We start from the raw sequence: 99,300 nt of genomic DNA on the forward strand, positions 1-99,300 counted from the left end.
TTCTGGGGAGGCGAACTGGCCCGTGGGTGGTGGGTGTTGCAGTCCAGTGCCGGTGTTTTCGCGCTGGACAACGAATGTGCAGCAGAAGTCCAACAAAAACGCGTGATTTTGTCAGAGTTCTGCTGCACATTGTGTGATTGGGTGCGTGGGTGGTGGGTGCCTCGTCACTAGTGTTGGACGTTTTCTGGGGAGGCGAACTGGCCCGTGGGTGGTGGGCGCTGCAGCCCAGTGTCGGACGTTTTCTGGGAAGGGACAGGACAACCGCGACCCTACCGGTACCGCGAATAACCCTTCCAAACCACCACCAGCGCTACCAGCAGCACCAGCAGGATCACGGAAGGCAAGACCGCGGGCTCAGCTCGGAACACGTTCCATACCGCGGTGACCATAGCCATCACCGTGAAGAATCCCACGAACCCCAACGCGGCTTCCCAAGCGAGTTTCTTGCGAGGGGCGTCGGGATCAATAGCAGGCCGTTGATCGACGGAGCCCCAACCCTCCTGCGACATTGAGCTACTTCACCCCGCCGGCGGTGAGGCCCGAAACGATGCGGCGCTGGAAGATTAGCACCATGATCACCAGCGGAACCGTAACAATCGCACCGGCGGCCATCGTGGCGGCGTAGGGGAATTCGAACGCGCTGGCACCGGAGAACCGGGCGATAGCAACGGTCACGGGCTCGGTCTTGGTGGTGGACAGCTGCTTGGCCAACATGAACTCGTTCCACGTGGCGATGAACGCCAAAATCGCTGTGGTGAACAGTGCCGGGGTGGCCAGCGGCAGGATCACCTTGCGGAAGGCCAGGCCGCGGGTGGCGCCGTCCACGCGCGCAGCTTCTTCCAGTTTCCACGGCAGCTCGCGGAAGAAGCTGGTCAGTGTGTACACCGTCAACGGCAGCACGAAGCTGATGTTCGGAATAATGAGCGCCTGGTAGGTTCCCAACCAGCCGATGTTCGAAAACAGCTGGAACAGGGGCGTGACCAGAGCAATGCCGGGGAACATCGAGGCCGCCAGGATAATACCTGTGACCAATCCCTTGCCACGAAAATCCACGCGGGCCAAGGCGTAAGCGGTGAAAACACCCACGACCAGCGCAATCGCCGTGGTGGCGGCCCCGATGATCAGTGAGTTGACGATGGCACCCAGAAAGTCGTTTCCACCACTGGTATCCAGCGCATCCTTGAAGTTCTCCGTGGTGACGTGGCTTGGCAGCGGGTTCGTGGAGAACGTGTAATCCTTGTGTCGCAGCGCCGTGACAACCATCCAATAAAACGGGGCTAAGCCCCACACGAGGATAAAGATCACGCCGATGTAGTTACGCACCTTATTCATCGTGAGGCCTCCTCGGAGTTGGTCTGGGCCGGGTTTGCTGGGCTGGCCGGGTTGCTGAGAGCCGGGTTGGTTTGCGCTCCGCCACCCGAATTACGAGTCGCGGTTTCCTGCTGTGGTTCTACTGGCTGCGCCTTGGTCTTTTTCCACCACGACGCCCTGCGCTTTCCCCCAGCCGAACTTCCTTGTGAACCACCGACATCAGCGCCCAGGAACTTCACCATGACGAACGCCACCGCAAAGATGAGCAGGAAGATCAAGGTGGACATCGCCGAAGCGGAATTGAAGTTACCCTGCTTCGTATCCTGAATGACCAGCTGCGAGATGACCGCAGTAGGGGAGTTGGAGGATTCGCTGATCATAATGACGGGCAGGTCATACATGCGCAGTGCGTCGAGCGTTCGGAACAAAATGGCCACCATCAGGGCAGGCTTAATCAGCGGCAATGTGATCTGGGTGAATTGCTGCCATTTGGAGGCGCCATCCACGCGCGCGGCCTCGTAGACACCCTGCGGAACCATCTGCAAACCGGCGAGGATCAACAGTGCCATGAAAGGCGCGGTTTTCCACACGTCGGCGATAATGACTGCAAAGCGGGCGGCCCACGGATCGGTGGTCCAGTGAATCTGCGTGCCCATAATGGAGTTCACGATGCCTTGGTTCGCGAAAATGAACTGCCACAGCTTAGCGGTGACTGCGGTGGGGATCGCCCACGGCACCAGCACTGCAGCGCGCAATAGGCCGCGCCCCAAGAAGCTGCGGTTCATCACCAGTGCCATCCATAAACCGAGAATTGTCTCCAACGTGACGGTGACAACGACGAAGAAGATCGTGATCTTCAGTGCCGGCCAGAAGTCGGTCGCGAGCTGGCCCGGGGCGCACGTCACCGTGTTTCCGCTGGGGCTCATACAACGGTTGCTGAGCCAGTAGAGGTAATTATCTAACCCGGCGAACCCACCGGTGACGAACATGCCGGTTTCAGGATCGAGGTGCTTATTGGCCTGGAAAGATAAGTAAATTGCGCGCAGAATTGGATAACCGATGACGATGGCAAGGAGCACCATCGATGGGCCGACCAGCCAGATCGGACGGAAATCGCGTTTGCGCTTGCCATCGGAACGCGGGGCATCTGAGGGGGAACCTGAGGATGCCGTGGAAGGCGGGGAGGCTGTGGTGTGCGGAACCGCGTGGGCCACGAGCGGGTCTCCATTCATTGACTATCGAATACTTCAAAACAAAAAGCCGGGGCTGCGTTGATCGTAGTCCCGACTTCCAGTGTGTTGTGGTGTTGAGGTCATCCGCCTAGCTGCGTGTCACCGGCTAGGCAGGTGCTTGCGCCCCCTTAAAGGGGGGGCTCACCTTAGCGAGGTACTTTGATGACCAGGCCTTCAAGAGTTCACCCTCGGGTTCTCAGGGTGTCAGCTTCCCGACCTCGGGCACCGTTGCCTTGGGATTTAGCTTCCCGACCTCGGGCACCGTGGCCTCAGGGGGTTAGCTGCTGGTGTTGCGGATAGCAGATTCCATGTCCTTGGTGGCATCCTCAACGGACTTCTTGCCTGTCACCGCGGCGTAGGCGTTATCTTGCACGGCCTTGGAAAGCGCATCGTAGTTAGGCGAAGCCGGACGTGGTTTTGCGTTTTCTAGGGACTTCTTCAGCGCAGGCAGGTAAGGGAACTCCTTCTGCAGACCCGCATCATCGTAGATGGATGCAAGTACTGGTGGGAATGACTTCTCAGCGAAGGACTTTTGGTTTTCCTCATTGGTGATGAACTTCATGAAGTCCAGAGCCGTTGCCTTGTACTTGGAGTTGATGTTGATGCCGTTGTTGTAGCCACCCAAGGTGGATACGCCCACGCCGTCCTTACCGACGAGAGGGGAGACCTCAACCTTGCCGGAAACCTTGGAGGCCTTGTCTTGGGCGTTGGTGTACATATATGGCCAGTTGATGGCCATAGCGGTCTTGCCCTCGGTGAAGGCCAGGTTGGTTTCTTCCTCGGTAGCGCCCGTGGAAGCAGCGGTGATGGTCTTGTTCTTGTACGCATCAACCAGGGCCTGGAGGCCCTCGCGGGATTTCGTATCGGTGACGTTTGGTTCACCCTGATCATTGGTGATTCCGCCACCCCATCCGGACATGAATCCGGCGGTTGCTACGGTGAGGCCCTCGTACTGCTTCAGTTGCGTGGTCAGGCAAGGTTCATTGCCGAGCTTCTTACACGCTTCCACAACGTCATCCCACTTTTGTGGCTCTTCTTTGACCTTGTCCGTGTTGCGGTACAGGAGCTGGCCATTGGTGTTCTGAGGTAGGCCATAGAGGGTGTCCTTGTACGTTGCGGACTCTACGGTGGGCTTGAGGAACTTGGAGGTATCCACCTTCAAGTCACCTTTCAACGGCGCCAACCAGCCGTTAGCGGCGAACTGTGCGGTCCACACCACATCCATGGCCATGACGTCGATGTCGCTGCTGCCCGCCTGTAGGGACTGCACGAGGGTATCGCGCTGGGCATCGGCTTCACCGGCCAGCTCCTGGAGCTTGACCTGCTCATCAGGGTGGGCCTTGTTCCACTTATCGATGATTGGCTTCAGTTTGTCAGTATCGTTGTGGCCCATTGCGAAGGTGATGTTGCCACGTCCTGTGGTATCACCACCTGCCTTGTTGCCACCCGCGTTGTCAGATCCGCCATCGGAGCACGCTGTGAGGATGAAACCAGAAGCAGCGACAACGGCCAACATTTTCTTGGTTGGATGTGCCATGGAAAGCCTTTCTCAACTCTGATTGCCCGATCGAACAATCTTTTAACCCTTAACTATAGGGAACCGTCAGGCAAAATATAGAGAAACGGGGGGAACGCAGAAAATCCTTTAGATCCGCGCTTCCGTCTCGGCGTCAAAGAAGTGAATGCGAGCGTCCCTGGCGGGGCGTAACCCAACCCGCTGCCCAGTGCCTGGGGCACGGCGGGAATCACCACCGCGAGCCACGAACTGCCCGTGGTCTGTATCCACGTAGATGTATGAATCCGCACCCAGTTCCTCGACCATGCGCACCACGCCCTCGATGCCGCCGTCCTGGGTGATCTCTAGATTTTCGGGGCGTACGCCCACGATCATCTCCCGTTTGCCATCGGCATACCCATCGGGGGTCTGGATGTTCCAGTCCGCTACCGCACCGCGGATCTTGACCAAGTTCATAGATGGGGAACCGATGAAACCGGCTACGAAGGCGTTCACGGGCTGTTCATACAGTTTCTTTGGTGAATCGACTTGCTGCAGAACACCATCTTTGAGGACAGCCACGCGGTGCCCCATCGTCATCGCTTCCACTTGATCGTGGGTGACATATACCGTGGTCACACCCAGATCGCGTTGGAGCTGAACGATTTGTGCGCGCGTCTGCACACGAAGTTTTGCGTCTAGGTTGGATAGGGGTTCGTCCATGAGGAACACCTGTGGCTCGCGAACGATGGCTCGTCCCATAGCCACGCGCTGCCGCTGACCACCGGACAAGTCTTTAGGCTTGCGGTCCAAGAATTCCGTCAGGCCTAGCAGCTCAGCGGCGCGCTCCACGCGATCGCGGATTTCGGCCTTTGGGGTCTTCGCCACCTTGAGGGCGAAGCCCATGTTTTCCGCAACGCTCATGTGGGGATACAGCGCGTAGTCTTGGAAGACCATCGCGATATCGCGCTCCTTGGGCTCGGTGCCCGTGACGTTCTTGCCGCCGATGGAGATGGTGCCGTCGGAAATGTCCTCCAAACCGGCCAGCGCACGCAAGGTGGTGGATTTGCCACAGCCGGAGGGGCCCACAAGAACCAAGAACTCGCCGTCCTCGATATGCAGGTTCATGTCCCGCACGCTAGGGGTTTGCGCACCGGGGTAACGAATTTCTACGTTCTCGAATTTCACGTCAGCCATGGGGGAGATCATACTTCAGGTGGACGAAGCATTGTCCGCAGTAATTATAAAATGTCAGATTATGCCCGAAAGCTTTTCCGCATTTAGCCTCGAACCTTCCGTCACATGGTGGCGTGATCCCGCGCGGCGGTTGCGATTTATCGTGGTTTCGCTGTTTTTCGCTTTCACCGCGTTTTTCAGCGTGACAACGAGTGCTTCTATATACCCTGGCTGGCAGACGGCGATTCTCGGTTTGGGTGTGATCGTGTGTTATGTAGGGCTGCTGGTACAGCAGTGGCATATCGAAAGGGGAGTGGCAGTAGTCGCGGCGGGGCTAGTGATTGTTGCCTTGTCCGCTAGTTTCGGGCTTTTGCTCGGCTACCCGCTGGTCTGCCTGCAGGTCTATATCATTAGCGCCTACTTGCATCGGCGAAAGAAGGCGTGGTTGGTTTTCGCCTTGGTGGGCAGCTTCGTTGCAGTCGGTGCGCAATTCATTGTGGACCGTTTCGTCAATCCCATCTATGGCGAACCTCCTTCTCCGCGTGAGGTATATGCCAGCCCCGAGTTCTGGGTGATCGCAGGCGTAACCGGCCTCCTCATCGGTGTGTCAATTGCGCTGAGCTGGCAATTCGGTAAACAAACCAAGCAGCGGCGCGAGGCTGTGGCGAACTTGGCGGCGCGCGCGGAACTGGCTACTGTCTCCGAGAGGAATCGCATCGCGCGGGAAATGCATGACATCGTGGCTCATTCACTCACTATCGTCATCGCGCAGGCAGATGGCGGGCGCTATGCCGGACGTCAAGATCCAGCTAAAGCTATCGACGCGCTGGAAACTATTTCGGCCCGTGGCCGCGAAGCACTTACGCAAATGCGTGGGTTGCTTTCCGTCCTTCACGAGGGCGACGATCGCTCTACTACCTCTATTCCGGGTGTTTCGGGCTTGGGGGATCTTATTTCCGACGCCAATAGGTCCGGCACCCATGCCACCTTTAAAACGGAAGGTACAGAGCGCACGGTCGATGAGGTCCGAGGGTTGACGATTTACCGTGTGGTTCAAGAATCGCTCACGAACGTGCTGAAGCATGCTGGGGCTGTAGAAGTGCGGGTAAAACTATTGTGGGAACCGAATTCCGTCATCGTGACCGTGGATAACGCGCCCGGCGAAGATGCCATGGATGGATCAGGGCGAGGGTTGACCGGAATCGCAGAGCGCGTCCGAATTCATGGAGGGAAGGCCACCTGGGGTGCAAGCCCCCTGTTCCCTGGTGGTTGGAACGTGACCGCTACGATACCGCTGGCCGGGTAAGACAGTTGGAGCGAGTGTGTATGAGGGAGGCCGTGCGGTGGTGCAGCGCGCGGGCCGGCGGGCTGGTTAAGTTATACGGGAGCGAGTGTGTATGAGGGAGGCCGTGCGGTGGTGCAGCGCGCGGGCCGGCGGGCTGGTTAAGTTATACGGGAGCGAGTGAGTATGAGGGAGGCAGTGCGGCTATGATTACCGTGGGTTTGGCGGATGACCAGCAACTCGTGCGTGCGGGTTTTGCAATGGTACTGGGAAGCCAAGAAGACATCACTGTGGAGTGGGAAGCCTCCAACGGGGCGGAAGCCACCGACCTTGCGGGCAGTCATCCTGTTGACATCATCCTGATGGATGTACAGATGCCGACCATGGATGGGATTACTGCAACCCAAAAAATCTTGGATGAGCAGGCACCCACAGGGCCCGCGGGTCAGCCGACCCGTGTGGTCGTATTGACCACCTTTGATAGCGATAATTACGTCTTCGGTGCGGTAACTTCGGGCGCCAGTGGCTTTCTACTCAAGGATGCCGATCCCGAGGAGCTCATCAAAGCAGTGCGCACGGTAGGAGAATCCACCGCGGTCATTAGCCCTGCTGCAACAGCGAAACTCATGCGGCGCCTGCGGACAGAGGGGAACGGGGATGGGCGAAGCGGGGCGTCGGTACAAAAGAAAACCAGTGAGACCAGCGACCAGGCAGCAGAAGAGAAACCGGGTTTGGACGACGACCTGGGACTTCCCGATCCGCTGACGCCCCGGGAGCGGCAGATCTTGTGCCTCATTGCTACCGGGCGGAGCAACCAAGAAATCGCCGAGGAACTCTTTATTTCCCTGCCGACCGTTAAGACTCACGTGGGCCGGATCCTGACGAAGACCGCCTCGCGCGACAGGGTGCATGCGGTGCTGTTCGCGTTGAAGCAGCATTTGGTCAGCCAAGAGGAATTGTTAGCGCAATAGGTAACGCAGTGAGCTAACCGGGGGCATTATGCACGGTAGCCTGGGCCGCTGTGGCCGGTGCCGGTTGGGTGATACCGCAGTGAGCAGAGCGGGGGAATTATGCATGGGGGAAGGGACTCGGGATACCGCGTCGGGGATTCTCATACCAGGGTATGACGGCCTCCACTCTACGGGTGACGGGCAATAATCATCCGCTGGGCCGATGTGGAAACCCAGGGCAAACCAGCACACTGGGAATCATGATCACAGTAGAAAAGCTCAGCAAGAGCTACGGCAAAAACAAAGTCCTTTCCGACCTCACATTCCATGTGCCCGATGGGCAGGTCACTGGCTTCCTGGGGCCTAATGGGGCGGGCAAGTCCACGACCATGCGCTGCATGCTGGGGTTGGATCAACCATCCGCGGGACATGTGAATTTCAGCGGCAACTACCGCAATGGTCAGTCCTACAGCGGTGAATTCGCAGGGTTGGCGAACAAGTCCAGCATCGCGGGTTCCGTGTTGGAAGCCACCTGGTTCAATCCCGCGCGGTCGGGGCGCAACCACCTGCGGGTGCTGGCTCACGGCGCGGGTATCGACGATAAGCGCGTAGATGAATGCCTTGAAATCGTGGGCCTGACGAAGGCAGGCAAGAAGAAAGCCGGCGGGTATTCACTGGGAATGAAGCAACGCCTCGGATTGGCAGCGGCCCTATTGGGGAATCCCCAGCACCTGATTATGGACGAGCCGGTTAACGGGTTGGACCCCGAAGGTGTGACGTGGATGCGCAATACTATCCGCGCCTTGGCGGGAGAGGGACGAAGCGTGTTGGTGAGCTCCCACTTGCTGAGCGAGATGCAGCTGACGGCCGATCGATTGGTTGTGATCGGCAAGGGCCAAATGATCGGTGAGTACTCCATGGACGAATTCCTCGCCGGTGGCGCCACGGTTAGCGTGGAATGCCGCGAAGCTGTGCTGCTGGGCGAGAAGCTGCAGGCCAAGGGATTGCAAGTGGAGCTGCAGCACCCGCGGACGGTGCAGATCAGCTTGCCTGAAGATTTAAACGAGGCACAACTGCGGGAACTGGTGGCGCGCACCGCGCTGGAGGAGAATTTCTTGGTCACCAAACTGGTTTCCGAACAGGCGAACTTGGAGCAGCGATTCCTAGCGGCCACCTCCAGCGCGCAGGAATACCGCACCGGACAAGTACAGAACTAGCCTTCCCTAACAACCCTTCAGCAACGAAAGAAGAACACTTCTCATGAGCAGTTTTCTTGCAGCACTCAAATCCGAAACCACCAAGCTGCTGACTTTGCGCAGCACGTTGGTTTACTTCATCCTCCTCGGCGGATCGATCGGCGGCCCGGTCTTCCTCTACTTGGCTTTTGCCACTGAAAAAAACGCCGTGACGTGGACTGACCTTTTGATGGGTGGCATGATCACCCAGATGATCGCAGTGATTTTTGGTGCTTCCAGCACCGCGGGTGAAATCGCTTCAAAGATGCACGCCCAGGCCTTCCTGACCGAGCGATCCCGCTGGAATTGGCTGGGGGCGCGCGCAGTGGTCTCAGTTGTTTTCCTTGCCGTCACGGTGGCTATTGCTGTTGCGCTCACCATTTTGATGGTCACGGTGTGGCCGGGCGCTGAGTTCAAGCCGGAGCAGGGTGTGTCTCTAGCTACCACCTTCGGCGGGGTTCTGGCCTTTGCGTTGCTGGCAATCGGCATCGCCGCGATCGTGCGTTCCCGCGTAGCAGCTGTGGGCCTGCCACTGGTGTGGATGTTGGTTATCGAACCACTCATCATGAGCGTTGGCAGCAATGTCTCCCTGCTGAAAACTCTGGCTAAGTTCCTTCCTGCCCGCACGATGCAGGACATCGATAAGTGGTACCTCATTCCCGAACGTGGTGCCGATTTCTTGACGCCCACCTTCTCCGTCACCGTGCTGGCCATCTGGGTTATCGCGCTGCTCGTCCTAGGGTTCTGGCGCAATTCCCGGGCGGATGTTCGATAAGCGCCCGCGTTTGACCGCAGCTGTTCACCGCGACGCGGGGTGGGTGAGCGCAGGCGTGTGACACAGCAGGCGCAGTTCGGTAACTATTCGAGTTCTGTCGTAGCCGATCACCACGGTGCCGGGGGTAGGTGGGCGACAGGGTAGGGGCCGGCACAGCGTGTTAACTCTCTAACGTGTTGGCCGTAACCTTCTCTGATTCCAGAACCTTTGTCAGATCACTAACCCCCGCGGTATCCACCATGACCGTGGATCCACCGGCAGCGAGCGGTTCCAAAGCGACAGCCAGCCCCTGGGTGTCTGCCCAGGGGCTGAACGCTGCACGGGGAGCGGAAGTAGCGGCAGAGGGTGCCGTTACTTCCGCGTTTGGGTGCTCGCCTGCCCATTGCGACCGGGCGCGAGCTAGGTATTTTCCAGCGGTAAGACCCTGGGTAACGAATAAACCGTCCGAGGTTGCCCGCGGGATGTCTAACCCCATAAATGCATCGGGCTGCACGCGCAATTCGGGTGAGAAATCATTAACGCCGAACGGCACATCCCCGCCGGATTCCTCCACGCCCCGCCCAAACGGATCATTGGATAGCAAGTAGATTTCCTCTGCGTCTGTGGCTTCGTCACTTTCCACGATGTCGGCATCGTCGGTAAAGACTGCGATTAAACGTCCTGTGGGGGCCGGGGTGGCGTCGGGTACAGAGGGAGCAGGACGAAGTGCCTCGGTGAGCTCGGCAAAAGACGAAACGACGGCGCAGCCGACTTTCCATGCCCCGAGTGCGATGACGGCCGGTTGCCACGATGCGGAGGCCGCCAGCACAACCACATCACCCGGTTGTGCACCGATGCCGGTAAGGAGGTTCGCAACCTTGGCTTGCCAGTTGGCGAGGGTTTGCGCCGAGAGCTCCATACGTCCGTGGGTGGTGTACGTCGTGAGGCGCGGGGTGGCTGGGTCAGAGAGCAGTTCCGAAAGGAAATCCATGTGGCCCAGCCTAGCGCGGCGCTGGGTTTGGTTCATGCTGGCGCTGGGGCTAGCTCATGCGCGCGTGCAGACAATCCCCGTCCACGTGAAGGCTAGTTCACACACATTGGGCCATCGCCACCGGCATCGATGGGCTTCTTTTCCTTCTCGTCCAACCCCATGGATCCCTCGGAGCCGACGACCGCGGAAGAATCCTTTTCCGCGCCCGCGGAGGAATCGGTCCCAGAGGTACCGGCGGAGCCGGTAGAGGAATCACCATCGGGAATGCCGTCACCGTCCAGATCTTTCATACCTGCGGTCAAGGTGCCGACGTTCGGGTCATCCGGCGGCAATAGCTGCGCGGAGCCTTCGAGGTATCCCGGGCCCGCGTAGGTGCCCGACAACGTCACGGCCAGTTCCTTATCGCCCAGGGACGTGTCCTCCACGACCTTCAACCCACCTAGCTGCTTCGCCAATGCGCGCGCTGCCGGATCGTTTTCGTCCTTGGCGTTGACCTGTGATTCAGACACACCGGCCTGTGGTGAATTGCCTACCTTGCCGCTCTTGTACCCATAATCCGTTGTCAGCTTGGCAACCCGGCCCGCCAGTCCGGGAATGTCGCTGGCATTGCTGACGGAGACGGTGTAATCCTCGGCTTTGTAATCCGTAATGGGCTTCTTTTCTTGGGTTTGTTCGGGCTTTTCTTCCTGCTTGTCGCCCAGCAAGTCACTGAAGAATTCGTGGACCTTTTTGGTGTTGACGGTCACGATCGATTCGCCGTAATCGCCCGTGCCATCGATGGAGGTGACAGGGATTGTTTGGAATTTCACATTGCCACCAGAGAGGTTTTGCATCTGAGTAGCCAGTCCCATGACATCCCAGCCTTCATCCAAGACGACCGAACGCTGTACGGCATTGTTGATCTTGGAGATTGCGGAGGGGTTAGTCAAAGTCTTCGAGCTCAAGATCTGGCTGGTAAGCGACGCCATATATGCCTGCTGACGCGTAATGCGATCAAGGTCGCCGCGGGGCAGCTCATGGCGCTGGCGTACGAAACTCAGCGCGTCTGGACCACCCAAGCGCTGGCGACCCTTCGGGAACTTGGCGCCAGACAAAGGTTCATCCACGGCCTTATTCAGGCAAACATCCACGCCACCGACCGCATCCGTCAACAGGACAAAGCCCAAAAGTCCGATTTCTGCATAATGGTCAACGGTAATTCCCGTCAGATCAGCCACCGTGGAAATCAACGCCTTGCGGCCGACCTCCGTGGATTCTTTATCGATTTTCGCTTTATCGGTTTCCCCGTTGTGCTCCAGGGCCTGTTGCTTCTCGAATTTCGCGGTGCCGTACACACCGTTGAGCTTCATATTTCCCTGATCGGGGGTTTTCACATACGTATCGCGCGGCAGGGAAACCGCGGTTGCTGAGCTGCCGTCATTCGGCACGCGAATGAGAATCATCGTGTCGGTATTCGTGGCTTCTTCCTCGCCCGCACGAAGCATGTCGATTTCCTGCTGGCTTAGAGGATTGCCTTTGGCGTCGGTACGAGAATCCACACCGACCAGCAAAATATCCGTCGCGCCATCGGGGGAGTTACCCAGATCCAGGTTGTTGGCCTCCGCCAATTCGTTATTCAAGTTGCCAATGGTGGCGTATCCCACGCCCGTGAACGCCAACAACGCTGCTGACACAGCTGCCAAAACACCGCGAGCTGGGCGGGGACCGATTTGCCTAGCTTCGGGACCGGTGGGCGCTGCTTGAATGTGTCGGGAGCGACGCGGACGGTTGTCGTAATTCATTGACGTACTCTCGCGATTATCAGGGGTAGCTGGTTCGCGTACACTTTACGCGCTGTCGGCGGAAAATCCTTAAACGTATCGGGAAGGTGTGGCGCGTCATGTCATTCATCGTGGTCGGTTGTAACGGCCAAGTGGGAAGTTTCCTAACGGAATTGTTCGGTCCCGCGGCCATCCCGGTCGATCGCACGCAGCTGGACCTGTCGTCGAAGAAGAGTGTGGAGCAGTTTTTTTCTTCTTTTTCTCCTTTCTCGCCCAACCGGCTTGGGGGTGCTACGTCTGGTTCCACGGAGGCTGCACCTCAACCTCTTCCTTCGTTGTCGACGCCCTCCTCTCGCCCAACCGCGCTGATCAACTGTGCTGCGTTTACCGCGGTGGACGCGGCTGAAAGCGATACCGGGGCCACCGCCAACCACCGCGTCAACGCCGTCGCACCGGGGTGGCTTGCACAGCACTGTCAGCGATTGGAGATACCCATGGTGCATATCTCCACGGATTACGTTTTTGATGGGCAACTACCGGTGGGGCAGGAGTACTCCACCAACCATCCCGTTCAACCCGTGAATGCCTACGGCCGCGCCAAAGCCGAGGGCGAGCGGGCCGTCATCGATTTCGGGGGGCACGTTGTGCGTACCGCTTGGGTATACAGCGGGCCCGAACACCCCAACAAGGACTTCGCATCCACCATGTTGCGGTTGGCACGCCACGGCATGAACCCGAATGTGGTGAACGACCAATTCGGCCGCCCAAGTCACGCGCAGCTGGTGGCGTCGGCAATAAAAGAAGTGGCAGAAGCCTTAGCCGATGGTGCAGCCCTGCCCCAGGTCTTGCACGCGACAGGCAGTGGGGAACCGACCAGTTGGTGTGAGTTCGCGCGGGAGGTATTCGCAGCCACCGGGCACGATCCCCAACGCGTGTCCGCCATCCCGACGAGCGAATACCCAACCCCTGCGCGACGCCCGGCGAATTCCGTACTGAGCTTGGCGGAATGGGAGGCCTGCGGACTGTCCCCTCTGTCTGCGTGGCGTGAAACACTGCGGGAAAAAGCTGCTGTATGGTGACCTGACATGGCACCGATTGCAATCATTACCGTCACCTACTCGCCGGGGGAATACCTAGAAAAGTTCTTGGCGTCCACGGGCGCGGCTGCGTCACAGGGAGCGCGGGTGGTGATGGTGGACAATGGATCCACGGATGGGGCGCCGGAAGCTGCAGAGGCCCAAGGGTTGGCAGAATTGGTGTACTCCGGTGGCAATGTGGGTTATGGCGCAGGTATGAATTGCGGAGTGCGATGGCTGCGCGAGGCCCGCGAACGAGGCGAAGTGGACGGCGAGTTTTTCGTGATCTCCAACCCGGATGTGGTGTTCCAGCCCGGTGCCATCGACACGATGCTGCAGGTGGCTCGCGCGCATCCGCGAGCCGGGGCCGTTGGGCCGCGTATCGATGAGGCCGATGGCAGCATTTATCCCTCCGCGCGCCGGGTGCCGGAACTGGGCAGCGGAATTGGGCATGCGTTACTGGCACCCATCTGGCCCGGGAATCCATGGACGAAACGCTACCTTGCCGATGCCGATATGACGCGCGAGAAGACGACCGGCTGGTTGTCGGGGTCCTGTGTTTTAATGCGGTGGGATGCCTTCGAGTCCGTAGGCGGATTCGATGAGCGCTACTTCATGTACATGGAAGATGTGGATCTGGGTGACCGTTTGGGTAAGGCGGGTTGGTTGAATGTTTACACCCCAGAGGCCCATATCGCGCACGCCAAGGGGCATTCGGCCGGTAAGCACCCGGATATCGTGCTGCCCGCCCACCACGAGAGTGCGTATCGGTTCTTGGCTGATCGCAACCCCGGTCCCTGGAAGGCTCCGCTACGACTAATGCTGAAGGCCGGGCTGAAACTGCGAGGGCAGATAGCGCTGGCGCTAGCTTTGGCGAAGCGGTAGCGCGCGTCCTAGGTGAGGTCGTCGTTCAGCGCTCCCACCGGCGGTTGGATATGACGTTTCGATAACAATTTGCATGACGCACCGGCGTGGAGCACCGAGGTTGTCAGGCATAGGAACTAGTGTTCCTGTCGAGCAATTGTGGCTGCAGTGGTCGATTGCTGTGTGTTTGTTGCACGGGTTGACCATTGTTACCAAGGTCGCCGAGGGTTTTTGGTTCTAGCTAAAGCCTTTACTCGACGCCAGCCACGACCATTTTGAATGAAAGGCTGAATTGGACGATGGTTGCAGATCGCCAGATCGCGACGCAGGAACTTGCCCAGAACACGGATGCCGTGATTCTCGTCGGAGGCAAGGGAACTCGACTGCGGCCCCTGACGAACGCCACCCCTAAACCCATGCTGCCGGTGGCGGGCGCACCGTTCTTGGAGCATCTCCTGGCACGCATCAAGGAAGCCGGTATGCGCCACGTGATCCTCGGTACGTCATTCAAGGCTGAGGTGTTCGAAGAGCACTTCGGCGATGGTTCGGATTTGGGGCTCGAGCTCGAGTACGTGGTGGAGGATGAACCACTGGGTACGGGCGGGGGAATCCGCAATGTCGCTAGTCGCCTACGGCATGATCGTGCGATGGTCTTTAATGGTGATGTGCTGGGCGGTACGGACCTGGGGGAAGTGCTGCGCACCCACGTGGAGCAGCAGGCGGATGTCACTTTGCATTTGCTCCGTGTAAGCGATCCCCGTGCGTTTGGCTGCGTGCCAACTGATTCCAATGGCCGCGTAACGGCATTCCTGGAAAAGACCGAGGACCCACCGACGGATCAGATCAACGCGGGTTCATATGTTTTCAACCGCGAGATCATTGAGGAGATCCCGGCCGGTCGGCCTGTGTCGGTGGAGCGTGAGGTGTTCCCAGGATTGCTGGAACAAGGCAAGCGCGTGTTCGGTCACGTTGACCAGTCGTATTGGCGCGATATGGGAACGCCAGCGGACTTCGTTCGGGGCTCCTCTGACCTCGTGCGTGGCATTGCTCCATCACCACTGATCAAGGGCCGTCACGGTGAAGCGCTCGTGGATGAATCCAGCGCCATCGCTGGGGGAGCGCTCCTATTGGGTGGAACTGTGATTGGGCGCGGTGCTGAAATTGGCGCGGGTGTGCGCATTGATACCTCGGTGGTGCTGGATGGTGTGCACATCGAAGCGGGCGCCACCTTGGAGCGTTGCGTGGTGGCTCCAGGTGCGCGCATCGGTGCGCGGGCCCACCTGGTGGACTGTGTCATCGGTGAAGGGGCAGTCATTGGTGCGCGTTGTGAACTCCTCGGGGGTGCTCGAGTGTGGCCGGGCGTGCAGATTCCGGACGGCGGATTGCGTTTCAGTTCGGACGTCTAGACCCAAAAGGAGGGCGAAAAGCCACCGGAGCAGAAAATTCCCAGAAATTTCTCAATATCTTGTGGTCTATCAATCTCATATCGAGATTTTGCACTAGATATTGTGGTTAAAGGGTGTGGGGGTGCGCTATATCGTGGTCGTTGCTTGCTCCTGTTGATTTTGGCCTCAAACGATTCTGCGCCTGATGTTACTGATGTGACGCATGGGGAGTGGGGAACTTTCCCAAAGGTTGACGCAATGTAATTACCAGTGTGTAATCTTCACTGTAGTAATGATCGTGCAGGAAAGTCGTGTTCCTCATCATGGGGAAGTGACGTCACACCCAGTAGCGGGCTTTCGGGTTCAACTGGTTGGCTGTCAAACGTGTAGGACGCGCAGTTAGGAGACCACTGTGGATAAATCAGTAGAAACGGCCCTGAGTGGCCTCTTCGCTGATGGCTCTGTCGCAGTGGAGCGGGAGACTGACGTGGAAAGCAACGCGCCTAAGCGCAACCTATTCGACCTGACTCAGGACTTCGATCTGCTCTTCGATGCCGTAGAGCAGGACTGGCAGGAACAGGCGCTGTGTGCGCAGACGGATCCGGAAGCATTCTTTCCGGAAAAGGGTGGTTCCACCCGTGAGGCTAAGCGCATCTGCCAAGCGTGCGGGGTTCGCGACGAATGCCTTGAATACGCTCTGGAACATGATGAGCGCTTCGGTATTTGGGGTGGGCTTTCCGAGCGCGAGCGGCGCCGGTTGAAGAAGCGGCTGGGCTAGTTAGCTGCCCAGAGCCGATTCAGTTCAGTCAGCGGTGCAGCACCACCTCGGTAAGTCAGTGGTGCGGAGTTAATTCGGTGGCCTACGACGGAGCGCCACTTTTTCTGTGCTTTGCGTTTATAGGTTACTCCCACGAAAACTTCGGATCGATAGTCTCCGGTGTGACGTTCAGGTATACTGCGATGAGCTTGGTCAAGATTAACGTCAGCAGCTCCTGGAGTTCGAAGGACGTCTTGGTCCGCTGTTCAACGGGGCGTCGAAAAATAATCAACCGTGGGCGCGTGGGCTGGCCAGAGCGGTCAACCCCTGCGGGCACTAGCCGGCCAAGGGGGACAGGGCCATCGGCAACGACGTCTTCTGGCCACTGAGAATGCCCGGCGTTCAGGCGCATGCGGGGGACCACGTCGATTGCGACATCCAAACCAGCAAGCTCAGCCTCAAAACGCTCGTGCAGCGGCTGGTATGCGTCTAGGACACGCGCGTCGAACATTTCCGATCGAGTCTTGTATCGCGGCAGCTCAGGCAGAAAGATTCCTCGCATTCCCCGCCCCCGCGGGTCCCGTCTTACGCGCGTGTCATGTCCCATGGGTCAATAGTCTAGACCACACAAGCTAGAATACTGGGCGTGACTTTCATCCGACAATGTTCTCGCCCGGGGTGCTCCAAACCTGCCGTGGCGACCTTGGAGTTCAACTACTCCGAGCAGCGGGCTATCGTCGGGCCACTGAAGGCGGGCGATAACCCGCACCAGTGGAATCTGTGTGATAGCCACGCTAAGCGCACGACGGTCCCGCAGGGTTGGACTCTCGAGTTCAACGATGATCCGATCGAGCTCAACGACGAAGCAGACGAAGAAGAACTGCTCGCGCTGGCCCGTGCGGTGCAGCAAGCCCACGATAGCCAGGCCGACGGCGCTGAGGGATCTGCGGGACAGGATACTCCTCGGATCACTCGTAGGGAAGACCTGCCACAGCCCACCGGGCACCACCCGGCTAAGCGCAACCTGCCCACCGGTGCTCCGCGGAGGCATCTACGGACTGTCTCGCCGAAACGCTAGACTTCACATAAGCCGTGGGAAGCCCGAGAGCTAATGCTCGGGCTTAGTGCCACGCCTTCACAATGACAACCTCTACCGACCATATAAGGACGAATTCCACCATGACGGACGCACAGGCAACCGGACAGCACCAAACGTGGTCCCGCGAGGACGTCGCGGCCATGATCAAGGCCTACGACGTCCGCGCCGTGGTGGGCGACCAGGCCGGTCAGCTCAATGAGAAATTTGTCGCAGCGGTGGGGGCCGCTTTCGCACGCTTGATGCGTGACGAAGGCGCAGCCATGGTTGTTGTGGGCCACGATATGCGCGATAGCTCGCCAGCTTTGGCTGAAGCTTTCTCCCGCGGTGTGAACAGCCAAGGGTTAGATACCATCGGCATCGGGCTGTGCAGCACCGATGAGTTGTACTATGCCTCGGGCGTGAAGGACTGCCCTGGTGCCATGTTCACCGCATCCCACAATCCTGCCAAGTACAACGGCATCAAGCTGTGCCGTGCCGGTGCACGCCCGGTGGGTCAGGATTCGGGTCTGCAGCGGATCTCGGATGAGCTCGTCAACGGTATACCCGGCTTCGATGGGGGCCAAGGAACTCACCGCACCGAGGATGCCCTGGAGGGATATGCCGCCTACCTCAAGGATCTGGTCGACCTCGATATCCGGCCGCTGACTGTGGCTGTAGATGCCGGCAACGGTATGGGTGGCCTGACCGTCCCCGCGGTTTTTGAGGGCCTGCCACTGAAGTTACACCCCCTGTACTTCGAGTTGGACGGCAACTTCCCCAACCATGAAGCCAACCCGCTGGACCCCAAGAACTTGGTGGACCTACAGAAGTTCACCGTGGAGGTCGGTGCGGATCTGGGTATCGCCTTCGACGGTGATGCCGACCGCTGCTTCATCGTGGATGAAAATGGCCAGGCCGTTTCCCCGTCCACGATCTGCGCGATGATCGCCGAACGCTACCTGCGGTCCAACGAAGGCGCCACGATTATTCACAACCTGATCACCTCGAAGTCCGTACCGGAATTGGTGGAAAAGCATGGTGGCGTGGCTGTTCGTACCCGCGTGGGGCACTCGTTTATCAAGGCTCAAATGGCAGAGTCCCAGGCCATCTTTGGTGGCGAGCACTCCGCGCACTACTACTTCAGCGATTTCTTCAACGCCGATTCGGGCATGTTGGCCGCTCTGCACGTCCTTGCAACGTTAGGCGGGCAGGATAAACCATTGTCCGAATTGAAGCGGGCGTACGAGCTCTACCAGGCATCGGGCGAGATTAACTCCCAGGTAGCCGATCAAGAGGGCCGTACCGAGGCAGTGGTGCAGGCCTTCGCCGATCGCACGCGATCCACGGACCGGCTGGATGGCGTGACGATCGAGCTGACCGGCGGTGCGTGGTTAAACGTCCGCGCCTCGAACACGGAACCCCTGCTGCGCCTCAACGTCGAAGCCCCAACGACCGACGAAGTCGACACGATCGTCGACGAAGCCCTCGCTGTCATTCGGGCCTAATCGCTTCGCATTCGTTAAGGAGGGAATCAGACGTGGATATTTTGCGAGGAAAGATTCGCAACTACGACTGGGGTTCCACACAAGCCCTTGCTCAGCTGGAGGGCCGTACTGTGCCTTCCCAGAAGCCCGAAGCCGAAAAGTGGTTCGGCGCACACCCGGGTAGTCCCTGCGAGTTGGCTTCGGCGCAAACCCCCACGACCCTCCTCGACCTGATCCAGCAGGACCCGCAGGCCACTCTCGGCCATGACGTCGCGCTGCGCTACGGTCGCCTGCCCTTCCTGCTGAAATTGCTGGCGGCGGACCGCGCCCTGTCCATCCAGGTGCATCCCACTAAGCAGCAGGCAGAAGAGGGGTTTGCCCGTGAAAACGCGGAGGGCGTGCCCCTCGATGCTTTCCACCGCAACTACAAGGACGATAACCACAAGCCCGAGCTGTTGGTCGCCCTCACGGAGTTCCATGCACTGGCAGGTTTCCGTCCGGTCGCGCGCACCCTTGAGCTGTTCGACATCCTCGATGTTGCCCCCCTCGCTCCTTTCACCGCTCAACTGCAGCGCAGCCCCAATGGCCAAGGGATGCGGTCGGTGTTGCGAGGGTTCTTTACCTTAGATTCGGGTGACCTATCCCTTCTTCTCGACGCCCTCCTGCCCCGCGTCCATGACCTCGTGGGCGGGGCAGCAGGCCTCCCCGAGTGGATGGTGCGCACCCTCCGCGGCATCGCCACCATTGCGGAGGAATACCCCGGGGATGTAGGAATCCTGGTGGCACTGCTGCTCAATCACCTCACGCTCCAACCGGGTGATGCAATATACCTGGCGGCAGGCCAGCTGCATGCCTACTTAAGTGGCTTGGGGGTGGAGATTATGGCGAACTCGGATAACGTGCTGCGCGGTGGTCTGACCAGCAAGAACGTTGATGTTGCTGAGCTGATGTCTCTCGTGTCATGTGAACCCCTTGCAGATCCAACGTTGCGAGCCGATGCGGAGGGTTTTTACCTTACCCCGGCTCCAGAGTTCGACTTGCAGTGGCTCAAGCCAGGGCAGCCGCACGAAGTCGAGGGGCCCGCGATCATCCTGAGCGTTGACGATTCTGTGACTGTCGATGGCGACTCTTTGGCCCCGGCTGAGGCCGCGTGGGTGGGATCAAATGATGCCCCCGTGCAGGTCAGTGGCCGGGCATTTGTCGCCAGGGTGGGCAAACACTAAAAAGTGAAAGCAGCATGCATGTGCTTTGATTTCACCGGTTGGCTCCGGCGCTGCAAGCTGCGCGCGGGATTGCGCACAGCGTTCAAAAAACTGCGCGGGATTGCGCACAGTGCTTACTGGGTTTCCGTCGTGTCAGTCACGTTGTTGGCAGCGGAACCCCAATTCGGAATAGGCCAGGGGCCATGGCGTGATGGGGGTTGAGGAGCCACCGTATCCGTTGTTTGAGGAGCGGTCGTCGGCTCGTTCGTCTGCTCCGGGTGCTGAGTCCCCGTAGTTCCCGGCTGGGTGGGCATCGGCTTTGCCGTGCCCGTGGCACCACTATCTGAACTTGGTTGGGTGGGCTGAGCGGTGTTGGCGGGATTCGTAGGCTTAGTTTGATTCGGGATAGGCAGAGGAATATCTGTGGGCACCCACTGCGTGGGAAGGCCGGGGATGGTCGGGATGTGCTGCTGACCGTTGCCCGTTTGGCCCTGGGGTGCAGTCGGTGTGGACGACGGCGCCTGCGGAGCCGGAACGTTGCCCGCAGTGCCGGGATTCAGCGGCTGGTTATTCTGCGTCTGCCCGCCCTCAACTGGGTTCACCGGGGACAGCTGCACCGTTTCGGTAGGGCCAGTCAGACCGTTGGAGCGGGAACCGTCCCACGCATTCGGCGGAAGGTACGGATCGCGCCCTAATGCGGCAATGCCCGAACCCCGCTTGCTACCCGTTTTGGTTTCATCTGACATCCCAGTGCTGGCCTCGGAAGGCAAGTTTGCGTGATCGCGGTGATCAGGTCGCGCGGTCTCATGGGAACCCTGGGGTAAATTCGTAGGGTGCCCAGTCGAAATTGAGGCGGCTTCTTGGCTGGCTGGGGATGCCCCCTTCATCGCAGAGTGGTCGGAACCAGTGGACTGCCACGACCACACGGCAACAATTGCAGCCAGGCCAAGACCGACCGTCGCGAAGCCGGCGATAAAACGACGACCACTCGACTGCTCGCCGCTATCTTGCGGCGTAGCCTCGGTGCGCTCGGCGGGGCGAGCGGGGTGGTTCCGCTCTTCGTCCATGGACCTGCTCCTGATATGTGGTGTCTGTTAGAAAAACGTTATTTTGTGGTGTTGCTCGCGTTCGATTCAATGTGGGGAATACGGATGGAAAGCTCGAAGCGAGGTCACAATTTGGTCACAAATACTCTTTGAGCTTACCACGACCGTCCTATTTGGCAAGGGTTAAAACAGCACGTGGCGTCGAAAAGAAAAAGGTTAGAGTGGGTGTCGAAACTTCGGCCGCCGCGACTGCAATACTGCAACGGTGCCGGAAAACTGCATTCGTTAAACAAGCTCCCACAGGCTGATATGAGGAAGGGTCAACAATGAGTAGCTGGGATGAATACATCTTTGCAGAGCAGGACAATATTGATTTTCTCGACGAGCTCGCAGACCTCGACGAACAGGACCTGTACGAGGCCCTTGAGGATGCTGTGAACTTGGGACTGCGCACTGAATCCCCAGATGACGTGGAATATCTCAACGGTTTGTGCGCTGCCAGCGTGGCTGCGATCTGGAGTGGGGCACCGTTTAGTTCTGGCGTGGTTGCAGAGGATTACAGCTTTATTCGCAGCCATATCGGCAGCTGCGAAACCAGCCTGCAGGAACTCAGCGCGCAGTTGCTGGACAAGGAACTGGAGCGCGCAGGCGACGAAGCATATGAAGGGCTGGAAACCTACGCGGAGGCGCTGAGCTAGATAGCTACGGAGGCGCTGAGCTAGATAGCTACGGAAGCGCTGAGCTAGTTAGCTGCTGAGCTAGAGAGCTAGGGCCACCTCATTGCCACACGAGCTCTGCAATTCGCGATCGGGGCACTGCGCTAAAACGTCGTGTCGAGGCGCTGCGCTAGAATAAACGCGCATTACATAGCCCGCCCCGTACTAGGAGTAAATGCAGACTCATGACTGACCTTTCCGTCGACCGCATCGGCAACCTCGAGTTCAAAGTTCGCGACGTGCACCTGGCAGAAGCCGGACGGCACCAGATCCGTCTCGCGGAGCACGAGATGCCCGGTCTGATGGAGCTGCGCCGTGAATATGCAGAAGAACAACCCCTAGCGGGCGCACGCATCGCCGGTAGCATCCACATGACGGTGCAAACTGCCGTACTCATTGAAACCCTGACCGCGTTGGGTGCCGAGGTACGCTGGGCATCGTGCAACATTTTTTCCACGCAGGACGAAGCCGCGGCAGCCATCGTCGTAGGTGCGGGTGCACCCGAAGAACCGCAGGGTGTGCCCGTGTTTGCATGGAAGGGCGAAAGCCTCGATGAGTATTGGTGGTGCCTCGAGCAGATCTTCCAGTGGGGCACCGATGCCGATGGCAACCGTGTTCACGCCAACATGATCCTGGACGACGGTGGCGATGCCACTATGGCTGTCATCAAGGGAAAGGAATACGAGGCCGCGGGCGTTGTTCCGGAAGCTACCGATGAGGATTCCGACGAGCACAAGGCATTCCTCGCCATGCTCACCCGCACCTTCAATAACGACCGCGGTTTGTGGACCCAGTCAGCTCAAACTGTTCGTGGTGTGACAGAGGAAACCACCACCGGCGTACACCGCCTGTACCATTTCGCCGATCAGGGTGTACTGCCATTCCCGGCGATGAACGTCAACGATGCCGTTACCAAGTCGAAGTTCGATAACCGCTATGGCACCCGCCACAGCCTGTTGGATGGCATCAACCGCGCCACCGATATGCTCATCGGCGGCAAAAACGTGTTGGTCTGTGGCTACGGCGATGTCGGTAAGGGCTGTGCCGAAGCACTCGCCGGCCAGGGCGCACGTGTGAAAGTTACCGAGGTCGACCCCATCAACGCCCTCCAGGCTCTGATGGATGGATTCTCAGTCGTGACGGTGGAAGATGCCATTTCGGAAGCGGACATTGTGATCACCGCCACCGGGAACTTCGGCATCATCAACTTCGAACAGATGCAGATGATGAAGGACCACGCGATTTTGGGAAACATCGGCCACTTTGACAACGAAATCGATATGGCCAGCTTGCTACATCGGGATGATGTTAAACGCGTGAACATCAAGCCACAGGTCGACGAATTCACGTTCCCTGCAGCCAACGGTGGCGAAGTCAGCATCGTCGTGCTGTCCGAGGGGCGCCTGCTGAACCTTGGAAACGCCACTGGCCACCCCTCGTTCGTGATGTCTAACTCCTTCGCGGACCAGACGATCGCGCAGATTGAACTGTTCACCAAGGCTGACAACTACGACAACGAGGTTTACCGTCTGCCGAAGATCTTGGACGAGAAGGTCGCGCGGATTCACGTGGAAGCACTGGGTGGACAGCTCACCAAGCTCACCAAGGAGCAGGCAGAGTACATCGGCGTGGACGTGGAAGGTCCATTCAAGCCCGAGCACTACCGCTATTAAAACAAAGATCCGCAACCCAGTAAGGAGCCGCACCTTATGATCATCGCCTTCGAAGGTGTGGATGGCGCAGGTAAAAACACGCTGGTCACAGCCGTGGAAGAAGAGCTCATTGCCCGCGAGATTCCCGTTGCCCGCGTAGGGTTTCCCCGCTACGAGCAATCGATCCACGCCCAGTTGGCTCAAGCTGCCCTCTACGGCCAGATGGGTGACCTGCTGGAATCCGTCCACGGCATGGCTACTATGTTCGCACTCGACCGGGCAGAGGTCGCCGAAGACCTCGCCGCCTTTTCCGCGGATGGCTACGTGCTCATCCTCGACCGTTACGTCGCATCCAACGCGGCGTATTCCTCGGCTCGGTTACATTCCAGTTCGGATCCCACGACCGCTACTGCAGTCGTCGACTGGGTAGCTGACCTAGAGTTCGGCACGCTAGGTTCGCCGTCTCCAGACCTGCAGGTCCTCGTGGATGTCGACGCCCACGTGGCCCAAGACCGCGTGGCGCACCGGGCGCACGAGGATTCCACCCGCGCGCAAGACCGCTACGAGGCGAATTCTCAACTGCAAGTAGATACGGTGGCTGCTTACCGCCGGTTGGCTCAGGACAGCTGGGCCAGTGAATGGCTCGTGGTGAATTTCGATCATGGAGCTGACGTGAAACAATGTGCACACACCGTGGTGGATACCATCGCGGGAAAGCTATCCCACGAAGACACCCTCGCTGACGACAATGGAAAGTAAGTGAAGTCCTATGGCACCAAAGATTCTGGTTGTTGACGACGATCCCGCCATCGCGGAGATGCTGACCATCGTCTTGCAGGGCGAGGGTTTTGACACCGTTGTGGTAGGCGATGGTGTGGAGGCCGTGAAGGCTGCCCGGGAGAACAACCCGGACTTGATTTTGCTGGACGTGATGTTGCCCGGCATGAACGGTGTGGATGTTTGTCGCGCTATTCGCGAGGATTCCACGGTTCCTATCGTGATGCTCACCGCACGCACGGATACCGTCGATGTGGTTCTCGGTTTGGAATCGGGCGCTGACGATTACGTGCACAAGCCATTCAAGCCCAAGGAGCTGGTGGCTCGCGTGCGTGCGCGTCTGCGGCGCAACACTGATGAAAAGCCCGAAAAACTGGAGATCTCCGGTCTGACGATCGATGTCTCGGGCCACCAGGTCACTCGCGGGGACGAGGAGATTCCACTCACACCCATCGAGTTTGACTTGCTGGTTACGTTGGCGTCGAAGCCCCGGCAGGTATTCACCCGTGAGGAGCTGCTGGAAAAAGTATGGGGTTACCGTAAGAGTTCCGATACCCGGTTGGTCAACGTTCACATCCAGCGCCTGCGATCGAAGATCGAGGTCGACCCGGATGACCCACGCATCATTCAGACCGTGCGTGGTGTGGGTTACAAGACAGGCGAATAGCTTTTCGCGAGCGCCCGCCGCCGTTCGCTATCCACCAACAAGGATGTAGACAGGCAACAGTGACTGCAGAGCAGAGCAAGAATCCCGGTACAGCAGTGGCTGTGGCCACGCCCGAACCCCGCAACTCGAAAGAGTTGTGGCAAGGTTTCGCGCAGCGGCCCATGACCACGGTTCGGCGTGCCGTGGAGTATTTCGCTCAGCGGTGGCAGAACTCCATCCAACTCCGCGTGATCGGCAGTGTGTTGTTGGCCTCCCTGTTGGTCACCATGATCCTCGGCTTCGTGCTGATCAGCTTCGTGGGGCAGCAATTGCTGAACACCAAGTACTCCGCCGCCACCGAGGAACTGGATCGCGCCCGTGTGGCCGTTGAGGAGCAAATCAATTCCTCCGATGCCTCCAACCCTGTTGACGTTCGGTTAAGTTCGGCTCGCGCCGTTCTGGCTGATCGTTCCGGGGGCGTGGATCAATCATCTACGGCGGTGTATGACCCGGTTTTGATAGCCCGGGATGTCAACGACGGGGAAACTATCGCGCCGCCATCAGCAAAAATCCCCAACGAATTGCGCCGTTTCGTGCAGCAGGGGCAAGTAGCCTACCAATACGAAACATTTGCCGGCCCTGGCGGATCCTATAAGGCTCTGGTCATCGGTACTCCGGTCTCGTCGGAGATCTCCGGGCTAGAGCTGTACCTAGTCATGCCCCTAGAGGCAGAGGAGACCACGCTGTCGCTCATGCGTGGCTTGCTGACCGCCGGTGCAATTGTGTTGCTGGTACTGCTCGTAGTCATCGCATGGGTCTTCTCACAGCAGCTAACCACCCCGGTGCGTACCGCCTCACGTATCGCAGAGCGTTTTGCTGCGGGGCACTTGCGCGAGCGCATGGTGGTCACTGGCAACGACGAGGTCGCCCGCCTGGCCATCAGCTTCAACGACATGGCGGAAAAGTTGTCCACCCAGATCCGCAACTTGGAGGAATTCGGATCGCTGCAGCGGCAGTTCACGTCGGACGTCTCCCACGAGCTACGCACCCCGCTGACAACCGTGCGCATGGCCGCCGATCTGATCAACGACAATGCGGAGAACCTGGGTCCGCTCACCGCCCGCGCCGCTGCGTTAATGAACAAGGAGCTCGATCGCTTCGAAACGCTGCTGGGCGACCTGCTGGAAATCTCCCGTCACGATGCCGGTGTGGCTAACCTGTCCCGCGAGCGCGTGGATGCCCGGGGCGTCGTCCGCTCGGCCCTGGCACAGGTGCACGTCATCGCCGAGGAGATCGGTACAACCATCGAAGTGAACCTGCCCGAAGAACCCGTCATGGTGGAAATCGACTCTCGCCGCGTGGAACGCATCCTGCGGAACCTCTTTGCCAACGCGGTGGATCATTCCGAAGCTAAACCGATTATTGTCACCATGGCTGTGGGCAAGACGGCTCTGGCGGTTTCTGTGGTGGACCATGGTGTGGGGTTAAAACCAGGTGAGGAGGACCTGGTATTCAACCGTTTCTGGCGCTCCGACCCATCCCGCGAGCGCCGCACTGGCGGCACCGGATTGGGGCTGGCCATTGCGCAAGAGGATGCCCGGCTGCACGGAGGTCGCCTCGAAGCTACGGGCGAACCGGGTGTAGGTGCTTGCTTCCGCCTGACGTTGCCACTGGTTGCAGGTAATCAAACCGAAGAGGCACCGTTGCCACTGGACATCGATCGCACTTTTTCCGTCGACGCCCACGAGGGTGCAAAGAACGAGTCTCCGCGGGCTGAAGGGGGCGTCGAACCAGAAGAAGGCGAGGAAGGTAAAGCATGAAGAAAAACCTGACCGCAGTGATTTGTGCGTGTAGTGCCCTGTCATTGGTAGCGGGATGCACCACCTTGCCGGGGAAGTCCACGCCGGAGGCCATCAGCTCCTACGCACCCGCGCCGAGCCAGGTGGATGTGCCCAAACCCCGTGAGAATCAACCCAGCGACCTGCTGCTGCGTGATCTTTTCGCAGCCAGTGCTCACCCGTTGTCCCGCCACGAGGCAGCGCGCCAGTTTTTGACCCAAGAGGCTAGCGACCGGTGGGATTCGGAAAAGACGGTGCTGATTCTGGACCGCATCGATATTGCCTCCGACGGAGAGGCGACCGCTGACCACATCACGTACAAAGTGCGAGGAAATATCGTGGGGCGCTTGGGCGTGGGCGGAGTGTACCAGCCCGAATATACCGCGTTTCAAACCACGTACGAACTGGTGAAATCCGGCGATGAATGGCGCGTGAACAACCTGCCTAATGCCGTGGTGATGGATCGGGTGGACTTCACACGGGCGTACGAATCGCGGCCGATTTACTTCTTCAACCCGGAAGCTACCTCGTTAGTGCCTGATCGGCGATGGGTGTACACGCGGCAGCAGTCGCCAGGGGCTTCGGTTATTTCTCTGCTCACGGCGGGCCCTCAACCGGCTCTCGCTGATGGGGTCAAGCGACTGCTGCCCGAGGGCGCGACGGCTCAGGTTGCACGCTCGGATCAAGGAGGACTCTCCGTGGAGCTTTCCGGTGTCACTGACCTGTCGGCTGACGTGCGCAAACTGGTGGCGGCGCAAATTATTTGGACATTGGCTTCGGCCGATGTGCGTGGCCCCTACGAGATCAAGGCCGACGGCTCCCCGCTCCTTTCTGACCGTCCAGATGGCGTGATGCTGCAGGACGTCAGCCAATACGATCCGAACGTGGCAGTTGAGGTGCCACTGCGCGCGGTCAGCAACGGAGTGATCTACCAGAATGTGGATTCGGGCAAGGCCGATGCCGTCGGTGGTTGGTTGCGGCAAGTGTGGGTGGAATCCGCTGCGGTATCTCCGCGAGGCGCTATCTTTGCGACCGTCGTGGGCCGCGGTGATGATCAGCGCCGGTTGATGGTGGGGGAAGAAGATGAGGTGCCGCTAACCGCAACTCGAGCGAAGTCCCTGACCCGCCCAAGCTGGGCTCCCGATGGCAATGCCCTGTACACCGTCGCCGATGGCAAAAAGATCATTCGGCTGGCGCGCAACACAGCCAGCGGCCTGCTGTCCGAATCGGAAGTGGATACAGGGGCGTTGGATTCCCTGTTGAGGGACAAAGGCCGGATCAGTGTGTTCCGGGTGTCTCATTCCGGTGCGCGAGCAGTAATGATCATCGACGGGCGGGTGTACGTCAGCGTGCTAGAAACCGGTGAGAACCGCACCTTAAGGCTGGGTAAACCCATGCAAGTCGCCAGCCAACTGGGTGATACGGCGGTTACGGCTGATTGGCACGTTGACGGCTCGCTCATTGTAGGGACCAGGGTTAACGACGCTCCCGTGTTCAATATCGCCATGGATGGATCGGTGGTCACGCAGCTGTCGGCGCAAAATTTGTCGGCTCCAGTGGTGAGCGTGGCCAGCACACGAGACACGATTTATGCAACAGATGCGCGTGCGCTGATGAAGCTGCGCTTTGATGACGAGGAGACCCGTTTCTGGCGCGAAGTGTCCTCGCTGCAATCTCAGCGGGCAGTTCCGCTGCTGGCTTATTAGTTTATGTGCGCTTGTTAGTTTGTGTGCTCTTGTGAATGCGCGGGCGTGGGCACACACCACCTTTATGCGCGGGCGTGGGCACACACCACCTTTATGCGCGGGCGTGGGCACACACACCTCCATTCGCAGAGGGGTAGCGCCACTGCTCGCGTGTGCCTGCACTGCGCACGCACGCACTCGGCCTACTAGCGTAGAGCTATTACAAGGGGAGAACACGCAGCGAACGGGTCTAAGGAAGCCGTCAAAATAAGGGGGAGTGCCGCATGGGGCAGTGGCGGTTGTGGTTGCATGAGGCGGCAAACTTGGTGTTGCGCGCTGATTGTGTGTGCTGTGGCAGCGTGGTCGAGGGAGACGAACGTTTAGCTACACATCAATTGTGCGAAGCTTGCGAATTGGAGTTGCTGAAACCGTGGGAACGGTGGAGCGCACCTGTGCTGGGGGCGGTGGGCGTCGGAATATATACAGCCGGTGCCTATGGTGGTGTGCGGCGAGCATTAGTGCTTTCGGCAAAGGACAGGCTACGGCCAGCCGCGATAACAATAGGCGGTCGGGTGTTCCGGCAGGGGCTGCAGCACGTGGCGGCAAGAGGAGTGGTGCACGATCCGCGTGTGGCGCCGGTGGCGGTGATTCCTGCGCCGACTCGCCGCGCGTCGGCTCGTCAACGCGAGGGGGATGTGGTGGCCCGGATGGCGCACGAGGCCGTGGCTGTGTGGCCGAACGCGCGGGTATTTTCCGTGTCGTGGCTGGATGACCGCGCCCCGGATTCCGTGGGGTTGAACAAGCATCAACGACGGTTGAATGTGGCACGGCACCTTCGGATAGATCCGGTCACTGTGTTGGCGGTGCGACAATACGTGCGGCCGGAGGGATCCGTGGTCATCATCGATGACGTATGCACAACGGGCGCGACCGTTGGTCAGTTGAGCTTGGCTTTGCGCGGGCAGGGGGTGCATGTAGCAGCAGTTCTGACGCTCGCGGGTGTGTGAGGTGCCGGGTGGGGGTAGGCTGCCACGGGCCTGGAGGAACGAACCACAAATCGATGCTACAAACCATTACCGGAGCATTAACGTGGCCTCCGGGGTGACACTAGCTGGTACCAAAATTGGAATCTGTCGTTATTAAATGGGATCAAATGGGGTGCTCCCCACCCACTGTGGTGAATTGTCGGTAAACTCAAAGTGGAAGCAAAGTTCCCCTGAAACGGCTGAATAGCAAACCGGCTACACAGCCTGGGGAGCAGGACCTGGGAGGTTGAAATGTCGACCGATAAGTTCGCAGCCGAAGAACGCACGGAACCAGAAGCGCAGGTGGAAATCACCGGCCGAAACGTTGAGGTGCCCGAGCACTTCGCGGAACGCGTGAAGGGCAAGCTGGCCAAGATTGAGCGACTGGATCCAACCCTGACCTACTTCCACGTAGAGCTGAAGCACGAAGCCAACCCACGGCGTTCGGATGAGTCCGACCGCATCCAGATCACCGCTACTGGTAAAGGCCATGTGGCTCGCGCCGAGGCAAAGGAAGATTCCTTCTACGCAGCACTCGAGGTTGCCATCGGCCGCATGGAGCGCTCCCTGCGCAAGGTGAAGGCTCGCCGTAAGATTTCTCTGGCCGGCCACCGCGCGCCCAAGGGTATTGGCGAGACCACTGCAGCACTGGTAGAAGAAGCCAAACCGGATCGGGCCGAGGACAAGCCTGGCAAGTACGACATCGATCCTTATGAGGATCAGTTCAAACCAGGTCAGGTTGTTCGTAAGAAGGTGCACAAGGCTGAGCCAATGACCGTGGATTCCGCACTTTCCGAGATGGAACTGGTGGGCCACGATTTCTACCTCTTCATTAACGAAGAGACCAAACAGCCTTCGGTCGTTTACCGTCGTCACGCATTCGACTACGGTTTGATTTCTCTGGAAACCGACAAGGCCTAATTGCAATGGCGGGTTGTCGAGGGATCCCCTGACACCCGTTGCTGCCCCTTCCTCCCCGGTTTTTTTGGGGTGGATGGGGCTTTCTTTCTTTGAGCGACGCCACGCTGGTTAGCACAAGCGCTCAATGAGGGTAATATGAGAAACCATTGATTGGGGCTCCTAAGCTAGGGCTCAATAACAACGTTTTAACCCACAAAGATAAGGACACCTCAGACGTGCTAGGACTTTCGAAGATTCTCCGCATGGGCGAAGGTCGCGCTGTTAAGCGCCTCGACAAAATCGCCGAGCAAGTCATGGCTCTGGACGACAAGTACTCCGAACTGAGCGATGAAGAGTTGCGGGCGAAGACCGATGAGTTCAAGAAGCTCGTGCAGGAGGACGGCAAGAGCTTGGACGACATCATGCTCGATGCCTTCGCCACCGCACGTGAGGCTTCGTGGCGTGTGCTGGGGCAGAAGCATTACAAGGTGCAGATTATGGGTGGTGCTGGCCTGCACTTCGGCTATGTTTCCGAGATGAAAACGGGTGAGGGCAAAACCCTGACCTGTGTGCTGCCCGCATACCTCAACGCGCTGTCCGGCAAGGGTGTGCACGTGGTGACCGTGAATGACTACTTGGCTAAGCGTGATGCCGAGTGGATGGGCCGTGTACACCGCTTCCTAGGCCTGTCCACGGACGTTATTTTGTCAGAAAAACGCCCTGAAGAGCGCCGCAAGGCGTATAACGCGGATGTCACCTACGGTACGAACAACGAGTTCGGCTTTGACTACCTGCGCGACAACATGGCGCACAGCTTGGATGACTTAGTACAGCGTGGCCACAATTACGCCATCATCGATGAGGTTGACTCGATCCTCATTGACGAGGCCCGTACCCCGCTGATTATTTCCGGTCCCGTCGACGGTTCCAGCCAGTGGTTCAGTGCCTTCGCCCGAATTGCTCCCAAGATGACCCGCGACATTCACTACGAAATCGACGAGCGCAAAAAGACCGTCGGTATCAAGGAAGAGGGAGTGGAGTTCGTCGAGGATCACCTAGGTATCGAGAACCTGTATGCTCCCGAGCACTCCCAGCTGGTTAGCTACCTTAATAACTCCATCAAGGCTAAGGAGCTTTTCACCCGCGATAAGGACTACATTGTTCGCAATGGCGAGGTAGTCATCGTGGACGAGTTCACAGGCCGTATTCTGGACGGCCGTCGTTACAACGAGGGCATCCACCAGGCGATTGAGGCCAAGGAAAATGTGGAGATCAAAAACGAGAACCAGACTCTGGCGACCGTGACCCTCCAGAACTACTTCCGTCTCTACGACAAGCTGGCCGGTATGACCGGTACCGCGGAGACCGAGGCGGCTGAGCTGAAGTCCACGTACAAGCTGGATGTGGCTCCGATTCCAACGAACAAGACCAATCAGCGTAAGGACAACGTTGACCTGATCTACAAGACTCAGGAGGCGAAGTTCGAAGCAGTGGCTGATGATATCGCTGAGCGCGTAGAGAAGGGTCAGCCGGTGTTGGTTGGCACGACCTCCGTCGAGCGTTCCGAATACCTTTCCCAGCTGCTGCAGCGCCGTGGCATTAAGCACAATGTGCTGAATGCTAAGTACCACGAGCAGGAAGCGGAGATCGTCGCTCAGGCAGGTCGCCGTGGTGCAGTGACCGTGGCTACAAACATGGCTGGCCGTGGTACGGACATCGTGCTGGGTGGTAACCCGGACATCATCGCGGATATTAACTTGCGTGAGCGCGGTTTGGATCCAGTGGAAAACCCAGAGGCTTATGAAGAGGCTTGGGATACCGAGATCGAGAAGGTCCGGGCGGCGTCCAAGAAGGAAGCTGAAGAGGTTCGCAAGGCCGGTGGCCTGTACGTCTTGGGTACGGAGCGTCACGAATCCCGTCGTATCGATAACCAGCTGCGTGGTCGTTCGGCCCGTCAGGGCGATCCCGGTGAGACCCGCTTCTACCTGTCCATGCGCGATGACCTGATGGTCCGCTTTGTGGGGCAGACGATGGAAGCCATGATGACTCGTTTGAACATCCCGGATCACGAGGCCATCGATTCCAAAATGGTGACCAACGCGATTAAGGGTGCGCAGTCTCAGGTGGAGGGTGCCAACTTCGAGATGCGCAAGAACGTCTTGAAGTATGACGAGGTCATGAACGAGCAGCGCAAGGTGATCTACCGTGAACGCCGCCAAATCCTCGAGGGTGAGGATGTGGAAAAGCAGATCCGCGGCATGATCGACGACACGATCAGCGCGTATGTGGATTTCGAGACCCGCGAGGGGTACGTCGAGGACTGGGATCTGGGCAAACTGTGGGCCGCGTTGGAATCCCTGTACGGTCCATCCATGACCCACGAGTCCCTCGTGGAAGGCGAAGAGTACGGCAAGAAGGGCGAGCTGAGCGCGAATCAGCTGCGCGAAGCCCTACTGAAGGATGCCAACGAGCAGTACGACCGGCTCGAAGCAGACGTTGCCGAGCTATCCGGTGATGACGAGCAGATGCGCGGCATCGAGCGCGGTGTGTTGCTCAACGTGGTGGACCAGAAGTGGCGCGAGCACCTCTACGAAATGGATTACTTGAAGGAAGGCATCGGCCTGCGTGCCATGGCGCAGCGCGATCCACTAGTGGAGTACCAGCGCGAAGGTGGCGACATGTTTAACCGGATGAAGGACGGCATCAAGGAGGAAACAGTTCGCCAGCTCTTCCTAGTCCGTAACCAGGTCGCGCAGTCCCGCGGCAACATTCAGGTCCATGATCCTGCCGAGCACCACGAGACTAAGGACGTCTCCCAGAAGCGCCAGCAGATCATCGGTGGATAGTTTCGGAGACTGATCCCGAGGCCTTCAGATCACTTGAATAACCTCAACGTGCCACGCGTGGGTGCGTTGGGGTTTTCTTATGCGCGGATCGAGGCGTCGCCAAGAAAGGGTCCCCACCACCGCCCGCACCCGGTTTCCGAACACCACCGACGCGCAAAACCTGGTTCGTCGGTCGCCACCACCGGGTTGGATATGCAGGCTTTTTATTCCCGACGCCGCCATGGTGCCCCGCTCCCGTGCAACAGTACGCTCAAGATCTGCCAGAGCAAGGGGGGTGAAGGGTGCCCGCTGCAGGGATTTTATGGAGCGACGGCCTGCGAGAGCTTCGAGCCAGAAGGTCAATAGGCGCCCCACGACGGGGTGGGGTGCTCCTACGCAGGGAGTGGAGGGTTCTGCAGGTGGTGTGGCTGCTGGTGACTTGGCAGTTTCGTGCGTCGTGGTTACTGCGGACTTCTGGGCGGCTGCCGGTGACTCGGCGGGGACGCGTGTCTCAGTAGTTTCCTGTGGCGGGGGCGATCCAGGCTCCCGGGTTATTGTGCGCGGTGCTGTCGGGTGAACGGGTGCGGGTCTGCGCAAGTAAACGTAGCCTGTCAGTTGATTCACGAATATGCCCCCGGATTTGTGAAAGCCATGGTCAGCGCCAAGAAAATGGCGGTGGAAGTCCCCCGACTTCGCATCGCAGCCCAGTATAAGCGGTGGGCACGCAACTTCGCAGGGCAATGTTTGGCACAATTGAGCCTATGCGTGGATTAGTAGTTGATTATTGTGGTGTCCTTGACGGCGCCGAAGAAGATCGCCGTCGGTGGCGCAAACTGTTGTCTGCCGCCAAAGCCGAGGGGATTTCTACCGCTATCCTGTCGAATGATCCGGGTGGGGCTGGCGCGGCGCCGATCCGCACGTGGCTGGAAGGTGGCTACGTTGACGCGGTGGTGCTGTCCGGCGAGGTCGGAGTGGAAAAGCCAGATCAGAAGATTTTCGGCATCACGGCAAAACGCTTGGATCTGCCGGTCAACGACCTAGTTCTCGTCGATGACAACATCCTGAATGTGCGTGGTGCCGTGGATAGCGGCATGATTGGCGTGTACTACCAACAGTTCGACCGAGCCGTCGTGGAGATCGCGGGCTTGTTTGGGCTGGAAGGTGAGTTCTAGGGCCCGTTATGACCAAAACCATGCGTGTATACATCCCCGCAACGTTTGACATTTTGGCGGCGTTGCACCGCGAGGGTGAGCACCCCGTGCGCTCTGCGGTGGCTTTCGCACTGACTCCTGCGGTTCGGGAGTACTACACCGGGGGAGACGAGGAAGAGCTGGCGTATAGCGCGTTCCTCGACGCAGCAAAGGCATCCTTACGCCTGCTGTCAATCGGTGACGAGCAGCGTTTCCCGCACCGCCGTGTGGTGATCAGTGCCGATATAGATAGCTCCGCTGTGACTCTCCACCCGGAAGACGGTGAATCAGTTGTTCGGTTGAACCCACCCCGGCTCACCGTGCCACAAATCGCCGCCATCCATGTGGACGATGCTGATGCAGAAGTGGCGACTGCACGGGCTATCGATTTGGTCGACGCCGCAGACTTAGGCGATGAAGATGCTGAATTGGCGATCGGTGATTGCGAAGACAACTTGATGAGTTGGTACGACTGCAAAGAGCTGCCATTTTTGGTTGAACTGATGTAGCTGAGGGGTGCGCCTTCCGACAGCACCTATAATGACCTAGATTTTGCAAGGAATGAATCGAGCAGAGTTAAATCAGACCACGCGTACCGCCCTGCGCGCTACTGCTCCTGTAGCGATGGGGTACGTACCTCTGGGGATGGCACTGGGAGCGTATTCCACGTTTCTGGGCTTCCCCCTATACGTTGCGCCGTTAACGGCGTTTCTGGTGTACGCGGGCTCTATGGAATTTCTATTGCTGGGCATGATCGCTGGAGGGGCAGGGTTACTCCACATAGCGACCAGCACTCTATTAGTCAACAGCCGGCATGCACTGTATGCGTTTTCTTTTCCTCAATCCCTGTTGCGGAATAGGTTCACGCGTATCTATGGTCCCTTCGCCCTCACTGATGAAACATTTGCGTTGATCAACGGGGGATATAACCCTCAAAGTGAACAGGAATTGATTGCAGCCGAGATGGCCAATCACTTTTATTGGGTTTCGGGCGCGGCGGCGGGTGCCGTACTGGGGACCTTCATTCCGGAGTCCTTCGATGGCTTCAATTTCGCGTTGACGGGGCTGTTTGTACTCCTATCCTATGGCTCATTCACGCAAATGAGCCACCGCGGGATGATCATGGCCGCAGCTCTTGTTGCGATGATTCCAGCGCTCTTGCTGCCAAAGGATTACTTCTTGATCGTGGCCATGCTTCTTTTCATCGCCATCGTCTACGGGATAGTGACATATGAAAAGAGGTCGCAGGCTTGATGGTTGCGTCAATTCTCATCGCTGCGCTGTTGACCTTTTTATTGCGATACATCCCCGTGAAACTCTCGTCGCGGATATCTCCCGATGGGACAATGGCCCAAGTCGCAGCTCACATGCCTTTGGGCATCATGGTCATTCTCGTGGTCTATACGTTTCTGGGGGCGGAGTCGAGCCAACAAGCCATGCGTCTAGGCATTGGCGCTGTGGTGGCGTTGTTATTAGAGATCCGGTACGGCAATACCCTGCTGTCGTTTGTGGCAGGCATGGTTGCGTTCTCGGTAACGGTGTTCTGGATTTAGCGTAGCGACGGGCTTTGCAACCTTTGGGAGTGCCACCTATGCCCTCCCACGGAGCGGTTGGTGCTAGGGGGCGAGTATAGGGGGCGAGTATAACAGTCGCAGTCCGGTGCGGCTCGATGTCCACTGCTGCTTACATCTCCCACTCATTGTTGCTGCGCAGGGCCTCGAGCATCTGTCGCACTCCGGCCACGCGTCGCGCGGAAGCCCCTTCCAACCGATCAAGTGCGCATTCGGGATCGGTTGGTGGGCCTAGGTGCGTGCATCCCCTTGGGCAAAGTTCGATGACTTCGCGCAGATCATCAAACACGTTGACCACGGCATCGGGGTTGATATGGGCTAGCCCGAAACTCCGGATACCCGGGGTATCGATGATCCAGCCGTCCGTGGGCAGCTCTAATGCGACTGATTGTGTGGAGGTGTGGCGACCTTTGCCCACGCCACTGACCTCACCAGTCGCCCGTTCTGCAGTGGGAACCAGGCGATTGACCAAGGTGGATTTTCCTACTCCGGAATGCCCGATCACACAATTGACGTGACCGGTGATGAGGCGTTCTAAATCTGCCAGTTCGTCTTCCACCCCGCAGGTGAGAACCCGAACGTTGAGGGCATCGAACTCCGCGGCAAACTCGCGGTAATCCGCCAAGTCGGTTTTCGTCAGGCACAGCACTGGCTGCAAGCCACCCACAAATGCCGCCACCAACGCGCGTTGCACAAAGCCAGCGCGCGGAGGGGGATCGGCCACGGCCGTAACAATCAACAGGTTGTCCGCATTTGCCACAACAATGCGCTCGTAAGGATCCGTGTCGTCGGCAGTGCGACGCAGAACCGAATGGCGTTCCTCTAAGCGCACGATCCGCGCTAGGGTGTCCTTTTTGCCACTGGTATCCCCAACTACCCCCACGCGGTCACCGACCACCACGGCAGTACGGCCCATCTCGCGGGCACGCATGCATGTAACCAGCGTGCCAGAATCGTCGAGAACTACACCCCAGCGACCTCTATCGCGACTGACCACCATACCCAGTTCCGCATCATTGTGGCTGGGACGGTCTTTAGTGCGGGGGCGTGAACCTTTGCCTGGACGGATGCGGACATCGGATTCATCCCATTGGCGGGAATTGCGACGGGCCAAACTACCGCTCCAGTCCCAGCATTTCCGCCCAGCGACGGCGGAAACCCGGCAGGGTTTTCGCGGTGGTGTCGATATCCTCGACCTCAATACCTCCCACGCGCAGCCCGATGATGGCCCCTGCGGTGGCCATGCGGTGATCCGCGTAGGATTCCCAGCGGCCACCGTGCAGCGGAGCCGGATCGATGACGAGACCATCCTCCGTTTCTTGCACGCGCCCGCCGAGGGCATTGATGTTGGCCGACAGTGCCGCCAAACGATTCGTCTCATGTCCGCGCAGGTGCGCGATGCCATAAAGGTGGGATCGGGAATCGGCCAGTGCGGCGAGAGCGACCACAGTGGGTGTCAATTCACCAATATCGTGCATGTCCCACGTGATGCCCTTAAGAGCGCCGGTTCCGCGGACCTCCAAACTGGAATCGTGGGCTCGGTATTCGCATGCCACACCCATGTCGTCCAATAGCACACGGAACTGATCACCTGGCTGAGTCGTGGCCTGGGGCCAGTTGCCGATACGGACGGTTCCGCCTGTGACGGCCGCAGCGGCCATAAAGGGCGTGGCATTTGATAAGTCTGGCTCTACGGTCCACGTGCGTCCCTGGATGGGACCCGGGTGAACGATCCATTCGTTGAAACTGGACTCAACCTTGACCCCGGCCATGCGCAGCATTTCTAACGTCATTTCCACGTGCGGCTGGCTGGGCAGGGCATTGCCTACGTTCGTGACGCGCACGCCGTTGGTGAAGCGTGCCCCAGCGAGCAGCAGGCCGCTGACGAACTGGGAGGATGCGCTGGCGTCGATTTTTACTTCCCCGCCGTCTATGTGGCCACTACCGTGAATGAGGAACGGGAGGCCGTCGGGGTTTTCGTCGCTGATCGTTTCGACTTCCGCACCGAGTGCGCGCAGTGAATCCAGCGTGGTCGCCATAGGGCGTTTCCGTGCCTGCAGGTCGCCGTCGAATTCCACCGTACCCTCGGCGAGTGCGGCTAAAGGTGGGACGAACCGCATGACCGTGCCCGCCAGCCCGCAATGCACCACGCCGCCGGTCAGGTGTGGTTCCGGCACGACGTGCACAGTGGTGCCGTCCGTTCGGATCTGGGTTCCCAGTTGGCGTAGGGACTCCATCATTAGTTCAGTGTCCCGGCTTAACAGTGCTCCGTGAATGGTGGAAGGGCCTTGTGCCAAGGCGGCAAGGATCAACGCCCGGTTCGTGATGGATTTGGAACCGGGAATGTGAACTTCAGCCTCGATGGGTTGAGAGGCATGAGGGGCGGACCACAATTGCTCAGACATAGCTCCATTGTGCCAACATTGGCGGTCATGTGGGCATACCGATGGGCATAATGGGGGCATGTGTGGTCGATATGTCCTTTTCAGTACAACCGAGACCCTAGTCAAAGGTCTGGAACGGGAGCTGCCGGGCGTCGGAATAGTAGGTAGCTACGCCAGCGGCAATCAGCGGCCGAATTACAATATTGCCCCCACCCATGTGGTTCCCATTGCGCGCATGTTCCACGGACAGCCGGCCATCGGTCCTGCGCACTGGGGTTATCCGCCACGCACGATTTTTAATGCCCGCGGGGAAACGGCTTTCGAGAAACCAGCTTTCCGCGGGAGCCTAACTTGCCTTGTCCCCATGGACGGTTGGTACGAGTGGACGACTACCGATCCCGAGGGGCGCGCGGAGCCGAGCGGAAAGCAACCGTATTTCACCGCTCGGGAGGATGGAGAGCCGTTGTGGATGGCCGGCCTATGCAAGGTTGTTGACGGCCGATTGCATTCCACCATCATCACCACCGACGCCCCGCCGGGCATGGAATGGCTGCACAATCGGATGCCGAAAGCTCTGACACCGGACCAGTGGGAGTTTTGGCTGACTGCGACGGTGGGGTCGGCGGAGATGCGGGAACTGGCTGCGACTCCAGCGGGGGAGGGCGTTGTTAGGGCGCTATCCAGTCGCAAGGCAGATAGGGCAGTGGGCAACGTGTCGAACAACTATGCGGAATTGATCGGTGGCTAGGGACAGAGTGACTGCGGGGGAGCTCGCGCCAGCGCTGAGTGGGGTGGCTCCACAATGCGTAACGGTATTACAAGAGTAGGGACGGAGTTACTGCGGGGGAGCTCGCGCTAGCGTCGAGTGGAGTGGCTCCACAATGCGTAACGGTATTGCGGAAAAGTTACTCCAGATCCAGTACTAGCAATGAGGGGGAAAGCGCGTATTGCCGTCAGGAATACAATGGGGGCAGCACACGTTAACCCGAGTAGTCCAGAAAGGGATTACATGACCGTGGAAAACACTGAGCGCGCTCGCCAGGACGGCGAGTTGAATCGTGCGCCGGGTGAAAGCGATGCGGACCTTTTGCATCGCTTTGAGCGCGATGCGCTGCCGCTGCTTGACCAGTTGTATGGTGCAGCTTTGCGGATGACTCGCAACCCGGCCGACGCGCAGGATCTTGTTCAAGATGCGTACATGAAGGCCTTTAACGCTTTCGCGTCGTTTAAGCCGGGGACCAACCTCAAGGCGTGGATGTACAGGATTTTGACGAACACGTACATCAACTCGTATCGGAAGGCGCAGCGCCGCCCGGCAGAACAAAGCGCTGATGAAATGACGGATTGGCAGATGGCTGAAAGCGCGTCTCACGATTCAGTGGGATTGCAATCCGCCGAAGTAGAGGCATTGAAGCTGATACCGGATGCCCGTATTCAGCAGGCCCTGATGGATCTGCCGGAGGACTACCGGATGGTTGTCTATTACGCAGACGTGGAGGGTATGCCCTACAAAGAGATCGCGGAAATTATGGACACCCCGATCGGAACGGTCATGAGCCGTTTGCACCGCGGTCGGAAGAGGCTGCGTGTAGCACTAAAGGATGTGGCTGCCGAGCACGGCATTGCTATTAAGAAGAAGAACTCTGCGGTCGCTAAGAAAGACGAGGTGAACGTTCGATGACCGGTCCAAAGAATAAGTGTGAGGAGCTTCTCGAAGTGCTGTATGAATACGTCGACGGCACCGGGGGGCCACAAGCGCGTGCCGAGTTGCAACGCCACGTTGACGAGTGCCCCCAATGCTTGCAGGCGCTGGGATTGGAGCAGCAGGTTCGGCAGTTACTGCGTTCGTGTTGTTCGCAGCCTGCGCCGAGTGAACTCCGCACTCGGATTACTACGCAGCTTCGGGTTCGTTACGAGGTCCGCCGTTACGAAAATTAGGGCCGGCAGCTAGCCGGCAGCTGGCGGGCCGGCCAGAGCTCGAAATTGTGCTGGATGGTGCGCGGCAACGCAGTGCCGAGCGGACACACATTTTGCTACTCAACTATCACATAGCGCAGCTAAAAAGCCCGGATGACTCCTTGGGTGAAACAAGGAAACCATCCGGGCTTTGGCGGATCTCATCCACGGGGCGCTTTAGGAATTTGGGCGCTTTCCGTGGTTTGCCTTCTTCTTGCGGCGATCCTTACGCTTACGGCCACGCTTGCTCATTGCAGCTCCTTTGGTGGATTGAGGGGTTGAACCTTTAACCGCTACAGCTTATCTGCCACGGCGGAAAAACCGGTAATTAGAGGCTCAGGCGAGTACGGGTGCGGGTGCGACCGCGATTGTTGCGGCGCTTCAGTGCCCGACGCTCGTCCTCGGACATGCCTCCCCATACGCCGGCATCCTGGCCGGACTCGATAGCCCACGACAGGCACTGGGAGCTTACTGGGCAGCGGTTGCAGACCAACTTCGCTTTTGCAATTTGGGCGAGAGCTGGACCGGAGTTGCCTACCGGGAAGAACAGCTCTGGGTCTTCATCGCGACATACAGCCTTGTGGCGCCAATCCATGATCAATGTTCCTTTCGTTGAGGTGCTTTCTGTGCGGGCACGTAGAAACCCGCGGATGGGGATCCGTCGTTAAAAATGGGTGTGCGGCGAGATGGGCAGCGTGATCGCTGTAACTTTACGCCGGATGAAAGAGGAGGGTTTTTAACGAAGTTTGCCTTTCGTTAACCTCATGGCCTCTTTGCGGTTACTTGAAGAATCATCGCACGGAAATAGCGCCAGCGCTAGAGATAAATCGAAAAAGTGACGAAGCTCACACCAGGGCAATTTGAGTTTAGTTTCCCATGAGCCTATGAGAACGGAAGCTGCACCACTACCTGGGAACGTCTACGCACCCAGCGCGACGACCTTCGCGCCCCGCTTCTCAAGAATCGTTTGCCCTGTGAATGCTATCTCAACAGGGCCTTCGTACCCGCCACGATCTACACCAATGGTGCGTTCCACTTTTCCGGATGATGGATCTACCAACGCAATACCGTTGTCTCGCATTGGCACGGCAAGCTTTCCATTGAGCTCGGTTCCTACCCCCTGTGCCCCGGGGAGGGTCCACAATGGCCGGAAAGTCTCCGGGTTTAACGCCACCAGAGCTCGTCCATTAAACCACCCAGCCATGCTGCCGGTCTGGATCGTCAGGGGCTGGAAAGGTGCAGAATCATGATCTTGCAAGCGCTGATGCAAATCCGGTCCAACGTCTACGGGAAATTCCTCAAAGTGGCCTTCTTTATCCAGCGACTGAATCCGTGCTTTCTTTCCGCCCGCCGCGGGTATCGCAATCGCGGCGCGGTGTTCATTCGCGCCGATTATTTCACTGCCCGCTGGAACGCGGTACACGTGCCACGATTCCGGGGCATCTGAATCCTCAGGCGTGGTGTTGAGCAAACGCGCGTACTTCTTGCCGTTCTTCTCTCCAGGGCACTCCTGCACGGTCGCCAGCAGTGTGCCCGCCGTCCCCACGGACGTGAAGTTGCAGTGTGTATATTCCTGCTTGCCCACTTTTACGGGTGTAGGCATTTTTCCCACTTCCACTGTGCGCACCAGATCGCTGCGCCACGTCTCTAAACGTGCGGGCGAAAGAATTCCGATGATGTCCTCACTGCGGAAGCTAGCAACATCGTCGGGCGCGATGCTGTCACGCGTGCTCCAGTACTGGCCCGTCTTGCTATCAAAACTGATTGCCTGGCCACACCCCTTGGGGCCACGAAAAACCACGGTTGTTTTTTCCCAACCCTTGGTTACCGCGCACACGTCTTCGCCCTTGTTGTAACTCCACCGTTCGGCTCCGGTGGCAGCTTCCAACATGCGGACCTTCGTTCCGTTTATTTGGACGACGCCCTCTTGGTCCACCACCAAGTCTTTCCCTTGGGTGGTTGTGGTCCACAGCTCACGTGGGCGCTGAGGCAGCTCCGCGTTTCCTGTTGCGAGGACCGTTGAGCTGTCGTTGGCAACGTGGTGTTCCACACTGTGGGCGTCGGAAGTTAGCCACACACCCACGCCTCCCACCAACAGGCCAGCAGCGATGAGCGCGGAGGCGATAATGTCGCCGCGCGTGCGGCGCTCGGGAGAGGGGAGGGAAAACCGGCTGGGGGACATGGGGCTAACGGGTTCCTAACACGCGGCGGGGTGACCCCACGCGATCGGTAACGTCAGATGGCAGATTGAAGGCCTCGAGGAATTCCGGGGAGGAGGAGAACCACTGGGGTGGATTCGCTAAGTCCAGCTCCAGAATCTCGCAGAGGGAATTGAACCGATCTACCTCGTCCCAACCGACCAAGGTAACCGCCATGCCTGTGTGGCCGGCCCGCCCTGTGCGACCAATGCGGTGCACGTAGGCGCGGGGGTCCTCGGGGCTTTGGTAGTTGATCACGTGGGTGACATCTTCAACGTCGATTCCGCGGGCGGCCACATCGGTTGCCACCATGACATCGACCGTGCCGTTGCGGAAGGCCTCTAGGCACTGTTGGCGCTCAGCCTGCTTCATATCGCCATGCACCGCGCCAACCGCAAAGCCCAACTGGCCTAGGTCGGAGGCCACGAACGCTGCCTGCTTCTTGGTGCGGGTGAATACGATCGTTCGGCCGCGGCCAGGGGTTTGCAAGATGCGGGCTAGGGCGCTCATGCGATCCAGTTTGTGCGATTGGAAAGCCAGTTGCACCGTGGTGGTGTGGGTTTGTTGTGCCTGTGCCTGATCTGCTTGGATCTGCACGGGATGGTGCATAAAAGTCCGCGATAGCGCCATGATCGGCCCCGGCATGGTGGCGGAAAATAACATCATCTGGCGGTTGTCGTTAGTTTCTGCAATCAACGCCTGGACATCCTCTAAGAATCCCTGGTCCAGCATTTCATCGGCTTCGTCGAGGACCACGATCTCCACATTGCCGAGTAGCAATTCACCCCGTCGGTGAAGATCCAATAGGCGACCGGGCGTTCCCACCACAACGTCGGCGCGCCCGTGATGAAGCTGGTCAATCTGGGTTTCGAATCTCACACCGCCGTACAGCGCCAGTACATCGAGGTCTGGGAGGAATTGAGCGGCGATGGTCAGGTCGTCGGCCACTTGAATGCACAATTCGCGAGTGGGAACAATAACCAGCGCCCGGGGAGTGCCGTCGGGTGGAGTCACGTGGGCGTCGTCAAAAACCCGGTCCAACAAGGGGATGCCAAAACCGTAGGTCTTGCCCATGCCCGTGCGAGCTTGCCCGATCAGATCCTTGCCAGCCAAAGCGAGAGGGAGGCACAACTCCTGGATCGCGAAAGCGTGTGTGATGCCACGAGTGGCGAGGCCATCGCAAATCTCTGCGGCGACGCCCAAGCTGAGAAAGGATGGGTGCTCGCTGGGGGACAAGGTTGGGGGGTTCCTCTCTGCTCGTTTCACTTCTCCATGCGGGGCCTGACGGGGCCCCGAACGGTGTGGGTATGATGGAAACATTACTGCAAGCCCAACGAGAAAAGGACGGCAAACCTTCCTTATGCAGATCAAGATCGGCTTTAAGCACAATTCCCGCGAGCTCAACATCACCACTGAAAAGGGTCAAGAAGAGGTCGTTAACCAGCTGCAGCAGTTCCTCGGCAGCCAGGACGATACCACTGTGGTTGAGGGGGCCAAGGGTGCCCGCTTCCTCCTGGTTCGAGACCAAGTCGCATACGTAGAGTTCGGTGCGGAGAACAAGACATCCGTCGGTTTCATCTAAAGAGATTCATCTAAAGAATCGCCTAGAGGCGACCCCGTATTTTTGATCTTGGCACTTCCTTCGCTCAGCCTTGGGTGAGAACCTCACCCGAGGTGCGAATGATCGGTTCATCCCCTGGAAGAAAGCACCCGTGGAACATCCTCGCTTTGCTATACCGGAACCCGATAGGCCCACCCAGCACACCGTTGCGACGTGGGCCCGTTCGCATTGGGTAGCGGTGCTGGCGGCGGTTTTTGTTGTGGTTTCTTTACTCATTGTGATCAGCATTCAGGGCTCTAAGGGGGACGACGCCACGCAGACCCACGCCACCGAGAACCACCAGTCCACGGGTGGATCCGAATCGCCGCATCGCACCGACCAGCCGATTCCGGCGGGAACCCTGAGCAACGTCACACTGGGGGAGCTGCCACCCGGTGGGCCGTACACGAACAAAGGTAGCGGCAAGTACCGCACTGTTGCGGGCGACGGCAAAAAGGTCGGCGAGGGTCGCGAAGACCATTACACGTATGTTGTTGAGGTCGAAGACACCATCGATGCGTCCGCCTACGGCGGTGATGATGGGTTCGCCGCGATGGTGGAAGCTACCTTGTCCAACCCGAAATCATGGATCGGGGACAAAAGGTTTTCGTTCCAGCGCGTGGATGGCTCGAAGGAAAAGAATCCAGATTTACGGGTTCAGTTGACGAGTGCGGAAACCACGCACCAGGTATGTGGTAACGAATACAAGCTGGAGACCAGCTGTTACATGCCAGAGGGCAATCGTGTAGTGCTCAACGAATCCCGTTGGGTGCGCGGCGCGGTCCCATTTGAGGGTGACCTGGGGGGATACCGGCAGTACATGATCAACCACGAGGTTGGCCACGGCATCGGCTACCCCGCGCACGTGGGCTGCGAGAAAACGGGCGACCTGGCGCCCATCATGATGCAGCAAACCCTGAGCTTGAAAAACAGTGAGTTGTACAAGATCAACCCGGATGAGGTCTACGACAACGACGGCAAAACATGCCGTCCGAACCCCTGGGTTTTCCCACTGGATAAACCAGGCGGAAACAGGCTCCCGGGAAGGAGCGAATAGTGGTTGCTGATTACCCTCAAGACGGGACCCACGAATCCCAAGTTCCGGCGCATATCTTGGCCAGCTATGGCGTGGCGTCGGCCCACCCAGTGCAGTTAGACGAGGAATGGAGTGGGGGCTGGCGCTGCGACCGAGCGGTGCTCTCGCCAGCGGACGAACCTGCGCGGGCAGCTTGGATCGCGAAGGTCATGGCAAAAGTCCGCCCCGCGGGGGTTACGGTGTCCCGGCCGATTTCGTCCAGCGACGGGCGCTTTAGCGTGTCGGGGTGGCGCGCGCGGACTTTCATGTCCGGTGATAGGGCGCCCCGCTTTGACGAAATGGCCGCGGCCGCATTGCGCCTGAACGAAGCCCTGCGGGGAATTCCATGGCCGGCGGTAATGGACGAGAATCCGCTGCGGGATCCGTTTGCCGCGGCCGATACCGCTACTTTCGCCGAGGACCCAACGGTCCATATCACCGAAGTTTTGGGCGCGGATTCCATTCCATCGGCAGGGCAAGCGGAGGCACTGGCAAAGGCGATGTCGCTGGTGGGATTGCGCAAGGAACTGGAGGCTCCAGATCAGGTGGTGCACGGTGACGTGGCCGGATGCGTGATTTTCGATGGGGCTGCGGATCCCGTGATCACCGATTTCGTTCCAGCTCATCATCCCGCGGGGTGGTCGGTCGCACTGTTGATCGTGGATTGTATGGCCTGGGGGAACGCCCCCGATGCGCTGCTGCAACGGTGGGGCCATGTGCCCGATTTCAATCAGCTGGCCTTACGCGCGGCGATGTACCGCCTGTTTGCGCATGCCATGTTGGGGGACCAAGCGAATCCACAGGCATTGCCCGGCTTGTTACGGGTGGCGGACGTCGTGGCGGCCAAAATCGAACAGACCTAAGTGGAGTGTCGTGGACGGATGCCATACTTGACACCATGGTTGAAGCACACGAGGTATCCCCACTGGCCCGGCGCATCGGTGCGGGGGCAAATCCGGAGGTCACGCTGGTTTCCTCCAGCCCGCACTCCGGTTGCTCCCACCGCGTTTTTGATGGGCTGGCCGCGCAATTCATCGCTCACGAACCTTCCGTGGACTACTCACGGCCATTTGCTGTGTTGGGTGGCCCCGGCACGGGTAAAACTTCTTTTTTGATCGACGCCGCGCTGGCCCACATCCGCGCTGGTGGGTTGGTGGACGAGATCATGTTCGTCACGCCGTCCAAGGAATCCGCCACTCGGGTGAGGAACGAAATCTTTCATGCGTTATCCGATGGCGATCAGTATGCGGGTACGGGCGCGATGGTGCGCTCGGTACACTCGTGGGCTTTCGCGTACTACCGCGCGCATATGGTGGAGCAAGAGCAGGTGGCGCCGCGGTTGATCAGTGGTGCGGAGCACGACATCATTATTCGCGAATTATTGCGCGAACATGCTGCGACGGGAACGGGGCCGTGGCCCGAGGACGTTCGGGAAGCCGTGGGTTATGTGGGGTTCGCCAGGCAACTGCGTGATGTACTGCTGCGTGCCACGGAACGCGGTGTGGGTAGGGAGCAGCTGCACCGGCTGGGACAGGAATACAACCGGCCGATGTGGACTGCGGCAGCGGAATTCTTGCACGAGTACCAAGGTATCGCCAACCTCGCTGGCGCTGTGGATGTTAATGCCTCCGAATTGATGCACAAGGCCAATCAAGCGATGGATGCAGCATCCGAATCCCCGCAGATGCAGCGGCGTATCGGTCAAGTTAAGTTGCTGCTGGTCGACGATGCCCACAACCTGGACCCCGCCGCGGGTCGGTTTATTGAGTTCTTTATCCCCGCCGCAGAGCGGGTGGCGATTGCGGGTGATCCGGACCAATGCGTGTTCCACTTCCGAGGGGCGGATGAGGCATTTTTGAACAAATACGCGCGCTCGGCCGAGGGCTCTGCACGCGATTCGGCGCGTGAGTCGGTGAATGGCTCGCCTGAAGCCTTGGCGAAGGGTATGCCGAGTGCCGGCACGTCGCGGATAGTTTTAAGCCGTTCCCACCGTATGACCGACCAGACCTGCCGGGCCGTGAATCAATTGCAGAAACGCCTGCCGTATCAACCCGCACGCATGCCCGTGCGTGGAACCGAAGATGTTGATCGGGGCCTGAGCTGCGTCATCGCACCCACTAATACCTCCCACAACCTAGCCGTGGCTGATGCGCTGCGACGTGAACAAGCGCGGGGAACTAAGTATCGAGATATGGCCGTCATCGTGCGCTCTGTAGGGGACATCCCGGCACTGCGACGGGTCCTGATGAACCACGGGGTGCCCGTGCAGGTGGATTCCACGTCCATAGTGCTGGCAGAACAACCCTTGGTGGAATTGCTGTTGCTGGCCGTGCAGGCAACATATCAGCCACTGCAGCCGACAGAGTTGAAATTGTTGCTGGAGAGCATCGTAGGTGGCGCCGATGCCGTCATGGTTCGTCGCCTGGAACGAGCGGTAGCCAAAGCCGTGCGCAATCAGCGGTTGAGGGATAACGAAGAAGCTCGGCAGTCGCTACCCAATGGGCGGCCTTTTCAAGCGATTGATTATTTAGCCTGGTACCTCAACACCGGGGAGAATGCGCCGGAATGGGTTGTTGAACTCTTCAGCACCCGAGAAATAGAGGTATTCCAGCGTGTTACTCGGGTTCTCCGCGCGGGTCGGGAAGCTCAACAACAAGGCGCTGGGCCGGAAATTGTGCTGTGGCGGATATGGCAAGCCACCGAGCTATCTAGCGCGCTGCAAAACCGCGCGCTGCGAGGGGGAACCGTAGGCGCCCAGGCGGATCAGGATCTCGATGCTGTCATGAACCTCTTCGACCTAGTGGGTGACTTCGTAGAACGCAATCCTCATGCCAGCGTGAAAACGTTCGTAGAAGACGTACGAGCTCAAGAACTGCCCACGGGCGGGCGCGACCGGCGGGGGGTACAACCCAATGCGGTGGAAATACTGCCTGCCCACGGTGCTGCTGGGCAGGAATGGCAATTTGTTGTTGTCGCGGGAGTACAAGAAGATACGTGGCCAACGACCAGCCCTACCGTTGGAGGGCTGTTCAGCCAACTGGACCTCGTGGACCTTCTGGATCACAATATGGGCGAGGCAGGGCGAATGCCCTCGCTCGCGGAGATTACCGCTAGCCGAATCGCCGCAACTATCGCAGAGGAACGGCGCTTGTTCCTGCTGGCGATTTCTCGGTCGCGTGGCGCGACGGTGGTCACAGCCGTTAACAACACCGGCGATGAAGGATTAGAGCCCTCCCGCTTCATTCAAGAAATTGTGGGCGGAGGTGCGTCGGAACAAAAGGCGACTCACACCGAGATCCCAGTGACGGAAGCCCCCGAGCTGCCACGCGTGCTAGCCGTAGAACCAATGGTGGCGGAACTACGTGATGCCGTGACAGATAAAGACCGGCCACACCACGAGCGGGTAGCAGCCGCCCGGAACCTGGCGCGACTGGCGGATCACGGTGTGTTCGGCGCGCACCCGGAGCAATGGTGGGGCATGGCCGAAGGATCCACGGATCAGGTGATTAATCCTCAGCAAATCCGGTTGAGCCCTTCGCAAATGGAGCGCATGGAGGAATGTGTGCTGCGCGCGTTCTTGGATCGCAACAGCGGTGAACAGGAACGCACAGAAGCGATGCGTGTGGGCGAAATGGTGCACGCGATCGCCGAAGGATTTGTTCACGGGCTGAGCTTGGAAGGGGCCCTGCGGATTGTGGACGTTGTGATCCCAGAAGTCTCCACGCACGCGGGGTGGCGAACGGAATCGCTGTTGCACAAGTGGACCGAGGGCATTGGGCGGTTGCATACGTGGATGCGCGGTCAACTAGATGGGTTGGATCCCGCCAAGAATGAGGGGGCTGTGGCCGAGCAGATCCTGCGTACCACTATTGGCAGCACGGACGACGGGATAGAGGTTCTGTTGTCCGGACGTGCGGATTTGCTGATTACTCAAGCGCGGACGGCCGATTCCGATGGTTCAACCTTGGGGACCTGGGTGATCGATTTCAAGTCGGGCAGTTCTCCCATTTCTTTGGATCAGGCCAAGGAATCACCGCAGCTCCGGGCTTATCAATACTTGTTGCAGGCTAGGGCCAATGACCCTGCAATGGGCGAGGACCGAGATAAATGGCGGCCACTGGGTGCGAAACTGGTCTATCCGAGTGCCGGTGCTAAATCCGTGACCACCCGGGAACAAATTAGTACCGACGGCAATGATGCTGCCGACGAAGATTTTCGGGCGCGGGCATTGCAGCTGGCCGAGCGTTCCAATGGTCCCCAATTAACGCCCACGCCTGGAAAACACTGCGACAAATGCGGTTATAAATTCCTTTGTCCTGCCTTCAATACCAACGAAAGGGTGATCTAGATGCTGGATGCAGATCGCGCTATTTTCACGCCAGAAGAAATCGCCGGCTTCATTCGTGATGGCATGGGGCTGGACCAATCAGATGCCTCACTGCGCGTGTATCCCAATCCGACTGATCAACAAGCGCAGGTCATTGGCTCTAGGCCCTCCGGTGCATTCCTGGTGGTTGCGGGGGCAGGCGCTGGGAAAACCGAAACTATGGCGGCCCGAGTGGTGTGGCTGGTCGCTAACGGTTACGTGCGCCCCGAACAGGTGTTGGGTTTGACGTTCACACGAAAGGCAGCCAGCGAACTAGCCCACCGCGTGCGTAGTCGCTTGGAAACGCTGGCGAATTCGCAACTGTACCTCGGCGCATTGGCGGCAGATGATCCGCGGCGCCGGTGGCTGAGCAATGTGGCGCCAACCATTGCGACTTACGATTCTTACGCCGGCACCATTGTGCGTGAATACGGCTTGCTGGTCCCGATGGAGCCAGCTGGACGGATTATCGGTGATGCCGAACAGTGGTTGATCGCGAGAGAAGTGGTGACGAATTACGGTGGCACCCTGAGCGTTGACAAGACCATTCCATCGGTGATCTCCGATGTGCAGGCGCTATCGAATGAGGCGCAGAGCCACCTGGTCGATGTGGACCAAATTAAAGAAGAATCCCTGTCGGCTATGCGTGATCTCGAGGGATTGGAATCGACGAAGAAAAAGGAACCGGATTACCTCAGCGGCGAGAATCAGAAGTTCCACAACGCACAGAAACAACGCATTGAGCTGCTCGAGTTAGTGCGGGAATACCGGAACACGCTGCAAAAGCGCGACCTGATGACTTTCGATCAGCAAATGTCTATTGCTGCTGAATTGGCCACCAAACATCCACGCGTAGGAGAGGAACTGCGCCAGCGCTTCCGGGTCGTGATGCTGGATGAGTACCAAGACACAGGCCAGGCTCAGCGAGTATTGCTGCGGTCGCTGTTTGGGGAAGGTAAAGACCCCGGATTGGCGGTCACCGCAGTGGGTGACCCGATGCAATCGATCTACATGTTCCGTGGTGCCACGGCCTCGAACTTGGAGAAATTCCGGGCAGACTTTTCGCCGGCACAGAAACTCGAGCTGACAACCTCGTGGCGCAATCCCTCCACGGTGTTGACGTTGGCGAACGTCGTCTCGCGCTGGTCGATGGAAGATCGGCCATTGGTCTCCGAACTGAAACCACGCGCCGGATCCGATGAAGGCACCGTGCGGGTGGCTTTTCACGACGATAAAGAACAAGAAATCACCTGGCTTGCGCAGCATGTGGCACAACACTGGGAGGCTTGGACGGATTCCGATCAGGCAAAACCGTTTTCCGCCGCCGTTCTGGTTCGCCGCAATGCCGACGCCGTGCCTATCTACGAAGCCCTGCGAGAGCTAGGTGTTCCCGCCGAAATGTCGGCAGGACCAGGCCTGTTGGAAATGCCTGAAGTAGAGCAAGTGTTGTCTACCTTGCGCGTGCTTGTCGATCCCAGCGATGACGAGGCCATACTGCGGTTGATCACATCCACCCGGTGGGCCTTGGGAGCCGCGGATATCAAAGCACTGTCCGATCGTGCGAAACAACTGCAGCACGCACAAGTTGAGACGGAACACACCACGGGGCCAGCTGACCAGCGCCTACAACCGTTGGCGGATGTGTTTGAGCGGCTGGATAATCCTGCACAAGTCCCGAGTGGTTCCGGGGCTAACCGTGCCACCAAACCCGGACAGAACTTGCGGGAGGAACTACAAGGAGTACTCGAAGACCCGGTAGCGGGCACAGTCGGTTTAGGCGACGCCCTCGCGGATTTGGGTGAAGCCACAAGTTTCGGAATGTCCCCTGTAGGGGCAACTCGTTTAGAGCAACTGTCCGCGGAGCTGGGGTTCCTGCGCCGTCACAGTATGTCGAAGTCCCTGCCAGACCTTGTGGCGGACATCGAGCGGATGCTAGGCGTGCGAACCGAGGTACTCACCCGGTGGTATTCCGCACCCGAATACTCCATTGGCACCAGTCATCTCGATCGATTTGCGGAAATTGTGCGTGGGTTTAGCGAGATCTCCGGGGCCAGCGCCAGCACCCTCGTGGAGTACCTTATGGCCGCCAAGGACAAAGAGGATGGCTTAGAAACCGGCGAGGTCACGAAGAAAGACAATCTGGTGCAAATCCTCACCGTGCACAAGTCCAAGGGACTGGAGTGGGACCTCGTGGCCGTGCCACACGCGGGCCGAGGAACCTACACCGATGCGGAAGCACCCACTACGCGCGGTTACAAATGGACCGACAATGCCACTCGATTGCCCACGCACTTACGTGGTGACGCGGAAGCATTCGAGGGGCTGGCGACTATGCCCGTCTTGGACCTTTCGGGGGTGGAAAAACGGTCGGATCACTCCAAACGTGTCGCAGGCTTCAAACAGGAATACAACCGTTTTGAAGCCAAAGAAGACGACCGCGTGTTCTACGTGGCCATCACCCGCGCCAAAAAGAAGTTACTGGTCAGCGGGTCTGCGTACCGTGAAGGCAGTAAATCACTCGAGGACCCTTCTGTGGGGCTGGTGTTGCTTCGCAATGCGTTATTCGAAGCCGCGGGCACACGGTGGAAAGCCGCGGAGGAGATTAAAACTATTGAGACCGTGCCCGTGTGGTCACCGCTGGGCAAGCTCCGCAAGAAGGAAGCAGATTTCGAACCGGCCGATCCATCAAATCCTCAGCCAGGCGGGCGCGAACGCAACCTCATGCTGAACGATGTCCTCGCATTCAATGACATCCGCCAAGCGTTGATCGACGAACTGCAACAAGCACCGGCCCGGGTGGGGAATGCAGCACCCTGGCCTCGCTCCGCAGCTCCTTTGTTGAGCGCCCGTCCTGGTGCCGAGGAAGGCGCACAGTTAGTGCGCCAGGCACTAGAAGCCCTGAAGCAGGGCTCTCCGCAGGGCGCAATTCAGCCAGCTGCTTCATCCACGGCCACGACTACCGGTGAAAGCTGGGACGTGGAAACAGCGCAGCTCATCCAAGAGTTACGCGTGGAAGAAACCGCAAAGATCGAGATTCCGCTGGACGTGCGGCTCACCGCCACGGAAGCCGTGGGCCTGCGGCGTGACCGGGCGGAATTCGCGAGGCGGCGTCGACGTCCAGTGCCTTTAGAACCCAAGCCATACGCCAAGCGAGGTACGGCGTTCCACAACTGGGTAGAACAGCATTACGACCACGTCACGTTGCTCGATGATGAACAATTGCCCGGAGCCTCGGATGCTACGTTGCAAGACCCAGCGCTGGAACGTCTAAAAGAACTGTTCCTGCAATCCGAATGGGCCGCACGCACACCTGCCAGTATCGAAGGGGCGTATTCTGTCTCATTGGCTGGGCACGTGTTTGAAGGTCGGATCGACGCCGTTTTCCACTTCTCCGATGACCCAACGAAGGGCTGGATGGTCGTGGATTGGAAAACTGGTAAAAAGCCCACCGGTGAAGACATGTCCGCAGCCAAGATGCAGTTGGCCGTGTACCGGTTGGCATGGGCACAAGTTTTGAGCTCTCAACTCGGGGTAGAAGTACCCGTTTCGGAGGTACGCGCGGCGTTCCATTACGTGCAGGCCAACGAAACGGTAGAGCCAGATAAGCTACCCTCTGCTAGGGAGATCGAACAGCTTTTGACCGATCCCGCGAAGTAAAGTTCGAACTACGTTAGTGAGGCCACTGCATGAATGACGGTATGCGCGACCGTTTTCGAACGGGCACGGAAGTTGATGAGCTTCCGGCGCACTCACTGCTGAACATTCTTCGTATCCCCAGTCCCGTGGTGCAATCGCCGTGGTTGCTTATCACTCGGAGAATGGGATACGCGTTGGCCCTGTTGTTGTTTAATGCGTTAATCGCTTATGTTGATCGCGATGGGTACAACGACATCAAAACTTTCGTTGATGCTCTGTATTACGCGGCCGTGTCACTATCGACCACGGGTTACGGCGATGTTACCCCGGTGACACAGCAAGCCCGATTAATTAACATCATCATCATTACGCCAATGCGTGTGGTGTTCCTGATCCTCCTCGTCGGTACGACATTGAGCGTGCTCACCGAGGAATCTCGTAGAACGTTCCAACTCAGACGATGGAGGAAGAAAGTGCGTAACCACACGGTTGTCGTTGGCTACGGAACCAAGGGACGCTCCGCTATTGCCGCACTTTTGGCCGATGGTGTGTCCCCGAACCAGATTGTCGTCATCGATGACGATCGAGACGTGCTGGAAAACGCCGAAGCGAAGGGACTGGTCACCGTTGTGGGCTCAGGCACCCGCTCTGACGTGCTGCGACTAGCGGGAGTGAACAGGGCACGGGCCGTTGTTATCGCCCCCAACCAAGACGATACGGCGGTTCTCATTACGCTGTCCGTGCGCGAGTTGGCGCCGTCGGCCATGATCGTGGCCAGCGTGCGCGAAGCCGATAACTCCCACCTGCTGCGCCAATCAGGGGCCGATTCCGTGGTCGTTTCGTCCGAAACCGCGGGCCGACTGATGGGCCTTGCCACCGTCACTCCGTCCGTGACCGAGATGATGGAGGATCTGCTGAGCCCGGACGAAGGCTTCTCCATCGCAGAACGCCTAGTCCGAGAAGAAGAAGTGGGTGGCAACCCGCGAGTCTTGGAAGACGTGGTCTTGGGAGTGGTGCGCTCCGGTGAGCTATACCGAATCGACTCCGTGGAAGCTGAAACCATTGAACCCGGTGATCGCATTCTCTTCGTTCGTTCTAACGCGGGCCCGGAGGAGGCGCTGCAACAGTGACGGATATTCTAGCTGGGCTGGACCCCGATCAGCTCCGCGCCGCCACGGCCCAAAGGGGGCCCGTGGCTATTATCGCCGGCGCCGGCACCGGAAAGACACGAACCATTACCCACCGCATTGCGCATTTGGTGGAAGGCGGTTATGTCAACCCCGATCGCGTGCTCGCCGTGACGTTCACGAACCGCGCCGCAGCGGAGCTTCGCGAGCGCTTGGTGCGCATGAACGTCCCCCGAGTACAGGCGCGCACGTTTCACTCCGCGGCCATGCGTCAATTGAAATACTTCTGGCCACGCTATGCCGAAGGGGTGGAATGGGAATTCCTCGAGAACAAGTTCCCCCTTGTGGCACGAGCAGCCCGCAGTCAGCGGCTGGAAACCAACAAGACCATGCTGATGGACCTGCTTGGCGAAATTGAATGGGCGAAATCTTCGTTAGTTGTGCCCGAGGATTACCCCAAGGTCATGGATGCCAACCGCCGGGACTGCCCCGTGGATGCCGATAAGTTCGTGGGAGTTTTCCAAGCCTACGAGCAGATCAAGGTAACCGGAGAACGATTCCTGCTGGATTACGATGACCTGCTGCTGCACATGGCCGCTGCCTTGGAAACAAACGCGGGGATCTCGGAAGAATTCCGTTCGCAGTACCGCACGTTTGTCGTTGATGAGTACCAGGACGTCACCCCGCTGCAACAGCGGATGTTGGATGCCTGGTTGGGGGATCGCGACGATATCACGGTGGTGGGCGATGCGAACCAGACGATTTACAGCTTCAACGGTGCAACCCCGGAGTACCTGCTGGACTTCACGCGGCGTTTCCCTGAAGCCACGACGGTTCGCCTGCAGCGCGACTATCGTTCCACACCGCAGGTAGTCGAACTCGCGAATAAAATCATTGAAAAAGCCCAAGGCCGTATCGCCGGATCCCGCCTGCAGCTGGTGGGCCAGCGACCCGCAGGTGCAGAACCGGAATTTCACGAATATGCCGATGAAGCCGCGGAAGCCAAAGCCGTGGCCGAGGGCATTCGCGATCTCATCGCGGCGGGTGTGCCAACCAGCGAGATTGCCGTGCTGTACCGGATCAACGCGCAATCGGTGCTGTTTGAAAACGCGCTGACTGACCTCAGCATCCCCTACCAAGTCAAAAACGGCGCGGGTTTTTTCAATCGTCGCGAAGTCGCCGAAGGCATGCAAGCCCTGTTCCGCGCTGCGGAGCGTTTCGATCCGCAACCAGGGGAGGTCTACGATGCGGCCCTCGCGGCCCTGCACTTGGTTGGTTTTACACAGAAGGAACCCAGCGGCGCGCAGGAGCGCGAACGTTGGCAGTCGCTGAATGCGCTGGCCAACCTCATCGGGGAGATGGTTCAGGACAACCCCGAGCTCTCCCTGCGCGCCATCATGCTCATGCTGCGCGAACGTGCGGAGTCGAAGAATCCACCGCGAGTCTCGGGTGTGACCCTCGCCAGTATCCACTCGGCTAAGGGGCTGGAGTGGGATGCGGTGTTCCTCGTGGGGCTCGTGGAGGGTACCTTGCCTTTCCACTTGGCGCTCAAGGGCGCGGGTTCCGCGCAGGCCATCGAGGAGGAACGCCGTCTGATGTACGTAGGCGTTACGCGTGCGCGGGAGCACCTGCACTTGTCGTGGTCCCAAGCGCGCCGGGAGGGCGGTCGCGCCAATCGCCGCCGCACCCGTTTTCTGGATGGCCTCGTTCCAGAATATGGGGTGGACACCACGCTGGATTCATCTTCTACCATCAGCAGTGCACCGAAGAATGCGTGTGTGGTGTGCGGGTCCCGGCTGACCACACCTGAATTCAAAATTATCGGTCGGTGCGGATTGCATGCTCCGGATAATGACCATGTGCTAGTGACGGAATTGCGGCAGTGGCGTTTGGGCGTTGCCAAACAGCGCGGGGTGCCACCTTACGTGGTGTTTACCGATGCCACGTTGAAGGCCATTGTTGCCGATCAGCCCACCTCGCTGGAGCAGCTAGTCCAAGTATCTGGAATTGGTCCGGTGAAGGCGGAGCAGTTCGGCGAAGACATAGTGTCGATCGTGGCGAACTATGCGTAGGAATTCACGCCTGTCGTGGATGAATCTTGATGAGGCTGCGTAGTTAACCCGCCAACCGGCACACTGGGTGCACACGTGATGGCGGGGATGGTGACTAGAGATGGACGTTAGCCCGAGTACACGTATTTAACCCGCCAACCGGCACACCGGACAATCCGTGGCAGGGGCCACGTGAGTGACCTCGCTGCGGCCCGTACTGGGATCCAAGATGGTGCGTCCAATGAGGGCAGCGGGAATACCGTCGTCGGGCCGACCCGCAGCGATCCACTGCAGCATATGCCGGTGCACTAACTCCGCCACAATCGTGGCCGCCACGGTCGAAGCCGTTGCCGCCGCACCCGCCGGCCGCGCGGTGGCCTGCATCCTTACGCCCCGCCACCCAGCATCGAATTGTCGATAATGCTGGTCGAAGCATGATAGGCAGGCGGTTTTTCCTGGCACGACCAAGGGGCCGATCACCACGCGCTCGTCGATGACCCCAAAGGGAAGGTGTGGCACGCGATGAGCCATAAGGGAAAACTGTACGTCACCGGGCGGAAACACCATGCCCCCAAGCAATAAGGTGCTGGTGGACCTGGTGGTGGCGTCGAGGCTGACCATGTGGGCGTCGATATCCTTAGCCAACAATGCAGCGTGCGTGGCGGAAGTTAACTGCCCCGTGTGCAACAACCGCACATGAGCCGGTGGGGCTTTGGGCAGCAGGATCCGAGCGCGAATAAGTTCACCCACGATGTCTGTGGCGACCGCCGTATCCATACCACAGTAGCCAAGGTTAGCGATCACGGTGGAGCGTTCCGAACCCAAGCGACAGCCCAACATAACGTGTGCAACCTGCCCAATCCGAACGGTCGTAGGCAGCGGCAAAATCACGGCGTGCTCCGGCAGAATGTGGAACTGCAGTCCCACACCCGGCCGGGCAATCACCGACGTAGTCGTCGGTAAAAAGAGCATTGTCCCCCCAGGATGCCCCTAGTTTTGATTATCGTTCTTGTCTTCCCCTTCGATCCGCTTCTTCATCTCGGCCTCGAGCTTCTCGATTTCGCTGATGGGGTTGAAGTCTTCCATTTCTTTGTCATCGAGAGCAACGTGCCCGATAAAGGCGGCGGGATTGTCCAAGTCAGAGCTTACCGGAAGGAAGTCGGGATGATCCCATACTTTGTCGCGACGGTCTTGGCCTACGGCCTCTTCTAGTCGACGCCACAGGTCCGCAGCTTCGTTGGCTTTTGGAGCCGTGAAACTGATGCCGACGGCCTTGGTCAGCGCATCCATTGCCGGGGAGCCATTGTTGCGGAACGAGCTCCACGCGGCGCCGATCATTGCGGCATTGGGAATGCGACCCTCCAGTGCGGTGCCGACCACGTAGTCCACCCAGCCTTCAATCAAGGACAGGCTGGTTTCCAAACGCTCGCGGGCGTGCGCATTGGTGCTGACCACCTCGGGGGAGAGGTCCTGGCCCTGGAGTTTGTCCATCATCTCCTGCATACGCGCTGGGTCGCCCATGGACTCGGGATTGAACTCGCCCATTGCGTCCCGCATCTTCGAATCATCCAACGTGAGGCCCGCAGCGTATTCCTCCACGTCCAGGATGAGGCGCTCCTCCAGCCATGGAATGTGCTGGAAAAGTCGGTGGTGGGCTGCTTCGCGGGCGGCGAGGTAGATCAGAGCTTCCTGCTTCTCGCAGCCTAGTTTCGACGCCACGCTGTCTAAGTGAGCCGTGGCCACCGCAGCGGTGCTGCCGTTGGCCAGCGGCACGCCCCACTGGGTCGAATGCACCACGTCCTTGGCCATTTCTCCCAAGGTGGCCCCCAGTTGGGTGCCGAAATTCATGGAGTTGATTTGCTTGAGAATTCCCTCCATCGGTCCCAGTTGCCCTTGGAGCTCTTCCGGCATACCGGTGAGCGCAGCATCCCCTAGCTTGTCGGCGAGGGGAGTGATAACCCGCTTCCAGGTGGGCAGGGTTTCTTCGAGCCACTGCACGGGGCCGAATGCCACGGAGCTGGACGCGCCGGCGGGAAGGGGAGTGGCTTCATCCAGCCACAGTTCCGCGAGGCGCACGGATTCTGCGACGGCCTGGGACTGGGTGGATTCGGGCCGCTTATCCTTCTGGGCTTGCGCAATGTGCTGCCGGGCGATGCGTTCGGCCACCGCATAATTCACGCTGCCCTTGCCTTCAGGGCTGTTCATATCCGCACCGAAACCGCTGAGCATAGAGCCGATGTGGTTGAACAGGTCACCCATGTTTCCACCACCCATGTTGCCGCCCATGTGGCCACGGCCCATGTTGCCACCGAAGAAAAATCCAAAGGGATCGTTGTGGTTATCGTCCCTGCGGTCGTCCTCGGAATCGTCATCTGAGCCGTTGGATCCGAAACCGAATTTACTCATGCTACCACCGTACCGGTTTGCGCTGGTCGTGTGTGTGCGCTGGTAGCGAACATACAGTTACTTGGCGCGCGAATGTGAACACGCGCGTAGTCGTGCGGTCTATTCGTGTCGTCGTGCCAAGGCACTAAGGTATAACAGGTGAGTTTTTGGAATCGTCGTAACAGGACCGTCGTGCTTGGCGCGGTACCCGTCGTGGTGCTGGCCTCCCTCGTGGGGTTGCCACAGGTACCCGGCACGAATATTGACCTGACCGTTCCCTACGCGGCCCAAGGTAAGGGACCGACTTTTAATACGTTGGGGAACGTTGACGGCAAAGATGTGGTGGAGATCTCCGGAGCGGAGGTCGACAAAACCAGTGGCAACCTCAACATGACAACCGTTGCGGTGCGCACCAACATGACCTTGGCACAGGCGCTGGGGCGTTGGATCGCTACCGATGACACTCTGGTTCCCATCGAGCAGGTTTTTCCTTCGGGAGTGAGTCCGGAGCAGGTGCAGGAACAAAACAATGCAGCCTTCGCCGCGAGTGAGTCGAACGCTACAAGCGCGGCAATGAAGTACCTGAACCGTCCCATGGAAACCATGGTGGTGGACTTGAGCGATAAGGGCCCCGCCAAGGACGTGCTGGAGGTCAACGACGTGATCACCGAGGTGGGAGGGGAGAAAATCACCGTGCCCGCCGACCTAGCCAAGAAGATCGGGGCGCGGAAGCCGGGCGAAACCGTCAAGATCAAGGTGCTGCGGCACGCCCGTACGCAAGAGGTCGAGGTGAAGCTCGCGGAAACCCCCAAGGAGTTCCTCCCACAGGGAGCGAAAGGCCCCAAGGCATTCTTGGGTGTAACCAGCGTGGCTCAGCCTGCCGGTGATGTGCGCGTGAACTACAACCTCAACGATATCGGTGGCCCCTCGGCTGGGTTGATGTTCTCCCTCGCGGTGGTGGACAAGCTGTCCCCGGGGGAACTCACCGGCGGGAAGTTCATCGCCGGCACCGGAACCATCGATTCTGAGGGCAATGTGGGGCCCATCGGAGGTATCACGCACAAGATCGCGGCCGCCGCAGATGCGGGAGCCAAAGTCTTCCTCGTTCCCGAGGACAACTGTGCAGAGGCCGTCACCATCCCGGATTCCGTGCAGGACAAGGGAATTAAGTTGGTAAAGGTCGATAAGCTCACGACCGCGGTCGACCAGCTCAATAAACTGAATGCGGGCGAGGAACCACAGGTCTGCACCGGCAGCTAGAGGTCACTCGGCGGAACTGGCCGATTACTCGGCGAATGTGTGCCACCCAACACGATGGCTGCGGTGGTGTGCGCGACCCACGCGGAACTGGCCGATTACTCGGCGAATGTGTGCCGCAGGGTTGCGATGACGCCCGGCGCCAAATCGTCCCCGCCCATCAGCTCGATTTTGTCTTGCGCGAACGGGTCAGCTGCGAGTTGTTCGTCCGTGGGCCGCAACTGCACAATGCTGCGCTCGGCACCCGATCCATTGCGGTCGTCGAGGATTCCGGAAAATAGCCGCGCGGCGCGCGGCGTGCGGTCGGCGCCCTCTGCGGAATTCACGAAAGTGATTTCCTGAGCCACGATCGCGCCCACGACCTGTTCCGGCCACGTGACGGTCGCAATAAATTCTCCGAGTTCTTCGGACCCCGGCTGGATGTGATCCGGTACGTCTTCCTGGACCACGAGAGCCAAAGGATTGGCGCCGTCTTCGAGCTCGAGGGCGTCGGCAACCAAAGCAAAAGGCACCAGAGCGAATAGCGTGGCTGGTTGGTCCCACCCCTCGGCGTGCACGAAATCAACAGCTTCGCGTAAAGCGGCGTTGAGGATACGATCGTCGTGCAGGTCGAGGGACATGGGTAGGTGCCTTTCCGCAATAAAGAGATTTATGGTTCGAGCTGGATTTTACGTATTCTGGGGGCACGTTTGCTAATTGACTAACCCTGATGGAGACCTGAGCAACCTTGAGCATGTCGACTCCAAAACGTCCCGGTTCCTCCCCGAACCGAACCTCCCCCTCGCGCCGCTCGAAGATCCTGGGAGCTCTCGCTGCCATAATCGCTGCGGCGTTTTTCCTTATCCCCGTCCTCGTGCGCACGTACACGGATTTCACATGGTTCAGGTCTGTGGAACACTCCGGTGTGTTCCTGAATGTACTGGTGGCCCGCATCGTGTTGTTCGTTGTTTTTGGGCTGGTGGGTGCGCTGCTGGCGTGGCTGGCAGCCTTTTTGGCCTACCGCACTAAACCAAATCCGGGATCGGCAATGTCCAGCGATTCGCCCCTGGTGGAGCTGCGGCCACTGATTCGGAAGAACCTGCGGCCGTTTCTGGTGGGAGTGCCCGTTTTCGTTGGTTTGATCACGGGGCTTGTGGCACAAAATAACTGGCGGACCGCGTTGATGTTCCTCAACGGCGAACCCTTTGGGGTCAACGACCCGCAGTTCGGAAAGGACCTAGGGTTCTACGCGTTTAATCTGCCCATGCTGCAATTGATACTGGGCACCTTCAGCATTCTGCTGGTTCTCGCCTTCGTCATCAATGCGGTAGGACACTATCTGCTGGGGTCCATCACGACGGGTAACCCGCGGTTGGGGGAGAAGGCGAAGATTTCCGTACCAGCCCGCCGACAGTTGGCGGTTATTGCCGGGGCGTGGATCGTCTTGAAGGCAGTGGGGTACTGGTTCCAGCGCTACGCCTTGATGAATACGGCCCATCAGACGTTTACCGGTGCTTCGTACACCGACATCAACGCCAAGCTGCCCGCGCAGATTGTCATGCTGGTTATCAGTTTGTTCGTCGCTGCCCTGTTCTTTTTCACCGTTGTTATTAAGGACCTGCGTATCCCGGCCTTGGCGGTAGCGCTGATGGTTGGTTCCACCCTTGTGATCGGTGTGGCATGGCCGTTGGTGTTGGAGCAGTTCTCCGTTTCGCCCAACCGTGCGGAAAAGGAGCGCGAGTACATCGGCCGCAATATTGAGGCCACCCGATTCGCCTACAACATTGGCGATGACCATGTGACGTACGACCAGAAGTGGGGCGCTTCCGAGGGCGACGATGCTAAGGACACGAAGTCCATCGCTCAAGACGATGAAACTCTGTCCAACATCCGCTTGCTGGATCCCGAGATCCTGAACCCCACGTTCACGCAGCAAAAGCAATTGCGCAACTTCTACGGGTTCCCGAAGGAGCTGGCCATCGACCGGTACCAGGTGGATGGCAAGATGCGCGACTTCGTGGTGGCTGCCCGTGAGTTGGACCCCAATGCGCTGACGGGGAACCAGACGGACTGGCTGAATCGGCACACGGTGTACACCCACGGCAATGGTTTCATTGCGGCTCCTGCGCGCAAGGTAGATGCGGTGGCTCGCGAAGCTGGTTCCGACCGTGGTGGGTACCCTGTGTACACCACGGCTGACCTGCAATCCAACGAATCAGGTAAGCAGGACGGCGAGCTGCGCGTGGACCTGCCACAGCCTCGTATCTACTTCGGTCCGGTTATCGCTTCTTCTACTCAGGCGAATTCCGATTACGCCATCGTGGCTAACCGCGGCACGGATGAGGATCTGGAATACGATACGGACGCGAAGAACTACACGTACACAGGCAAGGGCGGGGTGAACGTTTCCAACTACTTCAACCGCCTGATGTTTTCCATTCACTTCGAGTCGATGAACATGTTGTTGACCGACCGGATCGGTGATGGGTCCAAGATCCTCTTTGAGCGCGATCCCCGCGAACGCGTGCACAAGGTGGCTCCGTGGCTGACGACGGATTCTAAGACGTATCCCGTGGTGATGGATGGTCGGATCAAGTGGATCGTGGATGGCTACACCACCTTGGACAACCTGCCGTACTCCCAGCGTATGTCGCTGACGGATACGACCGCGGATGCAACGAATCCGGGCGGCGTGAACCAGAATCAGATTGTTTCCAATGACGTCAGCTACATCCGTAACTCGGTGAAGGCTGTGGTGGATGCGTATGACGGCAGTGTGGACCTATACGAATTTGACGATAAGGATCCGGTGCTGAAGGCTTGGCGCAAGGCGTTCCCGGATGTGGTTAAGCCCAAGAACGAGATCTCCGATGACCTCCGCAGCCACCTCCGTTTCCCTGAGGACATGTTTAAGGTGCAGCGCGAGCTGATCGCCAAGTACCACGTTTCCGATCCCGGGGTCTTCTTCCAGAACGATGCCTTCTGGTCTGTGCCTTCGGATCCCACCGCGCCGAAGAATCGTTCTGATTTGGCACAGCCACCGTACTACTTGGTGGCCGCTGATCCGGTAACGGGAAAGGCTTCCTTCCAGCTGACGTCCCCCTTCCGCGGTCTGCGCCGAGAATTCCTCGCGTCCCACATGACGGTTTCCAGCGACCCGGATAATTACGGAAAGATCTACGTTCGTGTGCTGCCTACGAATACGCAGACGCAGGGGCCGGCGCAGGCACAGGACACGATGATGTCCTCTGGTGAGATTGCGCGGGAGCGCACCCTGTTGGAGGGTTCCAACGAGTTGAAGAACGGTAATCTGCTGACCCTACCGGTGGGCGATGGTCAGATCCTGTACGTGGAGCCGGTGTACTCTGAGCGTAAGGGGCAGGATTCGGCGTTCCCGAAGTTGCTGCGTGTGCTCGTCAGCTACAAGGGCCAGGTGGGTTACGCACCGACGATTGCGGAGGCACTGAGCCAAGTTGGCATTGATGCTTCGGCTGCGACCGACATCAAGGAGGTCGATGGTAGTGTCAAGAACCCCAGTGGCGAAACTGACAAGGGTGACACGGGCGGCAAGGGCGACAAAGGCGCGGAAAGCAAGGATGACGAGAAGGGCGCCCAGGCCCAGGGCGACGGCGCGAACGTGGATACCACGCCGGAGAAGAAGGTTCGCGACGCGATGGACAAGGTGAAGGAGACGCGCCAGAGCGGATCCTTCGAGGAGTTCGGTAAGGCACTGGACGAGCTGGATAAGGCAGTGGCGGAGCTGCAGGAAAAGCGCAACGGTTAGCGACGGTTGGGGCGGGCTGGGCCCGTCTGGGTCGGCATGGGCTCGTGCTTGCCGTGGCAGATTTTCGAGCCTGCCCATCAGCCCCATTGATTCTCCCAGCGCCCGCTCTGCTTCGGATCGCGCGATGACTGCTCGAACCCCGATTAATGTGAGGCTCCTGCTCGCCCTCTGCCGTGGCTTCGCGAATTCGAATTAGATGTGGTCTTGAGCAGGCGATTTCACTTCTACCGACCTTTGGGTTACAGTTGTAGACGTCGCTGACAGGGACGGTTTGTTCCAGTCATGCACCCGTCGCGGGGTGGAGCAGCTCGGTAGCTCGCTGGGCTCATAACCCAGAGGTCGTAGGTTCGAATCCTGCCCCCGCTACAAAATATGAACCCCCTGATCTTCGTACGAAGATCGAGGGGTTCTTCTGCGTTTGCAGGGTAATTGCACAGTGATCCCCGCGGGCGCAGTTCGATTTGCAGAACGAGATGCGCGTGGGAGGTGCTTGGTGGTGCGTTTCGTTTTGCTTTCTGGGGGAGGGGAGGCCTAGCCGCTGCTCCCCAACGGCCCCCGCACCCTGAGGTAGGCATTGAATCCGCTGCTGGTAGGTCGGTGACTGTTTTAGTTGGGCTGGCTGCGGGTAGGTCGCTAACTATTCCACCTGAGGTGGCTGTTGGTAAGTCCGTAACTATTTCACCTGTGCCTGTCCCCGTACCCGTGCCGCCCCTTGGCCCCACCTCAGCACCCCGGCCCCTACGCGGGCCGGCGCCCCCAGCTTCAGGATCGTCACCGTACTCGTCCCACTTCCTGGTCCCACCTCAGCACCCCGGACCTTACGCGGGCCGGTGGCCCAACTTCAGGATCGTCACCGTACCCGCGCCGCCCCCTGGCCCCGCGCCGTCGCTGCGCGACCCGCAGTCTACGTCGCAACCCCCGCAGGCACCGCTGCAGGCCATCGTCTCCGTGACTTTGCGCGCCCGGCCCATGCGTTCCAGTTGGAGCAGGGCGGCGTCGACGGTAGAGGCAGAAAGACCAGTGCGGCGAGCAATCTCACCGACTGTCGTGACCCCTTCGGACACACATTGCATCACTTTGCTTAAAGGACCCATCGCGCACCTACAGCCAAATCTTCAACAGGTTGAACGCCAGCACGGCCAGTACCCACGCGGTCGTGAGCTGGATGCCGATACCCGCGAGTGTCCACCGCCAACCGATCTCCCGCCGCTGCGCCGCGATCGTGGCCACGCACGGGGTGTAGGCCAGCAGGAATAGCATAAACGCCCACACCGCTGCTAGTGGATGGCCGTTCGACGCCGCCTCGAAGTCCGCGCGCACCGCCGTCGATAGGTCGGGGGAATCCTCCTCGAGAGCGTACGTCTGTGCCCACGACGAAATCACCGCTTCTTTCGCCACAAAACCCGTGATCAAGGGGCCCGTGAGGGACCATGAATCAAAGCCGGCCGGAGCGAAAATGGGGGAAACGGTCTGGCTGATGGCGCCGTATGCGCTGTCCTGTGGGGCGAGGTTCTCATCGGCGAAGCCTGCCTCACCGCGGACGGGCGTGGCCTGAAGAGCGAACACCACGATCACGGTCACCACGATGATGCCACCGGCGGTCTTGAGGAAGCCTTTCAGGCGAACCCACGCGACGGAAAGTACCAGTCGCGCACCGGGGAACTGGTATGTCGGCAAATCGATGACTAACGGGTCGTTGCCTATCTTCCGCCACAAGGCCTTTTTCATCAGGAAGCCGATGCCAACTACGAGGGCGATGGAGATGACGTACATGAGGAATACCACGTTGCCCGCGTGATTGGGGAAGAATGTGGCAGCCAACATCACGTACACCGTCAGGCGCGCGGAACATGAGGTAAATGGCACCAGCAACGCAGTCTGAATGCGTTGGTGGGGACTGGCGAGCACACGCGTAGCTGAGATCGCCGGTACGTTACAACCGAAGCCCACGATCAGCGGGATGAAGGCCTTGCCGGGCAAGCCGATGAGCTTCATTACGCGGTCAGTCACCACGGCCGCTCGGGCCATGTAGCCCGAATCCTCCAGGATTGCCAACAGCACGAACATTAGTGCCATCAGGGGTGCGAACGTCAGAACCATACCCACTCCGCCGATGAGGCCATCTACGATCAGTCCTTGGAAGAACCGATGCCGCAGGCCGATCGTGTCCAGGAGTGCCGTGGCGGCGCTGGCAACAGGGCCCGTAAAGAGGGTATCCAGGCCGTCTTGGAGCGGGGCGGCGACGGTGGTGGTGACTTGGAAAACCAGCCACATGACACCAAGGAAGAGCAGGGGGCCGAAAACTGGGTGAAGGGCGAAGCGATCGATCTTCTCCGACGTGGTGGAGCTGACTGCTGGTCCGCTGGGGAGGATCGCATGTTCGGTGACCTCGTCGATCCATGTGAAGCGTTCATCGGCCAGTTCGAATTCCTCGGTGGCTGTGGCCGTACGGCGGGTAGCGGGTTCTTGCTGCAATGCAGCTTTGGCAGCTTCGCCTACGGCCGCCAAATTACTTCGACGCCGAGGATCCACTTCAACGACCGGCGCACCAACTGCGTGCGATAGAGCTTCGGCATCTACGGGGGTTCCCATGGTGGCGGCCACATCCGTTTTCGTGAGCACCAACAGTAGGCGATGGCTTTGCTCCGCGAGCTGGGCGACCATGTACAGACTACGACTGAGCGCGGAGGCGTCCACGGCAACCATCACGAGGTCTGGGCGCTCTTCGATGGCACAGTCGATGATGAGCTCGCGGGTGAGGGCTTCATCGGGACTGATGGGATCGAGCGAGTAGGCGCCGGGGAAGTCGATCACATCGCAGATGGGGTCGATCTTCCACGCACCGCGGCTGACCTCAACCGTTGTGCCTGGCCAGTTGCCCATTTGGGCCTTGGCGCCGGTCAGCCCGTTGAAGAGTGTGGATTTTCCCGCGTTGGGGGCGCCGACAAGCGCGATAACGGGGGCACCTTCCGGGGCAATATCGCCGTGGCTGTCTGAGTGACAGCTGGTGAGGTGGGTAGCAGTCGGTGTGCTTGTGCTGCGTGCGTGGGAGGTGTGTTGGCTAGTGGGGGCAGAGCTATGCCCCGAGCTGGATCCGTTGAACGGTACTGTGTTTGACATTGGTTTTTCCGTCGCTATGCCGTGCGTACTTGAATGGCGCTGGCGAGTTGCTTGTCCAGGGCGTACCGAACGGATGATGCTTTCACGATCCGGCCGCCGCCGGCGATCTTTTGTACAACTGTGATGGATTGGCCGGCACGGAGGCCTAGTTCCGCGAGGCGCCGGCAGGTGCTGCGGCTCATTGCGCAATCGTCGACGCTGCAGATTTGAGCTGTGCAGTTGAGGCCCAGTTGGGTAAGGCAGGTGGGCGCTTCTGTATTCATAGCTGGATTGTAACTCAACTTACCCTCACCTAAGAAGAGGGAAGCCTAAGTTTTTTGGAACGGGGCTGGAGTCTGGCGGTGGGTGGAGCTGAGACCTGGAGGTTGCTTGGGCTGAGGCGTGGAGGTTTGGGGGTCTGGAGCCTGGAGGTTGGGGGGTCTGGAGGTTGGGGGGTCTGGAGCCTGGAGGTTGCTTGGGCTGAGGCCTGGAGCAATGCAGCAACCGCGCTGCGGAGCATCGGTTCACTTCAATTTCATCTGATTTTCATCTTTCGGTCCTTGGGTACTGATACGGTTCAAACGCATTTATCTGAATGCTTTCAAGGCGAGTACTGAATGGCGAAGGTTTAAAGTGAAGAAGATTCGTCGCAGCCTGGGGGCTGCACTATTGACTGTGTCCGTGTCGGCGCCCCTAGTGGTCGCGCCGGCCGAGGCTGCCAGCATTGGCAACGTCCCAGCCGTGGCGGGTAGCGAGGCGCTGCCAGGCTTCCCTGCGCCCGTCAAGCACCGCGGCGCCCCGATTCCCCGCCCGTTCGGCCCTGAGTACTTGGGCGGGTATGTTTCCGATGTCAGCTCGCACCCATATGGTGTGTACTTGGATGTCATTCGGGGATTTGAAGGACTGCGTAAGACCCGGCCGGACGTTATGAAACAGAACCTGGAGACCACGGTTCGGGTCAACAATGCCGCAGCGAATAATCCTGTTGCCATCAAGCGCGCGCAGATGGATGCCGCAGCGGATCGTGACGGTGTTCTCAACGCAGTGGCAGACTCTCTGGGGGCGGAACTCGGCGGCCACTTCCGCGCAGCTTTGCGCGAAAACCGTTTGCCAAAGACCACGTTCCTTTTGGGCAATGGCTACCTAGCTCGCGCGGGCGGATTGGCATCGTCCACCTTCGTTGAGAAAGAGTATTTCGGTTACGATCGCCCATTCGTGGTGGCGCCAAAGCGTATCAAGAAGTATCAGTCCGGACCGCGCAATTTTTACGGAACCTCCAAGGCGTTCCCGTCCGGTCATACTAACCAGGCAACGTGGGTGACCACCTTGTTGGCGATGGAATTGCCAGAGCTGGCTCCGCAGATCCTCGCCCGTGGTTCCGAGGCTGGTTATAACCGCATGGTGATGGGTGTGCATTACCCGCTCGATGTCATTGGTGGTCGTATGACGGGTACGGCGGCTGCAGCTGACCGCTGGAATGATCCCAAGATGCGTTCTGCGATCAAGCAGGCAGCAGCTGAGTTGCGTGCGGAACTTCAGTGGCGCGCGGGACGTCCGCTGCAGAAGGTGGTTGCAAGTGACAAGGCTTACCGATCCACCGACCAGGCAGTTCGTGAATACACTAAGCGCATGACCATGGGCTTTAAGCAGATCAAGCGCAATAACGCGCCAATGATCGTTCCGCAGGCTGCACCGGGGTTGCTGCAGGCTAAGTTCCCACGTCTGACCTACGCACAGCGCGTGTCCATTCTGCGCCAGACAGCAATTCCATCTGGTTACCCGCTCGACGATCAGTCCCGCAGTGGTTCTTGGCACCGTCTGAACTTAGCCGCCGCAATGGCAGCCAACGTTCGGGTGAATCCGAATGGTTCGGTTACGGTTCTTAAGTAGACCGGCCACTGTCGCCACCACCGTCAATGGGTGGTGGCGGCTTCCATTTTTTGGGGGCAAGGGTCTTATCGCCTCCTTACCTTCGGGGCTCGTCATGTTCGTCGAAGAAAGGGAACGGGATACGCTTTTTATCCCTCCGCGCGGGGCGGTGCAGTTGGTGAGGGTAGTAGCGCCTATTCAGCTTCTAGGGGTTGTCTTGTCTATGTCTGGGCGATGCTCTGTTGAGCTACTGGAACTGGTCCGGATCCTTGACCCAATGCCCGTTAACTGATCAACGATGAAAATGACGACGGTGAAACTTATTAGGAGGGCTAGTCGGGAATCACTACTGAGCCAGAAGGAGAGGGCTAGCCCACATAGGATGCTCAGTATCAAACTAGCCGCCAACGATCGAAGCTTTGTTTGGTCTTGCAACATGGCCTTTTTTCATCCCCTGGAATCTAACAGTTCTTATGCCAGTCAACATTGTCGCCAGCGATAGCGGCTCCGATGCCGCAAAGTGGCGCCCCAGGTCCGGTTAACCCACAGTAGAAAGCGCTAACCGTTGTGTATGCTGCAATACCAACATATCCTTTCCAACACTTGTTCCTAGCTGATCTGAAGTGGACCCCGTTATCGTCGACGAGAGAAATCTCGACAGCTTCATCGGGGGAAACCCTGAAGCGCTTTCCTCTGGTTTTTTCCACGAAGTCCCTCGTTTGCTCGAGGGTCAAAACTCCAGCTAACTTTGTGAGATCATCGTGAGGGTTTGTGGAATAGTCCCGCAATAATTCTAAGAAGCCAGGGCTTTTTCGAAGGATTCGTATCTTCAACGTCAAGTTGTCTTCTGCTTGAGGATCCGTTTTAGGTGGATTCACTTCATTCGGAGAGGGGCGACTTATTTGCGCTGCTTCCGCCTGTGTTGATTGAGCAGTAAACGCATTAGCTTCTGAGTTCAACGTTGTCGTTAGTGGAGCAATCGCTGCAATTAGTAAAGCTATGTAGCTCGTCTGCTTGATGTATCTCCTATGGTGGTAGCCCCTCACTTCTTCCGTCTTTTTTAACCTTATAGAATGTAAAAGGCTAGTTAGGCATGGTAAACCAGTGTGGCGTGTGGAGGCCGCTTGGTTTCTGGCCGGTCAACCATGTAGCTTATTTTAGGTTAGAAACAAAAAGGGGTCAATACTTATTATAAAACAGCTTTACTTCAATGTGTGTGGGTTGATAGAAGATTGGCGGTAAATCATGAAGGCTATGACGTGCTGCATTGCTGTAAAAGGTTATGCAAAGTTGTATTCCGGATGATTGCGTCCGTCAAAACCATGATTGTGAATGCCTTAGTATATTGGATGGTTTATTTGCGTTGTGCGTCCCGAATATGAAAAGTGCACTAGCGTGATGCAGTTTTAAGAACTAAGAATTCTGTTGCTGATGTCGCGGGGGCATAATGGCACTGTGGGGGTGCCGTTGCTCGGGGTGAGACGTTTTACTCGACGTCAGGCTGGTGTGTGGTCGGGGGGCTCGGTGCATTGAAAAGTGTCCCTGACCGGCGCTATAGAAAACTTCACCAACTTGTTATTTTTGATCGCTATTGAAACAGATGTTAAACGGCTACAGTGGGGGCATCGACCGTACTCACTCTCCCTAGATGTTTTCTCGAGGTGCCACCGAATGTCCCTGTCCTACCTACCAACTCGATCCGTCCGACCACGCAGCTCCATTGTGGCGAAGCGAGCGGTCGCGTTGGCTGTGGCGCTTACTGCAATTGCGGGCATGTCGCTTGGTACCCCCACACCTTCAGCCTCCGCTGCAACCGGTTCCGGCGAAGCCTTCCTGAATGCCACCGGTCAGCCCGGACCGCACCGCGTTGCAGGGCACTACTTCACGTCTCCAGGAGTGCCAGCTGCTCAGCGCGCTATTGCTCCTAAAACATTGGTGGGCCCAAGTACACCGATTTTGGTTGGGGATAGCGTATGCACCCTGGCTGTCGCCGGTTTCGATAAGCACGGCAACAAGGTCGGCATCACTGCCGCACACTGTGGTGGCCCAGGCACCCCCGTCGCGTCCCTCGATAACACCAAGGCCGGTCGCATTGGCACGGTGGCGCGCATTGGTTACGGGGATATCAGCGTCATTAAATTCAACAAAGATGTGCAGCTCACCCGCAACTACGGCCGAGTGAGCATCAACCGCTTGGGCGGGGTTATTCCGGCCACGGGCCAGCAGATTTGTAAGACCGGCATTAGCACGGGCACAAGTTGTGGACCGATGCTGGCGATCAGCGGACCGATGCTGGTTTCGCACCTGTGTGGTTCCTTCGGAGATTCTGGTGCGCCGGTCTACACCCGCGGGCGACTGGTGGGCATTGTCAATGGAGGGCTTTTCAACCTGCCGTCGTGCCGCACCCCACTGCAGGGACCGCTGCACGCGCCCACGGGTGGAACTGCGTGGTCAGTGATCAAGGCCGACCTTGATGACAACGGTGGTGTAGGCGCTGGCTTCCGTTTGCCTTAAACACGCGGAACTCAAACCCCGCGCGGTCTAACCCAACCGACCGCGCCCTAGCTGTAACAATGCTTTAGCGATTTCTACACCTTCGCGACCAAACTGCTCGCGGAATTCATTGATAATGGCAACTTCGCGTGTGTAAACGAGCTTGGTTCCGCCCGAGCCCAGCCGAGTCTTGCCGATGGCTTGAGAGACTTCACTGCGCCGCCTGATTGAATCGATGATCAGCTGATCCAGCCGGTTGATTTCCTCACGGTAGGATTGAATCTCTGAGTCGGATAAGGGGTCATCAGTTCCCGATGGCATTCGAACGCGGAACTCGTTGTCTGTCATGGCGACTATTGTACGTCTCGAACTGAATGGTAGAGCCACAAGCCGCATTCGAGAACCGCTAAGTAATCAAGGAGAGGTGTCGCGACATGAACCACAACCCGCAGAACCCAGTCAATCCATGGGGAAGTGGGGAACCTGCCGACTCACCTTTTACGGGCACGCCCTCGTCGCCATCCCCTTTTGCACCCTCGTCGCCATCCCCTTTTGCGCCCCAGGCGGCGCCTAGTCATGCCACCAGAGGGGCGTCGGACGATTTGTTAGAAGGCCTTAACCCGCAGCAAAGAGAAGCCGTCCTGCACCGCGGTGGCCCCTTGTTGATCGTCGCGGGTGCGGGGTCTGGAAAGACCAGCGTGCTTACCAGGCGCATTGCGCACCTCCTGCGCACGGGCGTGGCGCCGTGGCAGGTTCTAGCGATTACGTTCACCAATAAAGCCGCCGGCGAGATGCGGGAGCGCGTGGTGGACCTGGTGGGTCCGCAAGCCGAGAAGATGTGGGTTTCTACCTTCCACTCCATGTGCGTGCGCATTCTGCGTTCCAATGCCAACCTTGTGCAGGGGTTGAACACCAACTTCACGATTTACGATTCCGATGATTCCAAGCGCTTGATCACCATGGTGATCAAGGATGCCGGAATGGATCTGAAGGAGTTCGCCCCGCGGGCGGTGCTGTCGGTCATCTCGAACTGGAAAAATGAACTAATTGGGCCCGATGCCGCGCTGGCCGAGGCGCAGGCGGATTCAAACCCGTACCACATCAGTGTCGCCGCACTGTACGGAACCTATCAGCGCCGATTGCGTGCGGCTAACGCAGTGGACTTTGATGACCTCATCGGGGAAGTCGTGGGCATCCTGCGAAATAACCCCGCGGTTGCCGAACACTACCGGCGCCGCTTCCGCCACGTGCTGGTCGACGAGTACCAGGATACGAACCATGCACAGTACGTCCTGGTTTCCACCCTGGTGGGGACAGGTGACGATGGCGGGGAACTGTGCGTGGTGGGTGATGCGGACCAGTCCATTTACGCATTCCGTGGGGCCACGATCCGCAATATTGAAGAATTCGAACGCGATTACCCGAACGCCACCACTATTTTGCTGGAGCAGAATTACCGCTCTACCCAGACGATCCTCACGGCGGCCAACCGCGTTATCGAACGCAACCAGGGTCGTCGCGAGAAGAAGCTGTGGACGGACCTGGGCGACGGCGAACGTATCGGTGGATATGTGGCAGACAACGAGCACGACGAGGCGAATTTCATCGTCGAACAGATCGACGACCTTGTGGATAACCACGGGTACAGCTACGGGGAAATCGCGGTCATGTACCGCACGAACAACGCTTCCCGCGCTATTGAGGATGTCCTAGTGCGCTCCGGGCTGCCGTACAAAGTTGTGGGCGGCACTCGCTTCTACGAACGCCGCGAGATTCGCGACATCGTCGCCTACCTCAAAGTCATCGATAACCCCACTGATACCGTCGCCCTACGTCGCATCATCAATACTCCACGCCGTGGGATCGGCGACCGGGCGATCGCACAGGTTACGGTCCACGCCGAGGCCCAGGGGATCTCCTTTTCTGATGCTTTGGTCGACGCCGCCCAGGGCCGGGTGCCCCTGTTATCCGGTAGGGGCAAAAATGCCATCGCTGGGTTTTTGGAACTGATGGATGCGTTGCGGGCAGAAGCGGAGGCGTCGGAACTCAAAGCCAGCGATGGCAGTGGGCTGGAAGTGAGCGACCTAGGACGGATTGTTGCTGCGGTACTGGATATGACTGGGTACAAGGCGGAGCTCGAGAAGTCCAATGATCCACAAGACGGTACGCGTCTGGATAACCTCAACGAATTGGTGAGTGTAGGGCACGAGTTCTCCCAAGAAGCGGCCAATCAACGCGCGTATATACAGTGGTCAGATGAAGAGCAGATGCTGGCTGAGGGAGAAGCTCCGCTAGGTAGCGTACAAGCATTCTTGGAGCGCGTGAGCTTGGTGGCGGATGCTGATCAGATTCCTGCGGATCAGCAGAACATGGTTACGCTGATGACTCTCCATACAGCCAAGGGGCTGGAGTTTCCCGTTGTGTTCCTCACCGGTTGGGAGGATGGGCAGTTTCCGCACCTGCGTGCACTTGGAGATCCGCGTGAGCTAAACGAGGAGCGCCGGTTGGCCTATGTGGGTATTACTCGCGCGAAGCAGCGGCTGTTCCTCACCCGTGCGATCACGCGCAGCGGTTGGGGGCAGCCGGTGAACAATCCACCGTCGCGGTTCCTAGGGGAAGTGCCTGGGGAACTGGTTGAGTGGATCAGAGAGGAGCCCAGCTGGGGTAGTGGTGTGGGTTCATCAGATGGCTCAAGCTGGGGTCGATCTTCCTCGGGTAACTGGGGTCAGCCCTCCGGGAGCTGGAGGCAATCTTCCTCCGGAAGCTGGGGCCAGTCCGCAGGTGCCTCGTCGCATTCCTCTGCACCACGCGCTGGGCACCGCCGGCCCACCGCGCCGGTTCGCAACAACAAGAATGCGGATCTGCACTTGGAAGTTGGAGATAAGGTTAACCACGACAAGTACGGTTTGGGAACAGTGAGAAGCGTGGATGGTTCCGGCCCGCGCACAACTGTGATGATTGATTTCGGTAGTTCCGGTACGGTGCGCTTGATGCTGTTTGGTGGCGTTCCCATGGAAAAGCTGTAAAGAACAACGCCTAAGGCCCCCGCCTTTCACGAAAGCGGGGGCCTTCATTCCGATGAAAATGTAATCCCCGTAGGGGGGACGTGCGCGCTTTCAACAGCGCGCTCCTTTGACCTGTTAGCGCGATATTTACAAGGAGATGCCACGCTCAGCCAGCCATGGCTGAGGATCGATTGGGCCACCACCGTTGGGGTGGACTTCGAAGTGCAGGTGGGAACCCGTGGAGAAGCCTTCGCTGCCCATGCCGGCGATCTTCTGGCCTGCGGTGACCTTCTGACCAACCTTCACGTCCAGCGTAGCCATGTGGCCGTAGACGGTGACGGTGCCGTCGCCGTGCTGAATGCGGATCCAGTTACCGAATCCGGAAGCTGGGCCGGAGTCAATGACCAGGCCATCTTCTACAGCGAGGATTGGGGTGCCGATGGCGTTCGCGATGTCAACACCGTTGTGCATGGTTCCCCAGCGTGGACCGAACGGGGAAGTGAAAGAACCCTCAGCCGGCTTCGCGATCTTTGGAGCGCGTGCCGCAAGGTCTGCAGCCAAGCGCTGTTGGGTGTAACGAAGGGCGGAGTCCAGCTGGCTGCTCAGGCCAGTGATCTGCTTGTCCTGTGCTACCTCGAGGATCTGAGGGGCATCAGCTTGGGAGTTGGAGCTGCCGATGGCTGAGGAATCGTTCTGAGCCAGTACCGCAGTGTCCGCAGCCAGCGCGATGTCCTTCTTCTCAGAGGACTGCTGTGCACCTGCGGTGGCACCTGCAGCACCAGCGGAGGTGACGGCGGATGCAGCTACCGCAACCATGGCGACACGGCGCTTAGCGCTGTTATCAACCTTGCGGTGTGCACCTGCTGGGCGGGAATCCACGGAGCTACGCACGTTCTTTAACCTCTTTGTCATCGGATCTTGGAGGGACTTCGTTACCGAAGTGGGTCAGATTGTAACCACTTTGTTATCAACGAGTCGTAACATTAATGCTCGGTAACGCCATGAGCAAGCCATTTCGGCGAAAAATAACGTTTCGATATCGTTTCGGGGGTGGGGTTATCCTGTCTCTCATGAAGCGCTGAAGGTGTTTTTGCTGTTGAGGGGGCTGGAGATCTTATGCACTCAGCGATTTCTTGGGTTCGAGCGGGTGAAATATTTTTTTTAGAATCCTTCGAGTACACCTTGAGGGTTTCGGGTGAGTCAGTTCGCCACCCCAGCGACAGGGGAAGGCACAATAGGACAGGTGAGTGATCAAACAGACGCAAGAAGGCGGAGGCCCACCGCACGAACCAGTGAGAGGTTCGTGGCGCGGTCTCGGTCATCTAATGAGACTCGGCGCATGGCTACGCCCGAAAAGGCACCTCGTTCCGCAGCCGAAGCACGGTGGCAGCAATGGCGCCCTCACCTTCGGCGCTTCCTTCCCATCGTGGGTTTGAATCACGCAGTTACACTGGCGATCATCATCGCCATCTCGGTGATTATCGGAATTGGCGCCGGCTTCGGCGTTGTGCCCGCCACGATTGCCGGGTTGTGGATGCAAGTGAATTTGGCTCCAGTGCGCATGAGTGGGGTGACTCTCGGTTTCGCTCCGTTACTTCCCGCGCTCCTTATTGTTTGGGTGCATTCGCGACGCGTCACCGGTGCGCTCGGTAATTCAGTGAGTATCCGTGGCCTGCGCGTGCTTACCACGGTCGGCTTGCTATTGCCCATTTTCATCACGGTGGTGGCATGGCTCATGCTGTGGGATGCCGCGAAGGTTTATAGCGTGCGCCCACCGAATCTTTTTGGCGCAATCATCTCCACCGCTCTTGTTAACGGTGCGGTGTTGGTGATGGGAATGGGGGCGCGGGTCTGGCGTGCGCTCTTGCTGCGCCGGGGTTTTCCTACCTGGCCGGTGGAGGCCTTCCGCCTGGCGCGTCGCTTCCTTTTGTGGATGTGTGTGGCGGGCTTGGCTGTGGCTATTGCCTCCATGATCGCGAACTTTAACGCGGTGAAGAATTCTTACGACATCACGTCGAACTTTTCCGGCACACTTGGCCTCACCTTGTTGAGTTTGCTCTACTTGCCGAACTTGGCCGTGGCGTCCGCGGCAGTGCTCCTAGGCGGAGAATTCCATATCGGTCGGGGAGTGTTTTCCCTCTTTGCCGCTAACAACGTTAATTTGCCGCCCATTCCGATTGCGGCGGCCATTCCAAACCATGAATTGTCCTGGGGGCCGCTAGCTCTGATCGTTCCCGCTGTGGTCTCTGTTGTAGTGGTGTACCGCTACATGCAGCAGCGCGAGTTCGTGGAGTCCCCTGCATACTTGGCGCTCACTGCTGGGGTGGCCGTTGCGTTCATTGGTTTCTGCGTGTGTTGGTTGGCCGGAGGCGAATTGGGTGTATTCGGCGAGACCGGGGCTTTGCCATGGATGTTCGCCTTGGAAGCGGCTGCGTGGTTGTTGGTGCCTGCGCTCGTCATGATGTTGTGGGCGGCTCGCTCTGGATCACGTGTTGTGGAAGATATACCCGACGCCCAGCTGCGTTCGGATGCCAGAGGGGCGTCGGGACTAGAAAAAACCGACGAGGGTGTGCCGAAGAAGTCCGCGTGGAAGCAGGGGGCGGAGAAGCAGCAGAAGGAGCAGGCAGCGGTGAAGCAGGAGCCTGACGAGCGCGGGGCTGAGAAGCAGGTGGGCGAGAAACAGCAGAAGGAGCAGGAGCCTGACAAGCGCGGGGCTGAGAAGCAGGTGGGCGAGAAGCAGCAGGAGGAGCAGGAGCCTGACAAGCGCGGGACTGAGAAACAGGCGGGCGAGAAGCAGCAGAAGGAGCAGGCAGCGGAGGGGCAGGAGCCTGACGAGCGCGGGACTGAGAAGCAGGGGGCGGAGAAACAGCAGAAGGAGCAGGCAACGGAGGAGCAGGAGCCTGACGAGCGCGGGACTGAGAAGCAGGGGGCGGAGAAACAGCAGAAAGAACAGAGAGCAGAGAAGCAAGAGCCTGACGAGCAGAAACTGGAAAAGCAGCCAGTGGAAAAGCGGGTAGCAAAAGAAACGGGCACCGCGCGGAAGGTGACCAAAGACGATGGTGGCGGCGAAAGTGCTCACGTGATTAAGAGGGAGAAGTAAGAATATGAGGATTGTGATGCTGGCGTCTGGCTCGGGCACACTGTTGCAAAGTGTGATCGACAACGTGGAACCGGACCTCGTGGACATTGCAGCGGTGGGCGCGGATCGCGAGTGCGAGGCTTTGCAGCGCGCCAATCGGGCGGGAATCGATACGTTCCTGGTGAATTACGAGCCGGGGAATACCGACCGCGGACAGTGGAATGCCGAACTCACGAAGCGGATTGAGGAGTACGCGCCGGACCTCGTCGTGAGCGCAGGATTCATGCGTATTATTGGCAAAGAAACAGTCGCGCACTTCGCAGGGAAGATCATTAACACTCACCCTGCGTTGCTGCCGGCTTTCCCCGGGGCTCACGCGGTGGAGGATGCTTTGAATTACGGTGTGCGCGTCACGGGGTCTACAGTTCATGTTGTGGACAGTGGAGTTGATACGGGTCCGATCATCGCCCAGCATGCGGTGAGCGTGCACGATGACGACTCTGTTGAAACGTTGCATGAGAACATCAAGAAAGTGGAGCGGGAGCTCCTCGTGGACGTGCTGCACAACATCGCACGCCACGGACTGACAATTGAGGGACGAAAGGCCAGGATCTCGTAGCGATGACTGAGGACAAAAAAGCTATCCGCCGCGCGCTGATTAGCGTTTATGACAAGACCGGGCTGGAAGAATTGGCCAAGGGCTTGCATGAGGCGGGTGTAAGTATTGTATCCACCGGTTCGACCGCCAAGAAGATCGCGGACGCGGGTGTGCCCGTCACCGAGGTTGAGCAATTGACCGGTTTCCCCGAGGTGCTGGAAGGGCGCGTGAAGACGCTCCACCCACGGGTGCACGCCGGCATCCTGGCCGACACTCGTAAAGAGGATCATCTCAAGCAGCTCGAGGACCTCGACGTGGAGGCATTTGAGTTGGTGGTTGTGAACCTGTATCCGTTCAGCGAAACCGTGGCCTCCGGGGCGGATTTTGATTCTTGCGTGGAGCAGATCGATATCGGTGGCCCTTCCATGGTTCGTGCCGCAGCCAAGAACCACCCTTCCGTTGCTGTGGTAGTGGACCCGTCTCGCTACGACGATGTAATTGTCGCTGCCCGCGAGGGTGGTTTCAGCCGTGCGGATCGCACGAAGCTGGCCCTCGCAGCTTTCCGCCACACCGCAGCTTACGATGTTGCTGTTGCCAGCTGGCTGGGCGAGCACGTGGAGAAGACCGAGGATAACCAGTTCCCCGAGTGGATCGGGGAGACCTTCGAGCGCGCGAGCGTGTTGCGCTACGGTGAGAACCCTCACCAAGCGGCCGCGCTGTACTCCAACGGTGGTGGATTGGCTGGCGCAGAGCAGTTCCATGGCAAGGAGATGAGCTACAACAACTACACCGATTCGGATGCCGCGTGGCGCGCAGCGTGGGATCACGAGCGCCCAGCAGTGGCCATCATCAAGCATGCGAACCCCTGTGGCATTGCCGTGTCCGATGAATCCATTGCTGCCGCGCACCGACAGGCCCACGCGTGCGACCCGATGAGCGCCTTTGGTGGTGTTATTGCCGCCAACCGCGAGGTTACCGTGGAGATGGCACAGCAGGTTGCGGAGATCTTCACCGAGGTTATCATCGCGCCTTCGTACGAAGATGGCGCTGTAGAAGTGCTGAGCCAGAAGAAGAACATCCGCATCCTGCAGGCCAAGGCCCCCGAAGTTGACGAGCGGGCAGCTGTGGAGCACCGCCAGATTTCCGGTGGTGTCCTGGTGCAACAGCGCGACGTCATTGATGCCAAGGGCGATGACCCCGCCAACTGGACCCTCGCTGCTGGAGAAGCTGCGGATGAAGCAACGCTGGCCGAGCTGATCTTCGCTTGGCGCTCCGTGCGCGCTGTGAAGTCCAACGCCATTTTGCTGGCGAAGGACGGGGCGACCGTGGGCGTCGGTATGGGACAGGTTAACCGCGTAGATGCCGCAAAGCTGGCAGTGGAGCGGGCGAACTCTTTGGCCGGTGAGGAAGAACGGGCTCGCGGTGCCGTTGCGGCTTCCGATGCTTTCTTCCCCTTTGCCGACGGTTTCGAGGTACTGGCCAGCGCTGGCGTGCGCGCCGTTGTACAGCCCGGTGGTTCTGTACGCGACGCCGAGGTCATCGAGGCCGCTAATAGGGCCGGAGTCACGATGTACCTGACCGGGGAGCGCCATTTCGCCCATTAGTGGCTGCGCTGAGCCGTAGAATGTTTTGCATGAAAACACAATTACGGCCTGGCAAACACCACGTTTCCCTCAAGCACGATAAAGGGCCCCACTCCCGCGACCTTTCCAGTGAAGGGCGATTGATTTCGCTGCCTTCGCTGGGGCCGGAGGATGTGGTGGCTTTTGGTGCTGAGGAAGTTCTCACTGGAGCCAATGATGGCTCCATTTTTCGTACGAACATCACCACAGGGCAGACTCACACCGTCACGAACACGGGTGGGCGACCGTTGGGGTTGGAACTACTCCGAGATGGGTCCCTAATAGTTTGTGATTCGTTCAAAGGGCTGCTGCGATTGCCATTGGATGGCAATGGCGATGCCGCAGGGGACCTGGAGGTGCTGGTGGCTGAAGTGTCAGGGCAACCACTGAAATTCTGTAGCAATGCGGCCGAAGCACCCGATGGAACCATTTGGTTTACCGAGTCTACCAGCCGGTTTCACTATCCAGAGTTCATGGGTGCCATTTTGGAACACAGTGGACGCGGCAGTTTGAACAAATGGATTCCCGGCCAGGGGGTTACGCGCGTTTTGGATGGGTTGTACTTCGCCAACGGCTTGGTTGTGGAACCTGACGGGGCAGGGGTGTTGTTCGTGGAAACGCTGGATTACAGTCTGCGCCGGCTGGACGTGGCAAGTGGGCAGGTCAGCGATGTTGCCACGAACCTTCCGGGCTTCCCAGACAACATGTCTACGTTGGATACGAGCCTGGGAGGGAGCCAAGGTGTATGGGTAGCGTACGCTCACCCACGCAGCTTCCCATTGGATTTGTTGTCGAAGGTGCCCAGCATAATTAGCCATATTGCATGGAATTTGCCGGACGCCATCCGGCCGGGCCCGGCGCATGAATCGTGGGTCACGCGCTGGGAACTAAAAGCGGGGCAGTGGGTGGCCGCGGGCCAGGTGCGCGGTAAACATCCAGCATTTCACACGCCCACGGCGGCGGTGCCCGTGGGCAACGAGCTGGTCTTGGCCAGTAAGGATTGCGCGGACCTATTGGTCTTGCCGTTGGCTGCAGTGCGGTAGTGGCAAACAAGTGCAACCCGGGGTCCGCTCAGTCGCACGTTGTCGGTCGCCGGTCGGGCAACTGTTGCACATTGGTTGTGTGTCGCCGGTCGGGCAACTGTTGCACATTGGTTGTCGGTCGCCGGCCGGGTAGCGGTTGCACATTGGTTGTCGGTCGCCGGCCGCGCAGCTGTCGCACTCTATCACTCTTCTGGCTGATGTCTAGCCACTGTCAGTTAGGGACAATTTACTTACTGCACCGCGTAGTGTGTTTATATAAGAAACATGAGCTGTACTTTTCCCCCATTGCCAGACGTGGACGATGTCGCACCGCGTCTAGCTGCAAAGCGTACCCGGCGTGTTCAGCTGCTGCGAGCGGCGGCGGACATCATGAGCGTGAGGGGTTATCACGAAATGCGCCTGGAGGATCTGGGTGAGGCTGTGGGGATCAGTGGCCCTGCGGTCTATCGGCATTTCTCGGGCAAGGAGGAAATCCTCAACGAGCTACTGACTGGTATTTCCGAGCACCTTCTGTGCGAGGCCGAAAAGCTTCTCGATGGGGTAGTGGGGCCACGTGATCAACTGGAAACCTTGGTTGATTTCCATATTGATTTCGCGCTGGGGCAACCCGAGCTTATCCGCCTTCACCAGCGGGAACTATTCCGTTTGGCCGATGATGGTCGCGAAAAGGTCCGTGCCGCACAGGGGCACTACCTCGCGTTGTGGGCAACGTCGTTGGCGGCTTTCGACCCGTCCTTTAAGGGAGAGGCGGGCAAAATTACGGCGCAGCTGGTCACGGGAATGATTAACTCTTCGCAGAACACCACGCGCTGGGCGGGAGAGGCTGTGTTGCGCCGCCAAGTCGCGCTCGCCGCTCGGGCTGTTGTGGGGATTCGTTAAGAATAACCATCTTCCGGAATTACGCGATCCACCCTAAAGGGGGTGGATTTTTTATTTTTTGATGGCAAAACGAAAGCTTCCTACCGGTGTGGCGTGGAACACACTAGGGTGTGACGTAACCGAAACGGTTAATAGTCACTAACTGTAATGGGAAGGGAGATGGCCGATGACGGCTAGCCCAAGTATCGCAACACACCGCGAATTGATCTCCGAGCTACGGGAAAGGCTGGATCGCGCAGCACGAGGGGGTGGAGACAAAGCCCGAGAGCGCCATGTATCGCGGGGGAAGCTCCTCCCGCGCGACCGCATCAACAACCTGTTGGATCCCGGTAGCCCGTTCCTCGAGATCGCCCCGCTCGCCGCAGAAGATATGTACGACGGCAAAGCACCCGCCGCCGGGATCATCGCCGGAGTGGGCCTCATCGAAGGGCGTCTGTGCATGGTCGCGGCCAACGATGCCACCGTCTCCGGCGGTACTTATTACCCGATGACGGTGAAAAAGCACCTGCGGGCCCAAGAAATCGCCGAGGCAAATCACTTGCCTTGCGTGTATCTCGTCGATTCGGGTGGCGCCATGCTGCTGAACCAGGACGAGGTCTTCCCCGACCGCGATCACTTCGGCCGTATCTTCTTCAACCAAGCCAATATGTCCGCCAAGGGGATCCCTCAATTGTCGGCAGTCATGGGATCCTGCACAGCAGGCGGTGCCTACGTGCCGGCGATGAGCGATGAATCCATCATCGTGGAAAACCAAGGCACGATCTTCCTCGCGGGTCCTCCACTGGTGAAGGCGGCGACGGGCGAGGATGTCACTCCAGAAGAACTGGGTGGCGGAGCAATGCACTCCCGCATTTCCGGTGTGACGGACCATTTGGCGTCGGATGATAGCGATGCCCTACGAAAGATGCGCGAGATCATCGCCACCTTGCCGGAATCCAAACCCGCCCCATGGTTGAAGGGTGAACCCGTGCCAGCCCCACGGCCTCAAACGGACCTGTACGATATCGTGCCCACGGATTCAAAGATCCCGTATGACGCGCATGACGTGATCGAAACCCTCGCCGATGAAAACAGCATCCACGAGTTCAAAGCGGAATACGGCACGTCCATCGTCACCGCATTCGCCCGGTTAGAGGGGCACACAGTGGGCTTTATCGCCAACAACGGTGTGATCTTCGCCGAGGCAGCGGTGAAAGGCGCGCACTTCATTGAACTGTGTGAGCAGCGCGGCATCCCCATCGTATTCTTGCAAAACACCACTGGTTTCATGGTCGGGCGGCAGTACGAAGAAGGCGGCATTGCTAAGCACGGCGCGAAGATGGTTAACGCGGTTGCAACGGCCTCGGTTCCCAAACTCACTGTGGTTACGGGTGGCGCCTTTGGCGCTGGCAACTACTCCATGTGTGGTCGCGCATACTCCCCACGCTTCTTGTGGATGTGGCCGAATGCCCGGATCTCGGTCATGGGTGGCCCCCAAGCGGCCATGACCCTGTCCACCGTCCGTCGCGCGCAGATCGAACGCCGGGGTGACAGCTGGTCAGAGCAGGAACAGGAAGAATTCGAGCTTCCTATTCGCGAGATGTTCGATGAAAAGTCCACCTGCTGGTATTCCACGGCCCGCCTGTGGGATGACGGGGTGATCGACCCAGCCGATACCCGCCGCACCCTGGCCATGGCACTCGACATCTGCGCCCAGGCTCCAACCGGTGAGCGTGGCAAATTTGGCGTTTTCCGCATGTAGGGCAAGGAGTACATTCACTATGACTTTTAATACCGTTCTCATCGCCAACCGCGGTGAAATCGCCGTGCGGGTCATTCGCACTGTTCACGCTATGGGTTTGCAGGCTGTCGCCATTTATTCCGACGCCGACGCCGCAGCCCCTCACGTTGTGGAAGCCGATACAGCGGTTCACATTGGACCAGCGGCTGCATCTGAGTCCTACCTCAACATCGATAAAGTTATCGCTGCCGCGCACAGCGCCGGTGCGCAAGCCATTCACCCCGGCTACGGATTTCTCTCCGAAAATGCGGAATTCGCCGCACGGTGCGAACAGGAAGGAATCACCTTCATCGGCCCTCCTGCCAGTGCTATGGACAAGATGGGAGACAAGATCACTGCACGTGCCACGGTGGAATCGCGGGGCGTTCCCACCGTGCCAGGCATCTCCCGGCCAGGGCTGAGCGATGAAGACATCATTGCTGCTGCCCCCAATATCGGATTTCCCGTGCTCATCAAGCCTTCCGCCGGTGGCGGAGGTAAGGGTATGTACCGCGTGGAGGACCCCGCACAGCTACCGGCTGCACTGAAATCCGCCCGGCGCGAAGCTGCCAGCTCTTTCGGCGACGACACCCTCTTTATGGAGCACTTCGTTGATACTCCCCGCCACATCGAGGTTCAGGTTGTGGCCGATACCCACGGAAACGTGGTCCATTTGGGAGAGCGCGAGTGCTCACTGCAGCGGCGTCACCAAAAAGTCATCGAGGAAGCCCCATCGGCTTTGCTGGATGCCACAACCCGTGAAGAGATCGGCCAGGCCGCGTGCGACGCTGCCCGAGCTTGTGGCTACGTAGGAGCGGGCACGGTGGAATTCATCGTCTCCGCCAAGCAGCCGGAGAAGTTCTTCTTCATGGAGATGAATACCCGCCTGCAAGTGGAGCACCCCGTGACCGAATTGGTTACAGGTGTGGACCTGGTGGAATGGCAGATTCGTGTGGCTCAGGGGGAGAAGCTTCCTTTGGCACAGGATCAGATTCAACTCACCGGGCACTCGGTGGAGGCCCGCGTGTATGCCGAGGACCCGGCTGCGGGATTTTTGCCCACAGGAGGGACGGTGAAGGCTTTGTGCTGGCCAGATGGCCACGGGGTGCGGGTGGATTCCGGAATCCGCTCTGGTCAGGTCATCGGATCGGACTATGACCCGATGCTGGCCAAGGTCATCACCTTCGCCGATTCCCGCGAGGCCGCCCTGGCGCGTTTGGACCGCGCGCTGGGACAGACCGTCATCGAGGGGGTTGTGACCAACCTCAACTTCAACCGCTTCCTCGTGACCCGCCCCGAGGTCGTGGCAGGTGACTTGGACACCGGGCTGTTGGACCGGATCGTGGGGGACTACGCTGATCCCACGCCGCCGGTAGCTGCCTTCGTCCGAGCTGTTCTCGCCCACTTGCCACGCGCGCAGCAACCCACCGATCCATACCCCCCGGCGCAGACCCAGCACCGCACGCTGTCCGCAGTGTGGGCCGTTGGCGACGGCTGGCGGGGGAATGACCGCAGATCCCCAGTACGGATGCTGTTGAAGGACAGCACCAGCAATGACGGTGTTGTTGAGGTCGATATGGTGCCCGGTGCGGAAGCCGGCGCGTGGACAGTAACAATGGGTGAGGATTCGCACGAGGTCCACGTCAACGCGGAAGTTGGGGAGCGCGGCAGTCGCAAGATCAGCGTGGATGGCGGCGCGTACACCTCCTGGTCGGTGCCAGCGTCGGGGTATGTCACGGGGCCTGAGGGCACCTTTGAACTCGCGCGTATCACCAAGGCTGCACAACTGGAGTCCGCGGCCGGCGCTGGCAGCGGCAGCATCACCAGTCCCATGCCTGGCACGGTGATCGCCGTTGAGGTGGAATCCGGCGCCGAGGTGGATGAAGGACAGCCAGTCGTGGTCATCGAAGCCATGAAGATGGAGCACACCTTGAAGGCGGAAATCGCCGGGGTGGTCACCGTCGAGGTGGCCGTCGGAGACAAAGTTCAAACGGGGCAAGTGCTGGCGGGCGTCGAACCAAAAGAATAAGCGCGGCAGGTAAGTGCCCGCGGCGCAGCACCCAACCACAGAGACACAAACACCAGAAAGTAGGAAGACAATGGCTATTTTGAGCGATGAATTGGAGCAACTGCGCAAGGGCGTGGAGGACTTCGCCAACAACGTGGTGGACCCAGTGGCGGCCCAGCACGACCGTGATCACACTTTCCCATACGACGTGGTTCGACAAATGGGTGAAATGGGGCTGTTCGGCCTTCCCATCAGCGAGGAATTCGGTGGCATGGGTGGCGACTATATGGCGCTGTGCGTGGCATTGGAAGAACTCGCGCGCGTGGATCAGTCCGTGGCCATCACCTTGGAGGCGGGTGTTTCGCTGGGCATCATGCCGATCTACCGCTTTGGCACCCAGGAGCAAAAGGAAAAGTGGTTGCCTGACTTGGTCGCCGGTAAACAACTGGCCGGCTTCGGTTTGACGGAGCCCGAGGCGGGCTCGGACGCCGGTGGAACCAAGACCACGGCGAAGCTGGAAGACGGCGAGTGGGTGATCAACGGCTCGAAGCAGTTCATCACCAACTCCGGGACGGACATCACCGCATTGGTCACGGTCACTGCCGTTACAGGCCAGCGGGACAATGGAAAGAAGGAAATCTCCGCGATTATCGTGCCCAGCGGCACGGAAGGATTCACTGCAGAGCCCGCTTACAACAAGGTCGGTTGGAATGCGAGTGACACGCACCCCTTGACGTTCGACAACGTGCGCGTGCCAGAGGAAAATCTGGTGGGCGAGCGCGGTCGTGGCTTCGCGCAGTTCCTGTCCATCTTGGAAGAGGGACGCATCGCGATCGCCGCCTTGGCGTGTGGTGCGGCACAGGGTTGTGTGGATGAATCCGTTCGCTATGCCAAAGAGCGCACCAGCTTCGGCAAACCCATCAGTGACTACCAGGCCGTGTCCTTCAAGATCGCTCGCATGGAAGCGCGGGCGTGGACTGCACGTCAGGCATGGCACGCCGCGGCCCAGAAGATGGTTGCTGGTAAGGACTGTGCGAAGGAAGCCTCAATCGCGAAAATGATCTGTTCCGAAGCGGCTATGGACAACGCTCGCGATGCCACACAGATTCACGGTGGCTACGGCTTCATGAACGAGTACCGCGTTTCCCGTCATTACCGGGATTCGAAGATCCTAGAGATCGGCGAGGGAACCACCGAAGTTCAACAGATGCTGATCGCCCGTCACTTGGGGTTGTGAGAACGCGGGCTACCTAAGTTTTTCGAAAAGAGGCAGGAGCACTCATGACTGAGAAGAAAATTTTGCAGCGCGGTTTGTGGTTTGAGGAATTCGAAGAGGGCGTGACCTACCTGCACCGCCCGGGTCGTACCGTGACGGAGGCTGACAATACCCTTTTCACGACTCAAACGATGAACACACAGCCCCTTCATCTCGACGCCGCGTGGGCCGCAGAACAGCCTGGGTTTAGGGGCGAGCGTTTGGTGAACTCGATGTTCACACTATCCACGGTGGTGGGACTGAGCGTTTCCCAATTAACCCTGGGCACGATTGTTGCGAACCTGGGATTCACTGAGGTGAAGTTCCCAGCCCCGATGTTCCATGGAGACACGCTCTACGTGGAGACCACGTGTATCGCCAAACGCAAGAGCAAATCGAGGCCGAACCAGGGCATCGTGGAGCTCAAGCACATCGGCCGAAACCAAGACGGAACGATCGTGTGTGAAGCCACGCGTTCCACGATGATGCAGTGCCGTGCGGATGCCGAGAGCAGCGATGCTGCAATCGGTGGCGAGACGGGTAGTCCCGCACACACAGGTAGTGCAGGCAGCAGCCCCGCATACACCGAACCCGCGCCCGGCAGTCCCGCTCACACAGGTAGTGCAGGCAGCGGCCCCGCACACACCGACCCCGCCACCGGCGGCCCCGCACACACAGGTAGTGCAGGCAGCGGCCCCGCACACGTGGCTGAGATCAACAATGGGGAGCGACGTTCATGAGCAATTCATCTACCACCACTCCTTGGATTCCCGCTGGCCCGGCATTGCTATTCGCTCCCGCTGACCGCCCTGAGCGTTTCGCGAAAGCTGCGGAGCGTTCAGACACAGTTATTTTGGATTTGGAGGACGGCTGTCGTGCAGAAAACCGTGAGGCCGCGCGTGGACACATCGCCGAAACCGAGTTAGACCCCAACAAAACCATCGTGCGTGTAAACCCGGCCAACACGGAGGACATGCCATTGGATGTCGCTGCCGTGGGGCGCACCGCGTTCCGCCGGATCATGCTGCCCAAGGTTGAAAGCGCGGCCGACATTGACCAGGTTCTGGCGGAATGCGATAGAACCACGCCAGATGAAGTGCGCATCATCGCGCTCATTGAAACCCCCACAGGTGTGCTCAACCTACAGGAAATTGCCACCCACCACAGCGTGGATGCACTGTTCTGGGGTGCTGAAGACCTCACTGCGGCTCTAGGCGGTACTAGCTCGCGCTACGGCACGGATGAAAAACCAACCCCAGGCGGTGGCATCTCCGGCCACCCCGGTGGCTACCGCGAAGTCCCGCGGCACACCCGAACCATGGTGCTGTTGCACGCAGCGGCCGCGGGCAAAGTTGCCCTGGATTCGATCCACGCCGATACCAGCGATGTGGACGGTGCCAAAGCGGAAGCCACGGATGCAGCAGCCAGCGGGTTCACGGCCACCGTGAGCATCCACCCCGGGTTGGTACCAGCGATTCGGGAATCCTACCGGCCCACGGATGACCAGCTGACGTGGGCGAAAAAGGTCATCGAGGGAGCCAGAACCAACTCCGGTGCATTCGCTGTGGATGGCCAAATGATTGATGCTCCGCTCCTACGGCAGGCGGAAGTCATTGAGGCCAGGGCGGCGTCGATGGAATAAAAAACCCACACCCAGCCCCCGACAAAACACAGAAACAGACCCCTAACAGTAGAAAAGGAAAGGGAATTCATCATGACTACAGTGGCAGACGCGAATTCGAAGCTGTCCATCGCCGCCGGCGATGCGGACATTCCACTGCTGGAGGAAACACTGGGCCAAAACCTAGCACGATCCGTGGCGAAGTACCCCGATAACGAGGCGATCGTGGATCTGTATGGTGATGTGCGCCTGACATACGCCGAGTTTCACCGGCGCGTGATGCGACTGGCCAGTGGCCTGCACGCAGCGGGATACCGGAAAGGCGACCGCATTGGTATATGGGCGCCCAACCGTTGGGAATGGCCAATCGTGCAATACGCAACCGCCGAAATCGGAGCGATCTTGGTGTGTATCAACCCCAGCTACCGACGGCGTGAGCTGAATTACGTGATGAACCAAGCTGGTATCAAAGCACTGTTCTCGGCTGGGCGATTCAAGGATTCGAACTATCGCGCTATGGTGAGTGCCGCCGAACATGAGTTTGATAACAACTACCGAGAGGTCATCTACTTCGGATCCGAGCGCTGGAATGAGCTATCGAATCACGCAATCATTGATCTGAATGCAGTGCGAGAAGACCTAGATCCGCACGATCCCATAAACCTGCAGTACACCTCCGGCACAACCGGACTGGCTAAAGGGGCTACCCTCACCCACCGCAACATACTCAACAACGGGTACATGGTGGGGGAGCGGCTACGGTACACAGACCAAGACCGCATAGTGATTCCAGTGCCGTTCTTCCACTGCTTCGGCATGGTCATGGGCAACATCGCGGCCTTTAGCCACGGCGCAACGACGATCATCATGGGCCCGGTATTCAACCCACGGGCTACTCTAGAAGCTGTGCATCACGGTGAGGCGACGAGCCTGTACGGTGTACCGACCATGTTCATCGCAGAGCTGCAGGAACTGGAGAACATGGGCGAGAACAAACTGGACCTATCCACCCTGCGTACCGGAATCATGGCTGGCACCAGCTGCCCTACGAAAACGATGCGCGAAGTGATCGACATCATGGGCATGGAGGAAGTCGGCATCTGTTACGGAATGACCGAGACCTCCCCAGTTTCCATTCAAACGCTGCCGGATGATCCATTGGACAAGCGCGTAGAAACCGTAGGGCGCCCAGGCCCCCACATCGAAGTGAAGATCATCAACCCTGAAAGCGGGGACATTCTCCCCCGCGGTCAGCAAGGCGAGATCTGTGTGCGCGGGTACTCCGTCATGAAGGGGTACTGGGACATGCCCGTCAAGACCGCCGAGGCCATTGACGAGGACGGCTGGATGCATACCGGCGACCTAGGAATGATGGATGATGGTGACTACGTGCAGATCACCGGGCGTATCAAGGACATGGTTATCCGCGGCGGAGAGAACCTGTACCCGCGTGAAATCGAGGAATTCCTGTACTCCCACCCGGATATCTCCGATGCCCAGATCATTGGTGTGCCTGATGAGAAATATGGTGAGGAACTCATGGCCTGGATCATTATGAATCCAGGCGCAGAGCCGCTGACTGTAGAAAAGATGAGAGAGTTCTGCGATGGACATCTTGCCCGGCACAAGGTACCGCGTTACGTACACGTTGTGGATGAATACCCGATGACATTGTCGGGCAAGGTTCGCAAGGTGGAGATGCGTGAGAAAGCTATTGAAATCTTGGGGATGTATACCAACTGACTTCGAACACCACTAGGCTGGCTGGAAGTAAAAGAAACACTATGAAAGGTGTCTTACGGTGACTGAACAAAGCAATTCGCCACAGGACGTTGTTATCGTCGGTGCAGCCCGCACCCCCCAAGGACGCATGCTGGGTGGTCTAGCTCCAAAGACCGCAGTAGATCTTGGATCGCTGGTTATCAGCGCAGTATTGGAACGCGCGGGCGTTGCTGCTGACAAGGTCAATTACGTCTTTATGGGACAGGTAGTCCAAGCTGGCACGGGCCAGAACCCGGCGAAGCAAGCTGCCGTAGCCGCGGGTATTCCAATGGAAACCCCAGCCATCACCCTTAATAAGGTTTGCTTGTCTGGACTTAACGCTGTCATCAACGGTGCCCGCCTTATCAAGTTGGGAGAAGCTGACGTTGTCGTTGCCGGTGGACAGGAATCCATGTCCAATGCTCCACACGTGGCTCGCGGTGTACGCGCTGGAAAGGGTTTCGGTGCGTTGAAGCTGGAGGACACACTGGAGCGCGATGGTCTGACCGATCCGATCGAAGGTTCCTCTATGGGCCTGGAAACGGACGAGGGCAACGTGTCTCGCGGTATCACACGCGAAGAACAAGACCACATTGCTGCCTTGTCCCACCAGCGCGCGGAGGCTGCCACCAACGAGGGTGTGTTTGCCGAGGAGATCGTTCCGGTTGAGATCCAAGGGCGCAAGGAAACGGTGACGGTCAGCGCCGACGAGGGCATTCGCCCAGGCACGACTGAGGAGGGCCTAGCGAAGCTGCGCCCCGCATTCCGCAAGGACGGCACAATCACCGCAGCATCTTCCTCCCAGATTTCGGATGGTGCGGCGGCGGTTGTCTTGACCTCTCGCGAGTACGCGGAAGCTAATGGGCTGGAAATCCTGGCCACCCTCGGCGCGCACGGTGAAACCGCGGGACCGGATACCCAGTTGCATTCCCAGCCATCGCAGGCGCTGAAGGCAGCTCTCGACAAGGCTAACTGGTCCGTCAACGACCTCGATTTCTTAGAGATCAACGAAGCGTTCGCAGCGGTTGTAGCTCAGTCGCTGAAGGATCTGGATTACCCCTTGGACAAGACAAACATCCACGGTGGTGGCATTTCGCTGGGCCACCCTATCGGCTGCTCTGGTGCGCGACTTGTCGTGCATGCTGTACACGAACTCAAGCGACGGGCCAGCGGAAAAGCAGGCGTGAGCCTGTGTGGCGGCGGCGGTCAGGGCGATGCGTTGCTGCTGTGGCGTTAACCAACGCTGAGGCGATAACGCACGCAACGCTCGGTCGTGTATAGCCACCTGAACACCAACCCATCGGCGAACGCAACCCCGCGCGGGCTTCACATTGAGAAAGCTCACGCGGGGCTGTTGTATTTCCGTTCAGAGATCGATGTGTTCACCCACGAGACGTATTTCCCTCAGCCCCAGGTCCCACCCAGCATCCGTCAATTCAGCAACACCATAATGGCCGCCATGCACGGTATCGACATCGCTGTAGATATCACCGCGGTATCGCGGGCTAGAACTTTATTGACCCCGAATCTCTGGGCATACGTGAATACGTTCTGTCCCGTTGGAAGACCGGCCAATAACGCCATGGCCAAAAGTAGCTGGCCGGTGGCGTCGAAAATAAAAACCCCCAGCCCCAAGGCGATGGCAGGGTGAACTACGGTCTTGACCAGCGAGGCGGCCAGAACGCTGCGGCGGGGGCTGTGGCCGCGCTGGAAAACGCGGACTTCCGCCATCGACATGCCGAAAGCGATCAGGGCAACGGCCACAGTGGCGTTCGCGATGATCTCTATGGGCTCCGCGGCGATTGCCGGTAACTGAAACCCAAAATTCAACCTGGCGACCGATAACGTTATACCGACGCCCGCGCCGATGATGAGCGGGTTTTTGACGATGGTCAGCGTGAGGTCCCGGAGAAGACTTTGCGAGCGGTGCCCGGAGTTGAGATCCAGCAATAACACGGAAACCGGGCCGTAAAAGCCCACCTGAAAGAGGATGACCGGCAGGGTGAGGGATGGATTGTCCAATAGATGCGTGGCCAAGGGGATGCCTAGGTTTGATCCATTGCAATAGGAGCAGGCCAACATGGCCACGAGCGAATCACTCGTGCCGCGACCTGCTAGGTACCGGTAGCCTATGAAACCTATCACCCCGGCCGAAAGCGTACTGAGGGCGACTACGGCCAAGTTTGCGCCGAATAATTCAGTGACGTCCGTGTTGGACATGAAGTGCACCAGCGTTGCCGGCAGTGCAATCCAGTACACGAACATATTGAGCGTGTAAACCGCATTAGGGCCTAAAACACGAAAACGCCCCACCGCGAACCCGAGGGCGATGATCGCAATGACGACGGCGAAACCGGCCAAAACTTGGATCATAGATTAATTTCTCGGGAGGGGAGGGGCACCGGAGCCGAGAGGCCCTATTTCTTCACAACAAGCGCAGGGGCTGACTTATCGGTGAAGGACTGCTTGGTGGGAGATTTGGATATAGACACGCCGAGCGCGATGTAGAACACGAATTGCAGTAAAAAGCCGATGATAGGAATGAGGTTCAAGATCACGGCGATCGGATAGAAGATATTGCGCTTGGCGGCGGTTGCAAAGTCGATAGGTTCGCCGTTGGCCTTGATAACGCGGGTACCGGTAGCCATGCGTCCCAAACTGCCGCCGGCCTTAGCCTCCATGGTTACACGGTAGGCGTACCACACAAGGAGTCCGAGGAAGGCAGAAGCGATCTTGACGGACCCAGGCAGATCCGTTGCTTCACCGTTGATGATCGGTCGAATTTGCGATTGAAAGCCCAGCCAGACGATGACCGAGGTAATAATACCTGTGACAAGTGAGTCTAAAAAGAACGCGAGGAAGCGGGACCCCGCACCGGGGTATTCCACCCCGCCCTGCTGCAGCCCAATGCTGTTGTGGTGCGCAGCGTTGGGAAATGCTTGGTAACCCTCAGTTGGCTGGCTGTAACCTTGATCGGTTTGACCGTAGCCCTCAGTTGGCTGGCTGTAACCGGCGCCACCTTGGTCGCCCTGACCAAATCCGACATCGTTTTGACCGTGACGGGCGCTACCTTGGTCTTGTCCATAGCTACCCTGGCCGAAACTGGAATTGTCTTGGCCGTAGCCTCCGTTGTTCTGATAAGGGTTGTCTCCACCGAGAGGACTGTTTGCATTGTTATTCGTCATGGGAAACAGGCTACCAGACGGGTGTTTTGGGCGAACAGGGTGAACCGCGCTCGGGTAGCAAATCAGATACGCCAAAAGGCCCGCTCGCCTGCGCTCTGCCATCCCCGGAGGGAAACAGAAGTACAGGCTAGCGGGCCTCTCGGCTTGTCTGTTAAACGTCTTGGTGCTTAAACCCCTAGGGAGGATTTAGCGGCTGTGGAATGGCAGGAGAGCCATCTCACGAGCGTTCTTCACAGCGGTAGCGACTTGGCGCTGCTGCTGTGGGGTCAGACCGGTGACGCGACGAGAACGGATCTTGCCACGGTCAGAGATGAACTTGCGCAGGAGAGCGTAGTTCTTGTAGTCAACCGTCTCAATGCCCTCGGCCTTGAGCGGGTTCTTCTTGGGGCGGCGGGACTGCTCCATCCGCGCCTTCTTCATGTTGTTGCGCTTCATTTCGCAGTGCTCCTCTTACCAGCTGGACTTGCGCACACCTGGCAGCTCACCACGGTGAGCCATCTGGCGAACGCGGACACGGGACAAACCGAACTTACGCAGGTAACCGCGTGGACGGCCGTCGGCAGCGTCACGGTTACGAACGCGGACTGGGGAAGCGTTGCGGGGCTGACGGTTCAACTCCCACTGTGCCTCCATGCGATCCTCATCGGAGGTGTTCGGGTTCTTGATGATTTTCTTGAGCTCAGCGCGACGCTCCGCGTAGCGGGCGACGATTTCCTTGCGCTGCTCGTTCTTCGCGATCATGGACTTCTTAGCCATAGATTATCGCTCCTCGCGGAATTCGACGTGCTTGCGGACTACCGGATCGAACTTCTTGATGGTCAAACGATCTGGGTTGTTGCGCTTGTTCTTACGGGTGACGTAGGTGTAACCGGTGCCAGCCGTAGACTTCAGCTTGATGATTGGACGGATATCGTTACGTGCCATGTTTAGATCTTCTCCCCACGGGCGCGGATCTTGGCAACGACAGATTCGATGCCGTCACGGTCGATGGTCTTCAGGCCCTTGGTGGACACGTTCAAAGTGATGGTGCGTCCTTCGGAGGGCAGGTAGAAAGAGCGACGCTGGATATTTGGGTTCCAGCGACGGCTCGTACGGCGGTGCGAGTGGGAAACGGTCTTGCCGAATTTCGGCGTCCGCCCCGTCACCTGGCAATGTGCCGACATGGGTTTTCTCCTTCCACCGCATTCAAAAGTGGCTCGTCGCGACTGCAATCACACGGTTAGACGGGCCGGTGAGAGCGTGCGGAGCTGCACGATGAAACGGTGATGACGTTTACTTAGACAACAGCGGGGGTAGACTTTACCGCAATGGGGTGCCCAAAACCTAATTGCTCCAGGCGCCTTGTCTTCACCTGCTCCGCAGATCTCTATCCGACGCCCCTCGCGGCGCCCCATCTCGCCTGCAGTAGGGGTCGGATTTCCAATTGGGGGCAGGAAGAACTAAGATTCATCGATTGTACGAATCCTCGGTAACACCCGGGGAGAGTTGTCATTCTAACCCGACTCGGGCACGACCACGCTGTCAGAAATGATTCATGGACCGACCCGATGTAGAAAACCTGAGGGATTAATTATGAAGAAGGATATCCACCCTGATTACCACGCAGTGGTTTTCAAGGATGCGAGCACCGGACACCAGTTCCTGACTCGTTCCACCGCCACTTCTGAGCGCACTGTTGAGTGGGAAGACGGCAATGAGTACCCACTGATCGTTGTGGACGTTACCAGTGAGTCTCACCCATTCTGGACCGGCGCACAACGCGTGATGGACACCGCAGGTCGTGTGGAGAAGTTCCAGCGTCGCTACGGCTCGATGGCCCGCCGCAAGAAGAAGTAAGCAAGAGAGAAAGAGAAGGGTTCAATAATGGCTGTACCAAAGCGTCGCATGTCCCGCGCAAACACCCACTCCCGTCGTTCCCAGTGGAAGGCTGACAATGTCGCCCTTTCCAACGTGAAGGTTCAGGGCCAAGAGGTTCAGATCCCGCGTCGACTGGTGAAGGCTGCTCAGCTGGGGCTGATCGACCTCGACTAGCGTGTGTGGGCCTCGCGGTGATTGTGGGGCCATGCGTAAACACCAAAACTGCCTACTGGGTTCTCCGGTGGGCAGTTTTTTATTCATTTCGCCTATTTGTATCGCTTATCGCTTCGCTTTCCGCTTCGCTTCCCGCTTCGCTTCCCGCTTCGCTGTTCGCTTCGCTTCCTGCTTCGCTTCCTGCTTCGCTTCCTGCTTCGCTGTTCGCTTCGCTTCCTGCTTCGCTGTTCGCTTCGCTTCCCGCTTCGCTTCCCGCTTCGCTTCTCGCGTGTTCGTCTCGTCTATTGGTCTGGGTTTTCGCCTTTTACGGCAACTCGCTGATAGGCCAAGACCGCTGTGGTGGTCAGGTGCACTGGCTCTAGAGATGAGTGCGTGCATTGCTGTCTTTCGGGAGCAGCGCTGGGTGTTCCTATGTCGATTGTCACCTCTGCAGGTGAGGTGGTTAGGGCTGTGCGAGTCTTGCTTCCCAATGTCGCCGATGTTGGTTTCCGTATGTCAAAGAGCCGTTTGGGATTGGTGTGTAATCGGCTGGTTGTGAGGGTGTCGGGGAGGGAGGAAGTTCGGCAGGGTGCAAGAGGTGCAGTTCGGAAGGGGGGGCAAGAGGTGCAGCTCGGAAAGGGCTAGGAGGGGCAGTTCGGAATGGGCTAAGAGGTGCAGTTCGGAAAGGGCTAAGAGGTGCAGTTCGGCAGGGTATACGAGGCTCTTTCGAACGCCCCGGGCGCCGGAATTCTTGCGTTGAACAACAAATGTGCAGCAGAAGTCCAACAAAATTGGGTCATTTTGTCAGAGTTCTGCTGCACATTGTGTGAACGGGTGCCTGGTTGATCGCGGTACGGGTGGTTGGCTGGGATGGGGTGGTCAATTGTATGAACGGGTGCGTGGTTGGTTGGACGTGAACGGGTGCGTGGTTGATTGGGGTGCGAACTAGTAAGTGGGCGGCGGGTGATCCACCCACGCCGTTCATAATGCGGGGAACTGCTAACAATATAACGGGCTGCATCTAGCAAATTAACGGGCTGCGTCATTCTGTGAACGGGCGGGTGTGTCAAGTTTTGCGTGTGGAGGTTCGGTTTCTACAGGCACGGGGCTGGTGGTTTGGTTTCTACAGGTATGGGGTGAATCGGTCGGGGTAGGTCGCTACCAATTCCATTGGATGTCGATGTAGCTCCGCGGGTGTGCTACTTCGATATTGAGTAGAAGGTAAGTAATGCAAAAGGAAAACCGTAGGTTAACCTGAGGCTGCGCTCACAACGGCAGGTCGGCCGTCACCGGTTTACACATCGCACTGGGACGGGGCAAAATGGTGCACATGAAAATTCTTGTTGCCGATGACGATCAGGCGGTTCGCGAGTCCCTTCGCCGATCGCTCATTTTCAATGGCTACACCGTGGTTCTTGCCACGGATGGTGCGGAAGCGTTGGAAAAGATCGCGTCTGAACGTCCTGATTTGGCAATCCTGGACGTCATGATGCCAAAACGTGACGGTTTGGAAGTGTGCCGCGAATTGCGTAGTCACGGTGACGACATTCCGATTCTCCTGCTCACTGCTCGCGATGCAGTCTCTGAACGCGTCGCCGGTCTCGATGCCGGTGCTGATGATTACTTGCCGAAGCCTTTCGCTCTCGAGGAATTGCTGGCTCGCACTCGATCCCTATTCCGTCGGGCAACTCGACCCGCGATTAACGAGGCGCAAAGCCATGAACCACTGCGGTTCGAAGACCTTACGCTGAACCCAGATACTCGCGATGTGCGCCGGGGAGAGCGCCAAATCAGCCTGACCCGCACTGAATTTGCGTTGCTGGAACTGCTTATCCGAAACCCACGTAAGGTTCTGTCCCGCAACAACATCTTGGAAGAGGTCTGGGGCTATGATTTCCCTACCTCGGGCAATGCGCTGGAGGTTTACATCGGGTACTTGCGTAAGAAAACTGAACTAGAAGGGGAAAGCCGCCTTATCCATACGGTTCGCGGAGTGGGGTACGTCCTGCGTGAGACAGCCCCATGATTCTCCGGAGGCTTCCTGCTGAAGCCTCCCCCTGGGATCGGCGCTCCGCGGAGGGGCGGGATGAAGATCTCTTTGAAGACCGAGCGTCATCCAGCAGGGTAGGAGGCAAGTTTGGCCGGCCATCCTGGCTGCATGTCGCTCGTTTTTCTGTCCGCGGCTTATCGCTGCGGGCGCGCCTTTCGATCCTCGTTGCTCTCATGGTGCTCATCACCATCTTGGTGATCACGATTACTGCGTATACGTCGGTGAGCCAAGTGCTCTACACGGAACTGGACAAAAACCTGCAAACACGCGCGCAGGCGGCAATTGACCGTTCTGAGCAACCCTTTCCTGATGATTACGACGCCCACGGGGAATACACGCCTCGATTCCATGAGGTGTCAAGCAACATGCGGATCATGATCATTCCTTCCAGCCACACCGGCCAGTCCACTCCGATCCGCCAGTTCGAATCCGTCCTGCGCTCACCGCAGATTTCCGTAATGAGGGGTGAAGAACCCTTCAATTTTGATACCACCGCCAGCGAACGCCTGTTCGCCGTGCGAACCGTCGACGGACGCGTGATTGTGGTGGCCCAAGACCTAGCGCTTACGAAGCAAACGCTGGATGCGCTTGAGCTGGTGCTGGTGCTCGTGGGCGTGTCGGGGGCCGTGGGAGCGATCATTTTGAGTATCGCGATCGTGAATGCTGGTTTGCAGCCCATCGGACGGCTCAGGCGTGCTGCCGACCGTGTAACGGAAACTGGTGAACTGCGCAAGATTACGGTCTACAGTCACGACGAGCTCAGCTCGCTCACCCAATCCTTCAACGACATGATGAGCGCACTCGAGGATGCCCAAACGAAGCAACGCAATCTAGTCGCAGATGCTTCGCATGAGCTGAAAACACCCCTGACGTCGATGCGTACAAACATCGAACTGTTGATGCAAGCATCCAAAAATGAACAGGCGACGATCAGCGACGAAGATCGCGCGGATATCGAACGAGATGTGATTGCGCAGATTGAAGAGATGAGTTCCCTCATCGGCGACTTAGTGGAATTGGCTCGCGAGGAAACACACGAAGAGCCTCTTGCTACCGTCGACGTTGCAACCATTTTGGAGGGCTGCATTGGGCGCGTTCAGCGCCGCCGCCCTGATGTACGGTTTGAGTTCCGTAAGGTTGAGTGGTCGTTGGAAGGGGACAGTTTCGGCATGAGTCGCGCACTTCTCAACTTGCTGGATAATGCCGCCAAGTGGTCGCCCACAGATGGCACTGTCCGTATCGACATGATTCCTGATGGCAGGGAGCTGGAGTTGCGCGTATCCGATAGTGGCCCCGGCATACCCGAGGGCGAGCGCGAGCGCGTTTTCGACCGTTTCTATCGCTCCATCAGCTCGCGGTCCATGCCCGGTTCGGGCTTGGGGCTGTCCATTGTGAAACATATGGTGGAACGCCATGGTGGCAGCATCCGCGCCGACGAAAGCGACGATGGGGGAGCGATGATGGTTGTGCGACTGCCGGGGGATCCCGTCATGGCGGTAGAAGAGGGCGTCGATAAAGAAGACAAGTGAGGTGGCCATCGTAAGGGGCGGAGCTGGTACTGCCTTCGCTGTGGAAGAGGGCGTCGACAAAGAAGACAAGTGAATCCCTTGAGTCGCAACGGGCGTTAGGCTCCCTTCTCGGTAGAGAGCAGCGAGCCCTGCGCACCGTAGGGGCAGCACATTACTCATGCGACAGTGGAGCTAGTGTGTCGCAGGGGTAGGCTGGATGTTTGCTGTGTGTCAACTGAATGTTTGAAGCGCAGGTAAATTGGACTTCCAAGTGAGCCTGCAGCCGAGTGTGGGGTGGTTTTTACGTTTCGGGAGCACAATATAGCTCGTGTGCAAAAGGGCGGGCCCGGCACTTCGACAGGCCGCGCAGCGCAGTGGAGCTCAACGTTCCTAGAGCAACCGCAACGTTTCTAGAGCAACACAGCTCAGCAGAGCTCGATGCGCCGAATGGTCACACAGCCCCAGCAGGGTGGAATAACTCCCACTGAGGCAGCGCATTTCGTGCACGAATAATTAATGAAAGATGGAAGGCTGAACAACATGACGACGAACAACCCCGGCGGGAATGATTACGGCAAGGGCTCCTGGGACCAGGGGCAGTTCGACGGTCAGCCATCGCCTCAGCAACCGAGTGCGCAGGCGTCGCAGCAATCTGGTTCATCCCAGTACGGTTCGGCCCCGTATGGCGCGAAGGCTCCCCAGCGGACGGGTACATCCCAGCACGACACATCCCAATACGGATCAACCCAAAACGA

General features: G+C 58.6%; 85 protein-coding genes and 1 tRNA gene. 57 read left to right on the top strand and 29 right to left on the bottom strand.

The window, feature by feature from the left end:
- Positions 1-269: 269 nt before the first annotated feature.
- The 5 genes from HMPREF3098_RS03795 to HMPREF3098_RS03815 all read right to left on the bottom strand — a co-directional run bounded on the left by HMPREF3098_RS03795 (position 270) and on the right by HMPREF3098_RS03815 (position 5,235).
- Positions 270-509, bottom strand: a complete 240-nt coding sequence (locus HMPREF3098_RS03795) for a hypothetical protein (protein ID WP_070434058.1) — start codon at positions 507-509, stop codon at positions 270-272.
- A gap of 4 nt (positions 510-513) precedes the next feature.
- Positions 514-1,332: a carbohydrate ABC transporter permease gene (locus HMPREF3098_RS03800; protein ID WP_035114767.1), complete on the bottom strand. Its 819-nt coding sequence runs from the start codon at positions 1,330-1,332 to the stop codon at positions 514-516.
- Entirely contained in the window at positions 1,329-2,393 is a 1,065-nt protein-coding gene (locus tag HMPREF3098_RS03805; protein WP_235700778.1) for a carbohydrate ABC transporter permease, read from the bottom strand. Before HMPREF3098_RS03805 ends, HMPREF3098_RS03800 begins: the two co-directional genes overlap by 4 nt.
- Before the next feature lie 427 nt (positions 2,394-2,820).
- A complete protein-coding gene (locus HMPREF3098_RS03810; RefSeq protein WP_035114772.1) occupies positions 2,821-4,080 on the bottom strand; it encodes an ABC transporter substrate-binding protein in 1,260 nt (419 codons plus the stop codon).
- A gap of 108 nt (positions 4,081-4,188) precedes the next feature.
- Positions 4,189-5,235: an ABC transporter ATP-binding protein gene (locus tag HMPREF3098_RS03815; RefSeq protein WP_035114774.1), complete on the bottom strand. Its 1,047-nt coding sequence runs from the start codon at positions 5,233-5,235 to the stop codon at positions 4,189-4,191.
- Between the two features lie 61 nt (positions 5,236-5,296).
- Here HMPREF3098_RS03815 and HMPREF3098_RS03820 point away from each other — a divergent pair, with 61 nt between their 5' ends.
- The 4 genes from HMPREF3098_RS03820 to HMPREF3098_RS03835 all read left to right on the top strand — a co-directional run bounded on the left by HMPREF3098_RS03820 (position 5,297) and on the right by HMPREF3098_RS03835 (position 9,456).
- Positions 5,297-6,520: a sensor histidine kinase gene (locus HMPREF3098_RS03820; RefSeq protein ID WP_083284057.1), complete on the top strand. Its 1,224-nt coding sequence runs from the start codon at positions 5,297-5,299 to the stop codon at positions 6,518-6,520.
- Positions 6,521-6,702: 182 nt separating this feature from the next.
- Positions 6,703-7,467 carry a response regulator gene (locus HMPREF3098_RS03825; RefSeq protein WP_035114777.1) on the top strand — a complete coding sequence of 255 codons (765 nt, stop codon included), beginning with the start codon at positions 6,703-6,705 and terminating at the stop codon, positions 7,465-7,467.
- A 239-nt stretch (positions 7,468-7,706) separates the two neighbouring features.
- Positions 7,707-8,663: an ABC transporter ATP-binding protein gene (locus HMPREF3098_RS03830; RefSeq protein WP_035114779.1), complete on the top strand. Its 957-nt coding sequence runs from the start codon at positions 7,707-7,709 to the stop codon at positions 8,661-8,663.
- Positions 8,664-8,706: 43 nt separating this feature from the next.
- Complete coding sequence (locus HMPREF3098_RS03835) at positions 8,707-9,456, top strand: ABC transporter permease (protein ID WP_035114781.1); 750 nt, start codon at positions 8,707-8,709, stop codon at positions 9,454-9,456.
- Between the two features lie 160 nt (positions 9,457-9,616).
- On the opposite strand, the gene HMPREF3098_RS03840 is transcribed toward HMPREF3098_RS03835, so the two are convergent.
- Both HMPREF3098_RS03840 and HMPREF3098_RS03845 read right to left on the bottom strand, forming a co-directional pair.
- A complete protein-coding gene (locus tag HMPREF3098_RS03840) occupies positions 9,617-10,426 on the bottom strand; it encodes a TIGR03089 family protein (protein WP_168155984.1) in 810 nt (269 codons plus the stop codon).
- Between the two features lie 92 nt (positions 10,427-10,518).
- Positions 10,519-12,207, bottom strand: coding sequence for an LCP family protein (locus HMPREF3098_RS03845; protein WP_070434059.1), 1,689 nt, complete (start codon positions 12,205-12,207; stop codon positions 10,519-10,521).
- 98 nt (positions 12,208-12,305) lie between these two features.
- Between HMPREF3098_RS03845 and HMPREF3098_RS03850 the strand changes: the two genes are divergently transcribed.
- The 4 genes from HMPREF3098_RS03850 (at position 12,306) to HMPREF3098_RS03865 (ending at position 16,289) form a co-directional block, all read left to right on the top strand.
- Positions 12,306-13,265: an SDR family oxidoreductase gene (locus tag HMPREF3098_RS03850; RefSeq protein ID WP_070434060.1), complete on the top strand. Its 960-nt coding sequence runs from the start codon at positions 12,306-12,308 to the stop codon at positions 13,263-13,265.
- A gap of 6 nt (positions 13,266-13,271) precedes the next feature.
- The gene (locus HMPREF3098_RS03855) at positions 13,272-14,147 is read left to right on the top strand and encodes a glycosyltransferase family 2 protein (RefSeq protein ID WP_070434061.1); all 876 of its coding nucleotides are present in this window, start codon (positions 13,272-13,274) and stop codon (positions 14,145-14,147) included.
- A gap of 278 nt (positions 14,148-14,425) precedes the next feature.
- Positions 14,426-15,532 (top strand): mannose-1-phosphate guanylyltransferase, encoded by a 1,107-nt coding sequence (locus HMPREF3098_RS03860; RefSeq protein ID WP_070434062.1) that lies wholly within the window; start codon positions 14,426-14,428, stop codon positions 15,530-15,532.
- Between the two features lie 391 nt (positions 15,533-15,923).
- Positions 15,924-16,289, top strand: coding sequence for a WhiB family transcriptional regulator (locus HMPREF3098_RS03865; protein WP_035114791.1), 366 nt, complete (start codon positions 15,924-15,926; stop codon positions 16,287-16,289).
- A gap of 124 nt (positions 16,290-16,413) precedes the next feature.
- On the opposite strand, the gene HMPREF3098_RS03870 is transcribed toward HMPREF3098_RS03865, so the two are convergent.
- Positions 16,414-16,830 (bottom strand): metallopeptidase family protein, encoded by a 417-nt coding sequence (locus HMPREF3098_RS03870; protein ID WP_235700770.1) that lies wholly within the window; start codon positions 16,828-16,830, stop codon positions 16,414-16,416.
- 84 nt (positions 16,831-16,914) lie between these two features.
- Here HMPREF3098_RS03870 and HMPREF3098_RS03875 point away from each other — a divergent pair, with 84 nt between their 5' ends.
- The 3 genes from HMPREF3098_RS03875 (at position 16,915) to manA (ending at position 20,053) form a co-directional block, all read left to right on the top strand.
- Positions 16,915-17,346: a DUF3499 domain-containing protein gene (locus tag HMPREF3098_RS03875; protein ID WP_070434063.1), complete on the top strand. Its 432-nt coding sequence runs from the start codon at positions 16,915-16,917 to the stop codon at positions 17,344-17,346.
- A gap of 101 nt (positions 17,347-17,447) precedes the next feature.
- Positions 17,448-18,851, top strand: coding sequence for a phosphomannomutase/phosphoglucomutase (locus HMPREF3098_RS03880; protein WP_070434064.1), 1,404 nt, complete (start codon positions 17,448-17,450; stop codon positions 18,849-18,851).
- A 32-nt stretch (positions 18,852-18,883) separates the two neighbouring features.
- Positions 18,884-20,053 (top strand): mannose-6-phosphate isomerase, class I, encoded by a 1,170-nt coding sequence (manA, locus tag HMPREF3098_RS03885; protein ID WP_070434065.1) that lies wholly within the window; start codon positions 18,884-18,886, stop codon positions 20,051-20,053.
- A gap of 113 nt (positions 20,054-20,166) precedes the next feature.
- Here manA and HMPREF3098_RS03890 read toward each other — a convergent pair whose 3' ends face one another.
- Entirely contained in the window at positions 20,167-21,099 is a 933-nt protein-coding gene (locus HMPREF3098_RS03890) for a hypothetical protein (RefSeq protein WP_070434066.1), read from the bottom strand.
- 305 nt (positions 21,100-21,404) lie between these two features.
- Between HMPREF3098_RS03890 and HMPREF3098_RS03895 the strand changes: the two genes are divergently transcribed.
- The 13 genes from HMPREF3098_RS03895 to HMPREF3098_RS03955 all read left to right on the top strand — a co-directional run bounded on the left by HMPREF3098_RS03895 (position 21,405) and on the right by HMPREF3098_RS03955 (position 35,885).
- Entirely contained in the window at positions 21,405-21,776 is a 372-nt protein-coding gene (locus HMPREF3098_RS03895; protein WP_035114800.1) for a DUF4259 domain-containing protein, read from the top strand.
- Positions 21,777-21,979: 203 nt separating this feature from the next.
- Positions 21,980-23,467, top strand: coding sequence for an adenosylhomocysteinase (gene ahcY, locus HMPREF3098_RS03900; RefSeq protein WP_070434067.1), 1,488 nt, complete (start codon positions 21,980-21,982; stop codon positions 23,465-23,467).
- Positions 23,468-23,503: 36 nt separating this feature from the next.
- Positions 23,504-24,205, top strand: a complete 702-nt coding sequence (locus HMPREF3098_RS03905; protein ID WP_035114805.1) for a dTMP kinase — start codon at positions 23,504-23,506, stop codon at positions 24,203-24,205.
- Positions 24,206-24,215: 10 nt separating this feature from the next.
- Entirely contained in the window at positions 24,216-24,890 is a 675-nt protein-coding gene (gene mtrA / locus HMPREF3098_RS03910; protein ID WP_035114807.1) for an MtrAB system response regulator MtrA, read from the top strand.
- 59 nt (positions 24,891-24,949) lie between these two features.
- Positions 24,950-26,689 (top strand): MtrAB system histidine kinase MtrB, encoded by a 1,740-nt coding sequence (gene mtrB / locus HMPREF3098_RS03915; RefSeq protein WP_070434068.1) that lies wholly within the window; start codon positions 24,950-24,952, stop codon positions 26,687-26,689.
- Positions 26,686-28,413, top strand: a complete 1,728-nt coding sequence (gene lpqB, locus HMPREF3098_RS03920; RefSeq protein ID WP_070434069.1) for an MtrAB system accessory lipoprotein LpqB — start codon at positions 26,686-26,688, stop codon at positions 28,411-28,413. Before mtrB ends, lpqB begins: the two co-directional genes overlap by 4 nt.
- Positions 28,414-29,006: 593 nt before the next feature.
- Positions 29,007-29,399, top strand: a complete 393-nt coding sequence (locus HMPREF3098_RS11795) for a ComF family protein (RefSeq protein WP_246815835.1) — start codon at positions 29,007-29,009, stop codon at positions 29,397-29,399.
- 270 nt (positions 29,400-29,669) lie between these two features.
- Positions 29,670-30,338 (top strand): ribosome hibernation-promoting factor, HPF/YfiA family, encoded by a 669-nt coding sequence (hpf, locus tag HMPREF3098_RS03930; RefSeq protein WP_070434071.1) that lies wholly within the window; start codon positions 29,670-29,672, stop codon positions 30,336-30,338.
- A gap of 215 nt (positions 30,339-30,553) precedes the next feature.
- A complete protein-coding gene (gene secA / locus HMPREF3098_RS03935; protein ID WP_070434125.1) occupies positions 30,554-33,163 on the top strand; it encodes a preprotein translocase subunit SecA in 2,610 nt (869 codons plus the stop codon).
- 740 nt (positions 33,164-33,903) lie between these two features.
- Positions 33,904-34,314 (top strand): HAD family hydrolase, encoded by a 411-nt coding sequence (locus HMPREF3098_RS03940; protein ID WP_035114815.1) that lies wholly within the window; start codon positions 33,904-33,906, stop codon positions 34,312-34,314.
- Positions 34,315-34,334: 20 nt separating this feature from the next.
- Positions 34,335-34,841: a DUF6912 family protein gene (locus tag HMPREF3098_RS03945; protein ID WP_070434126.1), complete on the top strand. Its 507-nt coding sequence runs from the start codon at positions 34,335-34,337 to the stop codon at positions 34,839-34,841.
- A 52-nt stretch (positions 34,842-34,893) separates the two neighbouring features.
- Positions 34,894-35,586: an AzlC family ABC transporter permease gene (locus HMPREF3098_RS03950; protein WP_070434072.1), complete on the top strand. Its 693-nt coding sequence runs from the start codon at positions 34,894-34,896 to the stop codon at positions 35,584-35,586.
- Complete coding sequence (locus tag HMPREF3098_RS03955) at positions 35,586-35,885, top strand: AzlD domain-containing protein (RefSeq protein WP_070434073.1); 300 nt, start codon at positions 35,586-35,588, stop codon at positions 35,883-35,885. Before HMPREF3098_RS03950 ends, HMPREF3098_RS03955 begins: the two co-directional genes overlap by 1 nt.
- Positions 35,886-36,015: 130 nt before the next feature.
- On the opposite strand, the gene rsgA is transcribed toward HMPREF3098_RS03955, so the two are convergent.
- Positions 36,016-37,017 carry a ribosome small subunit-dependent GTPase A gene (rsgA, locus tag HMPREF3098_RS03960; protein ID WP_070434074.1) on the bottom strand — a complete coding sequence of 334 codons (1,002 nt, stop codon included), beginning with the start codon at positions 37,015-37,017 and terminating at the stop codon, positions 36,016-36,018.
- Between the two features lies 1 nt (position 37,018).
- Positions 37,019-38,308, bottom strand: coding sequence for a 3-phosphoshikimate 1-carboxyvinyltransferase (gene aroA, locus HMPREF3098_RS03965; RefSeq protein ID WP_070434075.1), 1,290 nt, complete (start codon positions 38,306-38,308; stop codon positions 37,019-37,021).
- Between the two features lie 58 nt (positions 38,309-38,366).
- Between aroA and HMPREF3098_RS03970 the strand changes: the two genes are divergently transcribed.
- From HMPREF3098_RS03970 to rsrA, 3 genes are all read left to right on the top strand, one after another.
- Positions 38,367-39,035: an SOS response-associated peptidase gene (locus HMPREF3098_RS03970; RefSeq protein WP_070434076.1), complete on the top strand. Its 669-nt coding sequence runs from the start codon at positions 38,367-38,369 to the stop codon at positions 39,033-39,035.
- A 261-nt stretch (positions 39,036-39,296) separates the two neighbouring features.
- Complete coding sequence (locus HMPREF3098_RS03975) at positions 39,297-39,968, top strand: sigma-70 family RNA polymerase sigma factor (RefSeq protein WP_210385933.1); 672 nt, start codon at positions 39,297-39,299, stop codon at positions 39,966-39,968.
- Positions 39,965-40,225: a mycothiol system anti-sigma-R factor gene (rsrA, locus tag HMPREF3098_RS03980; protein WP_070434077.1), complete on the top strand. Its 261-nt coding sequence runs from the start codon at positions 39,965-39,967 to the stop codon at positions 40,223-40,225. Before HMPREF3098_RS03975 ends, rsrA begins: the two co-directional genes overlap by 4 nt.
- Before the next feature lie 195 nt (positions 40,226-40,420).
- On the opposite strand, the gene HMPREF3098_RS12050 is transcribed toward rsrA, so the two are convergent.
- From HMPREF3098_RS12050 to HMPREF3098_RS03995, 4 genes are all read right to left on the bottom strand, one after another.
- A complete protein-coding gene (locus tag HMPREF3098_RS12050) occupies positions 40,421-40,495 on the bottom strand; it encodes a 50S ribosomal protein bL37 (RefSeq protein ID WP_011274008.1) in 75 nt (24 codons plus the stop codon).
- Positions 40,496-40,571: 76 nt separating this feature from the next.
- Positions 40,572-40,838: a WhiB family transcriptional regulator gene (locus HMPREF3098_RS03985; protein WP_035114826.1), complete on the bottom strand. Its 267-nt coding sequence runs from the start codon at positions 40,836-40,838 to the stop codon at positions 40,572-40,574.
- A gap of 324 nt (positions 40,839-41,162) precedes the next feature.
- Positions 41,163-42,425, bottom strand: coding sequence for an Rv3212 family protein (locus HMPREF3098_RS03990; RefSeq protein ID WP_070434078.1), 1,263 nt, complete (start codon positions 42,423-42,425; stop codon positions 41,163-41,165).
- A gap of 4 nt (positions 42,426-42,429) precedes the next feature.
- Positions 42,430-43,677, bottom strand: coding sequence for a DEAD/DEAH box helicase (locus tag HMPREF3098_RS03995; protein WP_070434079.1), 1,248 nt, complete (start codon positions 43,675-43,677; stop codon positions 42,430-42,432).
- 124 nt (positions 43,678-43,801) lie between these two features.
- On the opposite strand from HMPREF3098_RS03995, the gene HMPREF3098_RS04000 reads away from it, so the two are divergent.
- The 7 genes from HMPREF3098_RS04000 to HMPREF3098_RS04030 all read left to right on the top strand — a co-directional run bounded on the left by HMPREF3098_RS04000 (position 43,802) and on the right by HMPREF3098_RS04030 (position 56,317).
- Complete coding sequence (locus tag HMPREF3098_RS04000) at positions 43,802-44,023, top strand: DUF3107 domain-containing protein (RefSeq protein WP_083284060.1); 222 nt, start codon at positions 43,802-43,804, stop codon at positions 44,021-44,023.
- 151 nt (positions 44,024-44,174) lie between these two features.
- On the top strand, positions 44,175-45,098 hold the full coding sequence (locus HMPREF3098_RS04005) for a DUF3152 domain-containing protein (RefSeq protein ID WP_371440949.1): 924 nt from the start codon (positions 44,175-44,177) through the stop codon (positions 45,096-45,098).
- Positions 45,098-45,979: a TIGR02569 family protein gene (locus HMPREF3098_RS04010; protein ID WP_070434082.1), complete on the top strand. Its 882-nt coding sequence runs from the start codon at positions 45,098-45,100 to the stop codon at positions 45,977-45,979. The genes HMPREF3098_RS04005 and HMPREF3098_RS04010 overlap by 1 nt, the downstream gene beginning before the upstream one ends.
- Positions 45,980-46,014: 35 nt before the next feature.
- Positions 46,015-49,464: an ATP-dependent DNA helicase gene (locus HMPREF3098_RS04015; RefSeq protein ID WP_083284063.1), complete on the top strand. Its 3,450-nt coding sequence runs from the start codon at positions 46,015-46,017 to the stop codon at positions 49,462-49,464.
- A complete protein-coding gene (locus HMPREF3098_RS04020; protein WP_210385935.1) occupies positions 49,465-53,139 on the top strand; it encodes a UvrD-helicase domain-containing protein in 3,675 nt (1,224 codons plus the stop codon).
- 29 nt (positions 53,140-53,168) lie between these two features.
- Positions 53,169-54,248 carry a potassium channel family protein gene (locus HMPREF3098_RS04025; RefSeq protein WP_035114829.1) on the top strand — a complete coding sequence of 360 codons (1,080 nt, stop codon included), beginning with the start codon at positions 53,169-53,171 and terminating at the stop codon, positions 54,246-54,248.
- A complete protein-coding gene (locus tag HMPREF3098_RS04030; protein WP_070434083.1) occupies positions 54,245-56,317 on the top strand; it encodes an ATP-dependent DNA helicase UvrD2 in 2,073 nt (690 codons plus the stop codon). Before HMPREF3098_RS04025 ends, HMPREF3098_RS04030 begins: the two co-directional genes overlap by 4 nt.
- A gap of 126 nt (positions 56,318-56,443) precedes the next feature.
- Here the strand turns inward: HMPREF3098_RS04030 and HMPREF3098_RS04035 are convergent, their stop codons facing one another.
- Positions 56,444-57,268 (bottom strand): TOMM precursor leader peptide-binding protein, encoded by an 825-nt coding sequence (locus tag HMPREF3098_RS04035; protein ID WP_070434084.1) that lies wholly within the window; start codon positions 57,266-57,268, stop codon positions 56,444-56,446.
- A gap of 18 nt (positions 57,269-57,286) precedes the next feature.
- Positions 57,287-58,702: a zinc-dependent metalloprotease gene (locus HMPREF3098_RS04040; protein ID WP_070434085.1), complete on the bottom strand. Its 1,416-nt coding sequence runs from the start codon at positions 58,700-58,702 to the stop codon at positions 57,287-57,289.
- Between the two features lie 138 nt (positions 58,703-58,840).
- Between HMPREF3098_RS04040 and HMPREF3098_RS04045 the strand changes: the two genes are divergently transcribed.
- A complete protein-coding gene (locus tag HMPREF3098_RS04045) occupies positions 58,841-59,941 on the top strand; it encodes a YlbL family protein (protein WP_035114833.1) in 1,101 nt (366 codons plus the stop codon).
- A 95-nt stretch (positions 59,942-60,036) separates the two neighbouring features.
- Here the strand turns inward: HMPREF3098_RS04045 and HMPREF3098_RS04050 are convergent, their stop codons facing one another.
- Entirely contained in the window at positions 60,037-60,558 is a 522-nt protein-coding gene (locus tag HMPREF3098_RS04050; protein ID WP_070434086.1) for a PPA1309 family protein, read from the bottom strand.
- Positions 60,559-60,671: 113 nt separating this feature from the next.
- Between HMPREF3098_RS04050 and HMPREF3098_RS04055 the strand changes: the two genes are divergently transcribed.
- Together HMPREF3098_RS04055 and HMPREF3098_RS04060 are read left to right on the top strand one after the other, a co-directional pair.
- Positions 60,672-63,701: a UPF0182 family protein gene (locus tag HMPREF3098_RS04055; protein WP_070434087.1), complete on the top strand. Its 3,030-nt coding sequence runs from the start codon at positions 60,672-60,674 to the stop codon at positions 63,699-63,701.
- Between the two features lie 292 nt (positions 63,702-63,993).
- Positions 63,994-64,067, top strand: a tRNA-Met gene (locus HMPREF3098_RS04060).
- A gap of 452 nt (positions 64,068-64,519) precedes the next feature.
- Here HMPREF3098_RS04060 and HMPREF3098_RS04065 read toward each other — a convergent pair.
- From HMPREF3098_RS04065 to HMPREF3098_RS04075, 3 genes are read right to left on the bottom strand one after another with little or no spacing between them, the layout of a single operon-like run.
- The gene (locus HMPREF3098_RS04065) at positions 64,520-64,795 is read right to left on the bottom strand and encodes a DprA-like winged helix domain-containing protein (RefSeq protein ID WP_070434088.1); all 276 of its coding nucleotides are present in this window, start codon (positions 64,793-64,795) and stop codon (positions 64,520-64,522) included.
- Between the two features lie 7 nt (positions 64,796-64,802).
- Positions 64,803-66,821, bottom strand: a complete 2,019-nt coding sequence (feoB, locus tag HMPREF3098_RS04070; RefSeq protein WP_083284065.1) for a ferrous iron transport protein B — start codon at positions 66,819-66,821, stop codon at positions 64,803-64,805.
- A gap of 14 nt (positions 66,822-66,835) precedes the next feature.
- Positions 66,836-67,084: a FeoA family protein gene (locus tag HMPREF3098_RS04075; RefSeq protein ID WP_035114836.1), complete on the bottom strand. Its 249-nt coding sequence runs from the start codon at positions 67,082-67,084 to the stop codon at positions 66,836-66,838.
- A gap of 349 nt (positions 67,085-67,433) precedes the next feature.
- Between HMPREF3098_RS04075 and HMPREF3098_RS04080 the strand changes: the two genes are divergently transcribed.
- Both HMPREF3098_RS04080 and HMPREF3098_RS04085 read left to right on the top strand, forming a co-directional pair.
- On the top strand, positions 67,434-68,690 hold the full coding sequence (locus HMPREF3098_RS04080) for an acid phosphatase (RefSeq protein WP_083284067.1): 1,257 nt from the start codon (positions 67,434-67,436) through the stop codon (positions 68,688-68,690).
- A 1,650-nt stretch (positions 68,691-70,340) separates the two neighbouring features.
- The gene (locus HMPREF3098_RS04085) at positions 70,341-71,183 is read left to right on the top strand and encodes a S1 family peptidase (protein WP_070434090.1); all 843 of its coding nucleotides are present in this window, start codon (positions 70,341-70,343) and stop codon (positions 71,181-71,183) included.
- Between the two features lie 27 nt (positions 71,184-71,210).
- Here the strand turns inward: HMPREF3098_RS04085 and HMPREF3098_RS04090 are convergent, their stop codons facing one another.
- Complete coding sequence (locus tag HMPREF3098_RS04090) at positions 71,211-71,510, bottom strand: chorismate mutase (protein ID WP_035114841.1); 300 nt, start codon at positions 71,508-71,510, stop codon at positions 71,211-71,213.
- Positions 71,511-71,596: 86 nt separating this feature from the next.
- Between HMPREF3098_RS04090 and HMPREF3098_RS04095 the strand changes: the two genes are divergently transcribed.
- Positions 71,597-74,188 (top strand): ATP-dependent helicase, encoded by a 2,592-nt coding sequence (locus HMPREF3098_RS04095; RefSeq protein ID WP_070434091.1) that lies wholly within the window; start codon positions 71,597-71,599, stop codon positions 74,186-74,188.
- 126 nt (positions 74,189-74,314) lie between these two features.
- Here HMPREF3098_RS04095 and HMPREF3098_RS04100 read toward each other — a convergent pair whose 3' ends face one another.
- A complete protein-coding gene (locus HMPREF3098_RS04100) occupies positions 74,315-75,079 on the bottom strand; it encodes a M23 family metallopeptidase (protein ID WP_246815836.1) in 765 nt (254 codons plus the stop codon).
- A gap of 427 nt (positions 75,080-75,506) precedes the next feature.
- Here HMPREF3098_RS04100 and HMPREF3098_RS11235 point away from each other — a divergent pair, with 427 nt between their 5' ends.
- From HMPREF3098_RS11235 to HMPREF3098_RS04160, 12 genes are all read left to right on the top strand, one after another.
- Positions 75,507-77,267 carry a cell division protein PerM gene (locus HMPREF3098_RS11235; protein ID WP_070434092.1) on the top strand — a complete coding sequence of 587 codons (1,761 nt, stop codon included), beginning with the start codon at positions 75,507-75,509 and terminating at the stop codon, positions 77,265-77,267.
- A 4-nt stretch (positions 77,268-77,271) separates the two neighbouring features.
- Complete coding sequence (purN, locus tag HMPREF3098_RS04110; protein ID WP_070434093.1) at positions 77,272-77,865, top strand: phosphoribosylglycinamide formyltransferase; 594 nt, start codon at positions 77,272-77,274, stop codon at positions 77,863-77,865.
- A gap of 2 nt (positions 77,866-77,867) precedes the next feature.
- Positions 77,868-79,448, top strand: a complete 1,581-nt coding sequence (purH, locus tag HMPREF3098_RS04115) for a bifunctional phosphoribosylaminoimidazolecarboxamide formyltransferase/IMP cyclohydrolase (protein ID WP_070434094.1) — start codon at positions 77,868-77,870, stop codon at positions 79,446-79,448.
- 29 nt (positions 79,449-79,477) lie between these two features.
- Positions 79,478-80,509: an SMP-30/gluconolactonase/LRE family protein gene (locus tag HMPREF3098_RS04120; RefSeq protein ID WP_168155985.1), complete on the top strand. Its 1,032-nt coding sequence runs from the start codon at positions 79,478-79,480 to the stop codon at positions 80,507-80,509.
- Between the two features lie 264 nt (positions 80,510-80,773).
- On the top strand, positions 80,774-81,388 hold the full coding sequence (locus tag HMPREF3098_RS04125; RefSeq protein WP_052095069.1) for a TetR/AcrR family transcriptional regulator: 615 nt from the start codon (positions 80,774-80,776) through the stop codon (positions 81,386-81,388).
- A gap of 166 nt (positions 81,389-81,554) precedes the next feature.
- Positions 81,555-83,129 (top strand): acyl-CoA carboxylase subunit beta, encoded by a 1,575-nt coding sequence (locus HMPREF3098_RS04130; RefSeq protein ID WP_070434095.1) that lies wholly within the window; start codon positions 81,555-81,557, stop codon positions 83,127-83,129.
- A gap of 19 nt (positions 83,130-83,148) precedes the next feature.
- The gene (locus HMPREF3098_RS04135) at positions 83,149-85,176 is read left to right on the top strand and encodes an ATP-binding protein (RefSeq protein WP_070434096.1); all 2,028 of its coding nucleotides are present in this window, start codon (positions 83,149-83,151) and stop codon (positions 85,174-85,176) included.
- A 70-nt stretch (positions 85,177-85,246) separates the two neighbouring features.
- Positions 85,247-86,392 carry an acyl-CoA dehydrogenase family protein gene (locus HMPREF3098_RS04140; RefSeq protein WP_070434097.1) on the top strand — a complete coding sequence of 382 codons (1,146 nt, stop codon included), beginning with the start codon at positions 85,247-85,249 and terminating at the stop codon, positions 86,390-86,392.
- Between the two features lie 44 nt (positions 86,393-86,436).
- Positions 86,437-87,150: a MaoC family dehydratase gene (locus tag HMPREF3098_RS04145; protein ID WP_083284071.1), complete on the top strand. Its 714-nt coding sequence runs from the start codon at positions 86,437-86,439 to the stop codon at positions 87,148-87,150.
- Positions 87,147-88,052 carry an HpcH/HpaI aldolase/citrate lyase family protein gene (locus HMPREF3098_RS04150; protein WP_070434098.1) on the top strand — a complete coding sequence of 302 codons (906 nt, stop codon included), beginning with the start codon at positions 87,147-87,149 and terminating at the stop codon, positions 88,050-88,052. Before HMPREF3098_RS04145 ends, HMPREF3098_RS04150 begins: the two co-directional genes overlap by 4 nt.
- Positions 88,053-88,124: 72 nt before the next feature.
- The gene (locus HMPREF3098_RS04155) at positions 88,125-89,774 is read left to right on the top strand and encodes an AMP-binding protein (RefSeq protein WP_070434099.1); all 1,650 of its coding nucleotides are present in this window, start codon (positions 88,125-88,127) and stop codon (positions 89,772-89,774) included.
- Positions 89,775-89,832: 58 nt separating this feature from the next.
- On the top strand, positions 89,833-91,029 hold the full coding sequence (locus HMPREF3098_RS04160) for an acetyl-CoA C-acetyltransferase (protein ID WP_070434100.1): 1,197 nt from the start codon (positions 89,833-89,835) through the stop codon (positions 91,027-91,029).
- 194 nt (positions 91,030-91,223) lie between these two features.
- Here the strand turns inward: HMPREF3098_RS04160 and HMPREF3098_RS04165 are convergent, their stop codons facing one another.
- The 6 genes from HMPREF3098_RS04165 to rpmB all read right to left on the bottom strand — a co-directional run bounded on the left by HMPREF3098_RS04165 (position 91,224) and on the right by rpmB (position 94,140).
- Positions 91,224-92,165, bottom strand: coding sequence for an AEC family transporter (locus tag HMPREF3098_RS04165; protein WP_070434101.1), 942 nt, complete (start codon positions 92,163-92,165; stop codon positions 91,224-91,226).
- Positions 92,166-92,209: 44 nt separating this feature from the next.
- Positions 92,210-92,977 (bottom strand): RDD family protein, encoded by a 768-nt coding sequence (locus tag HMPREF3098_RS04170; RefSeq protein WP_070434102.1) that lies wholly within the window; start codon positions 92,975-92,977, stop codon positions 92,210-92,212.
- Positions 92,978-93,163: 186 nt separating this feature from the next.
- Positions 93,164-93,412, bottom strand: coding sequence for a 30S ribosomal protein S18 (rpsR, locus tag HMPREF3098_RS04175; RefSeq protein ID WP_035113256.1), 249 nt, complete (start codon positions 93,410-93,412; stop codon positions 93,164-93,166).
- Between the two features lie 15 nt (positions 93,413-93,427).
- Complete coding sequence (gene rpsN / locus HMPREF3098_RS04180) at positions 93,428-93,733, bottom strand: 30S ribosomal protein S14 (RefSeq protein ID WP_035113257.1); 306 nt, start codon at positions 93,731-93,733, stop codon at positions 93,428-93,430.
- A gap of 3 nt (positions 93,734-93,736) precedes the next feature.
- The gene (gene rpmG / locus HMPREF3098_RS04185; protein ID WP_013889009.1) at positions 93,737-93,901 is read right to left on the bottom strand and encodes a 50S ribosomal protein L33; all 165 of its coding nucleotides are present in this window, start codon (positions 93,899-93,901) and stop codon (positions 93,737-93,739) included.
- Between the two features lie 2 nt (positions 93,902-93,903).
- On the bottom strand, positions 93,904-94,140 hold the full coding sequence (gene rpmB / locus HMPREF3098_RS04190) for a 50S ribosomal protein L28 (protein WP_070434103.1): 237 nt from the start codon (positions 94,138-94,140) through the stop codon (positions 93,904-93,906).
- 409 nt (positions 94,141-94,549) lie between these two features.
- Between rpmB and HMPREF3098_RS04195 the strand changes: the two genes are divergently transcribed.
- From HMPREF3098_RS04195 to HMPREF3098_RS11500, 5 genes are all read left to right on the top strand, one after another.
- A complete protein-coding gene (locus tag HMPREF3098_RS04195) occupies positions 94,550-94,813 on the top strand; it encodes a type B 50S ribosomal protein L31 (protein WP_035113259.1) in 264 nt (87 codons plus the stop codon).
- A gap of 27 nt (positions 94,814-94,840) precedes the next feature.
- Positions 94,841-95,008, top strand: a complete 168-nt coding sequence (gene rpmF / locus HMPREF3098_RS04200) for a 50S ribosomal protein L32 (RefSeq protein WP_013889006.1) — start codon at positions 94,841-94,843, stop codon at positions 95,006-95,008.
- Positions 95,009-96,317: 1,309 nt separating this feature from the next.
- Positions 96,318-97,013 (top strand): response regulator transcription factor, encoded by a 696-nt coding sequence (locus HMPREF3098_RS04210; protein ID WP_035113260.1) that lies wholly within the window; start codon positions 96,318-96,320, stop codon positions 97,011-97,013.
- Between the two features lie 197 nt (positions 97,014-97,210).
- The gene (locus HMPREF3098_RS04215; protein ID WP_246815837.1) at positions 97,211-98,566 is read left to right on the top strand and encodes a sensor histidine kinase; all 1,356 of its coding nucleotides are present in this window, start codon (positions 97,211-97,213) and stop codon (positions 98,564-98,566) included.
- A gap of 519 nt (positions 98,567-99,085) precedes the next feature.
- Positions 99,086-99,300, top strand: a 215-nt coding sequence (locus HMPREF3098_RS11500; RefSeq protein ID WP_371440948.1) for a hypothetical protein, incomplete at its 3' end; no start/stop codon positions are given.

Origin of the sequence: Corynebacterium sp. HMSC28B08 (assembly GCF_001806865.1) — a bacterium.
Taxonomy (GTDB): domain Bacteria; phylum Actinomycetota; class Actinomycetes; order Mycobacteriales; family Mycobacteriaceae; genus Corynebacterium; species Corynebacterium auriscanis.

Bases quoted from the DNA above. Each gene is read 5' to 3' on its own strand.
- HMPREF3098_RS03795 (WP_070434058.1), bottom strand. From the start codon at position 509: ATGTCGCAGGAGGGTTGGGGCTCCGTCGATCAACGGCCTGCTATTGAT.
- HMPREF3098_RS03800 (WP_035114767.1), bottom strand. From the start codon at position 1,332: ATGAATAAGGTGCGTAACTACATCGGCGTGATCTTTATCCTCGTGTGG.
- HMPREF3098_RS03805 (WP_235700778.1), bottom strand. From the start codon at position 2,393: ATGGTGCTCCTTGCCATCGTCATCGGTTATCCAATTCTGCGCGCAATT.
- HMPREF3098_RS03810 (WP_035114772.1), bottom strand. From the start codon at position 4,080: ATGGCACATCCAACCAAGAAAATGTTGGCCGTTGTCGCTGCTTCTGGT.
- HMPREF3098_RS03815 (WP_035114774.1), bottom strand. From the start codon at position 5,235: ATGGCTGACGTGAAATTCGAGAACGTAGAAATTCGTTACCCCGGTGCG.
- HMPREF3098_RS03820 (WP_083284057.1), top strand. From the start codon at position 5,297: ATGCCCGAAAGCTTTTCCGCATTTAGCCTCGAACCTTCCGTCACATGG.
- HMPREF3098_RS03825 (WP_035114777.1), top strand. From the start codon at position 6,703: ATGATTACCGTGGGTTTGGCGGATGACCAGCAACTCGTGCGTGCGGGT.
- HMPREF3098_RS03830 (WP_035114779.1), top strand. From the start codon at position 7,707: ATGATCACAGTAGAAAAGCTCAGCAAGAGCTACGGCAAAAACAAAGTC.
- HMPREF3098_RS03835 (WP_035114781.1), top strand. From the start codon at position 8,707: ATGAGCAGTTTTCTTGCAGCACTCAAATCCGAAACCACCAAGCTGCTG.
- HMPREF3098_RS03840 (WP_168155984.1), bottom strand. From the start codon at position 10,426: ATGGATTTCCTTTCGGAACTGCTCTCTGACCCAGCCACCCCGCGCCTC.
- HMPREF3098_RS03845 (WP_070434059.1), bottom strand. From the start codon at position 12,207: ATGAATTACGACAACCGTCCGCGTCGCTCCCGACACATTCAAGCAGCG.
- HMPREF3098_RS03850 (WP_070434060.1), top strand. From the start codon at position 12,306: ATGTCATTCATCGTGGTCGGTTGTAACGGCCAAGTGGGAAGTTTCCTA.
- HMPREF3098_RS03855 (WP_070434061.1), top strand. From the start codon at position 13,272: ATGGCACCGATTGCAATCATTACCGTCACCTACTCGCCGGGGGAATAC.
- HMPREF3098_RS03860 (WP_070434062.1), top strand. From the start codon at position 14,426: ATGGTTGCAGATCGCCAGATCGCGACGCAGGAACTTGCCCAGAACACG.
- HMPREF3098_RS03870 (WP_235700770.1), bottom strand. From the start codon at position 16,830: ATGCGAGGAATCTTTCTGCCTGAGCTGCCGCGATACAAGACTCGATCG.
- HMPREF3098_RS03880 (WP_070434064.1), top strand. From the start codon at position 17,448: ATGACGGACGCACAGGCAACCGGACAGCACCAAACGTGGTCCCGCGAG.
- HMPREF3098_RS03890 (WP_070434066.1), bottom strand. From the start codon at position 21,099: ATGGACGAAGAGCGGAACCACCCCGCTCGCCCCGCCGAGCGCACCGAG.
- HMPREF3098_RS03895 (WP_035114800.1), top strand. From the start codon at position 21,405: ATGAGTAGCTGGGATGAATACATCTTTGCAGAGCAGGACAATATTGAT.
- ahcY (WP_070434067.1), top strand. From the start codon at position 21,980: ATGACTGACCTTTCCGTCGACCGCATCGGCAACCTCGAGTTCAAAGTT.
- HMPREF3098_RS03905 (WP_035114805.1), top strand. From the start codon at position 23,504: ATGATCATCGCCTTCGAAGGTGTGGATGGCGCAGGTAAAAACACGCTG.
- mtrA (WP_035114807.1), top strand. From the start codon at position 24,216: ATGGCACCAAAGATTCTGGTTGTTGACGACGATCCCGCCATCGCGGAG.
- lpqB (WP_070434069.1), top strand. From the start codon at position 26,686: ATGAAGAAAAACCTGACCGCAGTGATTTGTGCGTGTAGTGCCCTGTCA.
- hpf (WP_070434071.1), top strand. From the start codon at position 29,670: ATGTCGACCGATAAGTTCGCAGCCGAAGAACGCACGGAACCAGAAGCG.
- HMPREF3098_RS03940 (WP_035114815.1), top strand. From the start codon at position 33,904: ATGCGTGGATTAGTAGTTGATTATTGTGGTGTCCTTGACGGCGCCGAA.
- HMPREF3098_RS03945 (WP_070434126.1), top strand. From the start codon at position 34,335: ATGCGTGTATACATCCCCGCAACGTTTGACATTTTGGCGGCGTTGCAC.
- HMPREF3098_RS03950 (WP_070434072.1), top strand. From the start codon at position 34,894: ATGAATCGAGCAGAGTTAAATCAGACCACGCGTACCGCCCTGCGCGCT.
- HMPREF3098_RS03955 (WP_070434073.1), top strand. From the start codon at position 35,586: ATGGTTGCGTCAATTCTCATCGCTGCGCTGTTGACCTTTTTATTGCGA.
- aroA (WP_070434075.1), bottom strand. From the start codon at position 38,308: ATGTCTGAGCAATTGTGGTCCGCCCCTCATGCCTCTCAACCCATCGAG.
- HMPREF3098_RS03970 (WP_070434076.1), top strand. From the start codon at position 38,367: ATGTGTGGTCGATATGTCCTTTTCAGTACAACCGAGACCCTAGTCAAA.
- HMPREF3098_RS03975 (WP_210385933.1), top strand. From the start codon at position 39,297: ATGACCGTGGAAAACACTGAGCGCGCTCGCCAGGACGGCGAGTTGAAT.
- rsrA (WP_070434077.1), top strand. From the start codon at position 39,965: ATGACCGGTCCAAAGAATAAGTGTGAGGAGCTTCTCGAAGTGCTGTAT.
- HMPREF3098_RS03985 (WP_035114826.1), bottom strand. From the start codon at position 40,838: ATGGATTGGCGCCACAAGGCTGTATGTCGCGATGAAGACCCAGAGCTG.
- HMPREF3098_RS03990 (WP_070434078.1), bottom strand. From the start codon at position 42,425: ATGTCCCCCAGCCGGTTTTCCCTCCCCTCTCCCGAGCGCCGCACGCGC.
- HMPREF3098_RS04000 (WP_083284060.1), top strand. From the start codon at position 43,802: ATGCAGATCAAGATCGGCTTTAAGCACAATTCCCGCGAGCTCAACATC.
- HMPREF3098_RS04015 (WP_083284063.1), top strand. From the start codon at position 46,015: ATGGTTGAAGCACACGAGGTATCCCCACTGGCCCGGCGCATCGGTGCG.
- HMPREF3098_RS04020 (WP_210385935.1), top strand. From the start codon at position 49,465: ATGCTGGATGCAGATCGCGCTATTTTCACGCCAGAAGAAATCGCCGGC.
- HMPREF3098_RS04025 (WP_035114829.1), top strand. From the start codon at position 53,169: ATGAATGACGGTATGCGCGACCGTTTTCGAACGGGCACGGAAGTTGAT.
- HMPREF3098_RS04035 (WP_070434084.1), bottom strand. From the start codon at position 57,268: ATGCTCTTTTTACCGACGACTACGTCGGTGATTGCCCGGCCGGGTGTG.
- HMPREF3098_RS04040 (WP_070434085.1), bottom strand. From the start codon at position 58,702: ATGAGTAAATTCGGTTTCGGATCCAACGGCTCAGATGACGATTCCGAG.
- HMPREF3098_RS04050 (WP_070434086.1), bottom strand. From the start codon at position 60,558: ATGTCCCTCGACCTGCACGACGATCGTATCCTCAACGCCGCTTTACGC.
- HMPREF3098_RS04055 (WP_070434087.1), top strand. From the start codon at position 60,672: ATGTCGACTCCAAAACGTCCCGGTTCCTCCCCGAACCGAACCTCCCCC.
- HMPREF3098_RS04065 (WP_070434088.1), bottom strand. From the start codon at position 64,795: ATGGGTCCTTTAAGCAAAGTGATGCAATGTGTGTCCGAAGGGGTCACG.
- feoB (WP_083284065.1), bottom strand. From the start codon at position 66,821: ATGTCAAACACAGTACCGTTCAACGGATCCAGCTCGGGGCATAGCTCT.
- HMPREF3098_RS04075 (WP_035114836.1), bottom strand. From the start codon at position 67,084: ATGAATACAGAAGCGCCCACCTGCCTTACCCAACTGGGCCTCAACTGC.
- HMPREF3098_RS04085 (WP_070434090.1), top strand. From the start codon at position 70,341: ATGTCCCTGTCCTACCTACCAACTCGATCCGTCCGACCACGCAGCTCC.
- HMPREF3098_RS04090 (WP_035114841.1), bottom strand. From the start codon at position 71,510: ATGACAGACAACGAGTTCCGCGTTCGAATGCCATCGGGAACTGATGAC.
- HMPREF3098_RS04095 (WP_070434091.1), top strand. From the start codon at position 71,597: ATGAACCACAACCCGCAGAACCCAGTCAATCCATGGGGAAGTGGGGAA.
- HMPREF3098_RS04100 (WP_246815836.1), bottom strand. From the start codon at position 75,079: ATGACAAAGAGGTTAAAGAACGTGCGTAGCTCCGTGGATTCCCGCCCA.
- HMPREF3098_RS11235 (WP_070434092.1), top strand. From the start codon at position 75,507: ATGGCTACGCCCGAAAAGGCACCTCGTTCCGCAGCCGAAGCACGGTGG.
- purN (WP_070434093.1), top strand. From the start codon at position 77,272: ATGAGGATTGTGATGCTGGCGTCTGGCTCGGGCACACTGTTGCAAAGT.
- purH (WP_070434094.1), top strand. From the start codon at position 77,868: ATGACTGAGGACAAAAAAGCTATCCGCCGCGCGCTGATTAGCGTTTAT.
- HMPREF3098_RS04120 (WP_168155985.1), top strand. From the start codon at position 79,478: ATGAAAACACAATTACGGCCTGGCAAACACCACGTTTCCCTCAAGCAC.
- HMPREF3098_RS04125 (WP_052095069.1), top strand. From the start codon at position 80,774: ATGAGCTGTACTTTTCCCCCATTGCCAGACGTGGACGATGTCGCACCG.
- HMPREF3098_RS04130 (WP_070434095.1), top strand. From the start codon at position 81,555: ATGACGGCTAGCCCAAGTATCGCAACACACCGCGAATTGATCTCCGAG.
- HMPREF3098_RS04135 (WP_070434096.1), top strand. From the start codon at position 83,149: ATGACTTTTAATACCGTTCTCATCGCCAACCGCGGTGAAATCGCCGTG.
- HMPREF3098_RS04140 (WP_070434097.1), top strand. From the start codon at position 85,247: ATGGCTATTTTGAGCGATGAATTGGAGCAACTGCGCAAGGGCGTGGAG.
- HMPREF3098_RS04145 (WP_083284071.1), top strand. From the start codon at position 86,437: ATGACTGAGAAGAAAATTTTGCAGCGCGGTTTGTGGTTTGAGGAATTC.
- HMPREF3098_RS04150 (WP_070434098.1), top strand. From the start codon at position 87,147: ATGAGCAATTCATCTACCACCACTCCTTGGATTCCCGCTGGCCCGGCA.
- HMPREF3098_RS04155 (WP_070434099.1), top strand. From the start codon at position 88,125: ATGACTACAGTGGCAGACGCGAATTCGAAGCTGTCCATCGCCGCCGGC.
- HMPREF3098_RS04165 (WP_070434101.1), bottom strand. From the start codon at position 92,165: ATGATCCAAGTTTTGGCCGGTTTCGCCGTCGTCATTGCGATCATCGCC.
- HMPREF3098_RS04170 (WP_070434102.1), bottom strand. From the start codon at position 92,977: ATGACGAATAACAATGCAAACAGTCCTCTCGGTGGAGACAACCCTTAT.
- rpsR (WP_035113256.1), bottom strand. From the start codon at position 93,412: ATGAAGCGCAACAACATGAAGAAGGCGCGGATGGAGCAGTCCCGCCGC.
- rpsN (WP_035113257.1), bottom strand. From the start codon at position 93,733: ATGGCTAAGAAGTCCATGATCGCGAAGAACGAGCAGCGCAAGGAAATC.
- rpmG (WP_013889009.1), bottom strand. From the start codon at position 93,901: ATGGCACGTAACGATATCCGTCCAATCATCAAGCTGAAGTCTACGGCT.
- rpmB (WP_070434103.1), bottom strand. From the start codon at position 94,140: ATGTCGGCACATTGCCAGGTGACGGGGCGGACGCCGAAATTCGGCAAG.
- HMPREF3098_RS04195 (WP_035113259.1), top strand. From the start codon at position 94,550: ATGAAGAAGGATATCCACCCTGATTACCACGCAGTGGTTTTCAAGGAT.
- rpmF (WP_013889006.1), top strand. From the start codon at position 94,841: ATGGCTGTACCAAAGCGTCGCATGTCCCGCGCAAACACCCACTCCCGT.
- HMPREF3098_RS04210 (WP_035113260.1), top strand. From the start codon at position 96,318: ATGAAAATTCTTGTTGCCGATGACGATCAGGCGGTTCGCGAGTCCCTT.
- HMPREF3098_RS04215 (WP_246815837.1), top strand. From the start codon at position 97,211: ATGGTGCTCATCACCATCTTGGTGATCACGATTACTGCGTATACGTCG.